Source organism: Collinsella sp. AF16-8, from assembly GCF_003462695.1.
Classification (GTDB): domain Bacteria; phylum Actinomycetota; class Coriobacteriia; order Coriobacteriales; family Coriobacteriaceae; genus Collinsella.
Genome location: NZ_QRXX01000008.1, coordinates 1 through 115,343, shown reverse-complemented (window position 1 = coordinate 115,343; position 115,343 = coordinate 1). Strand labels below are relative to the sequence as shown.

Sequence of the window (115,343 nt, the reverse complement as noted above, 5' to 3'; positions counted from 1 at the left end):
CCCGGTCTCTTTCGCAAGGCGATATTGAGAAATGCCCATGGGAACAAGAAACTCCTCTTTGAGAAGCTCACCAGGAGTCACCGGCGACAGCAAATCGGCCGAAGTCTCATCACTTGTGATAATCGACGATTTCGACATTCCAAGCCATCTCCTGTCTCCACTCAAAACAGACCCGATAGCGCTCGTTAACACGGATGCTATATTGCCCGGCACGATCGCCCTTCAAAGCTTCCAGGCGGTTGCCCGGTGGAACGCGAAGATCATCAAGCGAAGCACAAACCTGCAGTTGGCGAATCTTCCTCAACGCAACACGCTCAAAGGGCACGAACTTCCTGACCCGCACACCCATGGCAAAGCGTTCGGTATCCTCATCTTTATACGATGCAATCATAGTATCGCCTTACGTTAGTAACGTCAAACGTTTCTATAGACTTACATCTCTATTATATCGTACGTTTGTTCGTATTTTCTAGAACAAATAGTCCTTCACGCCTTAGTCAAGCAAAAGCAATCGTTTGTAGACATCGAGGCCTTTGAGTAGGATTTCCTCGTCGAAGAGCATGCTATCGGTATGCAGAGCGCTTGTGGCATAGGCGGGGCAGCCATCCGAATCACTCGGGTTGTCTTGGTCCTCTGGCATACCCGTGCCCAGCAGGAAAAATACGCCCGGCAGATGGCGTTGATAGAACGCGAAATCCTCGGCAATCAGCAGCGGCTCGTCCACGAGCTGTAACTCGGGCAGAGCAGGCGCGATTCGATCAAACAACTCGGGATCGTTGTCGACCGGCGGATAGCCCTCGGCAAAGTCGAGATCGTACGTGCAGCCCGTTGCAGTGCATGCCTCATCAAGCACGCGGCGCACACCCTCGCGTGCACGGTCGAACATGCCGTCCGTAAACACACGCAAGCTGCCGGCCACATGGGCCTCCCCCGCCACCGCGTTGCAGACGGTACCGGCCTGCAGCAGGCCAAACTTGCCGATACAGGGCTCGTCGGTGCCCAGTTCGTCCATCAGCTCGCGCTCGGTAACCAAAAACTTCGCTGCCGCCAACGCGGCATCGTGTGACTCCTCAACCGGCACACCATAAGTCTTAGCAATATGGATACTCGCACCGTGAATATGGATATGCGTCTCGCTCGAACGCGCCAGCAGCGGACCAGAACAACTCGCCAGCGTGCCGGCAGACAGATCGGGCCACACATGGAAGCCAAAAATGCGGTCGGCCCCATAGCGCTCGAACACACCACTCTCGCATACCGTCTTGGCACCACCGGTCGTTTCCTCGGCCGGCTGGAACACAAAAAGCACGTTGCGTTTAAGTGAACCCGGCTGCTCGCGAATCGTGCGGTCGACATACGTCGCGGCGGCGAGCGCCATGGCCATGTGTCCGTCGTGCCCGCAAGCGTGCATCTTGCCGGGATGAGACGAGGCGAAGGCCGCACCCGTCGCCTCGGCAATGGGCAGCGCATCCATATCCGCACGAATCGCCGTGGCATGCGTGGCACCAACGCCAGCGTCAAAGAAAGCGCAGACGCAGCTGGGGCACGGATGGGTCACCTCGCAGGCAAGCGACGCCAACACGCCCTCGATATAGGCAATAGTCTGCGGAAGATCGAAGTCGAGCTCCGGGATCCTGTGCAAGTCGCGACGATAGCGACGGAGTTCTTGGAGCTCGGTCATAGAGGTTCCTTTCATTGGTGTGCGCCGGTTGCTATCTATTGTGCCGCAAGATTGCCATACCCTTATTTCCAGCATATCCCTGCATTTTTTAAACGTTATATACGAATACTCTTGTTTGGTAAAGTGCAACGTGGTAGGGTCGTTACCACTTGATAGAGGCGCGGGCACGAAGAACCGCGGGCGAGCCGGCAGGCTTTGACCCCGTGGGGAGGCGAAACCCGCCGAACTGGGTTTTTCGGGCACGAACAACCTGGTGGGCCTGTGGGAAACACCCACAGGACTGTCTGCAGCAATGCGGGAGCGCTATCCGGACATTGGGTCCACGCTATGCGGATTCGATGCGCAGATGGCGCCGTCTGGATAGCGAGGTTTACGGGACATGGCATTGACCCCCAACGAGGCATATGCGGCCAAGCAGCCGTTTGTGGACAAGGAGACGCTCGAGCATATCGTCGAGCAGTTCCCCACGCCGTTTCATCTATACGACGAGGCGGGCATCCGCCGCAACATGCAAGAAGTGCGCGACGCCTTTGCATGGAACCCGGGCTTTAAGGAATACTTTGCCGTCAAGGCCAACCCCAACCCGGCGCTCATCTCCATTCTCAACGAATACGGCTGCGGCTGCGATTGCTCGAGCTATACCGAGCTCATGATCGCCCGCTCGCTGGGTATCACGGGACACGACATCATGTTCTCGTCCAACGATACGCCGGCTGCCGACTTTGAGCTCGCCGACAAACTGGGTGCCATCGTCAACTTTGACGACATCAGCCACATCGAGTTCTTTGAGCACGTTGCGGGGCCAATCCCCAAGACGGTCAGTTGCCGTTTTAATCCAGGCGGCCTGTTCCAGCTCTCCAACGGCATCATGGACAATCCGGGGGACTCCAAGTACGGCATGACCACCGAGCAGCTCTTCGAGGCCTTCCGCACGCTCAAGGCCAAGGGCGCCGAGCGCTTTGGCATCCACGCATTCCTTGCCAGCAACACCGTCACCAACGACTACTACCCCAAGCTCGCGCGCATCCTCTTTGAGCTTGCCGTGCGCCTGGAGCGCGAGACCGGCGCACACGTCGCCTTCATCAACCTATCCGGCGGCGTCGGTATCCCCTACCTGCCCGAGCAGCAGGCCAACGACATCCACGCCATCGGTGAAGGGGTGCACACGGCCTACGACGAGATTCTGGTTCCCGCCGGCATGGGCGATGTGGCAATCTGTACCGAGATGGGCCGCTTTATGATGGGCCCCTATGGGTGCCTGGTCACCAAGACCATCCATGAGAAGCAGATCTACAAGGACTATATCGGCGTGGACGCCAGTGCCGTTGACCTTATTCGTCCCGCCATGTATGGCGCCTACCACCACATTACGGTGATGGGCCAACCGGGTGGTGACGACAAGACCACAGCGCCCGCTACGGACACCTACGACATCACGGGCAATCTGTGCGAGAACAACGATAAGTTCGCCATCGACCGCGAGCTGCCGCATATCGACATGGGCGACCTGCTCGTGATTCACGACACCGGCGCGCATGGCTACTCCATGGGCTACAACTACAACGGCCGTCTGCGCTCCGCCGAGGTCCTGCTGCGCCCCGATGGCTCGGCAGACCTCATCCGCCGCGCCGAGCGCCCGGGCGATTACTTTGCCACGCTCGACGTGCTGCCGTGCGGCCGCGAGCTGCTGGCCAAATCGCGCGCCGATGCCGCCCGCCGTCGCGCTCAGGACGAGCGCCTAGCAGTCACCGCCCAATGGAACAAACGCGTCCAGATCGCGGAAGCGAAGGAGAAGAACATGGATATCCGCAATCTCGAGGGCTCAATCGTCGCCCTTGTCACGCCGTTTAAAAAGGACGGCAGTGTCGACTTTGACGCGCTTGAGCGCCTTATCGATTTCCACCTGCAAAATGGCACTGACGCCATCCTCACCCTGGGCACCACCGGAGAGAGCGCCACGATGACCGATGACGAAGACAACTCCGTCGTCGCCGCCGTTGTCAAGCATGTTGCAGGACGCGTCCCCGTCATCGCCGGCTCGGGCTCCAACTCCACGCAAACCATGCTCACCAAGTCGCTCACTTACCAAGGCCTGGGCGCCGACGGCCTGCTGCTCATTACCCCCTACTACAACAAGTCTAACGAAGAGGGCATCTACCAGCACTTTAAGACCGTCGCCGATGCCGTGGACATCCCCTGCATCCTGTACAACATCCCCGGCCGCTGTGGCTGCGGTATCAGCGAGCGCAACGTAGAGCGCTTGGCCGCGCACCCCAACATCATCGGCATCAAGGAGGCCTCGGGCAACGTCGCCTACGCGGCCAAGATCGCCCACCTGCTGTCCGATGACTTCCGCATGTACTCGGGCGAGGATGCACTCACCGTGCCGCTCATGAGCCTGGGCGCCTCGGGCACCATCAGTGTGTGGGCCGATGTTCAGCCGCAGCTCGTGCACGACATGTGCCGCGCCTATCTGGACGGCGACGTAGCGCGCGCCCGCGATATCCAGATTGCCGGCCAGCCGCTCATCAATGCCCTCTTTAGCGAGGTCAACCCCATCCCCGTTAAGGAAGCGCTCGCCCAGATGGGTATGATCGAGGCAAACTACCGCATGCCGCTGTGCCCCATGGCCAACGACACGCGAGCCGCACTTACCGATGCTCTGAAGGGAGCTGGTCTGCTTGATTAAGACCGTCATTATGGGAACGGGCCGCATGGGCTCGCTGATCCGCACTACCGCCGAGGGCATTGTCAACGCCGCTGGAGAGCCCGTTTTTGACATCGTCGCCCAGATCGGCTTCGACTTGTCCGAGCTCGAGAGCGCACCGACGGCCGATGTAATCATCGACTTCTCGAACGTCGTGACCTTCGACGCCGTCGTCGCCTATGTCGAGCGTACAGGCGCCGCATTGGTCTCGGGCACCACGGGCTACACACCCGAGCAGATGGATCGCCTGCGCGAGCTGGGTCAAAACGCCCGCGTCATGCACTCGGGCAACTACTCTATCGGCATCGCCGCCCTGCGTCACCTAGTGGCCCAAGCCACGCGTGCGCTGCCCGGCTTTGACTGCGAGATTGTCGAGACGCACCACAACCAAAAGGTCGACGCTCCCAGCGGCACCGCCAAGCTGCTACTCGACGCCGTGGTCGAGGCCGAGCCAGAGGCTGGCTATCATCCCGTCTACGGTCGCGAGGGCATGTGCGGCGTTCGCGATCCCAAGGAAATCGGCATGCACTCGCTGCGCGGCGGCACCGTCGCCGGCGTACACGAGGTGAGCTTCTTTGGCCAGGACGAGGAGGTCACGCTTAGCCATCGCGCTACGAGCCGCCAGATCTTTGTCAACGGCGCTCTGGCCGCCGCGCAAAAGCTCGTCGTCCGCGACCCTGGCTTCTACACCTTCGATCAGGTCATGTTCGCCTAACCAGTTAACTACCGTACCCACGCAAAGGAGAAACAGCATATGAGCAACGCAGCCGAGATGGATGCCCAGGAGATTATCAATTACATCGCCACCGCGCCTAAAAAGACGCCTGTCAAGCTGTATGTGCGCGAGAAGCCCGATACGGAGGTCCAGTGGGGCGACGCGCATGTCTACGGCGATTGCCACGGCAAGACCGTCTTTGGCGATTGGGATGAGCTCAAGGCCATCCTCGATGCCAATGCCGACTCCATCGACTACTACGATGTGGAGAACGACTGCCGCAACTCTGCCGTGCCCATGCTCGACCTTAAGGGCATCAACGCCCGCATCGAGCCGGGCGCGATCATCCGCGACCGCGTCGAGATCGGCGACCGCGCCGTCATCATGATGGGTGCCATCATCAACATCGGCTCCGTCATTGGTGAAGGCTCCATGATCGACATGGGCGCCGTCCTGGGCGGCCGCGCAACCGTGGGCAAGAACTGCCATATCGGCGCCGGCACCGTACTGGCGGGCGTCGTTGAGCCTGCGAGCGCCACGCCCGTCATCATCGAGGATGATGTCATGATCGGCGCCAACGCCGTGGTCCTGGAGGGCGTGCACGTGGGCAAGGGCGCCGTCGTTGCCGCCGGCGCCGTGTGCGTCGAGGACGTCCCCGCCGGTGCCGTCGTGGCCGGTGTCCCCGCCCGCGTCATCAAGATGCGCGACGAGAAGACCGACAGCAAGACCGGCCTGGAAGAGGGCCTGCGCCAGCTTTAATAGTTACGGCGTTTTACCAAACGCCGTAACGACTCGACGCTACAAACGCCCCAGAGCGGCAATCTGACGTTCAATCGTCGGGCGTGACCAAAAGGTCAATGCCCTCCTCTTTCACGTCACCTTGCTCGCTCTGGGGCGTTTTCGCTGATTTATGCTCAACCAGTAGCGTAATTAAGCCCCGAGTAAAAAGGGCCGAAACCCTCATCCGAGGCTTCGGCCTTTGTTTTTCTGCAGCGTCCAAGAGCAGTTTATCGGTTCTCGATGCTGCCGATGTTTTTGAGCTCGATGGAAATGAGGCCGTTGGGCTCGTTGACAAACTCGATGTACTCGGAGTTCGAACCCATCTCGGCCGGGAAGCTGATCTCGATGCCCGTGTCGGTACGGATCTTGTGGTTGCGCACGGCCGCTCGCTCGACCTGCTTGCGCTCCACGGGCACGCGCTCGGGCACCTTCTCCTCGGTCAGTGCCGCGCGTACGCTTTCCTTGATGACCGGCTCGTCCTCAAAGACCTCATCGACGATATCCCAAGGCGGCAGCTCCTCGTCGTCCTCGACCTTCTCGGCAACGGCGGCCTTGACCTTGGCGAGAGCGACGGCCGTGTTGGCACCGTGCTCCTCGGCGACCTCCTCGACCACGCGCGTCACGGTGTCGATGACTTCCTTGCCCGACACGCCCGTGTCGCACTGCAACAGGCCATCGGGGATGAGCATGCGGTCCTCGCCGGCAATCTTGCGCTTCTTGTCTACGTAGCCGATCTCCATGGTGCTCGCGCGCACGATGGCATAGCTCGGCACCTTCTGCGAGGGGTTCGGCAGGATGGCGTAGTGGCGCGCGATATCGTTGCGCACCTCCCCCTCCTCGCGGCCTACCTCGTGCATAAAGGCCTGCTTGGAGCCCAGGAGCATGACGGCAAACCAGCGGGCATCCTCATCGTCGTCAAAGTCGGCCACGAGCACGTCGGTGGACTCAGCCTTCTCGGCCTTGGTGAGCTCGGAAGAGATGAACTCCGCGATCTGCTGCGACAGATCCACGAACTCGCGCTCGCCAAAGAAATAGCCCTTGAGCTCGCCGCCAAACGCAGAGTTCTCGGCAAACGTGGCACGCTTGTTATCGGCCGAAGTGCGGGCACGGCGTAGGTGTGTGGTCACAAAGTTGCGCACGGTGCGGCTTTCGATATCCAGCTCGCGCTGGCTCATGACGTTGACAGCCGAGTCAAAGTCCAGGATATGCAGAATCGCGTGATTGATTTTCATATACGGCATTCCGTTCTAGATCGATTTGGGCACGAACCAGTATAGCGGTCGAGCCCGCCCCAGGCGCATCGAAGCTTGGTGCATCGGGGACAGGTTGCTTTGCACCAATGGTTAGCGCAGGAGCTCGGACTGCCAAGCCTCGAGCTGTTCTGCCAAACTCTTGCCGGCAGCGGGCAAGTCGATCTGGGGTCGTTTGGGCAGCAGTGCGCATTTAAGGATTGCCACGATGGTCTGCGAGACAAAGCGTCGCGTATCCTTGTCAAAGCCTTGTGCAGCCTGGAGCATCACGGGCAGGCTCTCGCGCAGATTCCCGGCGATATCCGCAAACCGCTCAGCACCCGTAGCCTCAAACACGGAGAACAACGCATCTACAAAACGCTCGCGCTCGCTAGGTAACACCGCAAGCAGCATCTCGCGAATGGAGCCATCAACGTATCGAGCACCGGCGGACAGGCGCTCACAGTACGCGAAGTCGCGACCATCAACCACCCAGCTAAAGGGATTGTGCTGCAGCAGGCTGAACTCGGTGCTCTCAACGATGGCATAGTCCTCCTGCGTCTCGAACATCATGCCAAAGATCGACGACCGAGGTAGCGTCTTGTCGATTCGACCGGAAAGATCGGCAAAGGCGTTGCCGTTCAGAAACTCCTCGACGAAGCCCGGACCATCATGGGAATACACCCGTTCGATTCGCCCACGGGCGACATCGGAGCACATCGCCGCACCGTACACCGCAAGGTTTCCGCCCTTGGAATGACCTCCACACAAAAGCGGCCCGTCAATCGCATCCGCTGCCTCGTCCACATAACGTACCGCGGATTCCTGGGCCGGCACAGGACACCGGAACGCCATGTTAAAGTCCTCTTTCCAGCCCACAATCGTGCTGTCGGTCCCCCGGAAGGAAAGATAACTAAACCCCGCCGGAAACCGGAACGCCATGGCTGCAAACTGCTCTGTCGCTACCACATCGCTCACGGCACGATAGCCGCAAACGTGCACGCCACGGTAACGAGGGTTTGCTGCCACGGCCTCCAACAAGGCCCTGCTCCCCTCTGGGTCCCACAAGTCGTCAATCATGTCCCGGTAGCACTCGGCACGCAGCAGTTCGCGTACGTCTAGGCCCTGCCAGTTCGTCAGCTCCGCCATATCACCCGGCAAACGCAAATAGGACAACCACGCAAAGACCAGGCTATCCACCGCGCAGAACGACCGCTCCTCAAACGGATCAAACACCGTCTGGGCATAGGTCAAAAAATTAGGCGAATCCGACATGGCCCTCCCATCAACTATGGTGCATTGGGGTCAGGTTACTTTGCACCAAAAAGGCGCCCGGGCCGTGTGGACCCGGACGCCTTCATTGTAGCTTTTCGCTCTAGCGAGCTTGATTTAGCAGGAGAAGTCGACGCTGTCGATGATGTCCTTGAGGGCCTTGGCGGAGGCGGTGAGCTCATGCTGCTCGTCATCGTTCAGCGGCACGGGAACGCGACAGACGACGCCATCGCGGCCAACGACCGTCGGCATGGAGATGGCAAGATCGGACAGGCCATACTCGCCCACCATGAGCGAGGAGACGGGCAGAACGGTCTGCTCATCGCGCATGACGGCGGTGCAGATGCGCTTGACGGCCATGGCGACGCCATAGTAGGTGGCGTGCTTCTTCTCGATGATGGTGTAGGCGGAGTTCTTGACGTCCTCGGCGATGCGCTTCTCGGCAGCCTCATGCTCCAGATGACCGTGAAGCTCGCAGAAAGTGTTCAGCGGCACGCCGGCAACCTGGGCGCTGGACCAAGCGACAAACTCAGAGTCGCCGTGCTCGCCCATGACGTAGGCCTGGACATCGCGCGGGTCGACCTCGACGTGGGCGCCGAGCATCTGCTGCAGACGGCCGGTGTCGAGCACGGTGCCGGAGCCGATGACGTGGCCCTCGGGCAGACCGGACATCTTGATGGCGGCGTAGGTCAGAACGTCGACCGGGTTGGAGACGATGAGCAGAATGCCGTCGAAGCCAGACTTCTTAATCTCGGGAATAATGGACTTGAAGATGCTGACGTTCTTGTTGACCAGGTCCAGGCGGGTCTCACCGGGCTTCTGGGCAGCGCCAGCGGTGACGACGATCATGGCGGCGTCGGCGACATCGGAATAATCGCCGGCGTAGATCTTCATCGGCTCGGCAAACGTCATGCCGTGCGCGATATCCAGAGCCTCACCCTCGGCGCGGTTCTTGTCCACGTCGATGAGGACCATTTCAGAGAACAGACCGCTCTGCATCAGCGCGAACGCCGAAGACGAACCGACGAAACCGCAACCGACAATAGCGACCTTCTTCTCGTTAACCATTAGAAACTCCCATCTCTCTCCACAAGCAAGCCGCCCGGGAACGACCCGAGCGGCTTGCCGTAATCCCAATACATCCAATCGGGACTTTGATTATGCTCCTATTCGCAGCCAAAAATCGACCGTTTACCGAAATTGTTTGCAGGATTCGTAAAATAACTGCACGAAATCGGTTTCGAACTATTGACGCAACGGAAAGACACCCTAATACAGGCCCGCCTCACGAATGGCCTCGACAGCCAGAGCGATCTGCTCGGGTGGCAAAACCAGCGCCATGCGCACGTGCCCCTCGCCCGAAGGCCCAAAGCTCGCACCCGGCGTTACCACAACGCCGGCCTTCTCCATGAGCTCCTCGCAAAACGCCATGGAATCGGTACGGCCGCCGGGAAGCTTGGCCCACACAAACATGGAACCATGCGCATTGGGGCGCTCCCAACCCAGGCCCTCAAGACCGTCGCACAGGGCATCGCGGCGCTCCTGGTACTTCAGACGCTGCGCCTCGACCTCATCGCGCGGACCGTTCAGGCAGGCGATAGCAGCCTTTTGGATCGGGAAGAACATACCAAAGTCGATCTGGCCGCGCAGCTTGGCAAAGGCAGAGACCACGTCCTCGCGGCCGACCAAAAAGCCGATACGCGCACCGGTAACGTTAAACGACTTGGAAAGCGAGAAGAACTCCACGCCCACCTCGAGCGCACCAGGATACTGCAAGAAGCTTCCGCCCGGCTCGCCGTCGAACACGATGTCGGAGTACGCGTTGTCATGGACGATGAGCAGGTCGTGCTCGCGGGCGAAAGCGATGATCTCCTCGTAGACCTCGGGCGTGCCCACCGAGCCGACCGGGTTTGCGGGCAGCGACACGATCATATACTTGGCACGATCGGCCACCTCGGGATCGATACCCGCCACATAGGGCAGGTAATTATGCTCGGCGACCAACGGATAGTACTCGAGCTTGGCATCGGCGATTTTGGCGCCCGCCTCAAAGACCGGGTAGCACGGATCGGGAACCAAAATGGTGTCACCCGGATCGAGCAGGGCCAGGCCCAAATGGCCCACGCCCTCCTGCGTGCCGTTGCACGACTGCACCATAGACGGCGTAATGCCGGAGACACCAAAGCGACGCTCATAGTAATCGCACACGGCTTGCTTGAGTTCGGGCAGGTCGCGCAGGGCATACTTCCACATCTCGGGATCTTGGGCTGCATGCGTGAGCGCCTCGACCACATGGTCGTACGGCTTAAAGTCGGGCGTGCCCACGCTCATGTTGTAAATGGTCTTGCCCTGAGCCTTCAGCGCGAGAAGTTTGTTGTTGAGCGAGGCGAAGACCTCCGCGCCAAAGCGGTCGAGACGCTGCGATGCCTGCATGGTGCCACCTTTCGATATGAAAAACGCGGCGCTCCGACAAGAGCGCCGCGCGATACGGGCCATCAGATTGCAAAAGTGTAACGCTTGCACCCGCTGTTTTGGTTCAATTTGGCAACCTTAGTCCATCGGATTGAGCGCGTCAATCTGGGCGAGCCACAGGCGCGAGCTGGCGTCACTCGGCATGCGCCAATCGCCGCGCGGGCTGAGCGTGACCGAGCCCACCTTGGGGCCATCGGGCAGGCAGCTGCGCTTAAACTGCTGGGCAAAGAAGCGACGGTAGAACGTGCGTAGCCACGTGTGAATGGTCTTGACGTCGTAGACGCCCTCGAAGCTCTTGAGCGCCATGCGGTAGATCTTGCCCGGCTCAAAGCCAAAACGCAGCAGGTAGTAGAGGAAGTAGTCGTGCAGCTCGTACGGGCCCACCAAATCCTCGGTCTTCTGCGCAATCTCGCCGTCGCCCGTGGGCGGCAGAAGTTCGGGAGACACCGGCGTATCGAGGATATCGAGCAGCACCTTGGCGATGCGCCCGCCAAAGACATCGGCCGCATAGCGCACCAGATGGCGCACGAGCGTCTTGGGAACGCTCGAGTTGACGGCGTACATGCTCATATGGTCGCCGTTGTACGTAGCCCAGCCGAGCGCCAGCTCCGACAGGTCGCCCGTGCCGATGACAAAGCCGCCAGCCTGATTGGCCAGATCCATCAGAATCTGCGTGCGCTCGCGGGCCTGGCTGTTCTCGTAGGTCACGTCCTGGACGGTCGGATCGTGCTCGATGTCCTTAAAATGCTGCTCCACGGCTGCATGGATCGAGACTTCGCGGAAGCTCACGCCTAGGTCGCGAGCGAGCGACTCGGCATTGGACTTAGTGCGGTGCGTGGTGCCAAAGCCGGGCATGGACACGGCCGTGATACCGGTGCGCGGCAGGCCCAAGGCGTCGAACGCACGCACGGTCACGAGGAGCGCCAGCGTGGAATCGAGGCCGCCCGAAAGGCCGATGACGGCCGCCTTGGTGCCCGTATGGGCAAGGCGGGTCTTGAGGCCCGCAGTCTGCAGATCGAGGATCGTCTCGCAGCGCTCGGCCAAGTCGCCGTGGTCGGCCGGCACGAAGGGCGCGCGGGGGAAGACACGGTCGATGTCGAGCGCATCGCGCAGGACAGGCTCTTCGGCGAGCGAGCCCTCAAACGAAAACTCAACGGTCGTGGCCTCCGGCGCATCGTCCGCGCGCGTCCACGTCGTCGAGCGACGGCGCTCAGCAACCAGACGGTCAAGATCGACATCGGCCACCGCCATATCGCAGGTAAGCAGTTTAGTGGCGGCGAGCTTGGATCCGTTTTCGTAGATAAGGTTCTCGCCCGCAAAGACCATGTCGGTCGTGGACTCGCCCTCGCTCGCGTCCGCGTAGGCATAGGCGCAGTACAGGCGCGCGCTTTGGTTAGAGATAAGGCTGCGGCGGTAATCTGCCTTACCGATAATCTCGTCCGAGGCCGATGGGTTGAGGATCACCGTGGCACCGGCAAGCGCCATCTCGGTCGAAGGGGGCGCCGGCACCCACAGGTCCTCGCAGACCTCAACGCCCAGCGCCAGGTCCTCGGCGCCCTCATCACAGCAACGGTAGACAAGCCCCGAACCCAGCGGGACCGGACCCTGACCGGCAAATTCAACCCACACGGGATCCGCAGGCGCCGGAGCAAACCAGCGGCGCTCATAGAACTCGCCATAGTTAGGCAGATACTTTTTGGCCGTGAGGCCCAAAAGCTCACCTGCACAGCACACGGCGGCGCAGTTGTAGATATTCTCGGCAACTGCAACGGGAAGACCGATGGTAAAGACAATCGGCAGCTCGCGAGTTTCATCGAGAATATGTGCCAGTGCGGTCTCGCAGGCATGCAGTAATGTGCGGTTATGGAACAGGTCGGCCGCGGTATAGCCGGTCAGGTTAAGCTCGGGCAGCACCAGCGCGCGAACGCCGCGCTCGGTAGCCTCGCGAACAGCCGTCAGCGCAACCTCGGCATTGCCCTCAACATCGGCCACGCGAATCTTGGGCGAGGCCGCTGCCACGCGCAAAAAACCGTCGTTCTCAACTTGACCGTTTAGAAAATCGTTCATGCGAGCTCCAGCACATCCGTTAGCCGCAACGAGCGGCGGCGATATAGTCCGCCTCCATTGTACTGTCAAGTTCAATCAGCACAGATGGGACAAGCTCATGATTAAAATTGGAAAAGAGAAGCCGGGATGACGTTTAGCAGTAGAACGAGATCTCGTCCACAAGGAAAAATGCCTTCCATTTAGAGCAAATCAATTCATGCTGAGCGGCGATGATTTCACAGAGGTCATCAAGCGTGCTCCGGGGGATCTTCGCTTTGTTATTAGCGACAATGCAGCCACCTCTTCGAGTCAGCCAGATTTTGGCCGAGTTATCTGAAGGCGCCCCCTTGCAAACATGGACATGGATTGGCTCGCCCGCTTCATTGGACCAAAAGAAGACCCGATAGCCGCCAATAAGAAAAAGGCTAGGCAACTTTAGCTCCTCCGTTTGCGGCGTAGCGATACAGCAGATGGGCGTTATTGCTCAGAAAAGTCTCAAAACCTCGCTTCTCCTCGTCGGTAAAACGCCCCTCCCACATGGTCCAATTGTAAGAAGGCAGCTCGCAACGAGCGGAGTCGAAACCCTCTGCCGTCGGTCGTTCAAAATGCACGATGACCTTTTCGATATCGCCATCTGTGATCAGGTCAGAATGAATGACCTCGGTACCATCTTCGAATGTCATATACGGGTACATCACGTAAACCACCTCGCAATCATTAATTCAGTTTAGCATCAAGCTAGTGCACCAATGATAGCAAGCCCCCTTGATGAGTTGATGGCATCTGTTGCCAGCACGATCGACGGCGGTCCGGATTGTTGGGCCCCGGCCATAATCGACCGCCACGAAGCGTTCATCCGCAGGTGCGTGGCATAGCGCCTAGAACACTAGCTGAGACAAGGACACTATCGCTGGCATAGTGAACATAGACAGAAGGGTGGTAACACAGACTGTTCCACATGCATATCGATAGTCCTTATTATGCTGCTGGGCAAAGATAGCTACATTCGCGCCGGTGGGGGTCGCAGCCGCAATCAGCAGCGCCATCTTAATTGACCTATCACATGGAAAGAGACATAGGAACAGGAGCGAAAGAATCGGAATGACAAGCAGCCTGACCGATGAGACGGCAAACAAGCTTTTCGCCCTCAGGAGCGCCATCAAATCAGACTGAGCAAGATAGATACCGAGAGTCATCATTGCTAGCGGAGTGTTGAGCCCCGAGATATACGAAAGCACTGACTGTGCCAGAGGGACCGTTGGGACACGAAGGATAAAAATCAAGAAACCGCCCAATAAAGCCATGACCATTGGACTTGTCAGGATCGCTTTAGGACTCATACATTTTTTAGACCCCGACAGCAGATACTGCCCGTATGTCCATTGCATGGCATTGAGAAGAGCGATCATGCACGTGATGAAAAACACGGCATCTTTTCCAAGCGCCGCTTCAACAAGGGGTATTCCCACAAATCCAGCATTCGAGAATGCCGCAGCAAAAATGTCGATGGGACGGCCCCTGAACAACAGGCGGGCAACAACGCAAGCGAGCAACAACATCGCCGCCGACAGCATTAAGGTCATTCCCAACTCATACATCCTCTGAAACGAATACTCGATCCAAAATGATTTGAGAATGATTGCGGGAATCACAAGGTTGATGAGCAACTTTCCGAATTCTATTGCAGCCTGCTCGCTCAATATGCCCAAGCGGTTTAGAGCGTAGCCCATTCCCATGAGCAAAAACATGATAAGGACTTGTTGGATGAGAGGTTCAATGATTGACACAATACATGCTCCGTATAATCCTGACCGGTTCATCTACCACGATGGTCTATAGCGCCTGCTATAGCGCGGCACCGACCGCCTGAATGATTCGCGCAACGAACGCATCGGCAACCCCGCGCGGCGTTCGCGAGTTGTAGGTTTCAAAATACTTGCCGTAGTCTTCCTGAGGCACAAGGTAGTTGCAGTACGTGTTCGCATAGCCGATAACAAAGACGTTGTATTGGCTAAACGCCCTCTTAAAATCCAAGCCTAATGTGCTACACGTATCGCATGGCATCGTGATAAAAATGCAGTTACCAATTACCGCAAACTGGCTCGGAAGCTCAAGCTCGATTTTCCCCATCGAGAGCTTAAGCTGTTGCCGCTTAAGGAGAAAGTCTCGCATCGGGCTCGCATCCATAGCCTCTATCCGATTGGTCATCTCGATCCAATCCGGATCTGTTTTTGCATCGTAGACACTCTTCATGCTGATAGAGCCCCAACGCGGGGTATCAACTCTGAGTGCCGCGCGCTCACGCTTGGATTCAATTTGAGCGCAAAGTTCGTTAGCCGTACGCTCGAGTTCGGCAACTCCCTCCCCTTGCCGATAGAAACGCGTCGACACATCCCCGCACGTTCCGTTGACGCAAAGTACAGGACAGCCATATTTCCTCTCCAAACGCTGCCTGACATGCCCAATCAAATCAGCAGAGAGGACGGCGCTTTTCCCATTAAGGATGGTAGGATGAGCGGACATGAACAGCATTTTTCCAATTGGGCGACCACCTTGAGCGTCCTCAAACGAGAAAATACTTACCTGTTTATCGGCCGGACCGCCCTGAACATTTCGATTCCCGTACAGTCCCTCGATGCCTAACATCTCCATCGATACGGTCGCCTTCGACCTGGACGCCCATGCAGATACCGCCGCCTCGGTAGCCAAGCCAATCAAATCACTCGTCAATTCGGTTTCAGGTAACGTGTCCTCGTAGGCAAGCTTAAAATAGCATGGTGCAGAATGGGTATGAATGCATGCGACGACGATATTGCTCGAATCGATGCCCGTTTTTGACGATACGGCGTTCTTGACCGAAAGGGAAAAATCTTTCGACACCATTATTGAATCGAGCTCGATAAGAATAAACGGGACAAGATCAACACAGACAGCGCTAGCGTTGACCTCAATAGGATCAAGAACATCCGTCCAGGCACCTTTTCTGTTGTAGCCGCCCATGCGGCAAGGAGACTGGGGTGTTACGTCAATCTTCGAGATTCCAAACTCTATGTTCATTCCAACTCCAACTCTTCGCGGCACACGCCGCCCAAACATCGGAAATAGAAATACAAAAAGAGAAGGGCGTCATGGACGCCCTTCCAATGCGTCCTGCCACACGCAGGCCGTAGAAAACTTAACGCTCGGAAACGGGACCATTCTCGAGCTCATCCGCCGTAAAGCCCAGGAAATACGTGCCCAAGGCGCTCACAAGGAAGCCTGCACCAGCAGCGATTCCAAAGTTGATGAGATTCTGGGTCCCGCCGCCCGCAAACGCGAGGAACTCCAAGAAGTTGGATGCCGCGCCGGCAGTATAAACCGTGGCTCCGAGAGCGATTGCAAGCGCACCGGCAACAAAGGATCCGATAATCTTCCAGACAAACACGCGGCGATAGCGCAGCATCATGCCGTAGATGAAAGGCTCGCCGACGCCTCCGACAATGTTTGCGACCAAATAGCCGAATGCCATGCTCTTCTCGTCTTTATCGCACAGCTTGAGCCAGGTCGCCACCTCGCAGCCGAAGGTCGCCCAAAGGCTAACGCCCGTCGCAACCAAAACAAAGCTGTCGGTTCCCACAGTCATATAGTTAGCGATGGCAATCATCGCAACCGCCACATGCATGCCGGTAATAATCATTGGGCACCAAAGACCCGCCAGAATACCTCCTCCGAGGATGGCGGCGATACCACCGGAAGTACCAAGGAACTCAAAACCGGCGGCGAGGGCATTACCGGCCCATGAACCAACAGGGGCGAGAGCGCAGAGAGACACAGGAACAGCGACGACCATGGTAATGAAAGGCGCGAAAACCGTTGAAAGGGTATCTGGCACATATTTGCGGAAGAAGCGCTCGATATAACTCATCGCCCACACGGACAGAAGAATGGGAAGGACCGTCTTTGTGTAGTTTGCGGCGACGCAAGGAATGCCATAAACGGAGAACTGAGCTCCATCGGTCGCAAGCTGAATCATGGTCGGGTCGATAAGAATGCCGCCCATAAAGGCACCGAGGACAGGCGTTACGCCAATGTTCTTAGCCGCATTATAGCCAAGGTAGATGGGGATAAAATAGAACGCTGCGTCATAAACCATGTTCATCAGAACATAAAGGTCGCTTGTGTCGGACAGCACGCCCGCCATCGTAGGTCCCAGCACCACCGCTACGGTCTTGAACAGGCCAGCACACATTAGGACGGGGATCATAGGCACCATGGAGCTTGACAGGTAGTTGAGGATGTTATTGCCAATAACCTTAGGTGTGAGCTTCTGCTTAGGAGCATCAAGGTTCTCGTCGATGGCGTCCTGCTTGGCAAAGCCGCCGATCTTGCAGAGCTCGTCATAAACCTTGGGCACGTTTTGGCCCACGATTACCTGGAACTGCCCTCCGGAGATTTGAGCACCCAACACACCGCCAATCTTCTTCACTTCTTTGATATCGGGGGCATCGATATCTTTGAGGTTAAAACGCAGGCGCGTCATACAGTGCGCAACAAACGTCACGTTCTCCTTGCCACCGACGGCCTCGAGCACGTCCGCGGCGATTTTCTTATTGTCAGTCATAGCTGAACTCCCTTGCTTTTCTGTCTTCCCGTTTGCGCACACGCGAAGAACCGATTACGGCAGGCCTGACACGAGGCAAATCGAGAAAAGCAAGAAGAAGACAAAAACAGAAGAGCCCCAAAGCACAAAGCGGACAGGGAACTGTCTACGTCATGCTTCGAGGCTCTTCTCGAATAACACCTTATGTGACTACGAAACTACATCCAACAGATGCTTTTACGAAAGTCGAAACCGGCAAACGGTCGAATTTCGGCGATGAGCGGTCAATCAGGACCTGGATCCCGCGCAGACGCGATTGACATGGAGCATCAGGTAGACCTTCTCTTCATCGGCGAGCGCGGCGTCAAAGCGTTCTTCGATAAGCGCGGCCATGCGGTCGACGCACACGGCCACATCGGGATGCTGCTCGCAAAGCGGCCCATAGAGCGCACCGTTCTCCGTGTTGAGGGGCTCTCCTGTCTGCACGCGCTCCAGCAGGTAGCGCACGTGTGTGGCATAGCGGCAAAAGTCAAAGCCGTCGCGGTCCACACAAACCCCCAGCTCGGACTCGATGATCTTGGTGAAGTTCTCGAGCATCACCTCGTCCTTACGCACCGTATTGGATTTGGCCTTTGAAGACGAGGCGACCACGCTGTTGACGATGCAGAGCGCGATACCGCTCGCCTCCCCCCGCGGCATCTTAACGTTGAAGCCGCGATTGATGCCCTCGAGCGCGAACTGGGCGATCTTGTACTCGATGGGGTACATCTGCTGCACGTCATAGGAAAGCGGCATCTGCACAAACATATGCTCGCGGCAGCGCTTGATGGCAAAAGCGATATGGTCGGCCATGGTAAAGGGAAGGTTTGCCGAGAGCTCGCGCGAGATGTTGGAGCGAGCGATATCGGCAATCTGGGCGGAGAACTCCATCACCTGAGGATCGATCTCGTCGAGCAGCGCTAGGTAGCGCGAGTCGACACCGTAGAAGGTTCGCTCGATCTTATCGAGTGTGACCTCATCGGGGCCATTGGGAAACCCGATACCGCGGCCAATTGCCACGAGTTCACGGCCCTTGGCGTTTACGCAGATAACCGTATTGTTGTTGATCCGCTTAAGGATTTTCATGACGCTCCCTACCCGGCGCAAGCAACAGCGCCGCGAGCCCGATTATTCCACGGGATTTCAAATCCGGTCAACCTTCCTTTCGACATCCGAACGATTCGCCCCGTCTTCATTCGATCAGCCTGAGAAGAAGTTTCGCGCTTTGGTGAGTTGATGGTGTTGCGGGCGAATCCATCTCCGGTTCACACCGACTGGGTACCCTGAGGGCTGAACAACCTGTCGCAGCACTAAACGAACCGGGAGGACCCCGTATGACGACTGAATATACCGACGCGCCGCGCACGCGCGTCATGACACCGGCATCGCTCAACAACGGCGTGCACGAGAACCATTCCATCGGACAGACCATGGCCATTGCGCCCAAAAAGGGCCTTTTCGACGACATTTCCATTCCCCAGATCATCGCCGGCGCCGCAGCTGCCGCCACGAGCGTGGCGCTTGCTTCAAAGATCGGCATTGCCGGCTCGGTGATTGGTGCCGCCGTGAGCTCAGTCATCACTGTTGTGTCCTCGCAGGTCTATCGCCACTTTATCTCCGCCAGCGCCGAAGCAATCAAGGGCACGCATGCCGCTGTCGACTACCCTACCGGCGCCTACGAGCCCGTTGAGCCCAATGTCGAGGAGCACCTAGGTGGCGCCGCAACCACGCAGGAGATGCGCCAGGTTGCGGGACGCGCGACCACGGCGCGCGTCGCTCCCAACAGCCTGCGCGCCAAGGCGGCGGCTGAGCGCAGCCAGACGCAAAAGAAGGTCATCGTCTTCTCGATCGCTATCGCCATCGTCGCGGTCATCGCCTGCGCCGGCGCCATCCTTATCACCACTGCCGGTGAGGGTCTGGGCGAGCGTCCCGAGCCAATCCTGTCGTCGCGCACGACCGAGAGCGATGCAAATGGCAACACCCAGTCGCAAGATCAGCAGGCACAGACGGACGATACGCAAGACAGTTCTACCTCTGCCAATTCGTCCTCGAACACCCAAAACCAATCGCAGGGCGTCGATTCCTCTGCGAACAACAGCGGCACGCAATCCGGCACGACTGACTCAAGCCAAACGACTGACGGCTCTCAACCGAGCACGGGCGACCAGGCGAATGGCAATACACCGAGTACGGGATCTACCGACAACAGCAACACCAACAGCTCGAGCGGAACCGCGTCCGGCACGGCATCTGACAGTTCAAGCCAAGGCACGACATCGGGCAACTAGGCACTGCATCCCCAGATAGGCAACCTGTACAACGGGCGCGAATCGACAGCGGTTCGCGCCCGTTTGCCTTGGGCGCCGTCATGGCGAGCGCCATGCGATGGTAAGATGCTTTACATGTGTAAAGAGGAGATTTGCCATGAGCAAGACAATAGTTAGGCCCATGCTTTCGCTGGGCAACCACATCTACCTGTATCGCCTGCTGCGCGATGCGATTGGGTGTGGCAAGCAAACGTTTATGACGCAGGTCGAAGAGGCTCTCGCCGTTGGCGACATGACTGCTTATGACCTGGGCTTCGAGTCCACGCGCGAGTTGCTCGAGGAACTCGACGACTGCATTAAGCTGACTGTCTTTAAGGGCGGTCGCCTGTATGCCACGGTCATCGCCAACGAGGCATGGGATGCCGCACTTGCCAAGGGCGAGGACAAGCCCAAGGCTGCCAAGGGAGCCAAGCAGTCCTATAAAAAGAAAAAGCGCGGCGAGAAGGACCTCAAGGTTGTACGCCCCAAGCACGTTAAGCGTCCCGAACCAGAAGCCGCGGTTGAAGCTGTGCCGGAGCCCGAGCCCGAGACAGAGATCGAAGTCGCTATTGAGGTGGCAGCAGAAGCCGAAACCGAAATCGCCGCCATGACCGATCCCGAAGTCATGTCAGAACAGGAAGCCGCTGCGGAGCTCAACGAGGCTCCCAAGTCGACAACCGAAGAAGCCGCTGACCAATCCGAGACGCCTGCGTTCCAAAACAGTGATGTCTTTGGCGACGAGGCCGAGGACAATCAACCCGACGAGTCCGCCGATCAAGACGCTACCGAGTCGACGCCGGAACCCGAGACGCCGCAGCCTGCCATCTCGCTTACGGTCGTCTATGACCCCGAGAACGCCAACGCTGGCATCACCACCATGGCATCCACGCCCATCGAGGCAAAGTCGAGCGTCGAGAATGAGAACGCGACGCAGGTTGAGGTTGAAACCGCAGTTGCAGACGCACCCGTCACCGTGAAGCCCGCAGATTCCGAGATCAAGCCGAAAGTAACGCCGGAGCCCGCACCCGTCATCGAATCCATGCCCGCCGCCGCTTGCGACCAAATACCCGCATCCGCACCGGCTTCGCTACCCGCAGCGGCCCCAGCCCCCGCACCTGCAGCGCCCGCCATCCCCAAGGACTTCCCCGTCGATTTCGCAACCGAGGTCTTCTGCCCCGGCCCGCTTCTGCACCAGTTGTCGACCTATCTCCCCTACGGCGCCGACACGCTCGGCATCGTCGGCGAGTACTACTGGATCGCCCGCGAGCGCGGTACCATCGAGGCCGCGCGAAACCGCGCAAGCTTCCCCCTGCGCTACACGCAGGCCGGCGAGCGCCACGAAGTCACCGTGCGCATCCGCCGCAACACCACCGGCGGTCTCGGAGCCACCTGGGCCATCGATAAAGTCGAACCTTCTACCAAGTAACAAAAAGGGACGATAACCCTCAAGGTTATCGTCCCTTTCTCATTAGGTCACCTGAGCTCGACTAATCGCGCGTCAGCTTGCGGTGAATACGATGCGGCTGGGCTGCGTCCTCGCCCAGGCGCTCGATACGGTTGGCCTGATAGGCCTCAAAGTTGCCCTCGAACCAATACCAGTTGCCCGGATTCTCGTCGGTGCCCTCCCACGCCAGAATATGCGTGGCGACGCGATCCAGGAACATACGGTCGTGGCTAATGACCACCGAGCAGCCCGGGAACTCAAGCAGCGCCGCTTCGAGCGAGGACAGCGTCTCGACGTCGAGGTCGTTCGTGGGCTCGTCGAGGAGCAGCAGGTTGCCGCCCTGCTTGAGCGTAAGCGCCAAGTTCAGACGGTTGCGCTCGCCACCGGAGAGTACGCCAGCGCGCTTCTGCTGGTCCTGGCCCTTAAAGCCAAAGCTCGCCACATAAGCGCGGCTCGGAACCTCGGTCTCGCCGACCATCATGTGGTCCAGGCCGTCCGAGACGACCTCCCACAGGTTCTTATCGGGGTCGATGCCGGAACGGTTCTGGTCGACGTAAGAAATCTTGACGGTCTCGCCCACCTCGAGCTCGCCCGAAGTCAGCGGCTCCAGGCCCACAATCGTCTTGAACAGCGTGGTCTTACCGACACCATTGGGGCCGATGACGCCCACAATGCCGTTGCGCGGCAGGGTGAACGAAAGGTCATCGATGAGCACGCGGCCATCGAACTCCTTGTGCAGATGATGGGCCTCGAGCACCTTGTTGCCCAGACGCGGGCCCACAGGGATGCGGATGTCGGTCCAGTCGAGCTTCTGGCTGGCGCGGGCCTCGGCCTCCATCTCCTCGTAGCGAGCCAGACGGGCCTTGTTCTTGGCCTGGCGAGCCTTGGGCGAGCTGCGTACCCACTCGAGCTCGGCCTCCATGCGCTTGGCGAGTTTGGCGTCGCGGTTGCCCTGAGCCTCGATACGGGCGGCCTTGGTCTCCAGATACGTGGAGTAGTTGCCCTTGTAGGGATAAAGGTGGCCGCGGTCGACCTCGCAGATCCACTCGGCAACGTTATCCAGGAAGTAGCGATCATGCGTGACGGCAAGCACCGCGCCCTGATAGTTGTGCAGGAAGTGCTCGAGCCACAGGATCGACTCGGCATCCAGGTGGTTCGTGGGCTCGTCGAGCAACAGCAGGTCGGGAGCCTCGAGTAGCAGCTTGCACAGGGCCACGCGACGGCGCTCGCCGCCGGAAAGCACGTGGACCGGCATGTCGGAATCGGGCAGCTGCAGGGCGTCCATGGCCTGACCGAGCTTGGAATCGATATCCCAGCCGTCGGCGGCGTCGATCTCGTCCTGGAGCTTGCCCATCTCGGCCATGAGGGCGTCCATATCGCAATCCGGGTCGCACATCTCCTCACCGATCTTGTTGAAGCGATCGACCTTGGCAATCATATCGCCAAACGCCATGCGCACGTTCTCGATGACGGTCTTGTCGTCATCGAGCGGCGGCTCCTGCTGCAGGATGCCCACGGTGTAGCCGGGGGTAAGCCTGGCATCGCCGTTGGAGACTTCCTCGATACCGGCCATGATCTTGAGCAGGGTCGACTTGCCCATGCCGTTGGGACCCACGACGCCGATCTTGGCACCGGGGTAGAAGCTCAGGGTCACGTCGTCAAGAATCACCTTGTCGCCATGGGCCTTACGAGCCTGATACATCTGGTAGATAAACTCTGCCATTTGCCTGTTTTATCCTTTCTACCTGCTGTTTCCCTATTCTTGATTCGCTTTAGTGGAAACGAAATGAGAAAACCAGCTCTGAAACTTAACGAAAAAGGGGCATGGTTGCCCACACCCCCTAATACTACCTGGGAAAAGTCCCCCGGAACATACTATGAACTGCGTACGCTAGTTTTCCGCAACCTTAGCGAACGGCTCGCTGCGATTTACGCCACAGCAGATACGAATAGGCGTAGGCAGCTCCGGCCGAACCAAACGCCAGAGCCGCAATCACCGCGGCGACGACTTCACTCGAAAGCACGCTGCCCGCCACGCCCATCACAATCAGGCCAACACCCAGCACCATAAAGCAGGCACCGCCAAAGCGCTGCGTACGGCGCCAGTTCTCGGGATCGGCAAGCGCCCAGGGCGTCTTGATACCGAGCGTATAGTTCTGCTTCACACGCGGCAAGTAGTTGCCTACGCCGATGAACAGCAAACCGACAGCACCGGAAATCAGCACGTTGACCGAACCGACCGCCGGCACCACGCCCCAGACCGTAAGCTCTCCCAGCCAGCTTATGGCGCACATGAACAAGGTGAAGGCAATTACGAAGCCCTGATAGAACTTACCCGAGGTTCGATATGCCTCACCTTTGGGATCGATGCGCGGCACCACGCAGAACATTGCGAGAAGCGCCAGAGGCAGCACGCCGAGCGCGGAGGCCATCCAGCTAGGACCCCAACCGTCGACAGCGCCGTTCGCGCCCCAGTGCGTGGGAATCTGCGCAGGCAAGCTCGGCATCACCATGAGGTGCGCTACGACATTGGCGACGCACAGAGCGACCAGCGCAATCCACACGCGCGACGATACCCCTGTGGGGTGAATGCCCTTGTTTTCGTTATTCATCCTTATCACCTTCATTGTTTGTAAAACCCATAAACCAGCCAATTAAATCCTGCATGACGGTGGTGTTTAAGCTGTATACGATGTTTTGGCCATGGCGCTCGTCGGTCACCAACCCGGCGTTTTTAAGCGTCGCCAAGTGATGGCTCAGCGACGGCTTACTGATATCGAAATGCTTGGCAAGCTCCCCCGCCGTGCAATTGCCCTCGCGCAGCAGTTCCAAAATGCGCCGCCGCGTAGGATCGGCCAGCGCCTTAAAACCCTCTCCCGGCATAAGACCTCCTCTCAGCACCCCTCATGACGCGCACACTATACTCGATATTTAGATGTTTGTCTAACTATCTAATCGAAATGCTTCAAACCACATCAAAGTAAGCGCCATCGCAACCTATGGGCGATTACCTATAATGGCGATAGCCAAAACACGATTTGCTTCCCCATCGGAGGATGTCTATGACCGAAACCACAGCCGCAACTCCCAACGAGACACGCGACACCAAGCTCGAGATCATCATGGGCCGCGAGGCACTCGACAAGCTCGCCAACGCCACGGTGCTGATACTCGGCTGTGGAGGCGTGGGCTCCAACTGCTGCGAGGCACTTGCCCGCGGCGGCATCGGTCATTTTGTGATTCTGGACAAGGATATCGTCGCGCCCAGCAATATCAATCGACAGGCCATCGCCTTTCATAGCACCATCGGCAAGCGCAAGGTGGACGTGATGGAAGCCATGATCAACGACATCAATCCCGCTGCCACCGTTATCAAGCGCACCGAATACCTGCTGAGCGACAACATCGATGATTTCTTCGCGAGCGTTTTGGAGCAGACGGGTGGCAAGCTCGACTACGTCGTCGACGCCATCGACACCATCTCGGCCAAGCTCACCATTGCCAAATATGCTCAGGACCACGACATCCGTTTGGTCAGTTCCATGGGCGGGGCCAACAAGCTCCATCCCGAGTGCCTCCGCTTTGCCGACATCTTCGATACGGTACGTGACCCCATGAGCCGCATTATGCGCAAAGAATGTAAGAAGCGCGGAATCAAGAGCCTGCACGTGCTGTTTAGCTGCGAGGAATCGGTTAAAACCCAACCCCGCGACCCTTCCAACATCCACGAGCGCACCGAGCTGGGAACTGCCAGTTTTATGCCGCCCATCATGGGTCAGATGATTGCCGGCGAGGTTATCCGCCAGATCAGCGGGCGCGGGTGCGAGCGCGTGCGCGCCGATGGCCAGCGCTTGGACTAGCAGGATGCCCTGCGATGGAACCGCGATTCTTTGACACGCATTGTCATCTTGATTTGATGCTCAGCCCCGATGCTGCAGCCAGTGAGTCGGCGGCGTTGGGTCTGGGGCTCTTTGACTGCGGGGTCGACCCACGCGACTTCGCGGCAGCAAAAAAGCGGGCCAGCCGATACCCAAACATTATCGCGGGCGCCGGCCTCCATCCCTGGTGGCTCGCCGACGGCCGCTGCGGTCCTGCCGAAGTCAATCTGCTTTGCGAAGTTGCTGACCAAGAGCGCTATATCGGCGAGGTAGGACTCGACTTTTCTGCGCGCTTTGCCGGAAGCGAACCGCTTCAAATACAGGCACTTGACCGTCTCTGCGATGCACTCGTGCAGCACCCTCTCGCCGGGCGCGTGATATCAATTCACGCTGTTCGTTCAGCAGGAACCGTACTGGACGCCCTTGAGTCATATGGATTACTCACCCCAAGCCCCAACTCCCCCGCCATCATCTTTCACTGGTTTAGCGGCACCTCGAACGAGTTCGTCCGTACGCGAAACGCAGGCTGCTATTTTTCCGTGAACGAGCGGATGCTCGCTACCAAGCGCGGTCGTGAATACGCCCGACAGATTCCACTCGACCGTCTGCTGCTCGAAACCGACGCTCCAGCCGAACCGCAAGCAGATGCAAGCGCGCGACAGCTCATCACATCGCTAAAAAGCGCCTCCCTGCACATCGCCGAACTTAAAAACTGCGCCGAGGAGAGCGTCGAATCGACCGTTTTAGGAAATTCGCGCTCCATATTTGACTTCCGCTGATCCCGGTGGGCAAAAAATGCCAAATATGAGTACTGTTGCAAAGCTAGTCACATCATTTTGCGACAAAACAACACCCTGATAATGCACAACCGTTCATTATCAGGGTGTTTTAGCATGGCTAAAGCCGCGTATAACAGGCTTTTATCGCTCTCGGACATTCAACTAGGGCCTCAAAAGCTTAATTTCGCTGTTACTAAAATAGTGACAGTACTCATATTTGGCATTTTTTGTCCACGAACCCCTAAAGAGCCTCCAACAGACTCCCTAAGAAAGCTCAAGCAGCTCGGGCAGCTGGTCGATAATCTTGTCCGCGGCATCTTGGCTAAAGCCAAAGCGCTCCTCGCGCTTGGCAATAACTGTCAGGCCGGCTCGCTTGCCAGCGGTGATGCCAGGCACCGAATCCTCAACGCAGCAGCAGCGATTCGCGGGCAGCCCCAGTAGGTCAAGCGCATGCAGGTAGATGTCGGGCTCGGGCTTGCTCTCCTTAAACTGCTCGCCGCTCACCACATACTCAAAGGCATCCGACAGCCCGCACGCATTGAGTACTTCCTCGATGCTATCCATGGGCGACGAGCTAGCAAGCGCCACGCGAACGCCGCGGCGCGGCAGCTCTCGAATCGTATCCACGGCGCCTGGGTTAATCAAAGTCTGATAGTCGCGCGGACGTTTATGCGCCCACTCATCCCAACGGGCCAACGCCTCCTCGCCAGTAAAATGTCCCTTACCGGCACGCTCAAACCAATCGACCAGCATGTGGAGAAAGAACTGATGCGAGGTACCGACCTGCCCGTTCAACTCCTCTTGGGTCAGGTTCAACCCAAGCTCCTTGGCAAACGCGGCAGTCTCGCCCAGATAGTAATACTCGGTATCGACAATGACACCGTCCATGTCAAAGATAACGGCGTCGAACGGAAATGCGGACACGGCACCCTCCCTAACAAAAGGGCGCCTGTAAGCAGGCGCCCGAACCATGCATTATCGGCGATTCTAGCCCAGCAGCTTATCCAGCGCCACTGCAATACCGTCTTCGTTGTTATTGGCGGTCACCATCTGGGCTACCGCCTTAACCTCATCGACGGCGTTGCCCATGGCAACACCGGTACCCGCCCACTCAATCATGGACTTGTCGTTCTGGCCATCGCCAAACGAGACGACCTCGCTGGCATCGATACCGAGCTTGGGCAGGGCACCCTCGAGCGCGCGGGCCTTGTCGATACCGGGCGCCGTGTACTCAAAGTACCAGTCGGCCGTAAACATGCCCGAAAGCGTCTGGGTAAAGGGCGCATACATCTCCTCGTAATGCGCCTGTAGGTAGGCCGGGTCGCCTGCCGTCAGCAGCTTGTCCACGGGATAAGCGTCCACAACCTCATGCAAGCTCTCGACCTCACGGATCTTAAGGTCGCACGCATCGCGCTCATACTTGACAATATTCTTCTGCGAACCGTCCGGCAGTGTGATCATGCAGCGATACGAGTCCACGACGTGCAGGTCCCGACCGAGCGAGATCATGGGAATCACGTCGAAATTGCGCAGGTGATCAATCAGGCGATGCAATTCGTCGGCAGGCATAGCCTGATCGAACAGCACCTCATCGGTCTGAGCGTCGACCACATGCGCGCCATTAAAGGCAACTAGCAGACCATCATGGTTCTGAAGGTCGAGCTCCTGCGCCAAGGCGTGCAGCCCCCATGCGGGGCGACCCGAAGCCAAGATGAGCTTAATGCCCGACTCCTGAGCCGCGAGCAGTTTCTCGCGCGTACGCGGGCTGATGACCTTTTGGTCGTTGGTGAGCGTACCGTCGATATCCATTGCGATGGCTTTGATTGCCATATATGCCTCCCTGTCATTGAACAACCTTGTCTGAGCCATCATACAGAACACCCACGGCGGCGCTGTTTGCAACGGGGAAAATGTCATATTGTCCCAAACATGAACGGCGCGCCTTCGACGATTGCGATGCCCGTCGAGGCGCCTCCCGATACATTCCATCCTATCCAAATAGCAAAGGGCCCGCATCCCAACGGATACGGGCCCTTGCCTACTATGCGTTACTTATCGCAGCGAATCCTACTTGCGGTGAGCGCGGTAGAACTCGATGAGCGCCTGAGTCGAAGCGTCCTGCTCGGCCTTGGCGGCGTCGTCGTGGAAGGCCGGGGTGATCTGCTTGGCAAGCTGCTTGCCCAGCTCAACGCCCCACTGGTCGTGGGAGTCGATGCCCCAGACCGTGCCCTCGACAAACGTGATGTGCTCGTACAGGGCGATGAGCTCGCCGAGTGCGAACGGGGTCAGCGTGTCACCGAAGATCGAAGTCGTCGGACGGTTGCCCTCAAAGCAGCGGGCCGGGACGATCTGCTCGGGCGTGCCCTCGGCGCGCACCTCATCGGCCGTCTTACCAAAGGCGAGCGCCTTGGTCTGAGCCAGGAAGTTGCCTAGGAACAGCTCGTGGACATCCTGGCCGCTGTCGGTTGCGGGGTTGGCAGTGTTGGCAAAGGCGATGAAATCGGCCGGGACCACCACGGTGCCCTGGTGCAGCAGCTGGTAGAAGGCGTGCTGACCATTGGTACCGGGCTCGCCCCAGAAGATCTCACCGGTATCGGAGGTCACGGCGCTGCCGTCCCAGCGGACATGCTTGCCGTTGGACTCCATGGTGAGCTGCTGCAGGTAGGCCGGGAAGCGGTGCAGATACTGGCAGTACGGAAGCACAGCGTGGCTCTTGGAACCGAAGAAGTTGACGTACCAGACGTTGAGCAGACCCATCAGCGCGACGGCGTTGTTCTCGAGCGGAGTGTTGCAGAAGTACTCGTCGATGGCGTGGAAGCCCTCAAGGAACTGCTGGAAACGCTCGGGGCCGAGCACGACGATCAGCGACAGGCCCACGGCGGAGTCGACGGAGTAGCGGCCGCCGACCCAGTTCCAGAAACCAAAGGCGTTGGCCGGGTCGATACCGAAAGCCTCGACCTTGTCGAGTGCGGTGGAAACGGCGACGAAGTGCTTTGCAACAGCCTCGGCGTTCTGCTCATCGGAGCCATCGATGGCGCCCTGAGTCTTGAGCTGCTCGAGCATCCAGGTCTTGACCTCGCGGGCGTTGGTGAGGGTCTCGAGCGTGGTGAAGGTCTTAGAGACGATGATCACGAGCGTGGTCTCGGGATCCAAACCCTTGAGCTTCTCGGCCTGGTCGTTGGGGTCGATGTTGGAGATATAGCGGCAGTCGATACCGGCGTCGGCATAGGGACGCAGGGCCTCGTAAGCCATGACCGGGCCCAGATCGGAGCCGCCGATGCCGATGGACACCAGGTGCTCAATCTTCTTGCCGGTAACGCCCTTCCACTCACCGGAGCGCACGCGCTCGGCGAAGGCATACATGCGATCGAGGACCTCGTGCACGTCGGCGACGACATCCTGGCCGTCGACGATAAGCTGGCCTTTCTCGCTTGCCGGACGGCGCAGCGCGGTGTGCAGGACGGCGCGGTCCTCGGTGGTGTTGATGTGCTCGCCGGAGAACATGGCGTCGCGGCGCTCCTCGAGCTTCACCTCGCGGGCAAGATCGCACAGCAGCTTGACGGTCTCATCGGTCACCAGGTTCTTGGACAGATCGAAGTGAAGGTCGCCGGCGTCAAAGCTCAGCTTGTTCACGCGGTCGGCGTCAGCGGCGAACCAGGCCTTGAGGTCGATACCCTCGGCCTCGAGCTTCTCCTGATGAGCCTCGAGCGCCTTCCAAGCGGCGGTCGACGTAGCGTCGATAGGTGCGGCAACAGTTGCCATAAAGTCCTCCTCAGCATACGGGCGCAAGCCTCCATGCGCCCGGATAATCAGATAGTCCTATTCTAGCGCAGGTCAAGACTACAATCAGCGAGCGTTGCCAATCCGCCCCCCAACGGCAACCGACCAAAAAGGGACAGGTTTATTTTGGCAGGTCAAACGCTTTACCAACCAAAAATAACCTATCCCTTTATGGTAAATATTAGGCCGCGGCGCACACACTGCCGAGCAGCTCGCGCAAGGGCGAGCCGATACCCTCCAGCAGTTCGGGAGCGATGATGGCGAAAACGGGAACCTCGCCGGCACCCACAACGGCGGGCACTTTTCCCTCGGAGACGATGCATCCGTAGGGAACAAAGCCGTCCTCGCCGGCATCGAGCACGGCCATGCGACGAGCGAGTTCGCGCGCAAAGCCCGCCGTATCGGCATCGCCGATCGCCAGGACAAAGTCCACGCCTTCGTCGGTCGCCAGGGCCACGGCTTCGTCGATCAGCTCGTCTCCCCCGTCGCCCTCGACCGAGCCGCAGCGAAATAGCGCGCGCTCGAGCAGAGCTCGATCAAGCGAGCCGAGCGCCGCCGAGACAAGCTCATCGCGCGTATGCTTGTCACCGCCCAGCACCACCAGTGTCTTGGTGCCGCCATAGTGGGCAACCAATCGCCCGCACCAGCGAGCCACGTCCCCATCCGCAACCAAGCGCGTCGGCATACCAAACCCATAGTTAACCATTATCCCCACAACCCTTCCGTGCTTTATGGTGGCATCAATCGTTAGCCTCATGCTACGAAGCGAGCTTTTCCGAGCTGTTTCGCGCTCTTTAGGGCTGCGTTAAAAACCCGATGCAGCCGCACGACCATACCCGCCAAAGAGGGACAGGTTTTGACGGTGTCCGGTCGAGCAGGTATTATCGAACAGGTATTCGATAAGAACATGTGTTTGATGGGAGGCACGGATGGCGCACGAGCAGCACACCTACATCTGCATCGACCTCAAGACGTTTTATGCCAGCGTCGAGTGCGTCGATCGTGGGCTCGATCCGCTCACCACCAACCTGGTCGTTGCCGACGAATCGCGCGGACGCACGACTATCTGTCTCGCTATCACGCAGGCTATGAAGGATCTAGGGATTCACAACCGCTGTCGCCTGTTCGAAATACCCGATGGTATCGACTACATTAAGGCCGTACCGCGCATGCAGCACTACATGGAGGTGTCGGCGCAGATCTACGGTATCTACCTGGAATACGTCAGTCCGCAAGACGTTCACGTCTACTCAATTGACGAGTGCTTTATCGACGTGACACCCTATCTGGACCTCTATCACACCGATGCGGAAGGCTTCGCCCGTATGTTGCGCGATGAGGTCCTCGCGCGCACCGGCATCACGGCGACGGTCGGCATCGGCCCCAACCTATTCCAGGCCAAGGTAGCACTCGATATCACCGCCAAGCATGTGCCCAGTCGCATCGGCACACTCGACGACGAGACCTTTCGCAAGGAGATCTGGCCCCATCGCCCCATCACCGACATCTGGGGCATCGGCCCCGGCGTGGCGGCCCGTCTCGAGAAATACGGCGTCTACGACCTGATGGGCGTCGCCGCACTCGACGAGAACCTGCTCTACGACGAACTCGGCGTCAATGCCGAATATCTTATCGACCACGCCTTCGGGCGTGAGCCGACAACCATCGCCGATATCCAAGCCTATCGCCCGCAAGCGACCTCGACCACCACAGGACAGGTGCTCTCGAAGGGCTATGCCTACGAGCAGGCCTACACCGTCTTGCGCGAGATGGTCGACAACGCCGTGTTGGATCTAGTCGATAAGCACGTGGTCTGCGACAGCATCTCGCTCTTTGTGGGCTACGCGAGCGAGCGCGCCGACATACGCCGGCTCAACGCCAGCGGCACGGCGCAGTATATAGACGGCTGCGGACACCTGCGCTCGAGCACCTCGGGCATCGAGCCCGCAGCGACCGATGGCCCCGAGCTCGCGCCCCGTGCTCCCAAGCCCGTCCAGCGCGATGACGAAAGGCGTCGCCTGGTGCGCGAAGCGCAGGCAATCGATGGCATCTTTGTGGGAGAGCATGGCGGCAAACCGCGTGGTGGCTATGCCGCACTCTTTGCGCACTCCAACGCCTCGCGCAAGCTGCCCGAGCGCACTAACTCGTTTAAGAAGATCATGGGCTATTTTGATGAGCTCTGGGCGCAGACTGTCGATCCCAAACGACCGGTCAAGCGCATCAACCTTGGATTTGGCAACCTCATGCCCGAGGAATTTACCACCATCGATCTGTTCAGCGATATCGAGGCCGATGAGCGCGAGCGCGACCTGGCGCGCGCCGTCCTGGCCGTGAAAGGCAAGTACGGCAAGAACGCGCTCGTCAAGGGATTAAGCTTTACCGCCGGCGCCACCGCGCGCGAACGCAACGACCAAGTTGGAGGACACCGTGCCTAAACCCAAACAACAGCCCGTGCGCCCGCCGACCGCCTTCGAGCGCCTGGCGGACCCCGAGGGCAGGCGCCGCGCCGCCGACCCCAAGCTCACTGCCAACGGTGCCGTGCGCGCCAACCGCGCCGCGCAGTTTATGCCCTTTGCCGCCCTCACGGGATACTACGAACTCGTGCGCAAGCAGGAAATCACCGTCGAGTCAAAACGTGAGCTCACGGAAGAAAAAGCCCTCGTACTTTCTAAAAAGCTCGAGGGTCTCAAACGTGGCGACTTGGTTCGTGTCACCTATTACGATACATACGGCTATCGCAGCCGCACCGGCATCCTCGACGAGGCGCTCCCCGCCTTCAAGCTCCTCAAGCTCCGAGACATCGCCATCGACTTCGACGACATCCAAGACATCGAACTGCGCGGACGAGCCTAGCCAAGGAAGCGCATCCAGGGCGGCGCTTACAGCGTCATGACGTAGTAGCCCGCGTCTTTCACGGCCGTCTCGAGGACACCACGATCAACCGGCTGCTTAGAGCGCACGCGTGCCGTGTGGTCCGCATACGTCACCGTTGCCCACACGCCATCCAGCGCATTGAGGGCATTGGCTACGTTCTGAGCGCAGCCGTCACAGCTCATGCCGCCGATGAGCAGCTCATCGCTATAGGGATAGTGTGACGCATCGGTATCCACCACAACAACCTTTTTGGCCTTCTTGCCGCTCGTACCATCGCTGCAGCAACTCTTCCCGTGTGTCGAAGCGGCAATGCGACGCAGTCCAAAAAACATGCCGACGGCAATGACGGCCAGCACGATGAGATTCGCAGGGTTGAGCAAGTCACTCATGCGCTCCCCTTTCAAGTAGCACTATCTAGATACCCCCATGGGGTGTCCCCATCTTAACCCAAAATCATGTCTGTTCGGTCAATTAGTTTCCCTCTTCAAACTTTTTTGTTGACCATGGCTTACTTTCGTGTATAAGTTTTCCTAGGCTAACAGTTTAGATCCGTAAGGAGCGCCGTGACTCGAACCATAGACATCCCAACGTTTCAGGCAGCGGTCGTGCGCAACTGCTCCCCCACGCTCGCGGGCATCAAGCCGGCATCGCTCTTTACCTATCCAGGCACCTACGCCCACGGGAACGGCTCGACCACAACCGAAACCATCGCAGAACGCCGAGCACGCCTGCTCGACGTTATCGCCCAGTGCAATCGCGAGCTTGACCCGCTCGGCATCCACCTGAGTGTTTTGGTCTGGCGGCCCTGCGGAGCACTCGTGTACGTGTACCGAGCCAAAAGCCTCGCCACCTATTTCGCAGACCCTCGCGCCCAAACAGCGCTCGCCTCGGAAGGCTACGACACGAGAGACCTTTCGACATGCCTTGTGCATTTGGCATCACGCATCACGCTCGCGAGCAATAACGTCGCGGAATGCGCTTGTAGCCAGACTCGATGCGCACTACCCCAGCAAGCTAGCTGCAGCAACGACTGCACCTGCGAGTTTCCGCACGAAATAGGCTACTTCCTTGGATATCCCTACGACGACGTGCACGAGTTTATCGTCCAGCGCGGCGAGAACTACAAGGTCTTTGGAGCTTGGAAGGTCTACACGGATGTCGAGCAAGCGCTTGCGATGTTTGACGCCTACCGCGCTTGCACTCAATACCTCACCTTTGTCTATCAGCAGGGCTGCAGCTTGGCGCAACTTGCCCAGGCAACCCGATAGAACATAGAAGCCGCGGCAACCTGCCGCACAACTGAAAGGACAAAACATGAGCAAGATCGCCGTCGTCTACTGGAGCGGCACGGGCAACACCGAGGCCATGGCAAACCTCGTCGCCGAAGGCGCCACGTCCGCGGGTGCCGAGACTGAGGTCATCCCCTGCGCCGACTTCTCTGCTGACAAGGCCGCCGAATATGATGCCTTCGCCTTCGGCTGCCCCGCCATGGGCTCCGAGGAGCTTGAGTATGACGAGTTTCAGCCTATGTGGGACGAGGTCAAGGAGACCCTCGGCGGCAAGAAGGTCGTCCTCTTTGGCTCCTATTCGTGGGCCGAGGGCGAGTGGATGGACAACTGGAAGGCCGACGCCGACGAGGCCGGCGTCAACGTCGTGGACTCCGTCATTTGCTACGATGCGCCCGACGATGAGGGCGAGGCGGCCTGCAAGGCCCTCGGAGCCGAGCTCGCGTAACGAAACCAGGCCTCCAAAAGAGCCTGTATCACAGCGCATCCCCATCCCTACAAAAGAGCGGGGGCTGGATTCAAGTCCAGCCCCCGCTCTTTTGTAACGGCAGTTACATCAACCGGCTACGAGATATTTCCCAAGAACGCCTTGGTGCGCTCGCTCTTGGGGTGGTCGAAGACCTCGCTCGGCGTACCCTCTTCCACAATGACGCCGCCGTCCATAAAGACGACGCGGTCGGCGACATCGCGGGCAAAGCCCATCTCGTGCGTCACGACGATCATGGTCATGCCGTCGCGTGCCAGGTCGCGCATGACACCCAGGACGTCGCGCACGAGCTCGGGGTCGAGCGCCGAGGTGGCCTCGTCAAAGAGCATGACGTGCGGGTTCATCGACAGGGCGCGGGCGATGGCAACGCGCTGCTGCTGACCGCCCGAGAGCTGGCTCGGCATAAAGTCGATACGCTCGGCAAGACCGACCTTGGTCAGCTCCTCGACGGCAATTTTCTCGGCCTCTTCCTTGCTGCGCTTGAGCACCTTCTGCTGCGCGAGCATGACGTTCTTTTTGACTGAGAGGTGCGGGAACAAATTGAACTGCTGGAACACCATACCCAGATGCGTGCGCACCTTGTTAAGATCGACGCCCTTGGCGCACACGTCCACACCCTCAACGACAATCGAGCCACTCGTGGGATGCTCAAGACGGTTGATGCAGCGAAGCATCGTCGACTTACCCGAGCCCGAGGGACCCAGAACTACGACGACCTCGCCCTTGTGCACATCCAGATCGATATCGCGCAGGACCACGTTATCGCCAAAGGCCTTCTGGAGGTTCTTGATGCTGACGACGACCTCGTTCGAGTTATTGGTTTCGCTCATGATAGGACCTCCTTACAGACCGGCGATGTGATCGGCGGGCGTCGCGACGACCTGTCCGGCGCTCTTGGCGGGACGCTTCTTCTTAGTTTCGGCCGTGCCCAAAAGCCTCGCCTCAAGGCCGCTCACCAAGCGAGCGAGCGGCAGGGTGATGACCAGATAGAACAGGGCGGCAACCACGTACGGTGTAATAGAGCCCGTCGTGGCCACGATGGTGCGGGCGTTCATGACGATCTCGACCACGCCCACGGCCGCGAGCAGCGACGTATCCTTGTAAAGCAGGATAAACTCGCTGGTCAGCGTAGGCAGGACATTGCGGAACGTCTGCGGAATCATAACGTAGAGCAGTGTCTGGAAGGCGTTCATGCCCAGCGAGCGCGCAGCCTCGTTCTGGCCCTTGGGGATCGACTGAATACCGGCACGGAAGATCTCGCACAGGTAGGCGGACGAGTTCATGGCCATGACGATGACGCCCAGCACATAGTCGTCAACCTTGACGCCGGCAAGCGGCAGGCCAAAGAATGCAATATAGATCTGCAGGAACGCCGGCGTACCACGGATGATATTCACATAGATGCCGGCAAGGCAACGCAGGATGCGCGACTTGGAGATGCGCATGAGCGACAAGGCAAAGCCAAAGGGAATTGCCAGCGGAAACGCCACGAGCACGATCGAGAGCGACATGAGGAAGCCTTTGAAGACGATCGGCAGGCTCTGGACCAAAATGACCGGGTTCAGGAACAGGCGAAGGAACATGTTGGAGTTCCAGGCCTCGACCCACGGCTGCTCTTTAAGGTCGGCCAAGAAGTTATCGAAGGCCGTCACGCCCTTGATCTCCACCGACGGAATCTTGGAGATCTTCTTGGTCGACCCGTCGGCGAGCGTATAGGTGCCGCTAAAGGCCTCATCGCCGCCCTCGACGGGGAAGGTCACGCCGTAAACCTCGACACGGAAAAAGCCGCCGGCAGGCGCCGTCTCGCCAAAGTCAATCTTGAGCGTCTGGCCGTCAGCCTTGCACGTGGGTTTCATGGGCGTACGATCCATGAGGTCCTCGCCCGAGAGCATCGTCAATCGCGTGTCATCGGTACCAAACGTCGTGCCGTCGACAAACGTCAAAGAAAGACCGCTCAGCTCCTCGTCGGCATCGGCCTGAACTTCCCAGGTAATGCGCGTCTCGGTGCCGCCGACCACATCGCTGCCCGAACCGGTGTTGGGTCGGGCGGTAATCTTTGCGGTCTCAAGCGCCTGGGCGGTCGTGGGCGCATATGCCCCCGCGCACACCAGCGCGAGCGCCACGGCCATGACGCAGGCTAGCTTTTGGAGCAAGACGGGCAGTGGAAAACGCTGCTCAGCGGCCCCTTTGTTCAGTCGAGACAAGGTGGCTCCTATCGTAGAAGTTGCCGGCAAAACGAGACGGAAACGCTCTCCGTCAAGAGAAGCGCAAAGGCCCTCTCCGCAAAACGGAAAGGGCCCGCGCGCAATCAAGTAGTTATTTTACTTGATGTTGTACTTAGCCATGAGGGCGTCGACGGTACCGTCGTCGGTCAGGTCCTTGATGGCCTGGTTGACGTCGTCCTTGAGCTTAGTGTTGCCCTGGTTGATGGCGATGGCGTACTCCTCGCCGGTGCTGATCTGCTTGATGGTCTGGCAGGTGTTGAACTGCTCGGCGGTCAGCTGGCTGGCGACGGAGCGGTTGGTCACCACGGCGTCACCCTTATCGGACTGCAGGGCGCTGAAGCACTCGGTGGCGTCCTTGTAGGGAACAATCTTGGCCTTGGGGAAGTTCTCCTGGGCAAAGGCCTCGGCGGTCGAGCCAGACTGGACGATGATGGTAGCGTCGGCGTTGTTGAGCTTCTCGCTGTAGTTGTCGGCCGTGATGTCGGTGTTATCGACCTTGGTCACGATAGCCTGATCGTCCATGTAGTAGGAATCAGAGAAAGTGACTTCCTTCTCACGCTCGGGCGTGTCGGTGATAGCCGCGATGGAAACATCATACTTGGCGCCCGAAGCGACGCCCGGAACCAGCGTGTCAAAGTCATTGTTGACATACTCGACATCCAGGCCCAGCTTGTCGCCGATAGCCTTGATGAGCTCAAGGTCAAAGCCCTGATAATCGCCGTTGTCATCCTTGTACTCAAACGGAGCGTACTCGGCAGAGGTGCCGACGGTGAGCGTACCGTCCTTGACGAGTGCATACTCCTTGGAGCCGTCGACCTTCTCGACCTTCGCGTTGTCAGAGCTGCTGGAACCGGCATCGGAACCAGAGGTGGCGTTGGACGAACCACAGCCCGTCAGTGCAAGAGCGAGCGCCATGGCGCCCGTGGCTGCAAACGCGCCAAGCTTCTTGAGCTTCATAATCAGTCTCCTTCCAGTGACCCCGTTTGATTCAGAGGTCTGCAAAAACTGTTGGCTATTATGCACCCGGAATTACGAATCTGCAATGAGAAAACTGATTGAAACAAACCCATAACGTGAATGGAATACTCCACTTAGCAACAGTCATTACTGCTGCAATGACCTTAACAGTTTGATTTCAGCTGCATAACCTGCAAGTTCGTTCGGCGTCTCCAAAATAAATGGAAGTGCACGCAAGCGGCTATTCGATACAATATTCTGCATAACCTGCATACCGCCGCCAAACTCTTCACTACCCAGGTAGCCCTTGCCGATGCACTCGTGGCGATCCTTATGGGCGCCGCAGGGGTTCTTGGAGTCATTGATATGCACGGCGCGCAAGCGCTCGATACCCACCACGCGGTCGAACTCGTCGAGTACGCCGTCCAGGTCATGGATGATGTCGTAGCCAGCATCGCTCACATGGCAGGTGTCCAAACAAACGCCCAGCTTATCGGACAGCTCCGGGCACTTGGCGGCAACGCCCTCGATAATGCGCGCCAGCTCTTCAAAGCTACGGCCCACCTCGGTGCCCTTGCCCGCCATGGTCTCAAGCAATACCGTCGTCTGCTGTCCCTCAAACATCACCTGGCACAGCGTGTCGAGAATCATCTGAATGCCGGCGTCTGCCCCCTGTCCCACATGCGCACCGGGATGGAAGTTGTAGTAGTTGCCGGGCAGTGCTTCCAGACGCTGCAAATCTTCCGCCACAGCCTCCAAGGCAAACTCCCGCGCCCGCTCCTTAGCGGAGCAGGGGTTATAGGTATACGGGGCATGCGCCACTAGCGGTCCAAAGTCGTTTTGCGCCATAAGCTCGCGCAGAGCCGCCACGTCATCCATGTCAAGGTCTTTTGCCTTGCCACCGCGCGGGTTGCGCGTAAAGAACGCAAAGGTATTGGCACCAATGGACAACGCCGTCTCCCCCATTGCCCGATAGCCCTTCGTCGTCGAAAGATGACACCCGATCGTTAGCATCTCCAACTCCCCCTCATCAGTTGCGGTGAAATACGGTCTATTGGTGCCTTATTTTGGCGCAAACAGACCGTATTCCACCGCAAGATATAAAAGGGGCATCAGGGGCAAGGTCCGCCGAGCCCCCTTGAGCACCAGCACCGCAGCCTAGAGCGTCAAGCGAATCGCATCGATAATCTGCGCGCAGCGCTGCGTGGCGGCAAGAGGCATAACGGGGCTTTCAAGCTCTCCCGTCTGGACGAGCTGCGTCGCATGCTGAATTTCGCCGTAGAAATCATCGACCTCAAACGGGGCATTAGTTTCGAGCATTCGTCCGTCGGAGTACTTCACATGGGCGAGCTCGGGGCGATGGAGGCGCTCGATTTCCACCGAACCCCGTTCGCAGGCAATCATTAAGCGGCTTTCATATGCTGCTTTGCCGTCGCACACCATATGAATGGGTATACCGCCGACACTCATATGGATCTCATCGGCCCAATCCACGCGGCCACCCGATACGTCACGCCAGCGAACTTCACGAGACGAAACATCGCACGCACCCGCAAGAAGATCCTCAAACCACCCGACCGCGTAGCAGCCCATGTCATATAGACAGCCACCCTGCAACGGATCGAGCAGATAACTCGAAGGCGGCTGACCATAATCGAGTTTTTGCACGCTTTCGATCGAGACGATACGGCCAAGCTCGCCCGACGTAAGCAAACCCTTCACGCGAGTATGCATCGGACAAAACCGATTCTTCATCGCCTCCATAAACAGTACGCCGCGCTCGCGAGAGGTGGAGGCAATCGATAGAGCCTCTTCCTCACTCAAAACGGCCGGTTTTTCGCACAGCACGGCCTTTCCCGCGCGCAGTGCCCGACAGACCCAATGCGCATGCATGCCATGTGGAAGAGCCAAGTAGATTGCGTCGACATCGGGGTCGGCAATCAGCGCATCATAAGCCGCATCGCCGCTATCGTCAGTCGTGGCATAGCTGTGCGCGGCATCAATCGAAAACGCCCTGCAAAACTCCTCAACATGAGAAGGGGCGCGACCGGCGGCAGCCACAAGCCGCGCCCCGTCCACCTCCTTGAGCGACGATGCAAATCGATGCGAAATGTGCCCAGCGCCCAAAACGCCCCAACGAACCTCGCGCAAATCATCACATGAATCCCGATGGCCCACGACAGCCCCCTTCAGTTGCGGTGGAATAGTTCCTGTTTAAGCCCCATTCTGCCGCAAACAGGAACTATTCCACCGCAAGTTATAAAAGGGTCATGAGGAGCGCGTTTTGCAAAAGGCTTTAAGCGCAGCCGTTACGGGGCCAGGCTGGAAACGTCGGCGCACATCGTCGAGACGCTCGGGGACATCGATGTGTTGCGGGCAGTGACGCGCACATTTGCCGCACTTGACGCAATTGCTCACGAGCTTGGGCTCGCTCGTGCGCACCGCGCTCGCCGTAAAGTATTGCGACAGCCCCGTAAACCAGCTGTGCGCATAGCTCGCGTTGTAAGCGGCAAAGCAGCCGGGAATGTTAATACCCTTGGGACATGGCATGCAGTAGCCGCATCCCGTGCAGGGCACGCGATTCGATTTTTCAAACTCCGCCAGCACGCGTGCGATGGTATCGAGCCGAGCGGCTGTCATCGAATCCGGCAGGGCCCGATCGGCCAGCACCGCGTTCTCGTCCACCTGCGCGGTATCGGTCATGCCCGAAAGCAGCATCGTGACTTGAGGATGGTTCCACACCCACGAAAGGCCCCAAGCAGCCGGCGTCTTCAGGTACGGATCGCGTACGTCATCGAGCACGGCGCGGGCCCGCGGAGGCAGCTTGCCCGCCAGGCGTCCGCCCAAAAGCGGTTCCATCACAAACACCGCGAGCCCGCGCTCGGCGGCTGCTATAAGTCCCGCCGTTCCCGCTTGGTAGCGCTCTCCAGCGTAGTTGTACTGGATCTGGCAAAAATCCCAGTCATACGCGTCAAGCATCGTGAGGAAGTCCGCCGCACTGCCGTGGTACGAAAAACCTATCTGGCGAATACGCCCCGCAGCCTTTTGGTGCGCAATCCAGTCCTCGATGCCCAACGCCACCACGCGCTCCCACTGGGCGGGCGAGGTAATGTTGTGCATAAGGTAGTAGTCGATATGGTCGGTCCGCAAACGGTGCAGTTGCTCGTCAAAAAAAGCGGTCGAAATCCTCCGCACATTTGTACGAAGCGTGCGGCAACTTAGTCGCCAGCAACACCCGGTCACGCAGCCCCAAGCGCTCAAGTGAGGCGCCCACGCACACCTCGTTACCGGGATAAAGATACGCAGTATCCAGATAATTAATCCCCTGTTCCACCGCACGGGAAATGATGGCATCGGCCGTCTTCGCATCGGGGTGTCCCGGCGCACCGGGAAATCTCATGCAGCCCAGACCCAGAGCAGATATTCGGTTACCACTTTTGGGGTCAACGCGGTATTGCACGGCCCCTCCTTTCGCCATCAGCGCCCCGGCAAGACGAAACACAATGGTCACGCGACCGAAACATCGTGGAATCGCAATCGAGAACGTATCGTAACGCAGCAGAAATCGAGCCGTCACGACACCGCTTTAACATCAGCAAAAAGCCCGATGAAAGGAGCCGCCCATGCCCGCGCTCGACCTTTGGAACCTCGCCTCCCAGCTCAAAAGCAACGATTATCGCTGGGTCGACCTCACCCACACGCTCTCATGCGACACCCCGCACTGGTTTGGCTTTAAGCCATTTGAGTCCACCAAGCTCTTCGACTACCTGCCCGGCACGCCCGAGGACATGCTCGCGCCCATGCGTTGCTTCCAGTATTCGGTCGCCTCGCAGTACGGCACCCACGTCGACGCACCGCGCCACTTCCATGTCGAGGGTCGTTCCCTTGGAGAGATTGAACCCATCGAGTTTATGCATCCGCTCTGCGTGATCGACAAGCATGAGGAGTGCGCCGCGAATCCCGACTTTATCCTGACCATCGAGGACCTCAAAGCCTGGGAGGATGAGCACGGTCGCATTCCCGAGGACGCTTTCGTCGCCTTCCGCTCCGACTGGTCCAAGCTCGCCGACCTCGAGAACAAGGACGAGGACGGCTAGCCCCACTACCCCGGCTGGGACCTCGGCGCCATCAAGTGGCTCGTTGAAGAGCGCGACATCGGCGCCATCGGCCACGAGCCGGCTGACACCGACCCGGCGAGCGTGACCACGCGTGAGGACGCCTACCCCTACCCCGGCGAACAGTACATCCTCTCGGTCGACCGCTATCAGATCGAGGTCATGGACCATCTAGACGAGCTTCCCGCCACGGGCGCCGTCATCTTCTGCACCTTCCCCAAGGTGCGTGATGGCGTCGGATATCCCGCACGTGTCTTTGCGGTCTGCCCCGCGTCATAAGTTCCCATGCGTTTGTTCTTCTAAATACGACCATCCGGTGCACGCGACATGGCCCGGCGGCATACAATCCATCAGGCGCCCCATACGCGGGCGCCTTTTTATGGGGAGATGATTCACATGCAGATCAACAAGGTCGCCTTCATCGGCAAGGGCGGCGTGGGCCTGCTCTACGGCAGCATGATCGCCCAAGCGCTCGGCAACGACGCTGTCGAATACGTTATGGACGACGCGCGCTTTGAGCGCCACGCGGGTGATGCGCTCACCGTCAACGGCAAGCCCTGCGCGCTCAAGTCCGTCCGCGCGAGCGAGGCGACGCCCGTCGACCTGGTCATCCTCACGGTCAAGACAACCGGGCTCGATGTGGCGCTCAAAACCCTGGAAAGCGTCGTGGGACCCGACACGCTGATCGCGTCGCTGTGCAACGGCATCACGAGCGAGCAGAAGATTGCCGAGCGCTTTGGCTGGGAGCACACCGTCCTTGGTATCTGCCAGGGCATGGACGCCGTATTCCTCAACGGGGAGCTCACCTATACCAATGCCGGCGAGATCCGCTTTGGTGCGGCAGCGGGCACCGACCCCGCAACCGTTATCGCCATCGACGAGCTCTACACGCGTTGCGGCATCGCCCATACCGTCGAGCACGACATCGCACATCGCATGTGGGCCAAACTCATGCTCAACGACGGCATCAACCAGACCTGTATGGCCTACGGCGGCACCTACGGAAGCGCTACGGAGCAGGGCTCCGAGCAGCTCCGCAGTTTTGTCTCCGCCATGCGCGAGACGCTTGCAGTCGCCAATGCCGAGGGCATCGAGCTCACCGAGGCAGACCTAACGCAGATGGTGCGTCTCATAAAAGGGCTCGATCCCGCCGGCATGCCCTCGATGGCGCAAGACCGCATCGCTCAACGCAGAACCGAGGTCGAGGAATTTGCGGGTACCATCTGCCGCCTCGCGGCCAAGCACGGTATCCAGGTGCCGCAAAACGAATGGCTCTATTCGCGCATCCGCGAAATCGAGGCCAGCTGGTAACGCCGCCGTACCGCATCCAACAGTCTCAATAGCAAAAACCGCCGCAAAGGGCACTCCCCTTGCGGCGGCTTCCTTCTTCATCTATGGGCAAAACCAGCTTCACAACGGCTAGCGCCGCACCTGCGGCGTCTCGTCCTCGTCATCGCGGCAAAGGGTCACGCCCGCACTTCCCAGCAGCGCTGCTGCGATGAGCGCGCCGACCACAATAGGAGCAGCCCCGCACGAGCCCTGCATGCCTGCGACAAACGCAGCTGTAGGGCCAAGACAGCCAAGTACCAATGCGACGGCGGCGATAGCGATATCTCGAGCGTTCATGAGACCACTTCCTCCACGAGAAAGACCTTATTTCTCATGAACCAGTGTGCCCCGCATGCATACGCCCAGCGTACCGCCACGGTAAGGGCTCTGTTAACTCAAACGCACATAAAGAAAGGGCGGCTTTACGTTGCCTAAAAGCTCAGCAAAGACGCCCGCCCATCATGTGCCTATTTTGCTCTGATGGCAGATTACCAACCGGTATAGTAGTCGGTGGTTCCGGCAGCGCAGCCGGAGTCATAGACCTTGCACTCGCCCTTGGAACCGGTAAACGTAGAGCCTTGGGCCTTATCGCCCGCGGCAACGACGTAGTAACCATCGGAATCGCGCCAAAAGCCCTCGGAATCCTGCGTCCACTCGCCCGTGCGGTGGTGATACAACACGTTGCTGCTGTAATAAGTCTCGCGGCGGCCGTTATAGTTATTGACGCCGCTCAAGCGCGTCAGACCCGAGCCGTTCGCGTAATACGCAGCAGACGTGTAAGATGAGCCGGAGCCGGCGTTGCAATATGAAGCCTGAACGGCCTCGGCGGCCTCGGCTTCGGCTGCGGCAGCCTCGAGCGCCTCGCGCTTGGCATCCTCAAGCGTAGAGCGAAGCTCGTCGAGCTCGGTCGACTTAGCGTCGACCTCCCCCATCGTCAACAGGCTACCCGCACCGTCGATGCAGCCCTGCAACACAGCGCGCTCGTCATCGGTAGCATAGTCGCCATACATATTCATAATGATCTGAGCGCGCATCTCCAGGGAATCGCGCTTTGCCCCCATCGAGGCGTTCCACTCCTGCATAGAGCCATAACCGTCGCCGCGGTAGTCAACGGGCTGCACCAGCGTCGCCTCGGACGGCGTTGATCCGACCGTATCGGATAGTGTCGCCGCGTGGGCATCAGTTGCGCCGGCGCCCGCCAAAAGTGCCACGGTCAGAGCGGCGGAAAGGGCGGCGGCTTTCGGTTTTCGTGAATCGATCCTCATGTAGCTGGAAACCTCCGTAGTGCGTTTTTGCTGCGTGTGAGCTGCGTGTGATTTAATCGCGCTGCATAGTACCCCGAGCAAATCGCGACCTGCGGTTTTACTCAAAAGGCGCACGTCAATTGCGTAAAACTCACATCCTCTCAACAGGAGTTTTCCACAACTCGAATGCATAAAGCATGCCAAAAACCCTGTTTTTGCACCCTCTCTATGCAAAAACGACGCCTGTGCAACCATTGTTCGCACAGGCGCCTTGAGCAGGCATTTTATGCAGTTATACCTATCGAGTCGCAAGGGGTCCTTGCACAAGTCGCCTTACTCGTCCAGCGCGGCAAAGGCCTGCTTCAGATCCCAAATGATATCCTCGGCGTTCTCGGTACCGATGGAAAGACGGATCGTGGAGGGCGTGATGTTCTGCTCGGCGAGCTCCTCGGCAGAGAGCTGGGAGTGCGTGGTGGTAGCCGGGTGCACGACGAGCGACTTGACGTCGGCCACGTTGGCGAGCAGCGAGAACACCTGCAGATGATCGATGAACTTCCATGCAGCCTCCTGGCCACCCTTAATCTCAAAGGTAAAGATCGAAGCACCGCCACGGGGGAAGCACTTCTGATAGAGCTCGTGATCGGGGTGCTCAGGCAGGCTCGGGTGATTCACCTTGGCGACGTGGCTGTCGCCAGCCAGGAACTCAACGACCTTCTTGGTGTTCTCGACATGACGGTCGACGCGCAGCGACAGAGTCTCGGTGCCCTGGAGCAGGACCCAGGCGTTGAACGGGCTGATGCAGGCGCCCTCGTCACGCAGCAGGATAGCGCGGACATAGGTTGCGAAGGCGGCGGGACCGGCAGCCTCGGCAAACGAAACACCATGGTAGGAGGGGTTGGGCTCAGCGATCTGGGCGTACTTGCCACTCGCCTTCCAATCGAAGTTACCGCCGTCGACGATCACACCGCCCAGCGAGGTACCGTGGCCTCCGATGAACTTGGTTGCGGAGTGGACGACGATGTTGGCGCCGTGCTCCAGCGGACGGAACAGATACGGGGTGCCGAAGGTGTTGTCGACGACAACCGGCAGACCGTGCTTCTTGGCAATCTCGGAGATGGCGTCGATGTTGGGGATGTCGGAGTTGGGGTTGCCGAGCGTCTCGAGATAGATGACCGTGGTGCTGTCCTTGATGGCAACCTCAACCTCTTCCAGGTTATGGGCATCGACAAACGTGGTCTCGACGCCAAACTGGGAGAGCGTATGCTCCAGCAGGTTGTAGGAGCCACCGTAGATGGTCTTCTGAGCCACCACGTGGTCACCAGCCTGGGCAAGAGCCTGCAGGGTATAGGTGATGGCAGCAGCGCCGGAGGCGACGGCAAGACCTGCCACGCCGCCCTCGAGCGCGGCGATACGGTCCTCGAAGACGCCCTGGGTGGAGTTGGTCAGACGGCCGTAGATGTTACCGGCGTCGGCAAGACCAAAGCGGTCGGCGGCGTGCTGGGAGTTGCGGAACACATAGCTCGTGGTCTGGTAGATCGGCACGGCACGGGAGTCGGAAGCGGGATCGGCGCTCTCCTGGCCAACGTGCAGCTGCAGGGTATCGAAACCAAAGGTGTGCTCGGGGTTGTTGATGAACTGGCTCATGATGATCTCCTTGATCGAACGAAAGTAAGTAAAAAGAGAGAAGTAAGTCGCTGTCTCCTGATCACGCCGACGGGCGCAAACAGGAGCCCGGCATTCGTCTTGGTAAGCAATTCATATGCGGGCCTCCTTTCGCGTCCCGATTCCGTGGTCGGCTTAATAACCTACCGCCTTTGTGTGTTTTGAATAGTACGGGCATTGTCTCCCTCGGTCAATCACTTAAAAGCGCTAACTTGTTATCTGTTTTATAGATAACTATCGAAAGGATGGCGTCGATGACCCTTCAGCAGCTTCGTTTTCTGATCACCGTGGCAGAGTCCGGCTCAATCAACGCCGCAGCTCAACGCCTCTATACTGCTCAGTCCAACATCTCAAACGCCGTCAAAAGCCTGGAACAGGAGCTCCATCTGGAGATCTTTACGCGCTCCAGCCGCGGCGTCACGCTCACCAACGACGGCACCGAGCTTTTGGGCTATGCGCGCCAGGTCGTAGAGCAGGCCGACATGCTCGAGGCACGCTACGAGGACGGCGGCATCCCGCAAGCCCGCCTCGCCATTTCCGCCCAGCACTACGCCTTTTCGGTCGAGGCCTTTGTCAACGTAGTCGAGCGCTGCCGCGACAGCAAGTTCGAGTTCATCATGCGCGAGACCACCACATCGCAGATCATCGACGACGTGCGCGCGTTTCGCAGCGACATCGGCATCCTCTATCTGGACGACTTTAATACCCGTGTCTTGCAGAAGGCCTTCGCCGATGCCCGCGCAAGCTTCCATCCCCTCTTCGACGCGACGGTCCACGTCTTCGTTAGCGAGCGCCACCCGCTCGCACGCCGCCCGCAGCTGTCCCTTGCCGACCTCACGCCCTATACGCGCTACAGCTTTGAGCAGGGAACCTCAAATTCCTTCTATTACGCCGAGGAACCTTTTAGCTATATCCCTTGCGACCGCAACATACGAATCTCGGACCGCGGAACACTTACCAACTTACTTATCACGTCGAACGGTTACACCCTGTCGACCGGTGTCCTCTCCAATGAAATGCAATGGGGCATGGCATCGATCCCGCTAGCAGACGCCCCAACGATGCACGTTGGCTACATCATGCACGACGAGCGCAAGCCCTCTCTCCTCTTGCAGCAATACCTCGACGAGCTCAACCGCATCATCCATGCCAACTAACAGTCCGAAGACGGGGTAGAAATCGTAGATTGCTGGCCCCCGGCGGGCATGGCGCTACAATGGTCGCTCACACGAAACGTACCCAACGAAAGGAAGCCCGTGAAGGTCATCATCTATACCGACGGCTCGGCCCGATCAAATCCGGGACGCGGCGGCTACGGCGCCGTGCTCAAATACACCAACCCCGCCGGCAAGACCTTTACCTCCGAGCTTTCGCGCGGCTACGCCAAGACCACCAACAACCGCATGGAACTCATGGCCGTTATCGTGGCGCTCGAGGCGCTCAACCGCCCTTGCGAGGTCGAAGTCCATTCCGATTCGCAGTATGTCGTCAACGCCTTTAACAAGCACTGGATCGACGGCTGGAAAAAGCGCGGATGGAAAACCGCCAACAAGCAACCCGTCAAGAACCGCGACCTGTGGGAGCGCCTACTCACCGCCAAAAGCAAGCACAAGGTTGATTTCATCTGGGTTAAGGGTCACGCCGGTCACGAGCTCAACGAGCGCTGCGATGAGCTCGCCACCACGGCGGCCGACGGCAGCAACCTCGATATCGACGCCGGCTTTAACGAGAGCGACCTGTAATAGCGTTTTCGCGCAGCTTTATATCCCCACGCGCTACACTCATCCTGTAGACCAAACAACGCAAGGGGGGACGTATGCTGCGCATCGCGACCATCGGCACATCCATGATCACCGACGACTTTATCCAAGTCGTCAACGCCAACGACCAAGCCGCGTTTGTGGGCACGCTTTCACGCGATGCCAATCGCGGTGCCGCCTTTACCGCCGAGCGCGGTGGCGAGCGAAACTTTACTTCACTCGATGAGCTCGCGGCAGCCGCCGACGTCGACGCCGTCTATATCGGCAGCCCTAACGCACTTCACTACGAGCAGGCCCTTGCCTGCATCGCCGGTGGCAAGCACGTCATCGTCGAGAAGCCCTTCTGCGCCACCGAAGCGCAGGCGCTGGAAGTCTTCCGCGCTGCCGAGGCAGCAGGTGTCGTGGCCCTCGAGGCCATGCGTCCCCTCCACGACCCCGCCTTCCACGCCATCGAGGACGCCTTGGGCGAGATCGCCCCCATCCGCCGCGCCTCATTGCGCTTTGGCAAATATTCCTCGCGCTACAACGAGATTCTCGCGGGACGCGCCACCAATATCTTCGACTGCAATATGGCATCGGGTTCCCTCATGGACATTGGCGTCTACACCGTCGAGCCCATGGTCGAGATTTTCGGCATGCCCTCCGGCCTTACGAGCATGGCTACTCTGCTCGACCCCGCCACGCGACAGCTCACGCACGGCCCCATCGACGGCTGCGGTTCCATTCTCGCCAGCTACGGCGGTGGCCGTATCTCCGTCGAGCTCGCGCACTCCAAAATAACGAATGACCTGCTGCCCTCGCAGATCGAAGGCGAGCGTGGCACTATCCAGATCGACCATCTGTCCACGCCCCGCAATGTCCGCATCGACTATCGCGGCGATGTCGTACGCGGCTCGGCGACCGAGGCACCGCGCGAACAGGGCGACAACGGCCGCGTGCTCGACCTGCCCAAATCGAGCAACACTATGGAATACGAACTCACAGACTTTATCACCGCCATCGGCGGCATCGATAACGTTAAGGAAGAGATTTGGGAGACCCCGGCGGGACGTCACGAACTTGGCCACTACCGCGATGTCACGCTCGTCTCATTGCGCATCATGGATGCCGTGCGCCAGCAGGCCGGCATCACCTTCCCGTCCGACGCAGGCAAGCAGGCCTAGCGATGGGCTTCTTCGATGCGTTCTTCTCCAGCGTCACCGGCGGCAGTCGAGAGCCTCAAAAACCATCAAACATTGAGCTCGAGTTGCGCCGCAGGCTTACTGTGCTCGCAAGCGACGAGGCCACTCAAGACACTCCCCTGCGCTATTTCCTGCGCTGGGCGGAGCAAGTCCAGGGCGTCGGTTTTCGCTTTACTAACACCAACCTCGCGCAGGCACGCGCACTCACCGGCTGGGTGCGTAACATGGAAGACGGTTCAGTCGAGATGGAGATACAGGGAGCTCCGGCAAACATCCTATCTCATCTCGAGGCGCTTCACGCCTCCTACGAGCGCATGGGAACGCGTTTTCGCCTCGTAGACGCCCAGGCCCGAGCCCCACTTGCCAATGAAGACGGTTTCATTCCTCGTTATTAGTATTGTGTGCTAAATACGGTATCATTTACCTACAACCGTTGATAGAAAAGAGGCGAGGCGCATGGCGGTGCAAAGAAGGAATACCAGGCAGCGAAAGCTGGTTCTTGACGCTGTGCGCCAAAGCTATAACCATCCCACCGCCGACGAAATCTACAACGCCGTACGCGAACAGGATGACAAGATCAGCCGCGGCACGGTCTACCGCAACCTCAATCTCTTAGCCGACGCAGGGGAGATTCTCTCTATTAAGACGCCGGGCGGCAGCCGCTTCGATCGCACCATCGAGCCGCACGCACATATCATCTGCACCTCGTGCAGCCGCGTCATCGACGTGCCACTCCCCTTCGACGCCCAGCTCGACGCCAGGGCATCCGAACAAATCGGATGGAGCGTCAGCTCGCACTACACCATCTTTGAGGGACTCTGCCCCGACTGCCAGTAGCCTTTGGGACATGCCTGCAAATCTACTTGCCCATCCGCTACAGCAAACAGTACATTTCTAGGCATGTCCCAAATATCTACTCGGCGAGCAGGCGACGCAGCTCCTCTTCGACCGTGCGTACGTAACGGACGCGGTCGTTGATGCCACGCATAGAGGGATTGCAGCTCTCCATTAGATAGGGATGGCCCACTACGTTGAGCATGTCGCGGTCGTTTTCGTTATCGCCAAACGCCATCATCTCATCGGGCGAAATTCCCAGGGCACGACCGTAATCGGCAAGCGCGGAACCCTTACCCGAATCAAAGCCGATAAAGTCCGTCCACTCGGTTCCCGACGTCATCACGTCGACACAGTCGCTAAAGTGGCGCTCGAAATACTCCAGCGCCGCCGGCTGCTCTGCCTCGGGCGTCTGGAAGGCAATCTTAATGACGTCCTCGTCGATGTCCTCGGGACGGTCGACCACCGCCACATCGCAGTGGACCTCATAACGCAGGTGTTCAACAAACGCGTCGTTGCCGCTCATGGTGTAGAGGCGCCCCTCACACGAAAGGGTCACGTCGGCATGGGGATACGCAACCACGGCATTCGCGATATCCATAGCAAGGCAACGCTCCATGGAACGCTTGACAACGGCACGCCCCTCGCTCATCACCAGGGCTCCGTTTTCGCATACGTAGGCGAGCTCATCGGCCACCGGGGCAAACAGGTAGCGCAAGCTCGCATATTGACGGCCGCTCGCCGGCATAAACACGATACCGCGACGATGCAGCTCATCGATAAGCTCAAAGGCCTCGGAACGCGGCTCGCGCTCCCCCGGATGCAGCAACGTGCCGTCCAAATCGCATGCAATCAGCTTGATTCCCTCAAGACCCATATGCTTTCCCCCAAAGCCTCTTATCAACAGCAAGACGGACTTTGATTGGTCGCCCCTCAAAGCCCGTCTTGCGCATACGCGCACTTAGCCGCGCGTCTTTTTTACGATGGCAAAGTCGGGAGCTATGCTCACGACGACCTCCGCCGTACTCGATGCAAAGCGCCGGTCCGCATCGAGTTCACGGGTAACCACCGAGAGCCGAACACCCTCGACGCCCCGGAGCATGCGGCCCAAAACAGGCTGCACCGGCGTATACATGCGCACGGTATGCTCGTCCGAATCGCCTCGGAAAAGCGGCGCGTGCATATTGCCGATCTCCCAGCACGCATGCGCGAGCGCAATCGGATCCGTGCGGTCGACTTCGACCAAATAAACCTCGGCGCTGCGCAGGCGCACGACAACCGCCACGGGCACCATGCCCGAACGGTCGATGGCGAGCACGTCGCCATCGGCAAGACGACCGCCGTCGGCAGCATCCAGCCGAACATCGATCGTGCGCCCCAGCTCCGTCACGCCCGCAAACGCGCATACATCAGCCCGGTCCCAATCGAACAGTAGCTCGTCAACTTCAAAGACGCCGCCCAACTTCCGGCGAAGCAGGAGTTCATAGGACGGATCGTTGAGATTTCCCAAGCATGTCGTCGAAACCAAGCGTTCAGGCATACTCTAACCCTCGACCTCAACGAGCTCGATATCAAAGTTGAGGTCCTTGCCGGCCAGCTCGTGGTTGGCGTCGAGCGTCACAGCCTCGGGCGTTACGTCGATGACCACGGCGGGAACGGGCATACCGCTCGGCGTGGACAGGAAAAGCTTCATGCCCTTCTCGATCTGCTCGATGTTGGGAACCTGTTCGGCCGGGAAGGTCAGAACCATCTCGGGATTGTGCTCGCCGTAGGCATCGGCAGCAGGAATGTGCACGGTCTTCTTCTCGCCCACCTGCATGTCGACAACAGCGGCGTCGAAGCCCTTGATCATCTGACCGGCGCCGCAGGTGAACTCCAGCGGCTCGCCGCGATCGTAGGAGCTATCGAACTGCGTGCCGTCATCGAGCGTGCCGCGATAATGGGTCTTGACCTTCTTGCCCTGGTTGGACATGGTAACCTCCGTGATAAGGGCGGCGCACAACGCGGGCCGCCGTGAACATATGGCGCTAACTATACCCTAGTCATACAATTCAATGACAGTTTGCAAAGAAACGCTGCAACCGGAGGAACCATGGCATATCCCGTATTTGACCTACACTGCGACACTGCCGACCGAATCGGCTGGGCCACGCTCGATCTCGACCTGCGCTTTACCGCCGGCACCGACGGTTATTTCCCCGGCGACGAAACGCATCCGCAAGATTTCGACCTCATCGAGGGTAACGCCTGTGCCATCTCGCTCGCAAAGATCGGCAACACGCCGTGGGCACAGTGCTTCGCCACGTTTGTCCCCGACGAGATTCCCACCGCCCACGCCGCGCGCTTCCAGGCGCAGATCATGGCGCATATGAGCGGCCAGGCAATGCTCAACCACGACCGTATGGTCAACGTGCGCAGCGCCGCAGACATTCGCCCCGCGCTCAAGGACGGCAAGGTCGCTTGCATCCACACCATCGAAAACGCCACGTTCTTTGCCGAGGACCCCGCGCTGATCGAGGTGCTCAAGAGCCTGGGCGTGCTTATGTCGTCACTCAGCTGGAACGCGCAGGGACCGCTCGCGAGCGGCCACGACACCCACGCCGGCCTCACCGCCGCCGGCATCGAGGCGCTTACGCAGATGGAGCACGCCGGCATGGTGCTCGACGTCTCCCACCTCAACGATGAGTGCTTTGACGAGGTCGCCGCCCGCGCCACGCGTCCCTTCGTCGCCAGCCACTCCAACTCCCGTGCGGTTTGCGGCGCCAAACGCAACCTTACCGACGACCAGTTCCGCACCATTCGCGACATGGGTGGCATCGTCGGTCTCAACTACTGCAGCGAGTTCCTTTCCAACGACGCAACCGACAAGACCGCCGCAGACGTCACCTTCGACCAGCTGGCGGCGCATATCGAGCACTGGCTCGACCTGGGCGGCGAGGACGTCATCGCGCTCGGCGGCGACTGGGACGGCGCCACGGTGCCCGCTTTCCTCTCCGATGCCAGCAAGATGCCCGAGTTCCAGAACATGCTTTCCAAGCATTTTGGCAAGACCGTGATGCAAAAGCTCTGCAGCGACAACGCGCTTGCCTTCTTCGAGCGTTATTAATTTCACATCCCTTGAGCGGGCCGGCATGCCGAACGGTCGACATGCCGGCCCGTCCCCGATCTGAAGGACCGCTTTTGACGCAGCAGTTTACGATTTCCGCATCCCGACCGGATGGGACGACCATCCCCGTCGTCGTTACCAAAAAGCGCGTCAAGAACTTCAACCTACGCGTCACATCGAGCGGCGAGGTCCACGCCAGCGCACCGATCGGCGCCAGCCGCGAGCGTATCGAAGCGTTTGTGAAGCGCAACAGCGCCTGGATTATCAGCCGACTTGCCCAGCGCGAGCAACGTCAGGCGACGGCACGAGAGCCGCTCAGCCCCTCGTCCATCATTGCACTTTGGGGCAAGCCCATCACGGTACAGGATGCACTCGATCACAACTTTGCATCACCCGCACCGCGACCCAAACAGGCCACCTTCGCAAGTTTTATGGGTGCCGATGAATCGGACGAAGGCCCGCAGGCCAAGCGGCACGCAATCCTCGACGGCCTAACGTCCGACGAGCTCCAAGCCCACATCGACCAGCTCTACGCGTCCGAGGTCACCGCAGCGCTACGCGACATCGTGCACGCGTACGAAATCGCAATGGGCGTCACCGTGGCCCGCGTCTCCGTGCGCAGCATGAAAACGCGTTGGGGCTCCTGCACACCCAAAACCGGCGCCATTCGCATCGCGCGCGAGCTCGCCGCCTACCCTGTCGAATGCCTCGACATGGTTGTCGCCCACGAGCTCGTCCATCTGCTCGAGCCGAGCCACAATCAGCGCTTTCACGCCCTGCTCGACACGTACTGTCCCAACAATAGAGCACTGTCTCAGCGGCTCAAGCAGCCACCCCTCAACAAGCTCTAGCGTCGACTAGCGCACGCGCTCGATCTCGACGCCGCAGCTTGCCAGGGGCAGGCCAACAGGAGCCCACGGCTTATCGAGCTTTATGCGCACACCAAGCAGCGAGGGATAACGGCGCAGCAGCATCTGGGCTGTCCCCTCGGCTGCCGCCTCGATGAGCTTAAACGTATGCTCGCGCAGATAGCCATCGACATCGTGGCACACCGAGCCGTAGTCAATCGAGGCGTCCAGGTTATCGTGCTCCCCCGCCGCGCGCAGGTCGGCATAGAGCACCAGAGAAACGATGAACTTCTGACCCAGCGCGTTCTCCTCGGGATACACGCCATGGTTGGCAAAAACCTCAAGGCCGTCAATGACAATACGATCGGCATGGCGCAAATCGTCATAGCTCACGTGAGGCACCGCCGTTGCGGTGGATATTTCGCCCCTTCCACGGCGGGCGAGCTCGGCGCCTTCGGTCTTGGTTGCATTCTCGGGCAGTTTCTTGTTACTCAACGCGATCGTCTCCTTCGTTTAGAACCCCGACCGCGCAAACTAACTACACGCGAATCGACAGGTTCTTTTTATCATCGCTCCAGTTGCAAGCGTTGCGCGCGGGGCATGCAAAGCAGGCACGCGACGCTTTGTCGGCTGCATAGAGCAGACGCTCAAGCGGTTGGCTGTTCACGCGCAGCTTTCGATGGCCCAGAATGGCCGTCTTAATGGCTGCAGCATCGGCCGGCTCAAACGCCACGTCATCGGGCATGCCGCCGAGAATCGCATCAGCGACGCGTTCGCTTGCAACATCATGGGATATACCCGATTCATACTGTTCATCTTTGCCGATATCGTGAAGAAGTGCCGTGGCGTAGATGACCTCGCGGTCAAATTCGAGCCGTTCCTCGAGATTCTTGATCCACATAATGCGAGCGACATCGAGCAGATGGTCAATACCATGGCGGCAAAAGATGCGCCCCGATTCCAACTGTGCAATGTTGCCCAGGTGCCGCCGGAACAGCCCGTTGGCACAAATGTAATCAATGCGAGGCATAGCGCCAAAGGGGGTCAGGCCCGAAGCCATAAAGCCGCGACGCGACGTCCCCTCATCGGTCTTCGATGCAAAGTCGTTGACGACCTTCATGGTTAACGGCTCAGCATCCTAAAGAATCGCTCCTCGAGCGCGGGATCGGTCTCAAAGACGCCGCGGCGAGCGAGCGTCACGGTCTTGGTGCCGGGCTTTTGCACGCCGCGCATGGTCATGCACATATGCTCAGCCTCCATGAGCACAATCGCTCCCTGGGGAGCGAGATAATCCATGAGGGCATCGGCAACCTGTGCACACAGCTGCTCCTGTAGCTGCAGACGACGGGCATAAACCTCAACCGTGCGAGCAAGCTTAGACAGACCCGCCACGCGACCGTTAGGGATATAGCCGATCGCGGCCTTGCCATAAAACGGCAGCAGATGGTGTTCGCACAGCGAGTAGAACGTAATGTCGCGCTCGATAACCAAATCGTTCGAAGCGACGGCAAAGGTTTTGGACAGGTGCTCCTCGGCACTCTGGCCCATGCCGCCGGCGATCTCACCATACATACGGGCAACGCGCGCCGGGGTCTCCAGCAGGCCCTCACGAGTTGGGTCCTCGCCTATGCCCTCAAGCAACAGCTTAATGGCGGCCTCGACTTTTTCCTGATCGACCATCTGGGCCTCACTTTTCCGATTTCACGTTCGCGCTATGGTACCACGCCCTCCGGCATCGACCACAAGCTACATAGTATGGGTTGAATAGACTGGATCGTCCCGCCAAAGCTGCACAGCGTCGCAAAGCGCAACGCCCTCACGCACAGCGCGGTCGCGCGTAGCGTTCATATCGATCACACGCTGGTTACTCGAGCCCCTAAAGCGCAACGAGATATCATAAAGATCCTGAACAAACGGGCCATCCACCAACATGTCGAGGCAGGCAAGGATACGGTCCGTCACCTCAGTATGGTGACGACCACCCGGCATAAGCTCCTCGAGCGCGTCGCCGGTAAAACACCAAATGGTCTTTCCTGACCCCGCAGGATAAGCGGCACGAACACGCTCGACAAACTCAACGAGCCCCGCCTGGTTCTCGGGTTCCATGGGCTCTCCGCCCAGAATCGTCAGGCCGTCAATAAAGGGATGATCGAGGCTCTCGATAATCTTGTCCTCGACGGCACGATCAAAGGGCTCGCCCGCAGCAAAGTCCCACGCAACAGAGTTAAAGCAATTCTTGCACCCACGACGGCACCCGCTCACAAACAGAGAAGTACGAACGCCTTCCCCATCAGCAATGTCGAAATACTTAATGTTCGCGTAGTTCATAGGTAACCTTCCTGGGGGTCTGGAGTATATCATCCCGTCCTCAAACATTCTCGGCCTTCGGCCTGCGAAACTGCGGGCGGGACGATATGTCCCGACCTCATGCAAAGGGTAACTCAATGAACGAAGCGAACATCGAGTATAGGGTTCGTGGTCTAATAAAAACTGAGTTGCGGCTCAACCGCCATCGCAAGTAAATCGCAGCTGCAGCCCGAATTATTTCCGCTAAGAACTTCGAGGAGTGAGCAGACCGCGTACTGCATCTCAGCTACGTCAACTTGGCTGCCCCGTAGCGAGGCCCCGGACCTTTGCTCGATATGAGTTCCGCACGAACAGGAGGCGCCAGTGGCGCCTCCGTCGTGAGCCAGGACTGTCCGAAATAGCGAGTAAAGGTCCGGGGCCTCGCTACGGGGCAGCCTGGGATGGTTATTAGAGATGCAGCACGCGGTCGCGGATCTCCTCGGTTCGACCCTGGTTCCAGAACTGGGTACCGATGTAGCCGCACGTGCGACGGGCGACATTCATCTTCTCCTGGTCGCGGTTGCCGCAGCTGGGGCACTCCCACACCAGCTTGCCGTCATCCTCGACAATCTTGATCTCGCCATCGTAGCCGCACACCTGGCAGTAGTCGCTCTTGGTGTTGAGCTCGGCGTACATGATGTTGTCGTAGATGTACTGCATCACGCGGATGACAGCCTTGAGGTTGTCCTGCATGTTGGGAACCTCGACGTAGGAGATGGCACCGCCCGGCGAAAGCTGCTGGAACATGCCCTCGAACTTGAGCTTGTCGAATGCGTCGATCTCCTCGGACACGTGGACGTGGTAGCTGTTGGTGATGTAGCCCTTGTCCGTCACGCCCGGGATGATGCCAAAACGACGCTGCAGGCACTTGGCGAACTTGTAGGTCGTCGACTCAAGCGGGGTACCGTACAGCGAGAAGTCAATATCGCTTTCGGCCTTCCACTCGGCGCACTTGTCGTTCATGCGCTGCATGACGGCCATGGCAAAGGGCGTGCCCTCCTTCTCGGTGTGGCTGTGGCCCGTCATGTACTTGACGCACTCATACAGGCCGGCATACCCCAGGCTGATGGTGGAATAGCCGCCCACGAGCAGCTTATCGATCGTCTCGCCCTTCTTCAGACGCGCCAGGGCGCCGTACTGCCAAAGAATCGGCGCGGCATCCGAAAGCGTGCCCATCAGGCGCTCATGACGGCACAGCAGGGCACGATGGCACAGCTCAAGGCGCTCATCGAAGATCTTCCAGAACTTGTCCATGTCCTGATGCGAGCTCAGCGCGACATCGGGCAGGTTGATGGTCACAACACCCTGGTTAAAGCGACCATAGTACTTAGGCTTGGTCGGGTCATAGTTCAGCGCGTTGGCGACATTGTTAAAGCCGTTGCCCGAACGGTCGGGCGTCAGGAAACTACGGCAACCCATGCAGGTGTAGCAATCGCCGTTGCCGGCGGTCTCGCCCTTAGACAGCTTGAGCTCGCGCATCTTCTTCTCGGAGATGTAGTCGGGCACCATGCGCTTGGCGGTGCACTTGGCAGCCAGCTGGGTCAGGTAGAAGTACGGGGAATTCTCGTGAACGTTATCGTCCTCGAGTACATAGATAAGCTTGGGGAATGCCGGGGTAATCCACACACCGGCTTCGTTCTTAACGCCCTCATAGCGCTGACGAAGCGTCTCCTCCACAATCATGGCAAGGTCGTGCTTCTCCTGCGCTGAGCGAGCCTCGTTGAGATACATAAAGACCGTCACAAACGGCGCCTGGCCGTTTGTGGTCATAAGGGTCACGACCTGATACTGAATCGTCTGGACGCCGCGACGGATCTCGTCACGCAGACGGTCCTCAACGACCTCACGGACCTTTTCGGCAGATGCCGAAACACCGAGCTCCTCGAGCTCGCGGGCAACCTCGCCGCGAATCTTTTGACGGCTCACCTCAACAAAGGGGGCGAGATGGGTCAGCGAAATAGACTGGCCGCCGTACTGGGAGGAAGCAACCTGGGCGATAATCTGCGTCGCGATGTTGCAGGCAGTCGAGAAGCTGTGCGGCTTCTCGATCAGCGTGCCCGAGATAACGGTGCCGTTCTGGAGCATGTCCTCCAGGTTCACCAGGTCGCAGTTATGCATGTGCTGGGCAAAGTAGTCGGAATCGTGGAAGTGGATCAGGCCCTCATTGTGGGCATCCACGATCTCCTGGGGCAGCAGCACACGCTGAGTCAGGTCCTTGGAAATCTCGCCGGCCATATAGTCACGCTGGACGGAATTGACGGTCGGGTTCTTGTTAGAGTTCTCCTGCTTGACCTCTTCGTTATTGCACTCGATCAGCGACAAAATCTTGTCGTCGGTCGTGTTCTTCTGGCGCTTCAGGCTCTGAACATAGCGATAGATGATGTAGTGGCGGGCAACCTCGTAGCAGTCGAGACGCATGATCTCGTCCTCGACCAAATCCTGGATCTCCTCGACCGAAACGGTGTGGCCCGCGTTCTCGCATGCCTCGGCGACGTTTTGTGCCGCGTAAACCACCTGGCGGTCGGTTAGACGAGAGCTCTCCTCGACCTCCAAGTTGGCGGCGCGGATGGCATTGACGATCTTATCGATGTCAAAGACAACCTCGGTGCCGCTGCGCTTGATGATCTTCATCCTCTTGCCTCTTTCGCATCGTAGCCTCATTGCGCTTCAGAGCCAAACGATGCCCGGCAGGGCCTGTCCCTGTCTTGCGGCGCCGTCGCGCAATCTGTGTTCTCGATAAACCATAAGCCTCCATGCGGACATTCCCAGAAGCCGATCAAGCGGCTCAAGGACACGTTCAAAAGAGGCAGTTAAGGTCTTCGTTCTCTGTCCGCCATCTATCATACGACAAAGAGGCATCTATATCCTGTATTCTTTTTTTAGGTCAAACACAACATATAGTGTTTCAGCAGGTCAAAGCAATTAGTCATTTTGCAAACGCATTAAAAATGAAGGGCTCTTGGCAGAGTGCTAAAACGTTATCAGCTCGACTACCTGCACGGCAGTTTTGAAACCCCCTCAACCGCGCCGCTGACAAATCCTACCAAAACCAAGCCGCTCACGCCAAAAGAATCCAAAAGATTATGCTTGACCAACATGTTGCGGTCGAATGCCGGCGGACGGAGCGACAGGACTGTAAACGCTCGGAAGACTACAGCCCCGGCGCCCCGTCCGCCGGCATTCGATAGGCGAGGATCTATTACCTCTCTTCGCGAACCATCATGCGGCCGAGAGCCGCTGTAAAGGGATCGAGCAGCACGCCGGCGATAACCACAAAGACCCATCCCTTTGTGACGAGGCCGGCCCAACGCGCGAAGAACGTACGGCCTTCAATCGTTCCGAATCCTCCCTGGAAGGCAATCTCGCCAAAACCGATCACCATAAAAAGGAGCGTGGCACCGATGACCGTACCGGCGATCTTGTGTGATGCACTCCCCTGCTCAAAACCAAAAAAGTCCAGGCACATACCAACCGTTTTGCCAAACAGCGGGAGTGCGCTCAGAACCTCGGCGATCACCGTGGCCACGATGAGTTGTCCCCAAAAGCCCGTGGGGCCCGTCAGATCCAAGCCAGGCGCCCCTTCAATGATGGGGAGAAACGCGCAGAGCAATAGCGGGTTAAAGAAGCCGTTGAGAATACCGATAACGCGCCTGACAGGTAACTTCATAGCCGTAAGCCTTTCAAAGTCATTGATAGAAAGAGGGCCGCCGGCATATGTCGGCGGCCCCGATAAAACATGATGTACGGCAAAGCAACTACTCGAGCGGCTACTCCGCCTCGCCGCCGGCCGCCATCTTCTCGGCCTCGGCAAGCTGGGCCGGGGTGAGCTTGCGATACTTAATGGCGCCAAAGACGACACAAGCCGCACAGACGATCATGCCGGCGATGAACTTCTGGTCAATCGTTGCACCAAACGGCGACGTCACGGCCTCAAACACAATGGGAGACAATGCCATGCCAAAGTTGATACCTGCCATGCCAATGGCGAGGTTAAACGCACGTCCCTCGGGGGCAGAGTTGCCGGCGGCAAAATTGCCCTCCAGCGGCACGTAGGTCTCCTTGCCCAGCGCAACGACAAAACCCGCAACGCACAGCACCATAAAGGCGGGCGCAACCAGCGTCAGGCCCAGGCCGACGAGCGTCACGCCCCACGCGATCGGCATAGCCAGGTTCTTAAACTTGGCAAACAGCGGACCGACCAAAAGACCAGCCGCAATACCGGCAACGGTCATAACGGTAGAGGCAAGACCGGCCTCCACGGTACCGCCAAAGCCGCGACCTACAACAAGCAGCGAAACGTTGGAGCTGAAGAGCTGGAACGTAAGTACGAACACAAAGCTCATGAGCGTGATAATCGCGACCTCTTTAGGCATATTGGCAAACACGTTGACCTTGCGCTTGGGCTCAAGACGACCCTCAGGAAGGCAAACAGCCTCGATTACGATGAAAATGATCATGATGAAGTACGCCGCATAGCTGTGGAACCACTCGGCAGAACCCAAGATGCCGGAAACCATCGTCCAGATAATGCCGCCCAGTGCAACAAAAGTGGAGTAGATGCCCATGACAAACGAGCGCTGCTTTCCGCCAAAGTAATCCGCGATAAGAGCGTCCGTTGAATTCTGCACGGCGCCGAGACCAAGGCCCATGACAGCAGAAGCCGCTAAGACTTGGCCGAGCGAGTCGTGGAACACCAGCACCGAGGCGCCTGCCAGCATCACGATAATGTGACCGACGAGCGTCGTCTTCTTCTTGGACACGCGAGAGGCAAGCTGTGAAGAGACGAGCATGGCGGACAACGCCATCATCAACGGGATGATGCCGATGATCATCTGGACGGCAGCGATGTTTTCGTTGGGAAATGCCGCCGCAACAGAGGCCACGATAGGGACGGGCACGAGCATGCCCATGATGCACATGGCGGCTGCGTAAATGCCCACCAGGTACTTGATCTTGGTTTTATCCATGATCCATCCTTACACTTAAAGAAAAGGGTCGGAGCGGCCAGACATCACCAGCGGCCGCCCCAAACACAGCACTATTAGTCGTTGAATCCGGTGAACACGGGTTCTCCGCTGTACACGAGCGCTTCCTCGACACCATCGAGCACGCGGCAGGCGCCAGACGCCATCGCCTCGAGCTCAAACTCGCCGGGATAAGCCGATACGGGAGCGATCCAAGAGCAGCATTCCTCAATCGAAGCAACGAGCTCCTTGCTGTGGACCATGCCGCCTCCGAGCAAGATGCCGTCGACGTCGCCCTTCAGCACGCAGGCCATCTCGCCAATCCACTTGCAGATTTGGTAAACCATTGCATCCCAAGCGCGTGCTGCAGCCTTATCGCCCGCAGCGGCACGTTCACACACCTCGATGGCATCGGACGTACCCAAAAGGTCAACGAAGCCACCGGTCTTCATGCAATGGGCGCGGGCAACGTCGAGGCCATGTTCCGCCGTATACTTCGCGACCTCGATTGCGGGGACCGAGCCACAGCGCGTCGGCGCCATGGGGCCCTCGCCGCCGACGATGTCGTTGCCGTCGACCATCTTGCCCTTAAGGTGAGCGGAAATCGAAATGCCACCGCCGATATGACAAACAATAAAGTTACACTCGTCATATGCGCGACCGAGCTTTGCCGCATGGCGGATGGCGGTCTCTTTAAGATTAAGGGCGTGCAGGTGCACGTTTCGATACACGCCCTTAATGCCCGTCATACGTGCGAGGTCGCATAGCTCATCGGTATCGGGAGGATTCACCACAAAAGAGGGCTTGCCCGTCTTTGAAGCGAACTCATGGGCAATCTGGGGACCCAGCTGCGCCGGGTGCTGAATGCCGTTCGCACCGACGCGGGCATGCTCGAGCATGACCTCATTGATGGCATACGTGCCGCCGGGCAGCGAAAGCAAGCCGCCGCCGCGACCGACAAATGCATCAAAGTCCTCGAGCTTCAGGCCCGCCTCATCCAGTGCTCCAAGAATCAGATCGCAGCGATACGGCATCTGAGCCGAAACCCCATCGAACTGGGCGAGGTCCTTCGCGTCGTGTGCAACGTTCTTGCTGAGCTTGCACTCGTCACCCTCAAAAACGCCCACCTTTGTGGAAGTGGAACCCGGGTTGATTACCAGGACGCGCCAGGGAGTCTTTTTATCGGACATACCCTAAGCCTCCTTAAGCGCCTGGGCGCGCACGCAGCTCATCACCACGTTGCCGACGATCTCGTCGACGGGCGCAGAGCGCGAGCAATCGCACACGATCTTCTTGAAGCCCTGAAGCATGGGGCCGTAAGCATTGGCGCCGGTCAGGTTCTGGATGATCTTGACGCCGATATTGCCCACGTTGATATCAGGCCAGATGACCACGTTGGCCTGTCCCGCAACAGCGGACTCACGATGTACCTTCTTGGCCGCAACCTTGGGGTTAATCGCCGAATCAAACTGGAACTCACCGTCGATGGCAAGGTCGGGACGGCGATCGTTGGCAATCTCGCGAGCGCGGCGCACTTTGTCGACGAGCTCGTTATCCATCGAGCCGTCAGTCGAATGCGAAAGCAGCGCGCAACGGATATCCCATCCGGTCAGCGAGCGCACCGTTTCGCTCGACGAAATCGCGATTGAGGCAAGCTCCTCGCTCGTGGGGTCAACGCAAACGGCAGAATCGCCAAAAGCCAAAAGGCCGCCTTCGCCGCCAGTCCAGTTGGGAATATCGGCAATGCCGCAAGAGCTTACGGTATCGACGCCATCGACAAGGCCGACGATAGTCTGTCCCGCCAGGATAATATCGCCCGTGGCGTTATCGATGCCGGCGAACATTACGTCGACATCGCCGAGTACCTGCAAAATCAGGGCGCGCTCAAGCGGACGCGTCATACGGCGCGCGGCGCCCTTGGGCTTAAACTTGCAATCCGGATGCGAAAGATAGCGCTCGCAGCAAGCGGCGTTCGCCTCCTCGTCGGTCACATCGACAATCTCGATGCCGTCAAGGGAGATACCACGCTCGTCGGCAAGCTCCTTGAGCTTACTGCCGTCGCCGACCAGCACGCATTCGGCAAGATGCTCGGCGGCGATCTTTGCGACCGCCTGCATCATGGTCTCGTTTTCGCCCTCGGGAAAAGCAACGCGCATAGGCTTGGCGGCAGCCCGCTCGCGCAGGGTCTGCATCAGGTCCATGGCAGCTACTCCATCTCTTCGGCAGTGCGCTCGATAAGCTCGCCGACGGTCTTCATGACCATGACCTCGCGAACGGGGACCTCGGCATCGAGCTCGTTCTCGATCATGGAGGTCAGGGCGATCATCTTCATCGAGCCCTTGCCCAGGGTCTCGAACGTCGTCTCGGGGGTCACATCACCGTCATAGTTGTAAGCGGACTTGGCAAAATCGCAGATCTGCTGAGTGAGTTCTTCGTTCATGATGGCGCCTTTCTAATTAAAAAGAGGGGTAGCCACGGCGGGCTGGAGACATGGGTCCCGCCGTGGCCTAAGAGAGGAAGCGAATTGTTATAGGGGTGAAAGCCTAGTGTGAAAGCCTAGTCGTCAAGCTCGAACGTGAGCTCTTTGTAGCCCGGTCGGTCGATGACCTTGGCATGGACGCCCACGGTCTCGCCCGCCATGAGCTTGGCGCGGATCTCGGGGGCCTTCTTCTTGGTAATGCCGTAGATGACGTAGGTGTACTGAGAACCCTCGTCAATATCGACGGCGCCGTAGGCGTACTTGCCATACTCCTTGAGGTAGGGCTTGTCGTTCTGCGGACCAGGCAGGGTAAAATCGATCAGATGGCCGTGACCGGAAACCTGGACCCAATCGGTCTTGTGGTAGCCGCAGGCATTGCAGGCAAGGTGAGGCGGAAACTCGACGGCTCCGCACTCGGGGCACTGACGTGCCCAATAGATGCCCTCTTCAAGACCCGTGTAGAACTTCTTGACCACGGGCTCCATATCTTTGAGTTGCATGAGAATACTCCTTATGGGAAATCGAAAACCGCGGTCGCTTAGGCGACGGTACGAAGAATCTGGCAGCGCACATTCTGAGAACCGCCAAAACCGCGCAGGAAGGCCGTCTCAGGAATCTTCTTCATCTGGGTTGCACCGGCGACGCCGCGCATCTGCTTGACGGCCTCGACGATATCGGCGATACCGGATGCGCCATGAGCGTGGCCGAAGTTGCAACGGCCACCGTGCGGGTTGATGGGCTTATCGCCGTCAAAAGCGGTGCGGCCATCGATCGCATACTTCCAAGCCTCGCCGCGCGGAATATAGCCGCACTCCTCGGCCGAGACGATCTCGGAAGCCAGGAAGAAGTCATTGCACATAAACAGGTCGATCTCATCGGGGCTCACGCCGGTAAGGTCGTAGACCTGCTTGGCAGCAAGCTCGGTAGCCCAGTGCTCGTTGTGAAGCAGGCCGGCTTCGACGGCAGAGGCGCCCGTACCCAGCACCTCAATAGGCGCATACGGCATGCCCATGGCTTTGGCCTTCTCCGTGGGCATCACGACAACAGCGGCGGCACCGTCGCACTTCTTCTCAAAGCCGGTAACGCGCAGGTACTGCGTAACGCGCGGGTTGTACATGCTCTTGAGATACTCGTCGGCGGTATCGAACCCAGCTGCCTTCGCATCCTCCTCGACCGTGGTCTCATACCACGCAAGGGGATTCAGGACGGCACCGCGGCGAAGGCTCTTGGTAAGGCCGTTCAGGGCGTCATCGATCTGATCGGCGGTAAGGTCGTACTGCATCGAATACTCGTTGATCCAGTTGTCGAACGACACGCCAAAGGCGCCATCGAGCGGGCGACCATACGCGCGGTCATAGATCTTATCGAGCGAGGGAATCATGACATCGAGCGTAAAGTCCTGGCGAATATGCGAGGGCATGTGCTCAACGGGAAGGGTCGAAGCCAAATCGCAGGCACCCGTAAGGACAACATCGTAGGCACCGGAGGCGACTGCCATCACGGCCTGCTCAAGGGCGACGTAGCCCGTGCAGCAAGCCTCGGAATGATGGACGGAACCCTTGGCACGAACGCCAAACCAATCGGCAACCTGCATGTTGGGGGTAATGCAATCACCAACGAGATAGGGATTGGCGCTGCCGTGATAGAAAAAGTCGATATCGCGGGGCTCAAGACCGGCATCGGCAATTGCCTCGAGGGCCGCATAGCCAAACGCCTCGCCCTCGCCAATACCCTGGGTCTCGGGATGCTCCTCAAAATCCTTGAACGGGGTGCAGCCTACGCCTACAATCGAGACGCTGCGCATGTTCTTTCCGAGCGTAACCACTGAATATCACATCCTAATCATGTGAAGGTGTACGAAATGATGGCGCAGTCCGGCCGCGAGCGAAGGTGAGAGAGCGCTCGCGGCTTTTCTGTGCCGTCACACGTTGAACTACTGCAGTGGTTCTTTTGAACGTAGCTTTAGTGTAAGAGTGGTTTATTTGGTGCCGTGGGACAAAATGCCGCTATGTGTCCCATCATTTGGTACGCATAGCTAAATTTCGTTCCAAATAGCAGATAAATGACTATGCTTAAAGCCGATTCATAGGGCTGGAACGCTTTGAGTTCACTGCATGCGCAACCGTTCATCCCTAAAAAACAGCCGCTCACCCGAGCGGCTTTTCAAAATCAGGGATCCGCGGATGCCAATGGCGCGATGCATCGTCGACAAAGAGCGGTGCGTAGAACATGCGATTGAGCGCGGCGGCAACGGTTCGTGCCTCAAGGTCAGGCCGGACTTCGAGCCAATACTGGATGAGGTTATGGTGGCCCGCAAGCGCAAAAGCAAGATACAGATCGAGGTCCGTCTCATCTGAAAACGTCGACCGCAAACGATCGCGAAAATAGTCATGCATGAAGATCGTTGCCTTGTGTGCAAACACGGGATCACCGTTATCGCTGTTAAGCGCCAGGACTTTCGAGCGATTGGCCTTGAGGATTTCCATGCGCTTGATCATCGTGGGCGTGGGATCAAGCTGCGCATCACCAAAACGAGCCTCAAGGGCAACGTCGTTAATGTCTTGCATGTTCTGGAGCAGCTCATCTTCAAAGCGCTTGACCACATCATCGACAGAGCGGTAACAACGATAGAAGGTTGATTTTGATGTATGGGCAAGACGGAGTACGTCGGTGACCTTAATCGATTGCACAGGCGTTGTCGCCATAAGTTCAAAGACGGCGCCTTCGATCCGCGAAGCAATATCGTTTTTAGCGTTCAGTGACATAGAAGGCCTCCCCTGTTGGCGATTGGCTACTATGCTACCCGAAAGGCATGCTCCTCAATGGCGATATGGGGCATAGAACGCGCTGCACAAGAGATGACACACTGGCCAAACACCACCGAGGAAGTAAACCATCCGCTCGGCAACCCGTCTTTGCGGGGATCGATTGAAAAGCCGGACCCCTCCGCCTTCAGGACGGCTTCGATACGCGTCCAAACCCGACACAGCCGAAAGGCGCGTTCCTGCGAATCTGCCGCAGCGTCAATCCACGCCCGTTCCCTTGAGCTCGCCATACGCTCAACCGCAATAGGTACAATCTCATCGACCGCCTCGATATCCACGCCAATAGGTCCTCCGACCGACCGAGCAACATCGGAAACAGCGAGGACGGCCACGCTTCCGCCATGTGAAATGGAAATAGAGGGGGCCTCCCCATCCGCAAGCTCGATCTTGCCGAAAGCAGAACGCGCAAGCTGGGTGTCGTCGAAGACACCCAGGGCGTCGCGAAGCAGCAGACCCACGCCCGCAGCTTCCCTCCGAGACGCAATGGGGAGATCTCCATTGGAGGCACGCGAGGCATAACGTCCCGCGATTGATGCCATATCAACGGTCTCGCCGGGATCGATCGCAGAAACGTCAACGAGGTGCACGGTTATGTTCAAAATGGTCAACCCCACTCGATTGAGATGACAAGGCTAAACTGACGCTCAGAACCGCTCTTTCATGAATCGAGGTACCTTTTGCCGACGATTTGGCGACCCATTTGGCGACCAAAACAAAACAGCCCAGAGGACATAGTCTCTGGGCTGCGAACATTTGGTGGGCGTTAGAAGATTTGAACTTCTGACCTCTTCCGTGTCAGGGAAGCGCTCTCCCCCTGAGCTAAACGCCCAAATGGAGCGGACAACGGGGCTCGAACCCGCGACCCCAACCTTGGCAAGGTTGTGCTCTACCAACTGAGCCATGTCCGCTTACGAGGATTAATCTTACGTGATACCCGCATCCTATGCAAGAACTTTTTTTGAAAAGTTTTGCGACGCCCTCGCGAACCTCGCAAAGACATCAGCCACCACGGAAAGCACAGGCAAACGCAAACTCGCCGCAAGAGGCCCCTACAACTCAGCGAGCATGATCCAGGCAGAACTGTCCTGCGCGAGCCTGCCGTCTACAAGCGGTGATGAGGTGAGCAGGACCCTGCCCGCCGGCAGCTCCACGGGTGCTGCACCGAAGTTCGTCACACACGCCCAGCCGTTGTCGCGGCGATAGGCGATGACGCCACCCTCAGCGCCCTCGGCACCATCCGCAAGGCCGGTGCGTCCGTCAAGATCAAGCCACTTAAGATCGTTGGCGCGCCCGCGCAGCTTGCGCCGCAGCCAGAGGGCGTCACGATAGAGCGCAAGCATCGATGTCGGGTCCGCTTCTTCCCTATCGGCAGCGTAATCGGAAAACCATGCAGGCTGCAGCAGATGGGGCGCCGCATCGGCGTCCGCCGGTGAAAACCCAAACGATCCGCCCTGCGCGGGATCGTCCGCCGCCACCCACGGCAGGGGCACACGGCAGCCGTCTCGCCCCTTCTCGCGCTTCGGTCCGTGCGTATTGGTCGCAGTAGGATCTTCGAGTGCGGCCCACGGGATATCGGCCACCTCAAAAAGGCCGAGCTCCTCACCCTGATACACGTATGCCGAGCCCGGAAGCGCCAGCTCGAGCAAAAGGGCCGCCCGCGCGCGGCGCTCGCCGAGTTCACGGTCCTCGTCATAAGACGACCCGTCGCGTAAGAGCCAGTCGAGCGCAATCTGGTGGTAGCGCGTCGCCTTGATCTGCGGCAGGGCATAGCGCGTCGCCACGCGCGGCACGTCGTGGTTGGAGAGCACCCAGGTCGAGGCGGAATCGGATTCCATAGCTGCCTTCAAGCCCTCCTCGATTGCAGCGTGCATGTCATCATAGGTCCAAGTGGCCTTGGCAAACTCAAAGTTGAATGTCTGGCCAAGCTCGCTGGGACGCGCGTAGAGATACTGGCGCTCGGGCAGCACCCACGCCTCGGCAACGGCGCTGCGTGGCGGATCATAGCGGTCGAACACGCGGCGCCACTCGCGATAGATCTCGTGGACCTCGTTGCGGTCCCACAGCGGATGGGTGCCGTCGTCAACCATGTCATCGCCCTCGGCGAGATGCCACCGGTCGAGGTCATCGCGGTCGAGATCCTTGGCGAGACCGTGCGCCACATCAATGCGAAAGCCATCGACGCCTCGATCGCTCCAAAACGCCAGGACGTCGCAAAAGAACGCATGAACCTCGGGGCACGACCAGTCAAAGTCCGGCTGCTCGGGCGTAAACATGTGCAGATACCACTGACCGTCCGCGACGCGCGTCCAGGCGGGGCCGCCAAAGTTGGCATTCCAATTGGTGGGAGGCAGCTCGCCATGCTCGCCGCGACCATCGCGGAAGATATAACGGGCGCGCTCGGGCGATCCGGGGCCGGCGGCAAGAGCGGCTTTGAACCAGGGGTGCTGGTTGGACGAATGATTGGGCACGATGTCGACGATGACCTTGATGCCGTGCGCGTGAGCCGCAGTGATCATGTCATCGAAGTCGTCAAGCGACCCGAGACGTGGGTCGACATCGCAGTAGTCCGCCACATCATAGCCGCCATCGACGAGAGGCGATGGGTAAAACGGGCTCAGCCAGATGGCCTCGATACCCAGCCGCTCAAGATAGTCCATCTGCTGGGTAATGCCCGCGATATCGCCCAGACCCGAACCAGTCGAATCCTTAAACGAGCGCGGGTAGATTTGATAAATCGCGGCATCGGACATCCATGGGCGCGAAGAGGACTTTTCTGTAGCCATGGGGTGCGACTCCCTTGCAACGAGGTTTTGCGAGATGCCCACGATGATACGCCCAAAGCGGACATTCGCGGCAAACAACGCCACAGCCACGCCCCAAAACGCTCGCTCCCTCACGGGCTCGAGCCTCCTGGGGCGAATCAATCGATTAGTGAAAAGAACGGAAAACCCACTTCCCCGGCCACGACAGCGAGCGGGCTCCGGGTGCCCCAGGTTGCCGCGAAAGAGGAGGGAAGCGTACTCTATGTACGCGACCGACGATTGAGGGGCAAGATGGGGTGCCCGGGGCTCGCGCAGCGTCAACAAAAAACGCGGTTCGTTAGAACCGCGTAAGATAGTTGGAGCGGACAACGGGGCGTCCGCGTATCCGCTTCGCGGATCCGCACCGGCTTCGGCCGCCTGCCGGCGTCCTCGCCAGCTCGCTACAAACGCTCCGCGTTTGCTTAACGCTCGCTCCCTCTCGGGTTCGAGCCCATGCGCCGGGTACGAAAAAGCCCGGCTACCGTAGTAGTCGGGCTGTTACGTTTGGAGCGGACAACGGGGCTCGAACCCGCGACCCCAACCTTGGCAAGGTTGTGCTCTACCAACTGAGCCATGTCCGCATATTTAAAACAAAACGGGCGCCGGAGCGCCCGGATGTTGCCTGGAGGCGAAGCCCGGATTCGAACCGGGGGTAAAGGCTTTGCAGGCCTCTGCCTTACCACTTGGCCACTTCGCCGAAAAAGGACCGCCTAAACGGTCCGGAAATGCAATGGAGCGGACAACGGGGCTCGAACCCGCGACCCCAACCTTGGCAAGGTTGTGCTCTACCAACTGAGCCATGTCCGCTTGCGGGTTATTAATTTACGCGAGTTGTCCAAAAGACGCAAGTACTTTTTTCAAAAAACTTGTCTGCCGCATGTTCTTAGTAGCTAAACGCGCTAAAGCGATTGGCTAGGCACACGATTCCAGCGCTCCGCTAAACAGCTTCACCATCTGCACGCGCGTGCCGGCGCCGTCCGTACGACGAGCAACCTCCACGTTATCGACGAGCATACGCATAAGCTTGATACCACGGCCGCGCTCCTCTGATGCGACCGGTTCGCTCGTTTCATCGATAGAATAGCCGGCACCTCGATCAAGCACCTCAACCACAACGCGATCGCCATAGGCCTGAACCGTCAGGACGCACCCGATACCGCCCGCATGGTCATAGGCATTACCCAGCGCCTCCCCCGACGCCAATGCGACATCGTAGCGCTCGTCACGGCGCAACGGAAGCGATTCAAGGAGTTCGGCGATGCGATGTCGGTAGTATGGAAGATTCTCGATACCCTGACGGACCTCGACGCTCTTACTCCAGCGAGGCAGCTCCCCCACCGGAATGGCGGGAACAGACTCCCGTGCCGGCCCCGCGACATGAAGGATATCGACAAGCCGAGCAATCTCCAAAAAGCGAACAACTTCACCCGATGCATTGACGAGCGAAAGCAGGCCTTCTCGCCTCATGAGCTCACGAGCGCGCGTAAGCAGGAATGCCAAGCCCGTCGAATCGATAAAGCTAACAGCCTGACAGTTGATGACGACACGACGCACGCCGCGGCCAATCAAAGCATCCAACCGCCGACGCAGCGCAGGCACCGTGGCGATGTCGATATCGCCTGGTGGCGTCAAAACCGCTATGTCATTCCACTCATTCATACGACCATGATTCCCCAAAAAAGCCCACTCGATGCATTCGTTTCCCCAACCGTACGGATTCAGCCCGCCCAGCGTCGTCTATGAACGACCCCGTAAAAACTCAAGGGACACCAATGCAATGTCATCGTCCAGCGCCGATTCGGTAAATCGGTCAAGCTCGCCCAAGACCTTGCCGCAAATGCCCGACACGCCCTCACCCGAGACAGAGAGCAGAAGGTCGCGAAGGCGCTGCTCGCCAAAGAAAGCACCCGAGCGGTCACGCGCTTCGATTGTTCCGTCGGTGTACATAAATAGCATGTCACCAGGAGCGAACGTAAACACGCCTGTCTCGTATACCATGCTCTCAAAGGCACCGATTACCCCCGATTGGCATCCAAGCAGCTCGACCTCCCCCCCACGGGCCTCGCCGCCACCCAGCGGCATCGACTCTGGCCTGATGACCATGGTCGGAGGATGGCCCGCCGAACAATACGTTGCGCGTCCGGCTTTAAGGTCAATCTTGGCGATAAAGGCCGTCACGAACGTCTCGACCCTCGAAAAGCCCATGAGCATGCTGTTAAGGGAGCGTGCCATGCGGGCCGGTCCAGCGCCCTCCCAGGCATATGCCGTCAGGGCCGTCTTGACGAGCGCGGACATCGATGCGGCCTCAATGCCTTTGCCAGACACATCGCCCAGAATCATGACGGCGCAATCGTCGGGAAGACGGATGAGCGTATAGAAATCGCCGCCGACCAACGCCGAGTTCGTGGCCGACAGGTACACCGAATCGGCGGCGATTCCCGGAACATCCCCCAGTGAATTTCTCATGCCAATCTGGAGGGTCTGAGCGATATGGCGCTCCTCACGCTTTTGAGATTCGCCTTCATAGATCAGTTCAAAGTCATGAGCCAAGTGCACCAAGTAATCATATTCAAGGTCATCAATCGGCTCTTGGCTACCATCACGAAGCAGCAGCGCGCGCGTCGTCGGGCCCTTCGCAACAGAAGCAGGAACGATCGCGTCGTTACTGTGCTTGCCATCGCCCTCAGAGCGCGGGCGCCCCGCCTCGATGCCGGCGTCGACGTAGAGACCCTGGCAAGGCAGGCCATGCGCTCTAAGCCAGCCTCCCATAGGCATCGATTCGTCAACGCGAGTTATACGGACGTGTTTAAGGTCCTCGGCACTCGTGCCGCCCAAAACAGATGCCTCAAAGCCATCAGGGGCAGCCCCCAAACGTGCCGCTGGCGCCGTCGTGGAAAAGAAAAGCTTCTCGGGATCGTCCGGCAAAGCAACGCGACTGCCGCCTTCAAAATCTATGACGTAGGAATCCAGACTGGCGTCATACTCAATAGGGCAAAAATGGCAGTTGAGCATATTGCAGATCTCGGACGATACCGCCTGGGTAGCCGCGGCGGAATCGTCTAGAAAGGTAAACAACTCATCCCGCAAGACATTGAGCGAGCGGCCAAGCTCGGCCGTGCGACGGGAGCGAAGGCTCGATGCCATGCCGACCAGCTGGATAGACAGGTAATCGCAAATGACCTCGAGCACATTAACGTCATAGGCGAGCGGTGCCTGGGGGCGTTTCCAACCAACTTCCAGCACGCCAAGGATCTGCGTACCGTAAAAAACGGGAAGACAGATTTCACTGCGGTACGGAGGCATATCCTGCATGCGCAACAGGTGCTTAGAACGATTATCCAGGTCCATGAACATACCGGAGGCGGCCTTATCGCCCTCAAGGTCCTGTTGAATCGACAAGCGACAAGCACGCGACTCGCGAAGAACATACGTCGGAATGCCAGCGCCATACGGCAAAAACTCGGGCAGGTAGCTGTCGAGCAGCTCCTTGGAAACACCGCGAAGCTTAAAGCCGCCGCTCTCAGAAAAATAGATAGCGGCACCCGAAGCATCGAGCGTTCCTACAAGCTGGTTCAAAACGGTATCAAGCAGGCTGGGTAACTCATCGGAGCCCACAGTGCTCATAATGACCGAGAGCGTGCCAGAGAGACGCTTGTTCGCCACTCTAAGCTCCGATAACGCACGCTTGAGTTGCCGGTCGTGAGAATACTGTTCCTCGATACTGTGAAGCGCCACCAGGACACGTGGTGCGCGGCGCCCAAAGATGCGTGGAGGCGTTACGGAGCCCGCACGAACCAAGACGGGAATAAAAGAGCCGTCACTCAGTTTGAGCATCAGTTCGTTCTCGGAGCCATCAGTTTCAAATGGCAGACGATGTTCCGTCGCACGTTCAAAAGAGGACGAGTACAGGACGTCTTTAACATCTCCACCGATGACGTCGGCGCGTTCCTCGCACATCAAACCAAGTAAGCGATTATTCACATGCAGAATGGTTCCGTCGAGCTCGCAGATGATGACAGCATCGCTCGTGATCTCGACTAGTTGGGCAACGTCTGCCCACTCGTTGCGTTCAAGCGTTTCCATCGTGGACCCCACCGTCTATCGGTAACAAAAAAGCCTCCGAAGAGGCTTCTCAAATGCGATGGTGTCGGAGGCGGGACTTGAACCCGCATGACCAAAAAGCGGTCACTAGCACCTCAAGCTAGCGCGTCTGCCAATTCCGCCACTCCGACATGCTATGTTGTTGATTCGCGCTTCGTTTTGTTGGACCCGCGCGTTCAACGAGAAAGATAATAACCTATGATTCGAGAACTGTGCAAGCACTTTTTTCAAAAAAGTTTACGAATTTGTAATTGCGCAGGTAGATCCGCATGTCCGGCCCCGAATCGGTGCTGCCTCCCGGCGCGTCCTCGGGCATGAGCGATATTTTGCTGCGCACTTCGTGCTGCAAAATATCGCTCCCCCTGCGGAATGCGCCGGGAGGCAGCACCGATTCGGGGCCTACCAACACATACTCCAAGCACAGTTCTCAAACATGTTCTGGGGCTGATGCAAATTTGGTGGCTCGGCAAAGCCGAGCCCTTATATGGGGAGGCCGGAGCTAAAGCTCCGGCCTCGCTCAATTTCCTATTAGATTAAGTGAGCGATCAAGGAATCTCACCCCTCTACAGTGGTAACACAGGGCCCGTGCTGGACTTAGTTTTCAGAACATTCCGCAGACCAGGAAACCCCCTTATCCGCAGCTCCGAAGGAGCAGGATAAGGGGGTTCCCATGGTCGAGGACGTTCTAAAAACTAAGTCCAGCACGGGCCCGGACGATAACAACCGGCTACAGGTCGATGTGCGATTCCTTGATCGGGAACGGCTCCGCGAAGTGACAGGCGCAGCAGTGGCCCGGGGCAACTTCCTTAAACTCAGGAAGCTTCTCGGAGCAGATGCCCTGCGCGATCGGGCAGCGCGTGTGGAAACGGCAGCCGGTCGGCGGATCCAGCGGCGACGGCGGGTCGCCAGCGAGGATGATGCGTTTGCGGGTCTTCTGGATATCCGGATCGGGCACCGGCACGGCAGACAGCAGCGACTGCGTGTACGGATGGTGAGGCTCGCTATAGAGCGTCTTCCAATCCGAAACCTCGACCATCTTACCCAGATACATAACGGCAACGCGATCGGAGATGTGCTGCACGACGGACAGGTCGTGGGCGATAAAGAGATACGCCGTACCAAACTTGTCCTGCAGTTCCTTAAGCAGGTTCAGAACCTGGGCCTGAATGGAAACATCCAGAGCGGATACCGGCTCGTCACAGATAATCAGCTTGGGCTTCAGCGCAAAAGCGCGGGCGATGCCGACACGCTGACGCTGGCCGCCCGAGAACTCATGCGGATAGCGGTTGATGTGCTCGGGGTTCAGACCGACGACATCCAGCAGCTCACGGACGCGCTCGATACGCTCTTCCTTGGTGCCCACACCATGAATGGTCATGGGCTCGGAGACGATCTCACCAATCGTCATACGAGGGTTGAGCGAAGCATAAGGATCCTGGAAGATAAACTGCATCTCACGACGCATGTCCTTGATCTCATGCTTGCTCATCTCGGCAACATCTTTGCCCTGGAAGAACACCTTACCTGCCGTCGGCTTGGTCAGACGCATGATGGTGCGGCCCGTGGTGGACTTACCGCAACCAGACTCGCCGACCAGGCCAAAGGTCTCGCCCGGATAAATCTCGAACGAAATGTCATTCACAGCAGAGACGACACGCTTAGAGAAGCGCTTGGCGAACATGCCGGACTCTGCGGGGAACTCCTTAGAAAGGTGCTCGACCTTCAGCAGCGGAGTGCGCTCGTTATTGTCTGCCATTTACGCCTCGCCTCCCTTCTTGGAATCTTTGCGCGTGCGGGACGTCTCGGGGGCGTTCTTGAGGAACTCGGGGTCACCGGAATAATGGCACGCAGAATAGTGACCGGACTCGGTGACAACGCGCTCGGGGCGCTGCTTGCGGCACTTGTCCGTCGCATAGGGGCAACGAGGAGAGAATACGCAGCCCTCAGGCAAGTTCATGAGCGAAGGCGGGTTGCCGTGAATCGGCGTCAGCGGCTTCTTCTCCTCGATGGCCTGCTCCGGGATGGAGCGGATAAGGCCCCAGGTGTAGGGGTGGCGGCTCTCGTAGAAGATTTCCTCGGCAGTACCGAACTCGACGGGACGGCCGGCGTACATAACCATGATTTTGTCGGCCATATCGGCGACAACGCCCAGGTCATGGGTAATCATGATAATGGCGTTGCCGTTCTTCTGCTGCATCTCCTGCATGAGCTCGATAATCTGAGCCTGAATGGTAACGTCCAGAGCCGTCGTGGGCTCGTCGGCAATCAGGATATCGGGATCGCAGGCAAGGGCCATAGCAATCATGACGCGCTGACGCATACCGCCGGAGAACTGGTGCGGATACTCGTTGACGCGCTTCTCGGGCTCGGGAATACCCACGAGGTCCAAGAGCTCGGTGGCGCGCTTGAGCGCCTCCTGCTTGGAGTAGCCACGGTGCAAGCGAAGGCCCTCGCCCACCTGCTTGCCGATCTTATAGACCGGGTTCAAGGAGGTCATAGGATCCTGGAAGATCATCGCGATGTCGTTACCGCGAATGTGCTGCATCTCTTCCTCGGTCATCTCGAGGATAGAACGGCCGCGATAGCGAACGTCGCCGCCCTCAATCTTTCCCGGAGGCATCGAGATAAGACCCATGATGGTCATGGCGGTCACGGACTTACCGGAGCCGGACTCACCGACGACACCGAGGGTTTCGCCGCGATCGAGCGTGTAGGAGACACCGTCGACAGCGCGAACAACGCCATCTTCGGTGTGGAAATACATCTTAAGGTCATCGACCTCGAGCAGATGCTGGCCCTCGGGAACCGGCTGGTCCTTCAGGTCCACATAGTTCTTGTTCTTCTTCATCCTTATGCGTCCTTCATCTTGACGTCGAGGGCGTCGCGCAAACCGTCACCCAGCAGGGTGAAGGCGAGCACCGTCGAGAGAATTGCCAGACCGGGCATGATCATCATCCAGGGAGCAGTCAGAAGATACTGCTGACCGTCCTGAATCATGGAGCCCCACGAAGGCGTAGGCGGAATAACGCCCATGCCGAGGAAGGACAGAGCGGACTCGGTCAGAATGGCGCCACCAATGTTCATGGTCGCGTAGACCACGATGGAGGCGACGGAGTTCGGGAAGATGTGACGCACGACGATACGAGCATCGGATGCGCCCATCGCGCGCGCAGCGTCAACATAGTCGTTTTCCTTGACCGTCAGGATCGCGGATCGGAAGACGCGCGCAATCGAAGGCCAGCCGAGAATACCGATGGCGATAAAGACGTTCTGAAGACCACGACCGATAACGGCGATCATGGCGACGACGAACAGCACGTACGGGAACGCCAGGAAGATGTCCGCGCAGCGCATGATAATCGTATCCCAGATGCCGCCATAGAAACCGGCAAGGGCGCCCATGACCAGACCGATCACCGTGGAGATGGCGGTGGCCATAATACCGACGGAAAGCGAAACACGTGCACCGTAGATAACACGAACGAGAATGTCGCGGCCAAGGGCGTCGGTGCCAAACGGGTGCTCGGCACACGGAGCCAGCAGCGACGTCTCGGCCATGGTGGTCGAGTCGGAAGCCGTCGGCGAACCGAGCCAGGGCTTAGCCCACAGATCTGCGGTCAGGGCAACCAAAACGACGACGATGATCCAGCAGACACCGATAACGGCGAGCTTGTTCTTGCGAAGACGCTTAAAAGCGTCGCCCCACAGCGTGCGGGACTTGGCGGGAGCAGATGCGGCCTTGGTGGCGGTAGCCTGCTCCTGAGACTGAGAATCAGTTTCCTGCATGAGACGTACCTCCCTTAGGCCTTATCCGACGGACCGCCAAGGCGGATGCGCGGGTCGAGGAATGCATAGCTAATGTCGACGAGCAGGTTGATCACCATGACGACGACGACGATGAGCGTAACGCCGCCCATAACGATGGGCCAGTCACGCATGCTGATGGCGCGATAGACCTCATAGCCGATACCGGGCCAGTTAAAGACCGTTTCGGTCAGGATAGCACCCGAAAGCATGCCGCCAAAGTCGACACCAATATAGGTAACGACGGGGATGAGTGCATTCTTAAGCGCATGCTTGATGATGATCGCGCGATTGGAGAGACCCTTGGCCTTTGCCGTACGGATGTAATCTTGGTTCATGACGTCAAGCAGCTGCGAACGCATAATGCGGGCAGCATAGGCGGTCGAAACCGAAGCCAGCGTAATGGTCGGAAGCACATAGTGCATCCAATCCTGATACTGAGAGCTGGAACCGCCGGCACCCGAAATCGGCATGGAGAATGCGCCGCCGGTGAGGTCCTTAAGGATGACGCCGAAGAACAGCTGCAGCAGCATACCGAGCCAGAAGGCGGGAACGGCAACGAGGATCGACGTGGTCAGCGTTACCAAAATATCCCAGAAGGAATAACGCTTTACCGCCGAAATGATACCCGCACCGATACCCATGATCGCCTCGAGCACGATGGCGCACGCGGCGAGTTTGACCGTATACGGATACTTCTGGGCAAAGATTTCCGTAACCGGCAGCTTGCGCTGGTACGAATTACCCAGATCGCCATGAAGCAGACCGTTCATGTAATACAGATAACGGTCTACAAGCGACGTCTGAACGGGATCGCCGTTCTCGTCAAGGATCGCGTTACCGTCCTCGTCCGTCTGGACCAGGTGATAGCGTACGCGAAGCTGAAGCTCTACCTCGGGGGACAGAGCCTTGTCTCCACCGATCAGCTTGATCGGATCTCCCGGCACGATATTCTGGAGGGCGAACAGAATCAGCGTGACGCCCAAAAACACCGGGATGAACTGAAGCACACGTTTAACGATGTACTTACCCATACCACTCCCCTATCTAGGGATTAACCTAAATGGGATGCCGATCGCCAGACCGGCATCCCAAAATTACCATCAGCCAGTTTACCCCAGGTTAGGGGGAACTGTATGTTTCCCATGAGGTCTACGTAAATACTTGACCCTCACGGAAGCTGCAAACTCTTAGGCGAGCTCAGCGGTACCCAGATCGGCGTGCTTCTGCGGATCAACGTAGAGGTACTTGACGCGGTCGGAGCCAGCGATGGTGTGCGTGTAGAACATCACCGGGATGACCGGGCAGTCGGCGGCGACCATGGCGTCGGCCTCCTGCATCTTGGCGATACGCTCGTCGTCGTCAACCGTGGCACGGGCCTCGTCAACCTTGGCGTCAAAGTCGGGGTTGCTGTAACCGGAGCGGTTGTCGCCACCCAGGGAGTCGGAGTGGAACAGCGGATACAGGAAGTTGTCCATGATCGGGTAATCGGCGATCCAGCCCAGACGGCCGAACTGATAGTTGAAGTTCTGATACTGCTCGAGCAGGGCAGACCACTCAGGGGTATCGGAGACGGCGGTGACGCCCACCTTGGCGAGGTCGCCGATGATGGACTCCATGATCTCCTTGTGGCCGCCGTCCTGGTTGTAGGACAGGGTCACATTGATGCCACGATCGCCGTTAGCGCCAGCGGGAGCGACCTTGTCGAGGTACTCGTTAGCCTTGTCGACGTCGTAGGCGCAGAACTCCCATGCGCCCTCCTTGTAGCCGGCGATTCCCGGAGGAACGATGCCGTCAGCGGGGGTACGGGTGCCCTTGAAGATGGTCTTGCAGATGGCCTCACGGTTGATAGCCAGGGAGATGCCCCTGCGCAGGTCGGCGTTATTGAACGGCTCGGCCGTGGTGTTGCACGTCAGATAGTACGTGGAAGGCTCGGAACCGAGCAGCATGCGCGCACCATCACTCATGGTGTAGCCATCCTTGGACTCGCCGCGGTCCTTCTTGGCGGCGTCGATCTGAGCAACGGGAACGTCGCAGACATCAAGGTTACCGGCCTGGAACTCCTTGTAAGCGGTCTCCACGTCCTTGATGACCTGGAAGTGGATGGCGTCGATCTTGGCCTTGTCGCCATAATAATCGTCAAACTTCTTGAGGTTGATCTCCTGACCATCCTCCCACTTGCCGTCCATCATGAACGGGCCGTTACCGACCGGGGCAAGATAGAAGCTCTTGACATCGGACTCGGCGCACTCGGGAACCGGGGACAGAGCCGGGTGAGAGGCGACGAACGGGAAGTCGGCGTAGGCGGAAGTCAGCTTGACGACGAGGGTCTCGTCATCCGGGCAGGTAACGCCGGACAGCTCGGTAGCATTACCGGCAAGCAGATCGTCATAGCCCTCGACCATGGAAAGGTGGTAGGAGACCTCGGAAGGACCATACTCGGTAGCGATGGCTGACTTAGTGTTGACCAGGCGCTCCCAGCCGAGCTTGAAGGACTTGGAGGTAACGTCGTCACCGTTGTGGAACTTAGCCTTCTTGATCTTGAAGGTGAACTCGGTGGCGTCGTCGTTAGCCTCAAAGGACTCGCAAGCCAGCGGAACGATCTCGCCCTTCTCGTTATCGTACTCCGTCAGAGCGTCGAAGAGCTGGTACTCGACCTGAGTGCCCTGATCCTCCTGGACGTTGTAGGGGTCGATGCAGACCGGGTTGTTGATGTAGAAGTTCAGCGTCGAACCGGACTCAGAACCGGAAGCGTCGCCGCCCTTCTTGCCGCATGCGGCAAGAAAAGCCATGGAGCTCGCAGCGAGGGTGCCGCCAACAAAGGCGCGACGACCCATAACGGGCTGGTGGAACATAGAATCAGCCATGCCATCCTCCTTATGAGATAGGACAAAGTGAATTCGGCCGGGCAACGTCGAGACAGCCCAATCGAACCATTCAAACGCGGTCCGCTGTTATGGCTGGTTATGCAATGCGGGCCAACGTTTTGCAATACAGTAGCGCATTTTATGCACAATTTGGCGCTGATTCCGGTTAACGGTCGAGAATTTCTTTAGTTGGGCGAAGTATGTGGGGATATTTTGGCTCTGTTACAAGTCTGTAAACAAAAAGGGTCCCGCACGTGCGGGACCCTTTACAAACGTATATACGCCGATGCTTAGTAGCCGACGATGCCCTGCGGGAAGAAGAACATGCACAGAACGACACACACGGCAAATACGACAGCCATGATGACGGTCAGGCGATCGAGGTTCTGCTCCATGACGCCCGTGGCAGAGCTGGAGTTATACAGCGAGCTAGCGATCATATCCGAAACGCCGGTGCCCTTACCGGAATGCATCAGGACGAGAATCGTCAACGCCACGGCAGAGACAGCCCAAACGACAAACAGAAGAATCTGAAACGGACCCATAGATAAGCTCCTTAATAGAACAATTCAAACTCCAGTACTGTACCACAACCCCCAGCACTCCCCCACCTGCCATTTGGGGACGGGGTAGAAATGGCAGAAATACCAAAAAGGGGGTTGTCCGGTTGTGGACAACCCCCTTACTAGAAAACGGTATTTGTTTTCTATTAGGCCTCGGTGGCGAGTACGCGACCCGTCATCTCGGCGGAAGGCTCAATGCCAGCCATGGTGAGCATGGTCGGAGCGATATCGGAAAGACGGCCGTCCTCGATACCGGTGAGCTGCGCCTTCTCATCAACGATGATGAACGGCACACGGTTGGTGGTGTGAGCCGTAAACGGATGCTTGGAACCGTCGGAAGCAACGTCAAACATGTGATCGGCGTTGCCGTGATCGGCGGTAATCAGCGCAAAGCCGCCCTTGGCGAGAATCGCCGGGACAACCTTGGACAGGGCATCGTCAACAGCCTCGACGGCCTTAACGGCAGCGTCGAAGACACCGGTGTGACCAACCATGTCGCAATTTGCGAAGTTCACGATGTAGAAATCAGCGCGATCCTCGTTGATAGCGGCAACAAGCTTCTCGGTAACCTCGGGAGCGCTCATCTCGGGCTGCAGATCGTAGGTAGCGACCTTGGGGGAAGCGACGAGCACGCGCTCCTCGCCCTCCTTGGGCTCCTCGATGCCGCCGTTGAGGAAGAACGTCACGTGGGCGTACTTCTCGGTCTCGGCGGTGTGCAGCTGCTTCAGGCCATTGGCGGCGATAACGTCGGCCAGGACGTTCTCGGGGAACGTCTTGGGGAAGGCGACCTCGACGTCAAACGTCGGATCGTACTCGGTCATCGTCACGAAGTGCGAGAGCTTAATCTGCTCGCGCTCAAAGCCATCGAACTCCTTGTCCGTGAACACGCGGGTCATCTGACGAGCGCGGTCGGGACGGAAGTTGAAGAAGATGGCCGCGTCGCCCTCGTGGATGCCCTCGTTGTGGGCCGCGAAAGGCTCGACGAACTCGTCGCCGCGCGGATCCTTCTCGTAGTAGGCCTTGATACCGGCAACGGGGTCGGTATCGGCATCGGACGCGTTAACCATGACGTCGTAGGCGCGCTGGATGCGCTCCCAACGGTTGTCGCGGTCCATGGCCCAATAGCGGCCCGAAACGGTGGCAACGCGAGCGTCGCAACCGGTCTCCTCGGAGATCTTAGCCAGGAAGGCGCAGAACTCGCTCATGTAGCCGGCACCGGACTGCGGGTCAACGTCGCGGCCATCCATGAAGGCGTGGACGCGAACGGTCTTGACGCCATGCTGGGCAGCCATCTTGACCAGAGCCTCGACGTGGTTCATGTGAGAATGAACACCGCCAGGGCTCATAAGGCCCATGAGGTGGAGAGTCTTGCCGTCAGCCTTGACGTCGTCCATAGCCTTGACGAAGACCTCGTTCTTGGCGATGGAGCCGTCCTTGATGGCATTGTTGATGCGCGAAAGCTCCTGGAACACGATGCGGCCGGCACCGATGTTGAGGTGGCCTACCTCGGAGTTGCCCATCTGACCGTCGGGAAGGCCCACGTCCTCGCCCGAAGCACCGAGCGTGGTGTGAGGATACTTCTCGTACAGGCTATCAAGGAAGGGCGTCTTGGCAGCGGCGACGGCGTTCTCGCCATCGGCCGGAGCAAGGCCGCAGCCATCCATGATGATCAGGAGTGCAGGAAGATGACGCTGTGCCATATGTCCTACTCGCCTGCCTTGACGACCATAGAGGCGAAGTCGGCAGCCTTGAGCGAAGCGCCGCCCACGAGGGCGCCGTCAACGTCGGGCTTGGCGACGAGCTCGGCAATGTTGCCGGGCTTAGCGGAACCACCGTACAGGACGCGGATACCGTCGGCGAGCTCCTCGCCAAACATCTCCTTGAGGGTCTCACGGATAGCGCCGCAGACCTCCTGGGCGTCCTCAGCGGTAGCGGTCTTTCCGGTGCCGATGGCCCAGATGGGCTCGTAGGCGACGACGACCTGCTTGGGGCAGGTGATCTCAAGACCAGCAAGGCCAGCCTTGACCTGGTTCACGACGTGCTCGACATAGGTGCCAGCCTCGCGGACCTCGAGGGACTCGCCGCAGCAGAAGACGGGAACAAGACCGGCGGCAACGAGGGCCTTGGCCTTCTTGTTCTGGTCCTCGTCGGTCTCGTGGAAGTAGTCGCGACGCTCGGAGTGGCCGATGATGCAGTAGGTGCAGCCAGCGGACTTGAGCATGTCGCAAGAGGACTCACCGGTGAAGGCACCCTTGGCCTCCCAGTACACGTTCTGTGCACCGAGGGCGATGGGGGCAGCCTGAATGCGGTCATGAACCGTGGTGATGTCAATGGTCGGAGGGCAGACGAGCACCTCGACGCCAGCCGGAACCTCGGGCAGAGCCTGAGCCAGCTCGTCGGCGAGCTTGGCGGCCTCAGCGACGTCGTTGTTCATCTTCCAGTTACCAGCGATAAGAAGGGTGCGATTAGGCATCGAGAAGCGCCTCCACTCCGGGCAGGGCCTTACCCTCGACGAGCTCCATGGAAGCGCCACCACCGGTGGAGATCCAGCTCATCTTGTCGGCCAGGTTGAACTTGTTGACAGCCGCGACAGAGTCGCCACCGCCGATGATCGAGGTGCAGTCGGCCTCGGCGACGGCCTCGGCGATAGCCTGGGTGCCGTGAGCGAAGTTGTCGAACTCGAAGACACCCATGGGGCCGTTCCAGAACACGGTCTTGGCACCCTTGACGGCCTCGGCGTAAAGTTCCTCGGTCTTGGGGCCGATGTCCATGCCCTCACGATCGTCGGGGATAGCGTCGGAAGCGACAACCTCGGGGACAGCGTCCTCGCCAAAGTGATCGGCAACGCGGTTGTCGATGGGGAGCAGGATCTTGACGCCCTTCTCCTCGGCCTTCTTGAGCATCTCGCCAGCGCGCTCGACCCAGTCCTCTTCCTTGAGGGACTGACCGACGGTCAGGCCCTGAGCCAGGAAGAAGGTGTAGGCCATGCCGCCACCGATGATCAGGGTATCAGCGGAGTCGATGAGGTGATCGAGAACGCCGATCTTGGAGGAAACCTTGGAACCGCCGACGATAGCGACGAAGGGGCGCTCGGGCTCGGCGAAGATGCCGGTCAGCGTGTCGACCTCCTTCTCGAGCAGGAAGCCGGCGACGGCAGGCAGGTAAGCGGCGGGACCCACGACGGAACCCTGGGCGCGGTGAGCGGTACCGAAAGCATCGAGAACGAAGACGTCACCATAGGAAGCGAGCTTCTTGGCGATCTCGGGATCGTTCTTCTTCTCACGTTTGTCAAAACGGACGTTCTCGAGAACGAGGACCTTGCCCGGCTCGACGGCGGCAACAGCCTCAGCAGCCTTCTCGCCGTAGGTGTCGGCGACAAAGGCAACATCGAGACCAGAGAGCTCAGCGAGCTTCTTGGCGACAGGCTCAAGGGAGAGCTCGGGCTGGAAGCCGGTGCCATCGGGACGGCCGAGGTGGCTCATGAGGATGACGCGAGCGTTGTGCTCAACGAGGTAGTTGATGGTGGGCAGGGCAGCCTTGATGCGGGTGGTGTCGCCAACGACGCCATCCTTGATAGGCACGTTGAAGTCAACGCGGACGAGAACGCGCTTGCCGTCGACATCGATGTCGCGGACGGTCTTCTTGGTAAAGGCCATGTTTGCTTCTACCTTTCGTACGTGTCTGCCTCCCATTACGGCAGACGATTTCCTATAAAAAGGGCGCGACCCTAGGGTGTAAGCCCTATGAGGCCGCGCCCTTCTTTAGACGCTCAACGAGCTATTCGCTAAAAGCTAAATTAAGCAACGAACTTCTCGAAGTACTTGATGGTGCGGACCATCTGAGAGGTGTAGGAGTTCTCGTTGTCGTACCAAGAGGTGACCTGAACGAGGGTCTGGCCGTTGCCGAGGTCAGAGCACATGGTCTGAGTGGCGTCGAAGATGGAGCCGTGGGTCTCGCCGATGATGTCGGTGGAGACGATATCGTCCTCGTTGTAACCGAAGGTCTCGGAGATGGTGGAAGCGTAGGCCTTCATAGCGGCGTTGACCTCGTCGACGGTGACCTTCTTGTCAACGACAGCGTAGAGGTTGGTGATGGAGCCGGTCGGCGTCGGGACGCGCTGGGCGGCACCGATGAGCTTACCGTTGAGCTCGGGGAGAACCAGGCCGATAGCCTTGGCAGCACCGGTGGTGTTGGGGACGATGTTGACGGCGCAGGCGCGGCTACGACGCTTGTTGCCCTTGCGCTGCGGGCCGTCGAGCGGCATCTGGTCGCCGGTCCAGGCGTGAATGGTGGTCATGATGCCGGACACGATGGGAGCGAAGTCGTTCAGACCCTTGGCCATCGGGGCGAGGCAGTTGGTGGTGCAGGAAGCAGCGGAGATGATGTTGTCCTCAGCGGTCAGCGTCTCGTGGTTGACGTTGTACACGATGGTGGGCAGATCGCTGCCGGCCGGAGCGGAGATGACGACCTTCTTGGCGCCAGCGTTGATGTGGGCCTGAGCCTTAGCCTTGCTGGTGTAGAAGCCGGTGCACTCGAGAACGACGTCGACGTCGAGGTCGCCCCAAGGCAGGTTGTTGGCGTCGGCCTCCTTGTAGATCTTGATCTCCTTGCCGTCAACGGTGATGGAATCCTCGCCAGCAACGACCTCGTGATCGCGAGCGTAGTTGCCCTGCGTGGAGTCGTACTTCAGCAGGTAAGCGAGCATATCGGGAGAGGTGAGGTCGTTGATAGCGACGATCTCGGAGCCCTCATGACCGAACATCTGACGGAAAGCCAGACGACCGATGCGACCGAAGCCGTTAATAGCAACCTTTACTGCCATTGTGTCTCCTTTCGTAAGGCCCCCGCAAGCTACAGCGCCCGCCGTTGAGGCCCACAAACTAACCACTCGCCTAATATACCTTTTTTTTGACTTGAATTTCACGAGAATAGTCGAAATTGAAAATCAAATTTACGTTAAAACGTTTTAAAGAATAAAATAGCAGCTAAATCCGTATATAAGTCGATACTTTAAACTACCGGTTTGCTTCAATGAGCTTTTCAAGCCTCAAAACTCGATGGTAGAGGGCCGACTTCGACAAGGGAGGGTCAGCCATCTCCCCTAAATCACGCAGCGACAGATCGGGATAGCGCTCGCGCAGGTCGCAAAAGACCGCCAAGGCATCCGGAAGCGCATCGCGAAGGCCGCGCTGCTCGAGCTCATCGATAAGCGCAAGCTGATGCTGGGCAGCACCGGCGCTTCTGGTCTGGTTGGCGAGCTCGGCGTTCACGCGACGGTTCACATCGTTCTTAACCAACTTGACCGCGCGCGCCTCCTCAATCTCGGCAACGCTGCGCTTGGCACCAATCAGCTTTAATAGATGCTCGATTTCCTCGGCGCTCTTAATGTACACGGCATATGACCCCCGCCGCGCGTTAACGCGCGCATGGACCCCAATCTGCTCCAATAGATCGCAAAGTCCCCGGGCATACTGCTCGCCCTGCACCGCGATCTCCAAATGAAAATCGCCGCGTGGATCGGCCACGAAGCCGCCCGCGATGAGCGCGCCGCGGATGTAGGCAAGCCTGCAGCAGGGACGGGCAACGATGTGTCGGGGAACACCAGCAACGAGCCCTCCCCTGCGGTCTAGAATGCCCAGCAGCACCAGAGCCTTGTCCAGGTCGGGTTGATCGGGCAGGGTAATGAGATAGTTACGGACCTTATGCAAGACCGATTTACGAACGGTGAATTCCGTTTTGAGCTTAAGGATGCGATGCGTCAGCGTGATCATCGTGCGCGCGACGGCTCCCGTCTCGGTCGCGACCGTCAAACGATACCGCCCGGAGCCGGCCAACGAAAGCGTACCGCTCACACGCGTCAGGGCGGCAAGCGTCGACAAATCGCAGTATTCACATTCGGGTTCGCAGCGCGCAAGCTCGTCGCGCACCTCAGCGGTAAACGACATGCAGGCCTATGCCTTCGTGTTGGCGCGCGACAGGTCGCGGTGGGAGATGCTCACGTGATACTGGGCGCCTTCCAGGTAACGGGCCGTGGCCTCGGCAATGGCGACGCTACGGTGCTGTCCGCCCGTGCAGCCGATGGCGATAGAAAGCTGCGGCTTACCCTCCGCGATATAGCCCGGCATCACCGTATCGAGCAGCTGCGTCCAGGCCTTCCAGAACTCCTGGGTCTTGGGATGGTCCAGAACAAAGTCGGAGACTTTCTTATCGAGACCGGTCATGGTACGCATCTCGGGATCGTAGAACGGATTGGGCAGGAAGCGAACGTCGATCATAATGTCCGCCTCGACGGGCATACCGTGCTTAAAGCCAAACGAGAACACGTGAACGTCCATGAGCTGCTGGTCGGACAACTCGGAGAACGCCATGCGCAATTTGTTGCGCAGGGCAGAGGTGCGCAGGCGGCTCGTGTCGATAATCATATCGGCTCGATCGCGCACGCCCTGCAGCTGAAGGCGCTCGCGCTGAATGGCATCGGCCGTAGTCTCCCCCGGCTTGGCAATGGGATGACGGCGGCGATTTTCGCTGTAGCGACGAATCAGCACCTCGTCAGAAGCCTCCAGGAACACGATGTCGCAGCTCATCTCGCGCTCTTCGAGCGCGGCGACCGCATCGAGCAACTCGTCAAACAGTCCCTGGCTACGCAAATCGCAGGTGACGGCGAGATGCCTGCCCACGCCCGTATTGATGCCGACGAGCTCGGCAAGCTGGGCGATCAGACGCGGAGGTAGGTTATCAATGCAAAAATAGCCCATGTCCTCGAACACGTGCATGGCCTGTGTGCGGCCCGATCCGGACATTCCGGTGATGATGACGATATCGGGGATGCGCTCCGAGCGCTCCGCCGCATCCATGGCATCTCCCTTTTGCATGTGCTGCCTCCCAAAAACAAGCGCGGGACCCAGCAACCCGGATCCCGCGCGGTCAATTGCCTATATTGAGTATACCGCCCCGAGCGGATACGAGACCTGTCTTACGCCTCAAGCGCAGCCTTGAACCAACTCGTAATACTCGTGGGGTGCGTGATGGCGGTGCCGACGACAACGGCCCAGGCGCCAGCATCGATCGCAGCGCGAGCCTCCTCGGGCGTGTGCACGCGGCCCTCGCAGATGATGGGAAGACCGGGGAATTCCTCGGTCGCCTGACGCAGGAGTGGCAGGTCGGGGCCATCGGCCATGGTGCAGTCGATGGCGGCGACGCCGTGAGAAAGCGTGGTGGATACCAGGTCAAAGCCCATATCAACCGCACGGCGAATGTCCTCGATGGTGGCACAATCCGCCATCAGGAGCACACCCTCCTCGTGCAGCGGGCGGAAGGTATCCTCGACGGTCTTGCCATCGGGACGCGGACGATCAGTGGCGTCGATCGCCACGATATCGGCACCGGCAGCAACGCAGGCGCGAGCGTGACGCAGCGTCGGCGTGATGTAAACGCCCTCGTGTCCATCCTTCCACAGGCCGATGACGGGAACCTCACAGCGACCCTTAATAGCGGCAATGTCGGCAAGGCCCTGACAGCGAATGGCGGCGGCGCCGCCAAGCTCGCAAGCGCGAGACATTTGAGCCATGGTCTCGGGCGTACGAAGCGGCTCGCCCATATACGCCTGAACGCTCACGACGAGCTTGCCCTTCAGGGATTGAATCAAAGGATCAACGGTCATGTGCGACTCAACCTTTCTCAAAACAGCCTTCTGAGACACCGCACCTTGACGTTCAAACCGTCGCTCGCGTACCGAAGTACGCTTCGCTCCTCTTTCACGTCAATCTGCGGCACCTCAGAAGGCGCACTTGGTAGTTATGTTTACTTCAACGACGCAAGAAGGTGTTCGGCGGCACCGATGAGCGGAGCATCGCCCTCCAGAGACCCGATGAGAATCGGCGTGTCCTGGAGCGGATCGAGCGCCTGGCTGGCATAGCCCTCGTGCACCGAATCCTTCCACGTCTGCGAACGCCAATCGGGACCCTGATGAATTACGCCGCCCGAAAGCACGATGACCTCTGGATCCAGAATATTGGCAAGCGAGCCCAAGCTGGCGCCCAGCGCAAAGCCGGCGTCATGGATGACCTCGGTCGCCTTTGCGTCGCCAGCACGGCACAGGTCGTTCACGTCGCGACCGACCGAAGGACGGCTGGGGTCGACGCGGCCAAAGCGCTCATCGTACATACGGCCAATCGAGGTGCCCGAGGCTATCGACTCAAGATGACCAGAACGCCCGCAGGCGCAGGGAATGCCGGCGGCAGCCGAGCACTCGATGTGGCCCATATGGCCGGCAGCACCGTGGAAGCCTTGCATCACGCGGCCGTTCTCGACATATGCGCCGCCGATGCCCGTACCGATGCCCAGACACAAAACGGAGAACTTGCCCTTGCCGACGCCCCAGTGGGCCTCGCCCAGAGCATGAGCCTGCACGTCGCCTACAACGGCAACGGGAAGACCGAGATCCTCGCGCAGACGCGGCCCCAACTGAACGCCGGACCAGCCGGGCATGATCTCATTGGCATACGCGATGGCGCCCGTCTTGGGATCGACGACGCCCGCGGCACCGATACCGACGCCAAGGACCTCGACATCGGGATTCGCCTCGAGAGCAGCCTTGATGGATGCCTCGATACGCTGGAAGACGGCCTCGCCGCCCTCTTGGGCCTCTGTGGGAACCTCGGCCTCAAAAACGGGATGGGGCACACCACCGTCAGCCGGGTACTCCATGATGGCAGTCGCGATCTTAGTTCCGCCGATATCGACAGAGCAGACGTACTTGTTCTCCATGTCGCTCTCCTTCGGAGATAAAAACAACTACAGGAAATGCGCCGTCAGGCTAGCCGTCACAGCGCAGTAAAGGTTATCCAGGTGCCCGAGATCGCCGAGAAACCGTGTGGCCATTGACCTAACGGGTCATGGCCACACGGTTGAACGGCGAGGCCGGGTGCCTGGGAAAGCTTTACAGGAGACCGTTGTCCTGGAGGACCTTCTTAATAGCCTCGACGTTCTCGCCAGTCATGGCCTTCACCGGGCGCGGCATGGTCGGGCTGTCGAAGATGCCCATGAGGTTCATAGCGGTCTTGAAGGCGCCGACGCCACCGGCATAGCCCTGGACGCCCGAGGTGACATCCCAGATGTGGGAGATCTCGTTGAGGCGATCCTGCTCGGCCTTGACGGTAGCCCAGTCACCGGCCTGAGCGGCCTTCCACTGGCGCACGTAGCCCTCGGGCTCAACGTTGGCAAGGCCCGGGACAGAACCGTCGGCGCCACCGAGGTAAGCGCCGTCGACGACAACCTCGTGACCGGTGAGGATACTCATCGGATGACCGTTCTTCTCGTTCTCCTGAACGAGGTAGCGGAACGAGATGTCATCACCCGAGGAATCCTTGACGCCAGCAAGGACGCCCTCGGCGCCGAGCTTGGCAAGGAGCTTCCAGGGGAGCTTGGTGTGAACGCAAACGGGAATGTCATAGGCAAAGATGGGCAGGTCAAGCTCCTCGTGCAGGATGCGGAAGTGCTCCTCGACCTCGGTCATGCCCTGCAGGGCATAGAACGGGCAGGTGGCGACGAGGGCATCGGCGCCCAGCTCCTGAGCGACCTTGCCGTGCTCAATCATGCGCTCGGTCTCGGTATCGATGATGCCGACCAGAACAGGCACGCGGTGGTCGACGATGCGGACGGCCTCGGCGATGATCTGGCGACGACGCTCGTCGGTGGAGAAAACGACCTCACCCGAAGAGCCCAAGAAGAACAGGCCATCGACGCCGGCATCGATCATGCGGTTGATGCTGCGCTCAAAGGAGGCAACATCGAGCTGATGATCTTCGGTATCGGGAACAACGACGGGAGGGATAACGCCGGTGAATTTCTGAGTTGCCACAAGAATCTCCTTAGTTGTCTGGCGGGCGGCCCTATGCCACCCACTCTTGTTGGCAGTGTCCAGGCCGTCTAGGCCAAAGAACACGAGTAGAACGTTTGGTTAAAAAAGTCTACGACTTCGTTTTCGAACGCATTGATGCGCTCGTGAGCGTATTTTGCATAGATGATATGCCTCCGGTCACACTCAAGACCGTTGAATACGGCAAACTGATCCTTGGGATCGCTCACGGTATCCATAAGCGATGTGCCCATGAGCACCGATCCGCGCACCCGAGACGACAGCACCTCGAGACCGCCAGGAAGCGGATTGGCAACCGCCGTGCGGGCGAGGCCCCGCTCGTCCAGAGCAGAAACCGCCAGCGCGACTCCGCCGCCAAGACCCTCGCCCCATGCAAAGATGCGTTCGGGGTCCATGCCATCAAGATTGCGCGCGACCTCCGCCAACGCGCAGCCCCAACGGACGCGCCTGACAAAAGCGGGCGAGGTAATCCCCTGCCGCAGATCGCTGGGTCCAATCGCCTCATCGTCCAGCGCAAGCACGGCATATCCCATGGCCGCAAACCTCGTCATGTGATGCCATCCCCGCACGGGTCGGTCGATGTCGTGAAACATCAGACATAGCGGCACAAGCTCGGATGCTCGGGCGCGACCGGCAGGCTCGATCAAACGTGCGTGGACCACATCGCCACCAAGCTCAAAGGAAACCTCGGAGTAGCGGGCATACGGATTGGCGAAATCGATCGCCGTAATGGCCAGGCCTTGAATCTCAAGATCCATAGCACATGTCTCCAAATCAGAAACATCTGCCTGAACATCACCGTGCCAGTCCCGATATTCAGAGAGCCTTGACGAAACCGTTCCGGGAATCCCCACAAGGTCGGGGACAATCAGCTCGCCGACATTGCTCTCGCACTTAGACATGAGCCTTCCCTCCCTTGCAGAAAAACGGAATGATCAGATCGTCAAAATCCTGAATCTCCTCGTGGCCAAAGCCTTCAAAGAACTCATGACGCTTTTCACAGGTCAGGTTGTTATAGACCGCAAACTGCGTCGCTGGCGGACAGACGGTATCGGCTGTGCCGGTGCCAAACAGCACGGGGCATTTGACCATAGGGGCAAAGTTCTTGGAATCGAAGTACGCCAGCTTGGCATAGGCTTCGTCGATACGAGTCGAGTCCTCGTCAAACCAGCGAGACCAATAGCGCAGGCCCTCGTAGGCAATGTCGTCGGCATCCAAATCCCAGACCAGGCGGAAATCCGACAGGAAGGGATAGAGGATGGCGGCGCGATTGATAAGCTCGCTGTTAAGTGCACAGGTCGCAATGCCCAAACCGCCACCCTGCGACGCGCCGTTCACAAACACACGGGCAAGATCGATGCCCTCGAGCTCGCAAACGATGCGGCACAGGATGCGAATATCTTGGTGCAAGCGGACATAGTAGAGGTTGGCCGGATCACCGTCGATACCGGCGACGATATGGCCCGCGACCGTTGTGCCCTCAAATCCACCAATGTCCTCGGAGGGACCTCCTTGGCCGGGGCAGTCGAGGGCGATGAGTGCCATGCCCATGCCCGCAAACGACGCCTGCTCAAACCAGCTGCGGCTTGCACCCGGATACCCATGGAACTGAAGTACCAATGGCACGGGCTCGTCCGAGACGGGTTTAAGGTACTTGGCATGCAGGCGAGCGCCACACATGCCGGTATACCAGAGGTCGAAAAGCTGGCAGGTCACGGCATCGGTGACCGATGCCGCCTCGATCGCATAGTCGAGCTCGACGGCATCGGCCTCGGCCATGCGGTCATTCCAAAAGAGATCGAAATCTGATGGACGGGGCATGGCGCCTCGATATTCACCAAATTGATGTTGTAGCTCCTGAGCACTTGGCATGGCTCGTGAACCCAACCTTTCGAAATCGCAACGGAGGTGCGCCCGGCAAGGGAACCGGGCGCACGGGAGGGAAAGCGAGGCTACTCGCCGAGCTTGGGATGCAGCAGCGACGGCGCAGCGCCGAGCAGCATCTTGGTGTAGGGGTCCTGGGGGTGCTGGAAGACCTGCTTGGCCTCGCCCTGCTCGACGATCTTGCCGCCATTCATAACGATGATGTCGTCAGAGATATAGCGGACCGTCTGGATGTCATGGCTGATGAACACCATGGCCAGGCCGAGCTCCTTCTTAAGGTCGGTCAGCAGGTTCAGAATCTGCGCGCGGACCGAAACGTCCAGAGCCGAGGTGGGCTCGTCGGCAATGATGGCATCGGGGTTCAGCGACAGGGCACGGGCAATTGCGACGCGCTGGCGCTGGCCGCCCGAAAGCTGGCCGGGAAGAACCTCGGCGGCGGAGCTGGGCAGACCGGTGAGCTCCAAGAGCTCCTTGACGCGCTTCTCCTGCTCGGCCTCAGTACCCAGGTTGTGGACGCGCATGGGATCGAGCAGTTGCTCGCGAACGACCATGCGGGGGTTGAGTGCCGTGGCCGGGTTCTGGAACACGACCGAGATGACGCGACCCATGTGGCGACGGTCCTCGGCGGTACGTTTGGTAACGTCCTTGCCCTTAAAGTAGACCTTGCCGCTCGTGGGGGCCTGCAGGCCGCACATGACGTTGGCGGTGGTGGACTTACCGCAACCGGACTCGCCGACGATGCCGATCGTCTGACCGGGCATGAGCCTAATCGTTACACCCTGGACGGCGTGAACCAGGTTAGGGTGCAGAATCGAGCCGGTACGGGTCCTAAAGGTGACGTGGACGTCATCAAGGAAGATGATCGGCTCGACGCCGTTGACTGCGGTCTCGCTCATCTACATCACCTCCGCGTGAGGGGTCAAACCATTTGCCTTGAGCACCTCGTCGGGGAGCTCGGAATAGAAGTGCTCGGTGCCGGGCACGCGCTTGAAGACCGGACGGGTGTCCAGGCCAATACGCGGATGGCTCGAGCGGGGCGCGAAGCGATCGCCCTTGGGGAAATCGCGCGGGCTCGGAACGGCGCCGGGCACCTGGTGCAGGCGGCCCGAACCGCTCTCGATGGACAGGACGGAACCCAGAAGACCGCGGGTGTACTCGTGGATCGGGTTGGTGAGCAGCTCCTTGGTGGGCGCCTGCTCGATAACCTGACCGGCGTACATCACCGTGATGTTATGGGCGACCTCGGCGACCAGCGCCAGGTCATGCGAGACGAAGATCATGGCAAAGCCGAGCTTGGCCTGAAGATCGTTGAGCAGCTTGATGACCTGCTTCTGGACGGTAACGTCCAGGGCGGTCGTGGGCTCGTCGCAGATGACCAGCTTGGGGTCGCGGGTAAGGGCCATAGCAATCAGAACGCGCTGACGCTGACCACCGGAAAGCTCGTGCGGATAGCTCTCGAGCGTACGCTTGGGATCGAGGCCCACGAGCTCCAGGAGCTCCTCGGCGCTACGGGTGCCGCCGCGCTTGGTGAGCTGCTTCATCTGGGCAGAGATGAGCATGGAGGGGTTGAGCGAGGACAGGGCGTCCTGATAGACCATGGCGATATCGGTACCGCGCAGGCCGAACCACTCCTTCTTGCTCATCTTGAGCAGGTCACGGCCCTCCCAGAGGACCTCGCCGGAAAGATGTTCGTCATCGTCGGTCAGGCCCATGATGGCCAGCGTGGTGATGGACTTACCGCAACCGGACTCGCCCACCAGGCCCATAGTCTGGCCAGGACGGACGTCAAAGTTGACATGGTCGACGACGTTGATATCGCCGTGGTGCTCAAACTGGATGCAGAAGTCACGGACCGAAAGGATCGGTTCGACAGACTCGTCGGGCACATGGCGATCGTCACGCTTGAGCTCGACATCGCGCAGGGCTCCAAGGCGAGCGGAGAGGGACTGGGCCTGCTCCTTGTAGGCGCGAACGGGGTCGGAGACCAGCAGGTCGGCCTCGCGGCGCTTGGAGGAATCGGTCGGATCCAGGGCGGCGGAGGGAGCAGCGGCCATGGCGTCGGTAATGCCCTCGGAGAGGATGTTGAGCGCCAGGCAGGTGATCATGATGGCCAGGCCCGGGAACAGCGCCTGCCACCAACGGCCGGCGAGCACGCCGCCGCGGGCGTCGGCTAGGATGTTGCCCCAGGTAGCGGTGGGCTCCTGGATACCAGCGCCGATGAAGGTCAGCGAAGCCTCGAAGATGATGGCGTCGGCGACCAGGGTAACGGTGAAGACCATGATCGGGGCGATGCAGTTACGCAGAACATGCTTGATCAAAATCCACGGAGCCTTGGCGCCGGAAACGATGACCGCGCGGACATAGTCCTCGCCGTACTCGGACACGATGTTGGCGCGCACGATACGGGCAATCTGCGGAGTGTACATAAAGCCGATGGCGAAGATGATCGACGGCACGGAGTTGCCCAGGATGGAGACGAAGACGGCCGCGAGGGCGATGCCCGGGATGGACATGATGATGTCCAAGATACGCATGATCGTCTCGGAGACGGCCTTGCGCGAAACCGCTGCAAGGGCGCCCACGACCGAGCCGCAGACCAGAGCCATGGCAGTGGCGCCAAAGCCGATAATCAGCGAGTAACGACCACCGTAGAGCATACGCGACAGAATATCGCGACCCTTATCGTCGGTACCGAAGATAAATCCGTTGCCGGGAGCCTGGCGAGCCGTAAAGATCTCGACCGGGCTATAGGGGGCAAGAAGGGGCGCCAGAATCGCAGTCAGGGCGACCAGCGCCAGCACGACGGCGGCAATCTTAGAAGACAGCGTCATCTTCTTCCAGCCACCGAGCTTGAGCCCCTTGGAGGCAGCCTTCTCGAGCTGCTCGGTTTGCTTCTCTCGAATCTTTACCATAATCTACACCGTCCTGATGCGCGGGTTGATGAGCAGGTAGAGCATGTCAACCACGATGTTGATGATGATGAAGGCAAGAGCAACGACGATAACGACGCCCTGAACCAGGTTCGCCTCGTTGCCCTGAACGCCCTGCAGAATCGCGGTGCCCATGCCGGGGAGGTTGAAGATAACCTCGATGACGACGGCGCCGCCCATGAGGTAACCGATCTTAAGACCGAGGGTGGTGACCGGGGTGATCAGCGCATTGCGAAGGACGTTGATACCGACGACGACCTTCTCGGGAACGCCGGCACCGCGAGCCATACGGACATAGTCCTTGTCGAGCTCCTCGACCATGGCGGTACGCACGATACGAGTCATCTGGCCCGTCAGCGGAAATGCCAAGGCGATGGCGGGCATAATCATGCGGCCCAGATAACCAGCCGGATTCGTGGTGAAGTGAGGCAGAGCACCCGATGCCGGGAGCACCTTAAGGTAGGAAGAGAACAGCAGGATCAACAGAACGGCAAGCCAGAACGACGGGGTTGCCAAGCCGGCGATGGAAAAGACGCGGATCACTTGGTCCGGCCATTTGTCGCGATACAGTGCCGCGATGACGCCGAGCAAAAACGAAACGACCGCACCGATGGCAAGGCCGATGAAGGTCAGCTGCATCGTGACGGGCAGGGCCGTGGAGATGCGCTTGGCAACGGAGTTGCGAGCAGCACCATAGGTGCCCATGTCGCCATGGATCAAATCGCCCATATAGCGCACGTAGCGCACGGGCCAGGGGTCGTCCAGACCATACTTCTCATGGTACTCGGCAACCGCCTCGGGCGAGGCACCGTCACCCAACGCCGTGTAGGCGGGGTCGGTCTTGGAGAACGACATAAGGAAGAACACCAGGACGGTGACGCCCAATGCCATGATCGGCAGCGCCACAAGACGCCTTCCAATCAAACGTAGCAAGTTGTTCACGTTCTCTCCCCTTTCTTTTGTCGGTAGGACCAACTGGTATATGAGTACGGATACTCATTACAAGACCCGAGCGACATCGAGGTCGCCCGGGTCTTTGTTTCAACTATGAGGATACGGTCCCAACGACCGACATCCTGCATACAGACTCAAGCGAGTCTTACGCCTTGACGGTCGCAACGCCCCTGAAGGACATGCTCGTCGTGCCGATGCCCTTGAAGCCATCGAGGGCCTCGCCGTTGGGCGCAGTGGACGGATCGTCCCAGGAAGCGGAGACGGTCTTGACGTGGACAACGGGGTACAGAACGGCGTTGTCGGCAATGATGTCGAAGCACTCGTTCCACTTCTTCTGCTGCTCGTCGCCCTCGGCGGCAAGAGCCTCGTCCATGAGACTGTGGAGCTTCTGCCACTCAGCGGACTCCTTCCACGGGCAACGGGTCTGCATCCAGACGTTGTCGCCGTACCACCAGTTGAGCAGCAGGTCGGGGTCGGCGCCGAAGCAGGAAGGATCGCCAGGGGCAAGGAGGATATCGTAGGCCTCGCCGCCGTCGATGGCAGCGTAGGTGGCCGGCGAGGTATCGGTCTGGATGGTCACATCGAAGCCGAGAGCGTCGAGGTCGTTCTTGACCTGGGCGGCCATGCCCTTAATCTGCTCGTTGTCGGTGGTGCGCAGGGTGATGGCACCCGGGGTGATGCCAGACTCCTCGATGAGCTTCTTAGCCTTCTTGGCGTCGGTCTTGTACACCGTGGAAGCCTCATGATAGTTGGTGAAGCTCTTGGGCAGGTAGCAGCTGGCAGCGGTGGCAAGGCCGGCGAAGGTGTTGCTGACCATCTTCTCGGTGTCGAGCGCATACATGACAGCCTGACGGACCTTGACGTTGTTCCAAGGCTCCTTGGCGACGTTGAACATGATGAAGCGGGTGCCGAAACCCTGAACGTTATCGATCTTGCAGCCGGCGCTCTCGAGCTGGTCGACGGCGTCAGCGGTAACGAGCTCCATAACGAGCGTGGAGCCCTCCTGCTGAGCGGTAACGCGAGCGGTGGGGTCGGTCAGGATGCTGTACTGGATCTTCTTATCCTCGGCAGCATACTCACCGTTGTACTCGGGGTTGGGAACCAGGGTGATCTCGGTATCGGAGATAGAGTCGTACATCCAGGGGCCGGAGCCGATCGGCTGCTTGGCGCGATCCTCCTCGGTCTGGGTGGCCGGGGTAACGCGGACGATGGCCAGACGATCCTTGAGCAGGGAGAAGTTGGGGACCTTGGTCTTGACCGTCACGGTGCTGGCGTCCTTGGCCTCGATGGACTCGAAGGGCTGGAAGAACGGAGCATAGGTAGCGGAAGCGGCGCAAGCGGTGTAGGAGGCAACGACATCGTCAGCGGTGACCTCGGTGCCATCGGAGAACTTGGCGCCCTTGCGGATGGTGACCTCGAAAGTGGTGTCGTCCACAGACTTGGGATCGTCGGTGGCGAGCTCGTTGAAGGTGCTGTAGTCGTGGTAATCGATGCCGTAGAGGCCCTCGACGACGTGCCAGTTAGCACCCAGGCCCACAGCGGAGCCGGTGCTGGCGGGATCGAAGCTGGACGGAGCGTAAGCGGAACCAGCGGTGATCACGCCGCCGCCACGGTTGGCGGAATCGGTGGAACCGGAAGCGGAACCCTCGTCGCTAGAGCTGCCACCGCAGCCGGTGAGACCAAGCCCTGCGACAGCAGCGACGCTGCCGGTGAGGCCGAGGAACGAACGCCTGGACATACCCTTGTTGATGATGGCCATGTCTTCTCCTATCAATAGAGAATCTTACCCGGGAGCGCCTAGACGTGCCCCCGCGCAACTTGCGGACGATATATACCTTACCTACCGACGAACCCAACTGAGGTGCCGCGCTCGGCGACCGATACATACATACGCTTGAACGGTATTTGCTACCGTTCACCGAATTCATTGACAAACGATTCGCCAGACAGTATGTATCGACGAGGTGAGATATCAGTCTTCGTCAACCCGCAGGATAGCAGGGTTGTTCACCATGGCTAGTCAAACGTTTTAGCGTTAATTAAACCCGAAATCGGCTGGTAATCGCCGTGAAATAAATGATTGAAAATCACGCAATCATGTATATCAGTTGTTTAGAGGCGTGTTTAGTTTTCGGATTGCTTTGCCGCCGCCTCGGCGCGCTCGGCATTCCATGCAACGAGCGCCTCGTGAACCGCTTTGGCGACATCGGCAGGAATGCCTCGAACTTCCGCGATCTCTTGCTCGCTCGCCGCGCGCAAACGCTTCATCGAGCCAAAATGGCGCATAAGGGCACGTTTTCTGGTGGGTCCCACGCCTGGAACGTCATCGAGTACCGAAACCGTCATGGCTTTATCGCGCAATTCGCGATGGAACGTGATGGCAAAACGGTGCGATTCATCGCGCACCTGTTTAATTAGATAGAGCGACGCGGACCCGGTCGGCAGCACGACGGGAGTCTCGTCCCAAGGCACGAAAACCTCCTCATCGGCCTTTGCCAAGCCACAAACTGGTATATCGAGCCCAAGAGCCTCAAGTTGCTTGATCGCAGCGGTCAATTGCGGCTTACCGCCATCGACAACGAGCAAATCGGGGCGCGAGCCAAAGCGCTCGTCGGCCATGCGCTCGGGAGCATAACGTCGTCCCAAAACCTCGGACATCGACACGAAGTCGTTTGCCTCGTCCAATTCGGCCTGAATTTTAAAACGACGATACTGACTCTTGTCGGCGCGCCCGTTGGTAAACACCACCATCGAGGCGACCGTAAAGGTGCCATGAAGTGTAGAGATATCGAAGCACTCGATACGCAACGGCGGCGATGGCAGCGCCAACGCACTTTCGAGCTCCAGGAGCGCTTGATTGGTGCGGTCGTCAGCGTACCCCGTTCGCATCATGTAGCGCATGAGGGCATGGCGCGCATTTTTGGATGCCATATCGAGCAGACGGTGCTTTTCGCCACGCTGCGGCCTATGGAGATGGCAGGAACGCTCACGCTTGCCCGCAAGCCACTCCCCCAGCGCTTCCGCATCCTCAAGATCGACGGAAAGGTTGACCTCAGCTGGAATATCAGCCGTCTCGTCGTAATAGCGCTTAAGAAAGCCCGACTGGAGCTCTTCCTCGTCAACATCAAGACCCTTGTCGAGAATGAACTCGCAGGTGCGAACTGTTCGGCCCTCGCGAACGACGAAGACGCAAGCGGCGGAGATGGTCTCCTCGCGATAGAAACCGATGACATCTATATCGACACTGGAGGGAAAAACGACTTGCTGACGATCGTCCAGACCCCTGATGACCTCCAAACGACGTTTGACGCGTGCCGCGCGCTCAAAGTCGAGCGCCTCAGCGGCATCCGTCATCTCGGAGGTCAGCTCATCGACGACATCCTTGCGATGGCCCGACAAAAAGCGCTCGACACGCTTGACGTTCTTGGCATAGTCTGCCGGGGAAATCACGCCGACACACGCACCCGGGCCGCGCCCGACATGGTAGTCAAAGCAGGGGCGCCCGTTTTGCGCGCAAATCATATTGACGATGTCTTCCTCGCCCTTGTGGGACTCGACGATACGGCGACAACGACGCCACTCCGCACAGGATGCGGAGCAGATGGGGATAACCTTGCGCAGCGTATCTATCGTCTCACGTGCCGCGCGGCTATCGGTATAAGGTCCAAAATAGCGCGTTCCCGGCTTATGACGCTCACGCGTGTATTTGATAGCGGGATACAGGTCGCCCTTTGTAATGGCGATAAAGGGGTAGCTCTTGTCATCCTTGAGGTCGACGTTAAAGTACGGATGGTACTGACCAATCAAATTGCGCTCGAGCACCAACGCCTCGTGCTCGGTCTCCACCACGATATAGTCAAAGCTCGCCACCAGCTGCATCATCAGCGGGATCTTCTGGCGCTCGTCCTGCAGCGTCACGTACTGACGCATACGGGCGCGCAGGTTTTTCGCCTTGCCCACGTAGATGACATCGCCCTTGGCGTCTTTCCAAAGGTAGCAGCCGGGCTGCGTGGGAACGCGCGAAACCTGCTCGGCAAGCGTTGGAATGTTGTCGTGACCGGCCACGCGCACCTACTTGCGACGAATCAGCGCCGAGACCTCGGGCATCTTAAGGACGACGGCAAGGCCAAAGGTAACAGCAAGCGAGACGACACCCGCAACGCAAACGTAGCCAAGAGTAATCAGAATCGAGCCGCCAAGTGCCCCGACAAAGTGCTCAAGCGCCCACATGACGCCGGCGCCTGCGGCAGCACCCAGGCCACCGAGCAAAAGGCCAAAGAAACCGCCATGCAGGATAGATTTAACCTGAAGACCACGCAGACGACGACGCAGCCACCACAGCGAGCAACCGACCAAGATCACGTAGTCGACGACATACGAAAGCGCGATTGCCGGCATACCGAAGCCCAGCACAACGCCAAACAGCAGAACCGAGCCGGCCTGGCCGATGGCGGAATACAGGCAATAGCGGCTATAGGGCTTCATGTCGAGCAAGGCAGAGAAGCTCTTCTGCATCAGCACGACCACGCCGTAGAGCGGCAGCGAGAACGCCAGGTAGACAAGGAACTCGGACACCAGCGCCACGCCGGACTCATCGAACTTGCCAGCGCAGTAGATCATGTTGAGCGGACGCGCGAAGACAATCAGGTACAGCGCGAACGGAACCAGGAAGAACAGCATCTGGGCGACGCCACGCGAAATGCCCGTGCGAACGCTGTCGTAATCCTTCTCCTGTGCGTCGTGAGAGAGCTCGGTATAGAGCGCCGTCGAAAGCGAGGCGGCAATCAGCGCGTAGGGCAGCGTGTACCACAGGCGCGCATAGGCGATGACGGAAGGACCGGTCTCGGGCTGGACCACCAGCGCGGCAGCGTTCGTGATAGAAGTCGAGACAAACATGCACACCGTAGCGAGCAGCGTCGGGATACCGAGCGCAATCGTCTGGCGCAGTGCGGGGTCCTTAAAGTCGATATGGATATGGGGATGCACGCCGTGCTTGCCAAGCGCGGGGATCTGACAAGCCATCTGAACAAAGACACCGAGGGTCGTACCGGCCGCAATCAAGATGATGCCGGCACGTTCGCCAAACTGTGCGGACACGGGCGCAAAGCCCATAAAGCTCGCAATGACGATCACATTGTTGAGGACCGGGGCAAACGTCGACCAGAAGTAGTCGCGGTGTGCGTTGAGAACGCCCGAGAACACCGAGCCCAAACCATAAAACAGAATCTGGATGGCGAAGAAACGGAACATGAACGCAGCGGTATCCATGCTGCCGCCGTCACCCGAAAGGAACGATTGCGTCCAAATAAAGCCCGGAGCGAACACGGTCCCCAGCAACGAAATGCCACCCAGCACCAATAGCAGAATACCGAGCAGGTTGCCCACGTACTCGTTCGAGGCCTCGCGACCCTGCTCACGCCTCACGCCCATGTACACGGGCAAAAACGCCGTCACGAGCATGCCGCCCATCACGAGTTCGTAGAGCATATTGGGCAGGTTGTTGGCGACCTGATAGGAGGACGAGAGCAGCGACATGCCGATAGCGGCCGCCATTGCCCATGTGCGGATAAAGCCGGTGACGCGAGACACGATGGTCAGGATGGTCATAAGCCCGGCGGAACGACCAACCGTGGAGTAGTCCGACGAGCCCATATCATCAGTGCCATCTCGCGACGAAGAAGCTTCGGATGAGGGTGTCTGAGGCGCAGATTCTTTTGCAAAATGAGCTCCGCACTTCAATTCTTCCTGCGGCATCGCTCAGTCCTCTCTCGTAATCGGGGCGACCGTCGCCCCGCAAAATGCAATTAAATCATCGGGTGCAAGCTCAAGCTGATAACCACGCTTGCCTCCCGAAATAAAAATGGTATCCCAAAGGACACATGTCTCATCAATGAGCGTCCGGTAGCGTTTTTTCATACCGACCGGACTGCAGCCGCCGCGAACGTAGCCAGTCGCCGCAAGCAAATCCTTCACATGCATCATGGCCAAGGACTTCTCCCCCGCGGCACGCGCGGCGGACTTTAGATCGAGCTCGTCGGCAACAGGGATGCAGCACACGACATGGTCGTTGGACGGCGTCACGCAGACCAAGGTCTTAAATCCTTGTCCGGGCTCCTCGCCAAGCTGCTCCGAAATCGCGACCCCCAGGCCCGCCGACTCATCACCATCGTCTTCGTACGTATGTAGAACATAGGAAATGCCGGCGCTTTCCAGCTCGCGCATCGCATTGGTTTTTGGCGTCTTTACAGCCTTTGCCATGGCATATCCTTTCCCTCGCATTCGGACGCAAAGATTAAGTATATGTCCAATTCGGCTGCATACGTCACTTCGACACAGCAAGCGCCATCGAATCACAAGGAGTCGATGGCGCCCATAAACTGAATCGCCTATTTATTGAGCATCAAGTTGAGCCTGACGCTCCCGGTCACGCCTGAGCAACGGCGCCAAAAACTTGCCCGTATAACTTTGCGGACAGTCCGCAACCTGCTCCGGTGTGCCCGAAACCACGACGGTTCCGCCGCCGTTACCGCCCTCGGGGCCCATATCGATCAGGCGGTCGGCAACCTTGATGACATCAAGGTTGTGTTCAATCACCAGCACCGTGTTGCCCGCATCGACCAAGCGCTGCAGCACATCGAGCAGCTGGCGGACGTCCTCAAAATGAAGGCCGGTCGTCGGCTCATCCAAAATATAGAACGTCTTGCCCGTCTGGCGTCGATGAAGCTCCTTGGCGAGCTTCACACGCTGCGCCTCGCCGCCCGAGAGCGTCGTGGCGGGCTGGCCCAGGCTCACGTAGCCCAAGCCTACATCGTACAGCGTCTGGAGCTTGCGCTTAATCTGCGGGATATTCCCAAAGAAGGCCAGTGCCTCGGTGACGCTCATGTCGAGCACGTCCGAGATGGTCTTACCACGGTAGGTGACCTCAAGCGTCTCGCGGTTATAGCGTTTGCCGCCGCAGACCTCACAGGGGACATAGATATCGGGAAGGAAGTGCATCTCGATCTTAATTTGTCCGTCGCCCTTGCATGCTTCGCAGCGACCGCCGCTCACGTTAAAGGAGAAACGTCCCGGCGAGTAGCCACGCGCCTTCGACTCCGGCGTACTCGCAAACAGCGCGCGAAGATCATCCCACAGGCCAATGTACGTAGCAGGGTTGGAACGCGGCGTGCGACCAATCGGCGACTGGTCGATATCGATAACCTTATCGATACACTCGATGCCCTCGATTTTCTTATACGGACCCACAGGGCGCGTCGAACGGTGAATGGCATTCGTAAGGGCAGGTGCGATGGTGTCGGTAACCAGGGAGCTCTTACCCGATCCCGACACGCCGGTAACGACCGTAAGCGTACCAAACTCGATCTTGGCGGTAACGTTTTTGAGGTTGTTGGCACGGGCGCCCGTGATCTTAAGGCAGCCGCGACCGGGCTTGCGGCGTTCATCGGGAACCCGAATCATTCGCTTGCCGGTCAGGTAGGCACCCGTCATCGAATCGGGGCACGCCATGATATCGGCAGGCGTTCCCGCGGCGACCACGTGTCCGCCGTTCACGCCCGCACCGGGGCCCATGTCGATCACATAGTCGGCAGCACGAATCGTATCCTCATCATGCTCGACGACGATGACGGTATTGCCGATATCGCGTAGGCGCTCAAGCGTCTTGATCAGGCGCTCGTTATCGCGCTGATGGAGGCCGATCGACGGCTCGTCCAAAATGTACAGCACACCCATGAGGCCGGCGCCGATCTGCGTTGCCAGGCGAATGCGCTGGGCCTCGCCTCCGGAAAGCGTCGCCGAGGCACGGTCGAGGGTCAGATAGTCGAGTCCGACATCGACCAGAAAGCGCAGGCGCTCCAGGATTTCCTTAACGATGCGCCCGCCGATAAATTGTTGGCGCTCGGTAAGCTCCAAGCCCTCAAAAAACTCGAGCGACTCGCGGCACGATAGGCAACAGACCTCGTAAATGGACTTACCGCCTACGGTAACAGCGAGCATTTCGGGGCGCAAACGAGCGCCGTGGCAGCTCGAGCACGGCTCCTCGCGGATGTACTTCTCCAAGCGCGCCTTGGTGTTCTCATTCGTCGTCTCGGTATAGCGCTCGTACAGGATATTGCGCACGCCCGAGAACTTGGTGTCCCACTGGCTGCGGCGCCCATCGAGCTTTTGATAGTCGACCGAAATCTTCTGGTCGCCCATGCCGTCTAAAAACGCGCGACGCACCCGCGGAGGCAGATCCTCCCACGGCGTATCGACGCTCACCTTAAAGTGTTTGCAGACCGCAGCGAAAATCTGCGGATAGTAGTTAGAGTTGCCAAACAGGCTGCCAAAGACCCCGTCGGCGATCGACTTCGAGGGGTCTTCGATTAGGGCCTCGGCATCGACCGTCTTCTTAAAGCCCAGGCCATCGCACTCTGGGCACGCGCCATAGGGCGCGTTGAACGAGAAATCACGCGGCTGCAGGTCATCGATGGAGTGCCCATGCTCCGGGCACGCTAACGCCAGCGAATACTCCAGCAACTCGCCTTCGGTCCCCTCGGGAGCGTCGCGGTCGGGCAGCAAGTATACGTTCACATTGCCGTGCGCCAGCGCGGTCGCCTGCTCAACAGACTCGGCGATACGGCCCAGAGAGTTCTCACGGATCACGATGCGGTCGACCACGACCTCGATATCGTGCTTGAACTTCTTGTCCAGATCGATCTGATCGTCGAGCGAGCGCACTTCACCGTCGACACGCACGCGGCTAAAGCCCTCGGCGCGAAGATCCTCAAACAGTTTGGTGTACTCGCCTTTTCGCCCGCGCACCACCGGTGCCAGCACAAACGCGCGGCGGCCCTCCCCCGCCGTCAAGACCTTGTCGGCAACCTGGTCGGTCGTCTGGCGCTCAATGACACGGCCGCATTCGGGACAGTGCGGGGTGCCCACACGGGCGAACAGCAGGCGCAGATAGTCATAAATCTCGGTTACGGTGCCAACCGTCGAGCGAGGGTTTTTAGACGTCGTCTTTTGGTCGATCGACACCGCCGGCGAAAGGCCGTCGATTGAATCCAAGTCGGGTTTGTCCATCTGTCCCAAGAACTGGCGCGCATAGCTCGAAAGACTCTCGACGTATCGACGCTGGCCCTCGGCATAGATAGTGTCAAATGCCAGCGAACTCTTGCCCGAGCCAGAAAGACCGGTAATGACCACGAGTTGGTCACGCGGAATGGAAACATCGATATCACGGAGGTTGTGCTCACGGGCGCCGCGAATAACGATAGAAGAATCAGACATGGAAGCTCCTTGCCTCCTATTGCATCGAATCATACTGCCGATGAGTTTAGCGCACTCGACGCGCACAGATGTTCGTAATACAAGATTCGCAGACCTTTAGCTTTGCGTATCGGGCGCTTTGTTTCTCGAAATGCCGTGGAAAGGTTACAGTAATCTAATACTGAACTTAATTTGTTGTACCAGAGGAACGTCCATGACCGAAGATATCCCCCTTGAAATCACTTCGAGCGACATGGCCAATCTGCCCATATTCATCGCCGTCCTTATCGTGGCCGCCGTCGTCGTGCGCGTGTATTTTTCAATCAAACGCAACGAAAAGCCACCCATTGCCCGCGTCTTTTGGTGCGCGACGCTCCTCATCCCGCTCGGCGTGGTAGCTGCATGGGTTACGAATCAATTGCTCGTAAATGAGGGCAGCTCCCTATGGGTCCTTTCTTATTCGGCGCTCGGTGCTGCCGCCGTCATGCTTCTTGTCGAGCCCTTGGTTTCGGGACTTATCGACCAAACCGACCTTGCGACGGGAACGGTTGCCTGTATTTGCCGTGACATCCTTGTCATCGCCGCTGTTTCAGCGCTCTCGTTCGTTTCACTCGAAATTGCCTGCAACGAAACGTTCTATCGCATTCCCGCCAACTCATTCGGGTTTTCCGTCGGGCTGCTCGCGACGGTTCTGCTCTCCCTTTATTTGCTGGGACAGCGTCATGGAGGCGTCATGGCTCTCGTGCCCGTCGTCTGCTGCATCCTTGGCATTGCCGAGCACTTCGTCATAACGTTTAAAGGCGAAGCCATCCTGCCAAGCGATATCTTGGCCCTTGGCACCGCAATGGAAGTGAGCGAGGGATACGAGTTTACCTTTACCGCCGGAATCGTAACCTCTCTCGCCCTGCTGGAGATTTCCCTGGGGCTTCTTTCGCTCATCCGACCGCGAAAGCTCCGTACGCCCACCCATGTCTTCCCCGCTATCGCCACTAACCTCTGTGCTTTTCTGCTAGTGACCGTTGTGGGGCTCTCAGGCTTTTCCAACATCGACTTGGAGCAGGCGCTGGATTTTGGATTTGACCGTTGGCAGCCCATCACCACGTATGCGTCTCAGGGTTTTATCACTTCGTTCACCGAAATGGTCAACGAGTTGCCCATTGAGAAGCCCGAAGACTATACGCCCGATGAGGCGCAGAGCATCGAGCAGGAGCTCGCCGCCGCCTACGACAGCACATATGGCTCGAGCGAGCAGCGCGCGGCGGCCGTTGCCCAGTTCAATGAAATCAAGCCGACGATTGTTGCCGTCATGAATGAGAGTTTTAGCGACCTTTCGTGCTTTGAGCAGCTCCAGGCGGCCGGGTACACCGGCCCCGCATTCTACAACTCGCTTCCCGACACACTTGTTCGCGGCACCATGCTCGCTTCGGTCGCCGGTGGCGGAACGGCGAACTCCGAATTCGAATTTTTGACCGGAGCGACAACGGCCTTTGTCGGATTAGGCAAGATCCCCTATCAGCTGTATCAGATGAATGGCGTAAACAGCCTGGCAAAGGACCTTAAAGAGCTTGGGTATACCACTACCGCTATGCACCCGCAAAACCCCGTCAACTACCATCGAGATAAAATCTATCAGCAGCTGAGCTTTGGAGACTTTCTTTCAATCGGCGATTTCGAAGGTGCGCCCTATTACCATGCCGGCGTATGCGACTACGCCACCTACGACAAGATACTCGACCTGCTTAGAACCGACGAAGCGCCGCAGTTCATCTTTGACGTCACGATGCAAAATCACGGCGGCTACGACTATGGCACCGTTCCCGCCGAAGAGCTGACAAACTATTGGGTCGAGGGAGCCAGCGAAGGCGCCAACAGCGCGCTCAACACCTATCTCACCTGCATCAACGCATCCGACCGGGACCTCGAGTACTTTATCAACGAGCTCCGCAACATCGGCAGACCGGTTGTTCTTGTCTTTTTTGGCGACCATCAGCCGAGCGCCGCAACGACTCTCAACGACGAGCTGTACCCTCAGGAAGATACGGCAAGCCACGCTTTCCGTATCTATCAGTCGACATATCTCGTCTGGGCTAACTATGAGATCGCCGGCAATACCGAGCTCAACGTCTACGACACCGTCGGGGCAAACGAGATTGCAGCCATTACCCTTAATAAGATCGGCGCCCCGCTCACCAATTACCAAAAGGCCCTGCTTGCGACAAGGTCAGATGTGCCCACCATCAATGTCGCCGGCTATCTCGGTGCCGACGGGCTGCGCTACGACTTGGAATCGGAAGACAGCCCCTACGCCTCGACGATCGACAAGCTGCAGCGCATGCAATACCTCGAGTTCGCCAGCAAAGTTCAGTAAGCCCGCCCATTCGCTTGGGCCCATCGTATTGCAAGCACGCTCGGCCCAAACGCATCGCAAATGACTCCCGCTCGCAAACGAGGGTACAATGACGCTCGTGTCACATCGCGGGGCCCCGGCCCCAGCATATACAAAGGAGTCATACATGGGTTGCGAACACGCACAGGCCGCCGGCGGACAAACGTCGCCGTCGCAATTTGAGGAGAACACGCTGTCCGAGGTCAAGCGCGTCATCGCCGTGCTTTCCGGCAAGGGCGGTGTCGGCAAGTCATTTGTCACCGGTGCCATCGCCACCGAGCTTGCCCGTCACGGCCACAAGGTCGGCGTCCTCGATGCCGACATCACCGGTCCCTCTATCCCCAAGATGTTCGGTATGAGTGGACGCCACGTCCATGCCCTTGGCAACCTTATGCTGCCCGAAATCTCCGAGCACGGCGTCAAGGTCATGAGCTCCAACCTGCTGCTCCAAAACGAGACCGACCCCGTCCTTTGGCGCGGTCCGGTCATCGCAGGCGCCATTAGGCAGTTCTGGAGCGAGACCTCGTGGGGCCCCATCGACTACCTACTGGTCGACATGCCTCCGGGAACAGGCGACGTCGCGCTCACCGTCTTCCAGTCGCTGCCGGTCGACGGCATCGTCATTGTCACGAGCCCGCAGGATCTGGTCTCGATGATCGTCGCCAAGGCGGTCAACATGGCCGAGAAGATGAACGTCCCCATTCTGGGCATTGTCGAGAACATGAGCTATATTGAGTGCCCCGACTGCGGCAAGAAGATCGAGGTCTTTGGCAAGAGCAAGCTCCCCGAGGTCGCAGAGCGCTATAACCTCGACATCTTGGGCCAGCTTCCCATTAATCCGGCACTCGCCGAGGCCTGCGATAAGGGCGAGGTCGAGACCGCGCTGCCCGATGGCATGTTGCCCAAGGCAGTCTCTGCCGTCGAGGCTATTACCCCGCACGAGACCGACGAGGCCTAAGTGAACGCGAGCGCCCTCTATGACGTCTTGGTAATCGGCGGCGGGGCTTCAGGCCTCGCCGCCGCCATTACGGCCGCACGCGCTGGCAAAAGCGTCTGCATCGTTGAGCGCGATGTCGCCTGCGGCCTCAAGCTCCTTGCGACCGGTAACGGCCGTTGCAACCTCTCCAACGAATCGATTGATCCTCAGCGGTATAACCACCCCGCATTCGTCGAATCCGTCATGGGCCCCCAGCCCGAACAAGAGCTTATGGGTTTCTTCTCCTCGCTGGGCATCATGACAACCTCCGAGGAAGGCCGGCTGTACCCGCGCTCCCTTCGCGCCGAATCGGTGCGCGACGCGCTTCTCAACGTTTGTGATCGTCTGGGCGTCACCTTAATCTGCGGAGCCAACGTTGCCACGGCGCACAAAGCTTCCGAAGGCTGGGCACTCCAAATAGACCGTCCAGCGCGGGCGCTCAAGGCAAAAAAGCACGACGACCGAAAATCGGAGCTCCGCTCGCTTCGGAAGGCGCTCGCCGATGTCCCTCGCAAGAACGAGGCCCTGCAGGCACATGCCGTAATTATCGCTACGGGCGGCAACCCCACCGGTATCGCCGATACGTTTCGCCTTCCCCTCACTTCGCTGCGCCCCATCCTCTGCCCCGTATCGGCAACGGTCGTTGGCGATCGAGCGGCACTCAAGACGTTGGATGGCCTGCGCGTCCGCGCCTGCTTGACGCTCGCCCGCAATCATAATGAGCTCTGGCACGAAGACGGTGAAGTGCTGTTTCGAACCTTCGGTATCTCGGGTGTCGCTGTCTTCAACCTCTCTCGTCGTATCCAGCACGGCGATACGATCCTGCTCGACGTTTTCCCCGACCTCTCCAAAGACGAGTTGCTCGATATGCTCAACCGGCGCGTTGAACTGCTCGGCCGCTTTTCACCCCGCGATCCCCGTTGGCTCGACGGCATGCTCGCCCCGCAACTCTCCCGCGTCGTCTGCACATCGTTCGAGCAGTGCCATCCAGGCTCCAACGATGTCATCCATCTGGTCTCGATCCTCAAGCACTTTAAGCTGTTTGCCGAGGGGACGACCGATGAGCGCTCGGCGCAGGTCACGCGTGGTGGCGTATCTGTCGAGAGCATCTCAACACCCAGTCTACGCGCGCGCAGCGTTGTCGACGCCCCGCTTTACGTCTGCGGCGAAGCGCTCGACATCGACGCCGATTGCGGAGGCTTTAACCTTGCGTGGGCCTGGCTCTCGGGCATTCGCGCTGCAAGCAGCCTGTAGCCGCGCAGTCTATAATCAAAAACACATTCGGGCCGTCTGGGATACCGGACGGCCTCTTTCTTGCCTCTAAGGAGACCTCGATGATCGAAATCACCCAAGTCAACGCGTCGCTCGATGAAGCCGGCGATGAAAATGCCTGTCTCATTGTTGGCAAGCGAGTCGCCAAGCGCGTCCTACGTTGCAAGGACTCCGAGATCAAGTCCATCGAGCTCCACCGCAAGTCAATCGACGCTCGCAAAAAACGAGACGTCCATTTTATCCTGAGCTTTCGTGTTGAGCTGACTAGTCCCCACCTCGAGCGAGAAGCGGTCGACAGCGTTGCCGAGCGTGACCGCTCGCGCGTACGCGCGATAGAAGACGATGAGCCTTCATTCCCCTCCCCCGCCTCCGACGCGCCTCAAGAACGCCCTGTCGTTGTCGGCGCCGGATGCGCCGGCCTTTTCGCTGCGTTTACGCTCGCCGAAGCAGGTCTTAAGCCCTTGCTCATCGAGCGCGGCGACCCGGCATTTCGCCGCTCGCAGGCGATCGACCTCTTTCTAAAGGAGCGCATCCTCGACCCCGAGAGCAATATCCAGTTTGGCCTGGGCGGCGCGGGAACCTTCTCGGACGGCAAACTCAATACGGGAACCAAAAATCCCGCCCATCGCCTTATCCTCGAAACCTTCGTCGAGGCGGGCGCGCCCCGCGATATTCTGTGGGATGCCAAGCCGCACATTGGCTCCGACATCCTTCCCACGGTCGTCACCGCTATATCCCAGCGCATCGAGCAGCTCGGAGGTGTCGTCCGCTATCGAACGAAGCTCGTCGACATTCGCATCGACGCGTCTGGCGCCATCACCGGTATTGATGTCCAATCGTCCCAAGACGCCGCTTGCGAGCCAATCGAGACAAAGCACCTCATCCTCGCCTGCGGGCATTCTGCTCGCGATATTTTTGAGCTCCTTAAGGGCCACAACGTGGCCCTCGCACAAAAGACCTTTGCCATGGGCGTTCGCATCGAGCATCCGCAGCGCGACATCGACCGAGTCCAATACGGAGCCTCGGCGGGACATCCTGCCCTCGGAGCAGCCCCTTACAAGCTCGTCGCCCATCTTCCCAACGGCCGCAGCGTGTTCTCGTTTTGCATGTGCCCCGGCGGGCAGGTTGTCGCCGCCTCTTCCGAGCAGGGCCGCCTGTGCGTCAACGGCGCCAGTCTCAATGCCCGCGACGGACGCAATGCAAATGCCGCCCTACTCGTTAACGTCACGCCTGAGGACCTTCCTAACGATGACCCGCTCGCCGGCGTCGAGCTCCAGCGTGCCTGCGAGGCGGCCGCCTATCGCCTGGGCGGTTCCAACTGGAACGCACCGGCACAACTCGTCGGAGATTTCCTCGCAGGACGCGCCAGCAAGGCGCCCGGAAAGGTAAAGCCCACCTATCCGCTCGGTGTGACCTGGACGGCAATTGACGAAGCCCTGCCGCAGCATATCGTCGAGTCGCTCCGCCTGGGACTTCCCCTACTCGGAAAAAAGCTACGCGGCTACGACCGCCCCGATGCCATTCTTACCGGCGTGGAGACTCGTTCGAGCTCACCGGTCACTGTCACCCGAGACCGAACGTGCCATGCCGTGTCGACCCCGGGCCTCTACCCTTGTGGTGAGGGAGCTGGATATGCCGGCGGCATCATGAGCGCAGCCACCGACGGCATCCGTTGTGCCGAAGCCCTGATCGCAGACCTCTAACGCACGAATTCCAGCGCGCAAAAGACATAGGCCCCGAGCTCCACAGGGAACTCGGGACCTGTTTGCTATTTCTTAAACCGTGCACCCTGGCGTTTTCTGCCCGATGCGAACGTGGAACCCTTGCGGGCCTGCGAACGTAAGCGCTCGATCGTCTCGTCCTCAGACGCACCCTCGAGCATCGCCCGAATCTGAACGACGGCATCGCGCAGGCGCGCCGCCTCCTCAAAGTCCATGGCGGCAGAAGCGTTACGCATATCCTCTTCCATGGTTTCGACGATCCGCACAAGCTCGTCATGCGGCAGTTCTTCCAACTGTTCCGCAAGTGTCTGCTCGGGCGCCACCGTTTCCGGCACACCGCCCTCGCTCGGCTCATCGGGCGTATAGAATGCGCCATGGCCAAGAGAGTCGCCCTTCGAGCGTCCCTTGGAGCCCACAGTTTTTTCGGCCTCGGCAATAAAACTTGAGATGTCGTTGATGGCCTTGCGCACTGTCTTGGGCACAATGCCATGTTCTTCGTTATATGCCATCTGAATCTCGCGACGGCGCTGCGTCTCCTCGATGGCCTCTTTCATCGAATCGGTCACAACGTCTGCATACATGATGACTTCGCCATCGGCGTTACGGGCCGCACGGCCAATCGTCTGAATCAGCGAACGGCGGTTGCGCAAGAAGCCTTCCTTATCGGCATCGAGAATTGCCACCAGTGAGACCTCGGGAAGATCCAAGCCCTCGCGAAGCAGGTTGATGCCAACGAGAACATCGATCTTGCCCTCGCGCAGCGTTCGCAAGATCTCGACACGGTCCATTGTCGCCGTATCAGAGTGCATGTAATTGACCTTAATGCCCGCGTCGAGCAGATGGTCGGTCAGGTCCTCGGCCATGCGCTTGGTCAACGTGGTCACCAGCACGCGCTCCTTGCGGGCAACGCGCTCGCGAATCTCGTCCTCAAGATCGTCAATCTGGCCTCGGACCGGACGAACGTCGATCTTGGGATCGAGCAGACCGGTCGGACGAATAATCTGCTCAACGTCGTTCTGGCTAACCCGCAGCTCATAGTCGCCCGGCGTGGCCGAAACATAGATAAACTGGGGGATCCTTGCCTCAAACTCATCGAAACGAAGCGGGCGGTTATCGAGCGCCGAGGGCAGGCGAAAACCGTGTTCCACCAGCGTCACCTTACGCGAGCGGTCACCTTCGTGCATGCCGCGAATCTGCGGCACTGTCACATGGCTCTCATCGATGATGCAGAGCATATCCTTGGGAAAGTAATCGATCAGGGTAAACGGCGGCTCGCCCGGCTTGCGACCGTCCAGATGACGCGAGTAGTTCTCGATGCCGTTGCAAAAGCCCATCGTCTCGAGCATCTCAAGATCATAATCGGTGCGCTGCTGCAGACGCTGCGCCTCGAGCAACTTGTCGGTCGCCTTGAGCTCCGCCACGCGCTTCTCGCACTCTTCGCTGATCGATTTCAGAGCCGCCTTGACCTTCGGCTTCTCGGTCACGTAGTGCGATGCCGGCCATACGGGGATGGCCTCGTACTCACGCAGCATCTCACCGGTGACCTCATCGATCTCGGCAATCAGCTCGACCTCGTCGCCAAAGAACTCAAACCGCAACGGATGCTCGGCATAAGGCGGATACACGTCGACAACATCGCCGCGCACGCGGAACGTGCCGCGTGCCAGGTCATAGTCATTGCGATCATATTGAATGTCGATAAGTGCATGGATAAAGTCATCGCGCTCGAGCGGCACCTTCTTGTCGACGTTCGGGGCTAGGCCCGCATAGTCCTCAGGAGAGCCAATGCCATAGATACACGAGACCGATGCGACGACGATCACATCTCGTCGAGAGAGCAGTGATGCGGTCGCCTGATGGCGCAGCATCTCGACCTCTTCGTTAATCGATGAGTCTTTCTCGATATATGTATCACTTTGCGGCACATACGCCTCGGGCTGATAGTAGTCGTAGTACGAGACGAAGTAGACCACAGCGTTATTGGGAAAGAACTCTTTGAGCTCGCTCGCAAGCTGAGCGGCGAGCGTTTTATTGGGAGCCATGACCAGCGTCGGCTTCCCCAGGGCCTCAATAGTCTTAGCCATCGTGAAGGTCTTGCCCGAACCAGTCACGCCCAGCAAAACCTGATAGCGATCTCCGTCCCTCACACCCTGCACAAGCGACTCAATGGCCTTAGGCTGAGAACCTGCAGGCTCATAGGGAGAAACGACTTCAAACGGCACCTCAGCGCCCTCAACGCCAAAGCGCTTAAGTTCACCACCAACGCGTTCTACTTCAAATTCCGCCATGGATACTCCTAACTCATACATCTGCAGTATACGCAGGAGGTGGGCTTAGTCCTATACGAACCGATCGGGATAGAGCGTCTTATAGCGAACCCAGGCATTATTGACGCGAATCAGATAAGCCTGCGTCTCGGGGAAGGTAATCGCATTGTGAAGCGAGGTGCTCTGCTGCGCCCAACCATCCACATTGCCCATGCCGGCGTTATATGCGGCAATAGCGCTATCCGTCGACCCGTTGAAATACGTTAAGAGATACGAGAGGTACGCGCAGCCAAACTCGATATTCGTAGCAGGATCGTTAAGGTTGTCGGCCGAATACCCCCCACCGTCGACAAGACCCTTGGCGATCATATCCTGGGCAGACTCGGGCATCAGCTGCATCAATCCCTGAGCACCCTGATTCGACTCAGCCTCGGGATCCCAATTCGATTCCGACTTAATGACAGCGCACACCAGATACGGATCCAGATTATGCGAAATGCTCGATTGCTTTACATACGCCTCGTAGTCAATGGGATACAGCGGCTTAAAGAAAGCCGCAGGAGCACACGAGTAAACGAATGAGATAAGGCCGAAGGCAAAAACGGCAGCCAGCGGTATAAGGCGATACCACGCAAAGAAACGTGTCTTAGGCATCGGCATCCTCCTTATTCGCAGTGTCTATAAACCCATGGCATGCAAGCCATGAGTCAAGCTGCTCAAAGAGCGAATTATCGCCTGCGGCATTATCAATCACCGTTGTAGCGAGATTGCACAGCGCAGACTCATCGGGCTGGCAAGCAGAACGGGCATCGAAATCAGATGGCTCCATGCCACGCTGAATAGCACGCTCGCGACGAACTGACAAAGGGGCGCTGATGACCAGAATTTCATCAGCCAAGCCAAATGCATCCTCAAAACCAGTCGGAGCAGAAACCTCGACAACCGCAAAGGGATAACGGGGAGATGAAACCGTACAACAAACCGGATCGAGAATCCTCAGTGACAGCTGCTCAATGAGAACGGGGTGCACAAGGTCATTGAGCCGTGCGACCGAATCAGGAGAAGCGAAAGCTCGAGAAGCGAGGATGCTGCGGCGAATGCCGCCCTCCTCATCCAAAATATCCCAGCCAAATTCTTCCGCGAGGGCATTGACGATATCGGAGCCTGGCACATACAGCGATTTGGCAAGCTCGTCCAGATCGATAAGCATGGCGCCATGAGATTCGAGATAGCGGCAGGCAGTCGACTTACCCGAAGCAATATTGCCCAAGACAAAAACGGTAAACATCAAGTCCTCCCTAACGCCAATGGGAGTTATTATCGCGCAAATACAAAAGAAGGACTCAAAATACAGCCAAACAGTAAGACAAGCTAAAAGAAGGCGAGTTCTTGTATTACAGCTCTTTATAAAACGCAAAAAAGGGGGAGGCCGCGAGGCCTCCCCCTTCTTCAAGTCATCAGA

At 58.8% G+C, this 115,343-nt stretch carries 106 protein-coding genes, 6 tRNA genes and 1 riboswitch (1 of these 113 running past the window's edge); of the genes, 25 read left to right on the top strand and 87 right to left on the bottom strand.

Translation table 11 applies throughout. The features are described 5' to 3' along the window. From DWW73_RS08210 to DWW73_RS08200, 3 genes are all read right to left on the bottom strand, one after another. Positions 1–138, bottom strand: partial view of a HigA family addiction module antitoxin gene (locus DWW73_RS08210; RefSeq protein WP_117770129.1) — the 5' portion only. 204 nt of this gene lie to the left of the window's left edge; only the first 138 of its 342 coding nucleotides appear in the window; its start codon is at positions 136–138; its stop codon lies beyond the left edge, outside the window. Then, entirely contained in the window at positions 110–391 is a 282-nt protein-coding gene (locus DWW73_RS08205; protein WP_117635415.1) for a type II toxin-antitoxin system RelE/ParE family toxin, read from the bottom strand. Before DWW73_RS08205 ends, DWW73_RS08210 begins: the two co-directional genes overlap by 29 nt. A gap of 102 nt (positions 392–493) precedes the next feature. After that, positions 494–1,681: an N-acetyldiaminopimelate deacetylase gene (locus DWW73_RS08200; RefSeq protein WP_117779278.1), complete on the bottom strand. Its 1,188-nt coding sequence runs from the start codon at positions 1,679–1,681 to the stop codon at positions 494–496. A gap of 145 nt (positions 1,682–1,826) precedes the next feature. Next, a riboswitch (Lysine riboswitch) is annotated at positions 1,827–1,995 on the top strand. A gap of 65 nt (positions 1,996–2,060) precedes the next feature. Here DWW73_RS08200 and dapA point away from each other — a divergent pair. Genes dapA through dapD form a run of 3 tightly spaced genes read left to right on the top strand, consistent with a single transcriptional unit; the run spans position 2,061 to position 5,862 of the window. Next, on the top strand, positions 2,061–4,370 hold the full coding sequence (gene dapA / locus DWW73_RS10320; RefSeq protein WP_117779277.1) for a 4-hydroxy-tetrahydrodipicolinate synthase: 2,310 nt from the start codon (positions 2,061–2,063) through the stop codon (positions 4,368–4,370). Beyond that, entirely contained in the window at positions 4,363–5,103 is a 741-nt protein-coding gene (gene dapB / locus DWW73_RS08190; protein WP_199413492.1) for a 4-hydroxy-tetrahydrodipicolinate reductase, read from the top strand. The genes dapA and dapB overlap by 8 nt, the downstream gene beginning before the upstream one ends. 39 nt (positions 5,104–5,142) lie before the next feature. Continuing rightward, complete coding sequence (dapD, locus tag DWW73_RS08185) at positions 5,143–5,862, top strand: 2,3,4,5-tetrahydropyridine-2,6-dicarboxylate N-acetyltransferase (protein ID WP_117779276.1); 720 nt, start codon at positions 5,143–5,145, stop codon at positions 5,860–5,862. A 248-nt stretch (positions 5,863–6,110) separates the two neighbouring features. Here the strand turns inward: dapD and DWW73_RS08180 are convergent, their stop codons facing one another. From DWW73_RS08180 to DWW73_RS08130, 11 genes are all read right to left on the bottom strand, one after another. Beyond that, a complete protein-coding gene (locus DWW73_RS08180) occupies positions 6,111–7,115 on the bottom strand; it encodes a nucleoid-associated protein (RefSeq protein WP_022094136.1) in 1,005 nt (334 codons plus the stop codon). A gap of 111 nt (positions 7,116–7,226) precedes the next feature. Then, positions 7,227–8,387 carry an Mbeg1-like protein gene (locus DWW73_RS08175; protein WP_117779275.1) on the bottom strand — a complete coding sequence of 387 codons (1,161 nt, stop codon included), beginning with the start codon at positions 8,385–8,387 and terminating at the stop codon, positions 7,227–7,229. 114 nt (positions 8,388–8,501) lie between these two features. Next, a complete protein-coding gene (locus DWW73_RS08170) occupies positions 8,502–9,452 on the bottom strand; it encodes an L-lactate dehydrogenase (RefSeq protein WP_089573042.1) in 951 nt (316 codons plus the stop codon). Between the two features lie 201 nt (positions 9,453–9,653). Beyond that, positions 9,654–10,817 carry a pyridoxal phosphate-dependent aminotransferase gene (locus DWW73_RS08165; protein ID WP_117779274.1) on the bottom strand — a complete coding sequence of 388 codons (1,164 nt, stop codon included), beginning with the start codon at positions 10,815–10,817 and terminating at the stop codon, positions 9,654–9,656. Positions 10,818–10,934: 117 nt separating this feature from the next. Next, positions 10,935–12,923: an NAD(+) synthase gene (locus tag DWW73_RS08160; protein ID WP_117779273.1), complete on the bottom strand. Its 1,989-nt coding sequence runs from the start codon at positions 12,921–12,923 to the stop codon at positions 10,935–10,937. A gap of 133 nt (positions 12,924–13,056) precedes the next feature. Then, positions 13,057–13,335 (bottom strand): DUF4160 domain-containing protein, encoded by a 279-nt coding sequence (locus tag DWW73_RS08155; RefSeq protein WP_117635420.1) that lies wholly within the window; start codon positions 13,333–13,335, stop codon positions 13,057–13,059. Beyond that, entirely contained in the window at positions 13,328–13,597 is a 270-nt protein-coding gene (locus DWW73_RS08150) for a hypothetical protein (protein WP_117635421.1), read from the bottom strand. Before DWW73_RS08150 ends, DWW73_RS08155 begins: the two co-directional genes overlap by 8 nt. A gap of 183 nt (positions 13,598–13,780) precedes the next feature. Further along, positions 13,781–14,689 (bottom strand): AEC family transporter, encoded by a 909-nt coding sequence (locus tag DWW73_RS08145; protein ID WP_158550973.1) that lies wholly within the window; start codon positions 14,687–14,689, stop codon positions 13,781–13,783. A gap of 58 nt (positions 14,690–14,747) precedes the next feature. Next, on the bottom strand, positions 14,748–15,959 hold the full coding sequence (locus DWW73_RS08140) for a hypothetical protein (RefSeq protein ID WP_117773912.1): 1,212 nt from the start codon (positions 15,957–15,959) through the stop codon (positions 14,748–14,750). Positions 15,960–16,077: 118 nt separating this feature from the next. Continuing rightward, positions 16,078–17,502 (bottom strand): PTS transporter subunit EIIC, encoded by a 1,425-nt coding sequence (locus DWW73_RS08135; protein WP_117779291.1) that lies wholly within the window; start codon positions 17,500–17,502, stop codon positions 16,078–16,080. Between the two features lie 267 nt (positions 17,503–17,769). Next, the gene (locus DWW73_RS08130) at positions 17,770–18,606 is read right to left on the bottom strand and encodes a PRD domain-containing protein (protein ID WP_117773911.1); all 837 of its coding nucleotides are present in this window, start codon (positions 18,604–18,606) and stop codon (positions 17,770–17,772) included. Positions 18,607–18,854: 248 nt separating this feature from the next. Between DWW73_RS08130 and DWW73_RS08125 the strand changes: the two genes are divergently transcribed. Then, positions 18,855–19,808, top strand: coding sequence for a hypothetical protein (locus DWW73_RS08125; RefSeq protein WP_117779272.1), 954 nt, complete (start codon positions 18,855–18,857; stop codon positions 19,806–19,808). Positions 19,809–19,944: 136 nt separating this feature from the next. Beyond that, positions 19,945–21,252, top strand: coding sequence for a hypothetical protein (locus DWW73_RS08120; protein WP_147343549.1), 1,308 nt, complete (start codon positions 19,945–19,947; stop codon positions 21,250–21,252). 61 nt (positions 21,253–21,313) lie between these two features. On the opposite strand, the gene ettA is transcribed toward DWW73_RS08120, so the two are convergent. The 3 genes from ettA to DWW73_RS08105 form a co-directional block, all read right to left on the bottom strand. After that, positions 21,314–22,993 carry an energy-dependent translational throttle protein EttA gene (gene ettA, locus DWW73_RS08115; protein ID WP_117779270.1) on the bottom strand — a complete coding sequence of 560 codons (1,680 nt, stop codon included), beginning with the start codon at positions 22,991–22,993 and terminating at the stop codon, positions 21,314–21,316. Between the two features lie 184 nt (positions 22,994–23,177). Next, positions 23,178–23,882: an SdpI family protein gene (locus DWW73_RS08110; protein WP_117779269.1), complete on the bottom strand. Its 705-nt coding sequence runs from the start codon at positions 23,880–23,882 to the stop codon at positions 23,178–23,180. Beyond that, the gene (locus tag DWW73_RS08105) at positions 23,875–24,153 is read right to left on the bottom strand and encodes an autorepressor SdpR family transcription factor (RefSeq protein ID WP_117635429.1); all 279 of its coding nucleotides are present in this window, start codon (positions 24,151–24,153) and stop codon (positions 23,875–23,877) included. The genes DWW73_RS08110 and DWW73_RS08105 overlap by 8 nt, the downstream gene beginning before the upstream one ends. A 179-nt stretch (positions 24,154–24,332) precedes the next feature. On the opposite strand from DWW73_RS08105, the gene DWW73_RS08100 reads away from it, so the two are divergent. Beyond that, positions 24,333–25,130: a ThiF family adenylyltransferase gene (locus DWW73_RS08100; RefSeq protein WP_117779268.1), complete on the top strand. Its 798-nt coding sequence runs from the start codon at positions 24,333–24,335 to the stop codon at positions 25,128–25,130. Between the two features lie 14 nt (positions 25,131–25,144). Beyond that, a complete protein-coding gene (locus DWW73_RS08095) occupies positions 25,145–25,927 on the top strand; it encodes a TatD family hydrolase (protein ID WP_089573023.1) in 783 nt (260 codons plus the stop codon). 264 nt (positions 25,928–26,191) lie between these two features. Here the strand turns inward: DWW73_RS08095 and DWW73_RS08090 are convergent, their stop codons facing one another. The 4 genes from DWW73_RS08090 to DWW73_RS08075 form a co-directional block, all read right to left on the bottom strand. Continuing rightward, positions 26,192–26,851 carry an HAD family hydrolase gene (locus DWW73_RS08090; RefSeq protein ID WP_369833051.1) on the bottom strand — a complete coding sequence of 220 codons (660 nt, stop codon included), beginning with the start codon at positions 26,849–26,851 and terminating at the stop codon, positions 26,192–26,194. A gap of 63 nt (positions 26,852–26,914) precedes the next feature. After that, positions 26,915–27,757, bottom strand: a complete 843-nt coding sequence (locus DWW73_RS08085) for a Cof-type HAD-IIB family hydrolase (protein ID WP_199413491.1) — start codon at positions 27,755–27,757, stop codon at positions 26,915–26,917. A gap of 237 nt (positions 27,758–27,994) precedes the next feature. Further along, positions 27,995–29,689, bottom strand: a complete 1,695-nt coding sequence (gene pgi / locus DWW73_RS08080) for a glucose-6-phosphate isomerase (RefSeq protein WP_117779265.1) — start codon at positions 29,687–29,689, stop codon at positions 27,995–27,997. Positions 29,690–29,888: 199 nt separating this feature from the next. Further along, entirely contained in the window at positions 29,889–30,413 is a 525-nt protein-coding gene (locus DWW73_RS08075; RefSeq protein WP_158563804.1) for an iron-containing alcohol dehydrogenase, read from the bottom strand. Positions 30,414–30,636: 223 nt separating this feature from the next. Here DWW73_RS08075 and DWW73_RS08070 point away from each other — a divergent pair, with 223 nt between their 5' ends. Beyond that, positions 30,637–32,142: a DNA repair protein gene (locus tag DWW73_RS08070; protein WP_117779263.1), complete on the top strand. Its 1,506-nt coding sequence runs from the start codon at positions 30,637–30,639 to the stop codon at positions 32,140–32,142. Continuing rightward, positions 32,135–32,560, top strand: coding sequence for a hypothetical protein (locus DWW73_RS08065; protein WP_233502621.1), 426 nt, complete (start codon positions 32,135–32,137; stop codon positions 32,558–32,560). The genes DWW73_RS08070 and DWW73_RS08065 overlap by 8 nt, the downstream gene beginning before the upstream one ends. 26 nt (positions 32,561–32,586) lie before the next feature. On the opposite strand, the gene DWW73_RS08060 is transcribed toward DWW73_RS08065, so the two are convergent. Continuing rightward, on the bottom strand, positions 32,587–32,970 hold the full coding sequence (locus DWW73_RS08060) for a heavy-metal-associated domain-containing protein (RefSeq protein WP_117635436.1): 384 nt from the start codon (positions 32,968–32,970) through the stop codon (positions 32,587–32,589). A 174-nt stretch (positions 32,971–33,144) separates the two neighbouring features. Here DWW73_RS08060 and DWW73_RS08055 point away from each other — a divergent pair, with 174 nt between their 5' ends. Both DWW73_RS08055 and DWW73_RS08050 read left to right on the top strand, forming a co-directional pair. Next, complete coding sequence (locus DWW73_RS08055) at positions 33,145–33,849, top strand: DUF3793 family protein (protein WP_117735785.1); 705 nt, start codon at positions 33,145–33,147, stop codon at positions 33,847–33,849. Between the two features lie 46 nt (positions 33,850–33,895). Beyond that, positions 33,896–34,315 (top strand): flavodoxin, encoded by a 420-nt coding sequence (locus tag DWW73_RS08050; protein WP_117735786.1) that lies wholly within the window; start codon positions 33,896–33,898, stop codon positions 34,313–34,315. A gap of 116 nt (positions 34,316–34,431) precedes the next feature. On the opposite strand, the gene DWW73_RS08045 is transcribed toward DWW73_RS08050, so the two are convergent. From DWW73_RS08045 to DWW73_RS10380, 7 genes are all read right to left on the bottom strand, one after another. Next, positions 34,432–35,184 carry an amino acid ABC transporter ATP-binding protein gene (locus DWW73_RS08045; protein WP_055251428.1) on the bottom strand — a complete coding sequence of 251 codons (753 nt, stop codon included), beginning with the start codon at positions 35,182–35,184 and terminating at the stop codon, positions 34,432–34,434. Between the two features lie 12 nt (positions 35,185–35,196). Continuing rightward, positions 35,197–36,558, bottom strand: a complete 1,362-nt coding sequence (locus tag DWW73_RS08040; protein WP_233503153.1) for an ABC transporter permease subunit — start codon at positions 36,556–36,558, stop codon at positions 35,197–35,199. 117 nt (positions 36,559–36,675) lie between these two features. Next, complete coding sequence (locus DWW73_RS08035) at positions 36,676–37,536, bottom strand: ABC transporter substrate-binding protein (protein WP_117635438.1); 861 nt, start codon at positions 37,534–37,536, stop codon at positions 36,676–36,678. 147 nt (positions 37,537–37,683) lie between these two features. After that, complete coding sequence (locus DWW73_RS08030) at positions 37,684–38,550, bottom strand: deoxyribonuclease IV (protein WP_117779262.1); 867 nt, start codon at positions 38,548–38,550, stop codon at positions 37,684–37,686. A gap of 144 nt (positions 38,551–38,694) precedes the next feature. After that, positions 38,695–39,714: a Gfo/Idh/MocA family protein gene (locus DWW73_RS08025; protein ID WP_233509170.1), complete on the bottom strand. Its 1,020-nt coding sequence runs from the start codon at positions 39,712–39,714 to the stop codon at positions 38,695–38,697. Between the two features lie 90 nt (positions 39,715–39,804). Further along, positions 39,805–40,686: an aldo/keto reductase gene (locus DWW73_RS10385; RefSeq protein WP_255413126.1), complete on the bottom strand. Its 882-nt coding sequence runs from the start codon at positions 40,684–40,686 to the stop codon at positions 39,805–39,807. 16 nt (positions 40,687–40,702) lie between these two features. Then, positions 40,703–41,113, bottom strand: coding sequence for an aldo/keto reductase (locus tag DWW73_RS10380; RefSeq protein WP_255413125.1), 411 nt, complete (start codon positions 41,111–41,113; stop codon positions 40,703–40,705). 46 nt (positions 41,114–41,159) lie between these two features. Between DWW73_RS10380 and DWW73_RS10205 the strand changes: the two genes are divergently transcribed. The 3 genes from DWW73_RS10205 (at position 41,160) to DWW73_RS08010 (ending at position 42,962) form a co-directional block, all read left to right on the top strand. Beyond that, on the top strand, positions 41,160–41,633 hold the full coding sequence (locus DWW73_RS10205) for a cyclase family protein (protein ID WP_199413490.1): 474 nt from the start codon (positions 41,160–41,162) through the stop codon (positions 41,631–41,633). A 102-nt stretch (positions 41,634–41,735) separates the two neighbouring features. Next, positions 41,736–41,930 (top strand): hypothetical protein, encoded by a 195-nt coding sequence (locus DWW73_RS10200; RefSeq protein WP_117735311.1) that lies wholly within the window; start codon positions 41,736–41,738, stop codon positions 41,928–41,930. A 117-nt stretch (positions 41,931–42,047) separates the two neighbouring features. After that, entirely contained in the window at positions 42,048–42,962 is a 915-nt protein-coding gene (locus tag DWW73_RS08010) for a ketopantoate reductase family protein (RefSeq protein WP_229057805.1), read from the top strand. Between the two features lie 108 nt (positions 42,963–43,070). Here DWW73_RS08010 and DWW73_RS08005 read toward each other — a convergent pair whose 3' ends face one another. The 3 genes from DWW73_RS08005 to DWW73_RS07995 all read right to left on the bottom strand — a co-directional run bounded on the left by DWW73_RS08005 (position 43,071) and on the right by DWW73_RS07995 (position 45,868). After that, positions 43,071–43,277, bottom strand: coding sequence for a hypothetical protein (locus tag DWW73_RS08005; RefSeq protein WP_117564436.1), 207 nt, complete (start codon positions 43,275–43,277; stop codon positions 43,071–43,073). 191 nt (positions 43,278–43,468) lie between these two features. After that, a complete protein-coding gene (locus DWW73_RS08000; RefSeq protein ID WP_117779260.1) occupies positions 43,469–44,245 on the bottom strand; it encodes a hypothetical protein in 777 nt (258 codons plus the stop codon). Between the two features lie 312 nt (positions 44,246–44,557). After that, complete coding sequence (locus DWW73_RS07995) at positions 44,558–45,868, bottom strand: O-acetylhomoserine aminocarboxypropyltransferase/cysteine synthase family protein (RefSeq protein WP_117779259.1); 1,311 nt, start codon at positions 45,866–45,868, stop codon at positions 44,558–44,560. Positions 45,869–46,140: 272 nt separating this feature from the next. On the opposite strand from DWW73_RS07995, the gene DWW73_RS07990 reads away from it, so the two are divergent. The 5 genes from DWW73_RS07990 to DWW73_RS07970 all read left to right on the top strand — a co-directional run bounded on the left by DWW73_RS07990 (position 46,141) and on the right by DWW73_RS07970 (position 49,664). Continuing rightward, positions 46,141–47,043, top strand: coding sequence for a LysR family transcriptional regulator (locus tag DWW73_RS07990; RefSeq protein WP_117779258.1), 903 nt, complete (start codon positions 46,141–46,143; stop codon positions 47,041–47,043). Positions 47,044–47,091: 48 nt separating this feature from the next. Further along, entirely contained in the window at positions 47,092–47,628 is a 537-nt protein-coding gene (gene rnhA, locus DWW73_RS07985; protein WP_117648313.1) for a ribonuclease HI, read from the top strand. Positions 47,629–47,702: 74 nt separating this feature from the next. Beyond that, a complete protein-coding gene (locus tag DWW73_RS07980; RefSeq protein ID WP_117779257.1) occupies positions 47,703–48,809 on the top strand; it encodes a Gfo/Idh/MocA family protein in 1,107 nt (368 codons plus the stop codon). Positions 48,810–48,811: 2 nt separating this feature from the next. Then, entirely contained in the window at positions 48,812–49,222 is a 411-nt protein-coding gene (locus DWW73_RS07975; protein WP_117779256.1) for an acylphosphatase, read from the top strand. Positions 49,223–49,283: 61 nt separating this feature from the next. Further along, complete coding sequence (locus DWW73_RS07970; RefSeq protein ID WP_172674613.1) at positions 49,284–49,664, top strand: Fur family transcriptional regulator; 381 nt, start codon at positions 49,284–49,286, stop codon at positions 49,662–49,664. 76 nt (positions 49,665–49,740) lie between these two features. Here the strand turns inward: DWW73_RS07970 and DWW73_RS07965 are convergent, their stop codons facing one another. From DWW73_RS07965 to DWW73_RS07955, 3 genes are all read right to left on the bottom strand, one after another. Then, on the bottom strand, positions 49,741–50,538 hold the full coding sequence (locus tag DWW73_RS07965; protein WP_117779255.1) for an HAD-IIB family hydrolase: 798 nt from the start codon (positions 50,536–50,538) through the stop codon (positions 49,741–49,743). 84 nt (positions 50,539–50,622) lie between these two features. Continuing rightward, on the bottom strand, positions 50,623–51,201 hold the full coding sequence (locus DWW73_RS07960) for an urease accessory protein UreE (protein ID WP_117779254.1): 579 nt from the start codon (positions 51,199–51,201) through the stop codon (positions 50,623–50,625). Between the two features lie 3 nt (positions 51,202–51,204). After that, the gene (locus tag DWW73_RS07955) at positions 51,205–51,633 is read right to left on the bottom strand and encodes a peptidylprolyl isomerase (protein ID WP_035138874.1); all 429 of its coding nucleotides are present in this window, start codon (positions 51,631–51,633) and stop codon (positions 51,205–51,207) included. Positions 51,634–51,753: 120 nt separating this feature from the next. Here DWW73_RS07955 and DWW73_RS07950 point away from each other — a divergent pair, with 120 nt between their 5' ends. Both DWW73_RS07950 and DWW73_RS07945 read left to right on the top strand, forming a co-directional pair. Next, positions 51,754–52,767, top strand: a complete 1,014-nt coding sequence (locus DWW73_RS07950) for a dipeptidase (RefSeq protein WP_089572972.1) — start codon at positions 51,754–51,756, stop codon at positions 52,765–52,767. A gap of 74 nt (positions 52,768–52,841) precedes the next feature. Continuing rightward, positions 52,842–53,618 (top strand): M48 family metallopeptidase, encoded by a 777-nt coding sequence (locus DWW73_RS07945; RefSeq protein WP_233509169.1) that lies wholly within the window; start codon positions 52,842–52,844, stop codon positions 53,616–53,618. Between the two features lie 6 nt (positions 53,619–53,624). Here the strand turns inward: DWW73_RS07945 and folB are convergent, their stop codons facing one another. The 49 genes from folB to uvrA all read right to left on the bottom strand — a co-directional run bounded on the left by folB (position 53,625) and on the right by uvrA (position 105,280). Then, complete coding sequence (folB, locus tag DWW73_RS07940) at positions 53,625–54,110, bottom strand: dihydroneopterin aldolase (protein WP_055251396.1); 486 nt, start codon at positions 54,108–54,110, stop codon at positions 53,625–53,627. 43 nt (positions 54,111–54,153) lie between these two features. After that, positions 54,154–54,735 (bottom strand): HD domain-containing protein, encoded by a 582-nt coding sequence (locus DWW73_RS07935; protein ID WP_199413488.1) that lies wholly within the window; start codon positions 54,733–54,735, stop codon positions 54,154–54,156. Positions 54,736–54,737: 2 nt separating this feature from the next. After that, positions 54,738–55,295, bottom strand: coding sequence for a GTP cyclohydrolase I FolE (gene folE, locus DWW73_RS07930; RefSeq protein ID WP_117779252.1), 558 nt, complete (start codon positions 55,293–55,295; stop codon positions 54,738–54,740). A gap of 66 nt (positions 55,296–55,361) precedes the next feature. Next, positions 55,362–55,943, bottom strand: a complete 582-nt coding sequence (nrdG, locus tag DWW73_RS07925; RefSeq protein WP_089572967.1) for an anaerobic ribonucleoside-triphosphate reductase activating protein — start codon at positions 55,941–55,943, stop codon at positions 55,362–55,364. A 426-nt stretch (positions 55,944–56,369) separates the two neighbouring features. Further along, positions 56,370–58,592 (bottom strand): anaerobic ribonucleoside-triphosphate reductase, encoded by a 2,223-nt coding sequence (gene nrdD / locus DWW73_RS07920; protein WP_117779251.1) that lies wholly within the window; start codon positions 58,590–58,592, stop codon positions 56,370–56,372. Positions 58,593–59,160: 568 nt separating this feature from the next. Beyond that, entirely contained in the window at positions 59,161–59,628 is a 468-nt protein-coding gene (locus tag DWW73_RS07915; RefSeq protein WP_117779250.1) for a hypothetical protein, read from the bottom strand. A 100-nt stretch (positions 59,629–59,728) separates the two neighbouring features. Beyond that, positions 59,729–60,928 (bottom strand): MFS transporter, encoded by a 1,200-nt coding sequence (locus tag DWW73_RS07910; protein WP_117655267.1) that lies wholly within the window; start codon positions 60,926–60,928, stop codon positions 59,729–59,731. 74 nt (positions 60,929–61,002) lie between these two features. After that, positions 61,003–62,115, bottom strand: a complete 1,113-nt coding sequence (gene buk / locus DWW73_RS07905; RefSeq protein WP_117779249.1) for a butyrate kinase — start codon at positions 62,113–62,115, stop codon at positions 61,003–61,005. A gap of 3 nt (positions 62,116–62,118) precedes the next feature. Continuing rightward, complete coding sequence (locus DWW73_RS07900; protein WP_117779248.1) at positions 62,119–63,126, bottom strand: phosphate acyltransferase; 1,008 nt, start codon at positions 63,124–63,126, stop codon at positions 62,119–62,121. Positions 63,127–63,131: 5 nt separating this feature from the next. Next, on the bottom strand, positions 63,132–63,365 hold the full coding sequence (locus DWW73_RS07895) for an acyl carrier protein (protein WP_117779247.1): 234 nt from the start codon (positions 63,363–63,365) through the stop codon (positions 63,132–63,134). 116 nt (positions 63,366–63,481) lie between these two features. After that, positions 63,482–63,904 (bottom strand): Zn-ribbon domain-containing OB-fold protein, encoded by a 423-nt coding sequence (locus tag DWW73_RS07890; RefSeq protein ID WP_117583871.1) that lies wholly within the window; start codon positions 63,902–63,904, stop codon positions 63,482–63,484. A 38-nt stretch (positions 63,905–63,942) separates the two neighbouring features. Further along, positions 63,943–65,229, bottom strand: coding sequence for a thiolase family protein (locus tag DWW73_RS07885; protein WP_233505227.1), 1,287 nt, complete (start codon positions 65,227–65,229; stop codon positions 63,943–63,945). A gap of 322 nt (positions 65,230–65,551) precedes the next feature. After that, positions 65,552–66,169: a TetR/AcrR family transcriptional regulator C-terminal domain-containing protein gene (locus DWW73_RS07880; RefSeq protein WP_117779246.1), complete on the bottom strand. Its 618-nt coding sequence runs from the start codon at positions 66,167–66,169 to the stop codon at positions 65,552–65,554. Positions 66,170–66,198: 29 nt separating this feature from the next. Further along, positions 66,199–66,687 carry a 4'-phosphopantetheinyl transferase superfamily protein gene (locus DWW73_RS07875; RefSeq protein ID WP_158551577.1) on the bottom strand — a complete coding sequence of 163 codons (489 nt, stop codon included), beginning with the start codon at positions 66,685–66,687 and terminating at the stop codon, positions 66,199–66,201. 296 nt (positions 66,688–66,983) lie between these two features. Next, a tRNA-Val gene (locus DWW73_RS07870) sits at positions 66,984–67,058 on the bottom strand. A gap of 3 nt (positions 67,059–67,061) precedes the next feature. Continuing rightward, positions 67,062–67,137: transfer RNA gene (locus DWW73_RS07865), tRNA-Gly, on the bottom strand. 141 nt (positions 67,138–67,278) lie between these two features. Then, positions 67,279–69,012: a glycoside hydrolase family 13 protein gene (locus tag DWW73_RS07860; RefSeq protein WP_233509168.1), complete on the bottom strand. Its 1,734-nt coding sequence runs from the start codon at positions 69,010–69,012 to the stop codon at positions 67,279–67,281. 523 nt (positions 69,013–69,535) lie between these two features. Beyond that, positions 69,536–69,611, bottom strand: a tRNA-Gly gene (locus DWW73_RS07855). Positions 69,612–69,653: 42 nt separating this feature from the next. Next, positions 69,654–69,727 (bottom strand) — tRNA-Cys (locus tag DWW73_RS07850). Positions 69,728–69,761: 34 nt separating this feature from the next. After that, positions 69,762–69,837, bottom strand: a tRNA-Gly gene (locus DWW73_RS07845). 105 nt (positions 69,838–69,942) lie between these two features. Continuing rightward, complete coding sequence (locus tag DWW73_RS07840; protein WP_117779245.1) at positions 69,943–70,689, bottom strand: anti-sigma factor antagonist; 747 nt, start codon at positions 70,687–70,689, stop codon at positions 69,943–69,945. Between the two features lie 78 nt (positions 70,690–70,767). Continuing rightward, on the bottom strand, positions 70,768–73,113 hold the full coding sequence (locus DWW73_RS07835) for a GAF domain-containing SpoIIE family protein phosphatase (protein ID WP_117655656.1): 2,346 nt from the start codon (positions 73,111–73,113) through the stop codon (positions 70,768–70,770). Positions 73,114–73,172: 59 nt separating this feature from the next. After that, positions 73,173–73,262 (bottom strand) — tRNA-Leu (locus DWW73_RS07830). A gap of 65 nt (positions 73,263–73,327) precedes the next feature. Continuing rightward, on the bottom strand, positions 73,328–73,549 hold the full coding sequence (locus DWW73_RS10070) for a hypothetical protein (protein WP_147326468.1): 222 nt from the start codon (positions 73,547–73,549) through the stop codon (positions 73,328–73,330). Between the two features lie 309 nt (positions 73,550–73,858). Then, the gene (locus DWW73_RS07825) at positions 73,859–74,887 is read right to left on the bottom strand and encodes an ABC transporter ATP-binding protein (RefSeq protein WP_006236139.1); all 1,029 of its coding nucleotides are present in this window, start codon (positions 74,885–74,887) and stop codon (positions 73,859–73,861) included. Further along, positions 74,888–75,979, bottom strand: a complete 1,092-nt coding sequence (locus tag DWW73_RS07820; protein WP_117766059.1) for an ABC transporter ATP-binding protein — start codon at positions 75,977–75,979, stop codon at positions 74,888–74,890. Positions 75,980–75,981: 2 nt separating this feature from the next. After that, complete coding sequence (locus DWW73_RS07815) at positions 75,982–76,917, bottom strand: ABC transporter permease (protein ID WP_089572954.1); 936 nt, start codon at positions 76,915–76,917, stop codon at positions 75,982–75,984. A 14-nt stretch (positions 76,918–76,931) separates the two neighbouring features. Then, positions 76,932–77,969, bottom strand: a complete 1,038-nt coding sequence (locus tag DWW73_RS07810; protein ID WP_089572952.1) for an ABC transporter permease — start codon at positions 77,967–77,969, stop codon at positions 76,932–76,934. A 156-nt stretch (positions 77,970–78,125) separates the two neighbouring features. Further along, a complete protein-coding gene (locus DWW73_RS07805) occupies positions 78,126–79,802 on the bottom strand; it encodes an ABC transporter substrate-binding protein (protein WP_117779244.1) in 1,677 nt (558 codons plus the stop codon). A 290-nt stretch (positions 79,803–80,092) separates the two neighbouring features. After that, entirely contained in the window at positions 80,093–80,347 is a 255-nt protein-coding gene (secG, locus tag DWW73_RS07800; protein ID WP_006236144.1) for a preprotein translocase subunit SecG, read from the bottom strand. 164 nt (positions 80,348–80,511) lie between these two features. Then, the gene (gpmI, locus tag DWW73_RS07795) at positions 80,512–82,065 is read right to left on the bottom strand and encodes a 2,3-bisphosphoglycerate-independent phosphoglycerate mutase (protein ID WP_117635933.1); all 1,554 of its coding nucleotides are present in this window, start codon (positions 82,063–82,065) and stop codon (positions 80,512–80,514) included. Positions 82,066–82,070: 5 nt separating this feature from the next. Next, positions 82,071–82,838: a triose-phosphate isomerase gene (gene tpiA, locus DWW73_RS07790; RefSeq protein ID WP_089572945.1), complete on the bottom strand. Its 768-nt coding sequence runs from the start codon at positions 82,836–82,838 to the stop codon at positions 82,071–82,073. Beyond that, positions 82,831–84,021: a phosphoglycerate kinase gene (pgk, locus tag DWW73_RS07785; protein ID WP_117564871.1), complete on the bottom strand. Its 1,191-nt coding sequence runs from the start codon at positions 84,019–84,021 to the stop codon at positions 82,831–82,833. Before pgk ends, tpiA begins: the two co-directional genes overlap by 8 nt. A gap of 140 nt (positions 84,022–84,161) precedes the next feature. Further along, the gene (gene gap, locus DWW73_RS07780; protein WP_099431436.1) at positions 84,162–85,187 is read right to left on the bottom strand and encodes a type I glyceraldehyde-3-phosphate dehydrogenase; all 1,026 of its coding nucleotides are present in this window, start codon (positions 85,185–85,187) and stop codon (positions 84,162–84,164) included. A 193-nt stretch (positions 85,188–85,380) separates the two neighbouring features. Then, entirely contained in the window at positions 85,381–86,310 is a 930-nt protein-coding gene (gene whiA, locus DWW73_RS07775) for a DNA-binding protein WhiA (protein ID WP_117779243.1), read from the bottom strand. Positions 86,311–86,316: 6 nt separating this feature from the next. Next, positions 86,317–87,237, bottom strand: a complete 921-nt coding sequence (gene rapZ / locus DWW73_RS07770) for an RNase adapter RapZ (protein WP_022094878.1) — start codon at positions 87,235–87,237, stop codon at positions 86,317–86,319. A gap of 101 nt (positions 87,238–87,338) precedes the next feature. Next, the gene (locus tag DWW73_RS07765) at positions 87,339–88,025 is read right to left on the bottom strand and encodes an N-acetylmannosamine-6-phosphate 2-epimerase (protein ID WP_022094877.1); all 687 of its coding nucleotides are present in this window, start codon (positions 88,023–88,025) and stop codon (positions 87,339–87,341) included. A gap of 140 nt (positions 88,026–88,165) precedes the next feature. Continuing rightward, positions 88,166–89,131, bottom strand: a complete 966-nt coding sequence (locus DWW73_RS07760) for an ROK family protein (protein WP_117779242.1) — start codon at positions 89,129–89,131, stop codon at positions 88,166–88,168. 172 nt (positions 89,132–89,303) lie between these two features. Further along, positions 89,304–90,224: a dihydrodipicolinate synthase family protein gene (locus tag DWW73_RS07755; RefSeq protein ID WP_035138887.1), complete on the bottom strand. Its 921-nt coding sequence runs from the start codon at positions 90,222–90,224 to the stop codon at positions 89,304–89,306. Positions 90,225–90,292: 68 nt separating this feature from the next. Further along, entirely contained in the window at positions 90,293–91,144 is an 852-nt protein-coding gene (locus DWW73_RS07750) for an acetylxylan esterase (protein ID WP_117640779.1), read from the bottom strand. Further along, positions 91,137–92,114, bottom strand: a complete 978-nt coding sequence (locus DWW73_RS07745; RefSeq protein WP_117779241.1) for an acetylxylan esterase — start codon at positions 92,112–92,114, stop codon at positions 91,137–91,139. The genes DWW73_RS07750 and DWW73_RS07745 overlap by 8 nt, the downstream gene beginning before the upstream one ends. Positions 92,115–92,194: 80 nt before the next feature. After that, the gene (locus DWW73_RS07740; RefSeq protein ID WP_089573612.1) at positions 92,195–93,022 is read right to left on the bottom strand and encodes an ABC transporter ATP-binding protein; all 828 of its coding nucleotides are present in this window, start codon (positions 93,020–93,022) and stop codon (positions 92,195–92,197) included. Beyond that, positions 93,023–95,038 (bottom strand): dipeptide/oligopeptide/nickel ABC transporter permease/ATP-binding protein, encoded by a 2,016-nt coding sequence (locus tag DWW73_RS07735; RefSeq protein WP_117735806.1) that lies wholly within the window; start codon positions 95,036–95,038, stop codon positions 93,023–93,025. Positions 95,039–95,041: 3 nt separating this feature from the next. Then, entirely contained in the window at positions 95,042–95,998 is a 957-nt protein-coding gene (locus DWW73_RS07730) for an ABC transporter permease (RefSeq protein ID WP_055251823.1), read from the bottom strand. Positions 95,999–96,155: 157 nt separating this feature from the next. After that, positions 96,156–97,769, bottom strand: a complete 1,614-nt coding sequence (locus DWW73_RS07725; RefSeq protein WP_117647497.1) for an ABC transporter substrate-binding protein — start codon at positions 97,767–97,769, stop codon at positions 96,156–96,158. A 365-nt stretch (positions 97,770–98,134) separates the two neighbouring features. Beyond that, entirely contained in the window at positions 98,135–100,075 is a 1,941-nt protein-coding gene (uvrC, locus tag DWW73_RS07720; protein ID WP_369832597.1) for an excinuclease ABC subunit UvrC, read from the bottom strand. A 6-nt stretch (positions 100,076–100,081) separates the two neighbouring features. Then, a complete protein-coding gene (gene murJ, locus DWW73_RS07715) occupies positions 100,082–101,662 on the bottom strand; it encodes a murein biosynthesis integral membrane protein MurJ (RefSeq protein WP_117655647.1) in 1,581 nt (526 codons plus the stop codon). 105 nt (positions 101,663–101,767) lie between these two features. After that, complete coding sequence (gene ybaK, locus DWW73_RS07710; protein WP_089573609.1) at positions 101,768–102,268, bottom strand: Cys-tRNA(Pro) deacylase; 501 nt, start codon at positions 102,266–102,268, stop codon at positions 101,768–101,770. Positions 102,269–102,400: 132 nt separating this feature from the next. Beyond that, entirely contained in the window at positions 102,401–105,280 is a 2,880-nt protein-coding gene (gene uvrA / locus DWW73_RS07705) for an excinuclease ABC subunit UvrA (RefSeq protein WP_117779240.1), read from the bottom strand. A 193-nt stretch (positions 105,281–105,473) separates the two neighbouring features. On the opposite strand from uvrA, the gene DWW73_RS07700 reads away from it, so the two are divergent. The 4 genes from DWW73_RS07700 to DWW73_RS07685 all read left to right on the top strand — a co-directional run bounded on the left by DWW73_RS07700 (position 105,474) and on the right by DWW73_RS07685 (position 111,596). Continuing rightward, a complete protein-coding gene (locus DWW73_RS07700; protein WP_158563803.1) occupies positions 105,474–107,627 on the top strand; it encodes an LTA synthase family protein in 2,154 nt (717 codons plus the stop codon). Between the two features lie 145 nt (positions 107,628–107,772). Continuing rightward, positions 107,773–108,603: an Mrp/NBP35 family ATP-binding protein gene (locus DWW73_RS07695; protein WP_022094864.1), complete on the top strand. Its 831-nt coding sequence runs from the start codon at positions 107,773–107,775 to the stop codon at positions 108,601–108,603. Next, the gene (locus DWW73_RS07690) at positions 108,604–109,875 is read left to right on the top strand and encodes an NAD(P)/FAD-dependent oxidoreductase (RefSeq protein WP_117779238.1); all 1,272 of its coding nucleotides are present in this window, start codon (positions 108,604–108,606) and stop codon (positions 109,873–109,875) included. Between the two features lie 80 nt (positions 109,876–109,955). Then, positions 109,956–111,596, top strand: coding sequence for an NAD(P)/FAD-dependent oxidoreductase (locus DWW73_RS07685; RefSeq protein WP_117779237.1), 1,641 nt, complete (start codon positions 109,956–109,958; stop codon positions 111,594–111,596). Between the two features lie 65 nt (positions 111,597–111,661). Here DWW73_RS07685 and uvrB read toward each other — a convergent pair whose 3' ends face one another. Genes uvrB through coaE form a run of 3 tightly spaced genes read right to left on the bottom strand, consistent with a single transcriptional unit; the run spans position 111,662 to position 115,169 of the window. Continuing rightward, positions 111,662–113,902 (bottom strand): excinuclease ABC subunit UvrB, encoded by a 2,241-nt coding sequence (gene uvrB / locus DWW73_RS07680; protein ID WP_117779236.1) that lies wholly within the window; start codon positions 113,900–113,902, stop codon positions 111,662–111,664. A gap of 51 nt (positions 113,903–113,953) precedes the next feature. Next, positions 113,954–114,535, bottom strand: coding sequence for a lytic transglycosylase domain-containing protein (locus DWW73_RS07675; RefSeq protein WP_117779235.1), 582 nt, complete (start codon positions 114,533–114,535; stop codon positions 113,954–113,956). Next, positions 114,528–115,169 (bottom strand): dephospho-CoA kinase, encoded by a 642-nt coding sequence (coaE, locus tag DWW73_RS07670; RefSeq protein ID WP_117638014.1) that lies wholly within the window; start codon positions 115,167–115,169, stop codon positions 114,528–114,530. The genes DWW73_RS07675 and coaE overlap by 8 nt, the downstream gene beginning before the upstream one ends. Between the last annotated feature and the right edge of the window lie 174 nt (positions 115,170–115,343).

What these genes read in the sequence shown, in the direction of transcription:
- DWW73_RS08125 (WP_117779272.1), top strand. Translation starts at nt 18,855, where the DNA reads ATGACGACTGAATATACCGACGCGCCGCGCACGCGCGTCATGACACCG.
- DWW73_RS07725 (WP_117647497.1), bottom strand. Translation starts at nt 97,769, where the DNA reads ATGGCCATCATCAACAAGGGTATGTCCAGGCGTTCGTTCCTCGGCCTC.
- DWW73_RS07965 (WP_117779255.1), bottom strand. Translation starts at nt 50,538, where the DNA reads ATGGGTCTTGAGGGAATCAAGCTGATTGCATGCGATTTGGACGGCACG.
- uvrA (WP_117779240.1), bottom strand. Translation starts at nt 105,280, where the DNA reads ATGTCTGATTCTTCTATCGTTATTCGCGGCGCCCGTGAGCACAACCTC.
- DWW73_RS07745 (WP_117779241.1), bottom strand. Translation starts at nt 92,114, where the DNA reads ATGCCAAGTGCTCAGGAGCTACAACATCAATTTGGTGAATATCGAGGC.
- secG (WP_006236144.1), bottom strand. Translation starts at nt 80,347, where the DNA reads ATGGGTCCGTTTCAGATTCTTCTGTTTGTCGTTTGGGCTGTCTCTGCC.
- DWW73_RS08165 (WP_117779274.1), bottom strand. Translation starts at nt 10,817, where the DNA reads ATGCAGGCATCGCAGCGTCTCGACCGCTTTGGCGCGGAGGTCTTCGCC.
- DWW73_RS08075 (WP_158563804.1), bottom strand. Translation starts at nt 30,413, where the DNA reads ATGGTTAACTATGGGTTTGGTATGCCGACGCGCTTGGTTGCGGATGGG.
- DWW73_RS08160 (WP_117779273.1), bottom strand. Translation starts at nt 12,923, where the DNA reads ATGAACGATTTTCTAAACGGTCAAGTTGAGAACGACGGTTTTTTGCGC.
- DWW73_RS07735 (WP_117735806.1), bottom strand. Translation starts at nt 95,038, where the DNA reads ATGGTAAAGATTCGAGAGAAGCAAACCGAGCAGCTCGAGAAGGCTGCC.
- DWW73_RS08170 (WP_089573042.1), bottom strand. Translation starts at nt 9,452, where the DNA reads ATGGTTAACGAGAAGAAGGTCGCTATTGTCGGTTGCGGTTTCGTCGGT.
- DWW73_RS07880 (WP_117779246.1), bottom strand. Translation starts at nt 66,169, where the DNA reads ATGTCACTGAACGCTAAAAACGATATTGCTTCGCGGATCGAAGGCGCC.
- nrdD (WP_117779251.1), bottom strand. Translation starts at nt 58,592, where the DNA reads ATGAAGATCATCAAGCGCAGCGGCACCGAGGTTGTCTTTGACATCGAT.
- nrdG (WP_089572967.1), bottom strand. Translation starts at nt 55,943, where the DNA reads ATGAACTACGCGAACATTAAGTATTTCGACATTGCTGATGGGGAAGGC.
- gap (WP_099431436.1), bottom strand. Translation starts at nt 85,187, where the DNA reads ATGGCAGTAAAGGTTGCTATTAACGGCTTCGGTCGCATCGGTCGTCTG.
- DWW73_RS07960 (WP_117779254.1), bottom strand. Translation starts at nt 51,201, where the DNA reads ATGCCTGAACGCTTGGTTTCGACGACATGCTTGGGAAATCTCAACGAT.
- DWW73_RS10205 (WP_199413490.1), top strand. Translation starts at nt 41,160, where the DNA reads ATGCCCGCGCTCGACCTTTGGAACCTCGCCTCCCAGCTCAAAAGCAAC.
- DWW73_RS07890 (WP_117583871.1), bottom strand. Translation starts at nt 63,904, where the DNA reads ATGCAACTCAAAGATATGGAGCCCGTGGTCAAGAAGTTCTACACGGGT.
- DWW73_RS07750 (WP_117640779.1), bottom strand. Translation starts at nt 91,144, where the DNA reads ATGTCTAAGTGCGAGAGCAATGTCGGCGAGCTGATTGTCCCCGACCTT.
- dapA (WP_117779277.1), top strand. Translation starts at nt 2,061, where the DNA reads ATGGCATTGACCCCCAACGAGGCATATGCGGCCAAGCAGCCGTTTGTG.
- DWW73_RS07765 (WP_022094877.1), bottom strand. Translation starts at nt 88,025, where the DNA reads ATGACCGTTGATCCTTTGATTCAATCCCTGAAGGGCAAGCTCGTCGTG.
- DWW73_RS08175 (WP_117779275.1), bottom strand. Translation starts at nt 8,387, where the DNA reads ATGTCGGATTCGCCTAATTTTTTGACCTATGCCCAGACGGTGTTTGAT.
- DWW73_RS08120 (WP_147343549.1), top strand. Translation starts at nt 19,945, where the DNA reads ATGAGCAAGACAATAGTTAGGCCCATGCTTTCGCTGGGCAACCACATC.
- DWW73_RS08105 (WP_117635429.1), bottom strand. Translation starts at nt 24,153, where the DNA reads ATGCCGGGAGAGGGTTTTAAGGCGCTGGCCGATCCTACGCGGCGGCGC.
- folE (WP_117779252.1), bottom strand. Translation starts at nt 55,295, where the DNA reads ATGGTCGATCAGGAAAAAGTCGAGGCCGCCATTAAGCTGTTGCTTGAG.
- DWW73_RS07995 (WP_117779259.1), bottom strand. Translation starts at nt 45,868, where the DNA reads ATGAGCCAGTTCATCAACAACCCCGAGCACACCTTTGGTTTCGATACC.
- DWW73_RS08005 (WP_117564436.1), bottom strand. Translation starts at nt 43,277, where the DNA reads ATGAACGCTCGAGATATCGCTATCGCCGCCGTCGCATTGGTACTTGGC.
- DWW73_RS08200 (WP_117779278.1), bottom strand. Translation starts at nt 1,681, where the DNA reads ATGACCGAGCTCCAAGAACTCCGTCGCTATCGTCGCGACTTGCACAGG.
- DWW73_RS07810 (WP_089572952.1), bottom strand. Translation starts at nt 77,969, where the DNA reads ATGGGTAAGTACATCGTTAAACGTGTGCTTCAGTTCATCCCGGTGTTT.
- DWW73_RS07820 (WP_117766059.1), bottom strand. Translation starts at nt 75,979, where the DNA reads ATGAAGAAGAACAAGAACTATGTGGACCTGAAGGACCAGCCGGTTCCC.
- DWW73_RS07675 (WP_117779235.1), bottom strand. Translation starts at nt 114,535, where the DNA reads ATGCCTAAGACACGTTTCTTTGCGTGGTATCGCCTTATACCGCTGGCT.
- DWW73_RS07975 (WP_117779256.1), top strand. Translation starts at nt 48,812, where the DNA reads ATGGGCTTCTTCGATGCGTTCTTCTCCAGCGTCACCGGCGGCAGTCGA.
- buk (WP_117779249.1), bottom strand. Translation starts at nt 62,115, where the DNA reads ATGTCCGATAAAAAGACTCCCTGGCGCGTCCTGGTAATCAACCCGGGT.
- DWW73_RS08060 (WP_117635436.1), bottom strand. Translation starts at nt 32,970, where the DNA reads ATGAGTGACTTGCTCAACCCTGCGAATCTCATCGTGCTGGCCGTCATT.
- DWW73_RS08030 (WP_117779262.1), bottom strand. Translation starts at nt 38,550, where the DNA reads ATGCTAACGATCGGGTGTCATCTTTCGACGACGAAGGGCTATCGGGCA.
- DWW73_RS08135 (WP_117779291.1), bottom strand. Translation starts at nt 17,502, where the DNA reads ATGACTGACAATAAGAAAATCGCCGCGGACGTGCTCGAGGCCGTCGGT.
- DWW73_RS07935 (WP_199413488.1), bottom strand. Translation starts at nt 54,735, where the DNA reads ATGAAGGTCGTCAACGACTTTGCATCGAAGACCGATGAGGGGACGTCG.
- DWW73_RS07955 (WP_035138874.1), bottom strand. Translation starts at nt 51,633, where the DNA reads ATGTCCAACCAGGGCAAGAAGGTCAAGACCCATTATCGCGGCACGCTC.
- DWW73_RS07835 (WP_117655656.1), bottom strand. Translation starts at nt 73,113, where the DNA reads ATGGAAACGCTTGAACGCAACGAGTGGGCAGACGTTGCCCAACTAGTC.
- DWW73_RS07990 (WP_117779258.1), top strand. Translation starts at nt 46,141, where the DNA reads ATGACCCTTCAGCAGCTTCGTTTTCTGATCACCGTGGCAGAGTCCGGC.
- DWW73_RS08045 (WP_055251428.1), bottom strand. Translation starts at nt 35,184, where the DNA reads ATGAGCGAAACCAATAACTCGAACGAGGTCGTCGTCAGCATCAAGAAC.
- DWW73_RS08180 (WP_022094136.1), bottom strand. Translation starts at nt 7,115, where the DNA reads ATGAAAATCAATCACGCGATTCTGCATATCCTGGACTTTGACTCGGCT.
- DWW73_RS08085 (WP_199413491.1), bottom strand. Translation starts at nt 27,757, where the DNA reads ATGGCAATCAAAGCCATCGCAATGGATATCGACGGTACGCTCACCAAC.
- gpmI (WP_117635933.1), bottom strand. Translation starts at nt 82,065, where the DNA reads ATGGCACAGCGTCATCTTCCTGCACTCCTGATCATCATGGATGGCTGC.
- coaE (WP_117638014.1), bottom strand. Translation starts at nt 115,169, where the DNA reads ATGTTTACCGTTTTTGTCTTGGGCAATATTGCTTCGGGTAAGTCGACT.
- DWW73_RS07900 (WP_117779248.1), bottom strand. Translation starts at nt 63,126, where the DNA reads ATGGACCTGATGCAGACCCTGCGCGAGCGGGCTGCCGCCAAGCCTATG.
- pgi (WP_117779265.1), bottom strand. Translation starts at nt 29,689, where the DNA reads ATGGCAACTGTTGCCGCACCTATCGACGCTACGTCGACCGCCGCTTGG.
- DWW73_RS08000 (WP_117779260.1), bottom strand. Translation starts at nt 44,245, where the DNA reads ATGAGGATCGATTCACGAAAACCGAAAGCCGCCGCCCTTTCCGCCGCT.
- DWW73_RS07950 (WP_089572972.1), top strand. Translation starts at nt 51,754, where the DNA reads ATGGCATATCCCGTATTTGACCTACACTGCGACACTGCCGACCGAATC.
- DWW73_RS08140 (WP_117773912.1), bottom strand. Translation starts at nt 15,959, where the DNA reads ATGAACATAGAGTTTGGAATCTCGAAGATTGACGTAACACCCCAGTCT.
- DWW73_RS07915 (WP_117779250.1), bottom strand. Translation starts at nt 59,628, where the DNA reads ATGAAGTTACCTGTCAGGCGCGTTATCGGTATTCTCAACGGCTTCTTT.
- tpiA (WP_089572945.1), bottom strand. Translation starts at nt 82,838, where the DNA reads ATGCCTAATCGCACCCTTCTTATCGCTGGTAACTGGAAGATGAACAAC.
- DWW73_RS07685 (WP_117779237.1), top strand. Translation starts at nt 109,956, where the DNA reads ATGATCGAAATCACCCAAGTCAACGCGTCGCTCGATGAAGCCGGCGAT.
- DWW73_RS08050 (WP_117735786.1), top strand. Translation starts at nt 33,896, where the DNA reads ATGAGCAAGATCGCCGTCGTCTACTGGAGCGGCACGGGCAACACCGAG.
- DWW73_RS07895 (WP_117779247.1), bottom strand. Translation starts at nt 63,365, where the DNA reads ATGAACGAAGAACTCACTCAGCAGATCTGCGATTTTGCCAAGTCCGCT.
- DWW73_RS08010 (WP_229057805.1), top strand. Translation starts at nt 42,048, where the DNA reads ATGCAGATCAACAAGGTCGCCTTCATCGGCAAGGGCGGCGTGGGCCTG.
- pgk (WP_117564871.1), bottom strand. Translation starts at nt 84,021, where the DNA reads ATGGCCTTTACCAAGAAGACCGTCCGCGACATCGATGTCGACGGCAAG.
- whiA (WP_117779243.1), bottom strand. Translation starts at nt 86,310, where the DNA reads ATGTCGTTTACCGCTGAGGTGCGCGACGAGCTTGCGCGCTGCGAACCC.
- ybaK (WP_089573609.1), bottom strand. Translation starts at nt 102,268, where the DNA reads ATGGCAAAGGCTGTAAAGACGCCAAAAACCAATGCGATGCGCGAGCTG.
- DWW73_RS08070 (WP_117779263.1), top strand. Translation starts at nt 30,637, where the DNA reads ATGGCGCACGAGCAGCACACCTACATCTGCATCGACCTCAAGACGTTT.
- DWW73_RS07860 (WP_233509168.1), bottom strand. Translation starts at nt 69,012, where the DNA reads ATGGCTACAGAAAAGTCCTCTTCGCGCCCATGGATGTCCGATGCCGCG.
- DWW73_RS07910 (WP_117655267.1), bottom strand. Translation starts at nt 60,928, where the DNA reads ATGGATAAAACCAAGATCAAGTACCTGGTGGGCATTTACGCAGCCGCC.
- DWW73_RS07815 (WP_089572954.1), bottom strand. Translation starts at nt 76,917, where the DNA reads ATGCAGGAAACTGATTCTCAGTCTCAGGAGCAGGCTACCGCCACCAAG.
- DWW73_RS08035 (WP_117635438.1), bottom strand. Translation starts at nt 37,536, where the DNA reads ATGAAGCTCAAGAAGCTTGGCGCGTTTGCAGCCACGGGCGCCATGGCG.
- DWW73_RS08095 (WP_089573023.1), top strand. Translation starts at nt 25,145, where the DNA reads ATGGAACCGCGATTCTTTGACACGCATTGTCATCTTGATTTGATGCTC.
- DWW73_RS07740 (WP_089573612.1), bottom strand. Translation starts at nt 93,022, where the DNA reads ATGAGCGAGACCGCAGTCAACGGCGTCGAGCCGATCATCTTCCTTGAT.
- rnhA (WP_117648313.1), top strand. Translation starts at nt 47,092, where the DNA reads ATGGCGCTACAATGGTCGCTCACACGAAACGTACCCAACGAAAGGAAG.
- murJ (WP_117655647.1), bottom strand. Translation starts at nt 101,662, where the DNA reads ATGGGCTCGTCGGACTACTCCACGGTTGGTCGTTCCGCCGGGCTTATG.
- uvrB (WP_117779236.1), bottom strand. Translation starts at nt 113,902, where the DNA reads ATGGCGGAATTTGAAGTAGAACGCGTTGGTGGTGAACTTAAGCGCTTT.
- dapD (WP_117779276.1), top strand. Translation starts at nt 5,143, where the DNA reads ATGAGCAACGCAGCCGAGATGGATGCCCAGGAGATTATCAATTACATC.
- DWW73_RS07840 (WP_117779245.1), bottom strand. Translation starts at nt 70,689, where the DNA reads ATGAATGAGTGGAATGACATAGCGGTTTTGACGCCACCAGGCGATATC.
- DWW73_RS07970 (WP_172674613.1), top strand. Translation starts at nt 49,284, where the DNA reads ATGGCGGTGCAAAGAAGGAATACCAGGCAGCGAAAGCTGGTTCTTGAC.
- DWW73_RS08150 (WP_117635421.1), bottom strand. Translation starts at nt 13,597, where the DNA reads ATGTACCCGTATATGACATTCGAAGATGGTACCGAGGTCATTCATTCT.
- rapZ (WP_022094878.1), bottom strand. Translation starts at nt 87,237, where the DNA reads ATGCAAAAGGGAGATGCCATGGATGCGGCGGAGCGCTCGGAGCGCATC.
- DWW73_RS08100 (WP_117779268.1), top strand. Translation starts at nt 24,333, where the DNA reads ATGACCGAAACCACAGCCGCAACTCCCAACGAGACACGCGACACCAAG.
- DWW73_RS07980 (WP_117779257.1), top strand. Translation starts at nt 47,703, where the DNA reads ATGCTGCGCATCGCGACCATCGGCACATCCATGATCACCGACGACTTT.
- DWW73_RS07760 (WP_117779242.1), bottom strand. Translation starts at nt 89,131, where the DNA reads ATGGAGAACAAGTACGTCTGCTCTGTCGATATCGGCGGAACTAAGATC.
- DWW73_RS08110 (WP_117779269.1), bottom strand. Translation starts at nt 23,882, where the DNA reads ATGAATAACGAAAACAAGGGCATTCACCCCACAGGGGTATCGTCGCGC.
- DWW73_RS07805 (WP_117779244.1), bottom strand. Translation starts at nt 79,802, where the DNA reads ATGGCTGATTCTATGTTCCACCAGCCCGTTATGGGTCGTCGCGCCTTT.
- DWW73_RS07825 (WP_006236139.1), bottom strand. Translation starts at nt 74,887, where the DNA reads ATGGCAGACAATAACGAGCGCACTCCGCTGCTGAAGGTCGAGCACCTT.
- DWW73_RS08130 (WP_117773911.1), bottom strand. Translation starts at nt 18,606, where the DNA reads ATGAAAATCCTTAAGCGGATCAACAACAATACGGTTATCTGCGTAAAC.
- ettA (WP_117779270.1), bottom strand. Translation starts at nt 22,993, where the DNA reads ATGGCAGAGTTTATCTACCAGATGTATCAGGCTCGTAAGGCCCATGGC.
- DWW73_RS07700 (WP_158563803.1), top strand. Translation starts at nt 105,474, where the DNA reads ATGACCGAAGATATCCCCCTTGAAATCACTTCGAGCGACATGGCCAAT.
- DWW73_RS07695 (WP_022094864.1), top strand. Translation starts at nt 107,773, where the DNA reads ATGGGTTGCGAACACGCACAGGCCGCCGGCGGACAAACGTCGCCGTCG.
- DWW73_RS08205 (WP_117635415.1), bottom strand. Translation starts at nt 391, where the DNA reads ATGATTGCATCGTATAAAGATGAGGATACCGAACGCTTTGCCATGGGT.